The 114355-nt window shown below is 64.1% G+C and carries 103 protein-coding genes, 2 tRNA genes and 1 pseudogene (2 of these 106 only partly in view); 30 read left to right on the forward strand and 76 right to left on the reverse strand.

Translation table 11 applies throughout. The features are described from left to right. The 3 genes and pseudogenes from NX784_RS28830 to NX784_RS15115 form a co-directional block, all read right to left on the reverse strand. A pseudogene (locus NX784_RS28830) lies at positions 1-818 on the reverse strand (hypothetical protein); its annotated part reaches 43 nt to the left of the window's first position; the annotation flags it as partial. Between the two features lie 92 nt (positions 819-910). After that, on the reverse strand, positions 911-1387 hold the full coding sequence (locus NX784_RS15110; RefSeq protein WP_258817512.1) for an FKBP-type peptidyl-prolyl cis-trans isomerase: 477 nt from the start codon (positions 1385-1387) through the stop codon (positions 911-913). Between the two features lie 132 nt (positions 1388-1519). Continuing rightward, complete coding sequence (locus NX784_RS15115; protein ID WP_258817513.1) at positions 1520-3397, reverse strand: potassium transporter Kup; 1878 nt, start codon at positions 3395-3397, stop codon at positions 1520-1522. A gap of 244 nt (positions 3398-3641) precedes the next feature. Between NX784_RS15115 and rarD the strand changes: the two genes are divergently transcribed. Together rarD and ettA are read left to right on the forward strand one after the other, a co-directional pair. Continuing rightward, entirely contained in the window at positions 3642-4526 is an 885-nt protein-coding gene (gene rarD / locus NX784_RS15120; RefSeq protein ID WP_258817514.1) for an EamA family transporter RarD, read from the forward strand. Positions 4527-4608: 82 nt separating this feature from the next. After that, positions 4609-6276 carry an energy-dependent translational throttle protein EttA gene (ettA, locus tag NX784_RS15125; protein ID WP_258817515.1) on the forward strand — a complete coding sequence of 556 codons (1668 nt, stop codon included), beginning with the start codon at positions 4609-4611 and terminating at the stop codon, positions 6274-6276. Positions 6277-6397: 121 nt separating this feature from the next. On the opposite strand, the gene trxB is transcribed toward ettA, so the two are convergent. Genes trxB through mrtJ form a run of 8 tightly spaced genes read right to left on the reverse strand, consistent with a single transcriptional unit; the run spans position 6398 to position 14473 of the window. Further along, positions 6398-7333, reverse strand: a complete 936-nt coding sequence (gene trxB, locus NX784_RS15130) for a thioredoxin-disulfide reductase (protein ID WP_258817516.1) — start codon at positions 7331-7333, stop codon at positions 6398-6400. 7 nt (positions 7334-7340) lie between these two features. Next, entirely contained in the window at positions 7341-9164 is a 1824-nt protein-coding gene (dsbD, locus tag NX784_RS15135; RefSeq protein ID WP_258817517.1) for a protein-disulfide reductase DsbD, read from the reverse strand. Next, on the reverse strand, positions 9161-10075 hold the full coding sequence (locus NX784_RS15140) for an FAD:protein FMN transferase (protein ID WP_258817518.1): 915 nt from the start codon (positions 10073-10075) through the stop codon (positions 9161-9163). The genes dsbD and NX784_RS15140 overlap by 4 nt, the downstream gene beginning before the upstream one ends. Next, positions 10069-11223 (reverse strand): DUF3570 domain-containing protein, encoded by a 1155-nt coding sequence (locus tag NX784_RS15145; protein ID WP_258817519.1) that lies wholly within the window; start codon positions 11221-11223, stop codon positions 10069-10071. The genes NX784_RS15140 and NX784_RS15145 overlap by 7 nt, the downstream gene beginning before the upstream one ends. 9 nt (positions 11224-11232) lie before the next feature. Next, a complete protein-coding gene (locus tag NX784_RS15150) occupies positions 11233-11442 on the reverse strand; it encodes a DUF4266 domain-containing protein (protein ID WP_258817520.1) in 210 nt (69 codons plus the stop codon). Then, positions 11439-11948 (reverse strand): TlpA family protein disulfide reductase, encoded by a 510-nt coding sequence (locus NX784_RS15155; protein ID WP_258817521.1) that lies wholly within the window; start codon positions 11946-11948, stop codon positions 11439-11441. The genes NX784_RS15150 and NX784_RS15155 overlap by 4 nt, the downstream gene beginning before the upstream one ends. Then, positions 11945-14083 (reverse strand): choice-of-anchor D domain-containing protein, encoded by a 2139-nt coding sequence (locus tag NX784_RS15160; protein WP_258817522.1) that lies wholly within the window; start codon positions 14081-14083, stop codon positions 11945-11947. Before NX784_RS15160 ends, NX784_RS15155 begins: the two co-directional genes overlap by 4 nt. An 18-nt stretch (positions 14084-14101) precedes the next feature. Next, on the reverse strand, positions 14102-14473 hold the full coding sequence (mrtJ, locus tag NX784_RS15165; RefSeq protein WP_258817523.1) for a JDVT-CTERM system glutamic-type intramembrane protease MrtJ: 372 nt from the start codon (positions 14471-14473) through the stop codon (positions 14102-14104). A gap of 274 nt (positions 14474-14747) precedes the next feature. Here mrtJ and NX784_RS15170 point away from each other — a divergent pair, with 274 nt between their 5' ends. Continuing rightward, entirely contained in the window at positions 14748-15281 is a 534-nt protein-coding gene (locus tag NX784_RS15170; protein WP_258817524.1) for an REP-associated tyrosine transposase, read from the forward strand. 58 nt (positions 15282-15339) lie between these two features. Here the strand turns inward: NX784_RS15170 and NX784_RS15175 are convergent, their stop codons facing one another. Both NX784_RS15175 and NX784_RS15180 read right to left on the reverse strand, forming a co-directional pair. Next, positions 15340-15915 carry a porin family protein gene (locus tag NX784_RS15175; protein WP_258817525.1) on the reverse strand — a complete coding sequence of 192 codons (576 nt, stop codon included), beginning with the start codon at positions 15913-15915 and terminating at the stop codon, positions 15340-15342. 182 nt (positions 15916-16097) lie between these two features. Further along, positions 16098-16694, reverse strand: a complete 597-nt coding sequence (locus NX784_RS15180) for an alpha-ketoglutarate-dependent dioxygenase AlkB family protein (protein WP_258817526.1) — start codon at positions 16692-16694, stop codon at positions 16098-16100. Positions 16695-16743: 49 nt separating this feature from the next. On the opposite strand from NX784_RS15180, the gene NX784_RS15185 reads away from it, so the two are divergent. Further along, on the forward strand, positions 16744-17322 hold the full coding sequence (locus tag NX784_RS15185) for a putative pterin-binding protein (RefSeq protein WP_258817527.1): 579 nt from the start codon (positions 16744-16746) through the stop codon (positions 17320-17322). A 6-nt stretch (positions 17323-17328) separates the two neighbouring features. Here the strand turns inward: NX784_RS15185 and NX784_RS15190 are convergent, their stop codons facing one another. From NX784_RS15190 to NX784_RS15220, 7 genes are all read right to left on the reverse strand, one after another. After that, the gene (locus NX784_RS15190; protein WP_258817528.1) at positions 17329-17691 is read right to left on the reverse strand and encodes a hypothetical protein; all 363 of its coding nucleotides are present in this window, start codon (positions 17689-17691) and stop codon (positions 17329-17331) included. A 124-nt stretch (positions 17692-17815) separates the two neighbouring features. Beyond that, the gene (locus tag NX784_RS15195) at positions 17816-18193 is read right to left on the reverse strand and encodes an MAPEG family protein (RefSeq protein ID WP_258817529.1); all 378 of its coding nucleotides are present in this window, start codon (positions 18191-18193) and stop codon (positions 17816-17818) included. A gap of 16 nt (positions 18194-18209) precedes the next feature. After that, positions 18210-19034 (reverse strand): Rossmann-like and DUF2520 domain-containing protein, encoded by an 825-nt coding sequence (locus NX784_RS15200; RefSeq protein ID WP_258817530.1) that lies wholly within the window; start codon positions 19032-19034, stop codon positions 18210-18212. After that, positions 19034-19612: a DUF924 family protein gene (locus NX784_RS15205; RefSeq protein ID WP_258817531.1), complete on the reverse strand. Its 579-nt coding sequence runs from the start codon at positions 19610-19612 to the stop codon at positions 19034-19036. The genes NX784_RS15200 and NX784_RS15205 overlap by 1 nt, the downstream gene beginning before the upstream one ends. Positions 19613-19633: 21 nt before the next feature. Then, the gene (locus NX784_RS15210) at positions 19634-20407 is read right to left on the reverse strand and encodes an MgtC/SapB family protein (RefSeq protein ID WP_370662943.1); all 774 of its coding nucleotides are present in this window, start codon (positions 20405-20407) and stop codon (positions 19634-19636) included. Beyond that, entirely contained in the window at positions 20404-20664 is a 261-nt protein-coding gene (locus NX784_RS15215) for a hypothetical protein (protein ID WP_258817532.1), read from the reverse strand. Before NX784_RS15215 ends, NX784_RS15210 begins: the two co-directional genes overlap by 4 nt. 1 nt (position 20665) lies before the next feature. Continuing rightward, entirely contained in the window at positions 20666-22483 is a 1818-nt protein-coding gene (locus NX784_RS15220; RefSeq protein ID WP_258817533.1) for an aminopeptidase P family protein, read from the reverse strand. A 155-nt stretch (positions 22484-22638) separates the two neighbouring features. On the opposite strand from NX784_RS15220, the gene NX784_RS15225 reads away from it, so the two are divergent. Further along, positions 22639-23232: a hypoxanthine-guanine phosphoribosyltransferase gene (locus NX784_RS15225; protein WP_258817534.1), complete on the forward strand. Its 594-nt coding sequence runs from the start codon at positions 22639-22641 to the stop codon at positions 23230-23232. Positions 23233-23256: 24 nt separating this feature from the next. Here the strand turns inward: NX784_RS15225 and NX784_RS15230 are convergent, their stop codons facing one another. The 3 genes from NX784_RS15230 to NX784_RS15240 form a co-directional block, all read right to left on the reverse strand. After that, complete coding sequence (locus NX784_RS15230) at positions 23257-24216, reverse strand: NAD(P)H-dependent flavin oxidoreductase (protein WP_258817535.1); 960 nt, start codon at positions 24214-24216, stop codon at positions 23257-23259. 83 nt (positions 24217-24299) lie between these two features. Beyond that, positions 24300-25208 (reverse strand): MBL fold metallo-hydrolase, encoded by a 909-nt coding sequence (locus NX784_RS15235; RefSeq protein ID WP_258817536.1) that lies wholly within the window; start codon positions 25206-25208, stop codon positions 24300-24302. Beyond that, on the reverse strand, positions 25208-25417 hold the full coding sequence (locus NX784_RS15240; RefSeq protein WP_258817537.1) for a DUF1289 domain-containing protein: 210 nt from the start codon (positions 25415-25417) through the stop codon (positions 25208-25210). Before NX784_RS15240 ends, NX784_RS15235 begins: the two co-directional genes overlap by 1 nt. Before the next feature lie 322 nt (positions 25418-25739). Between NX784_RS15240 and NX784_RS15245 the strand changes: the two genes are divergently transcribed. Further along, a complete protein-coding gene (locus NX784_RS15245) occupies positions 25740-26858 on the forward strand; it encodes an extracellular catalytic domain type 1 short-chain-length polyhydroxyalkanoate depolymerase (protein ID WP_258817538.1) in 1119 nt (372 codons plus the stop codon). A 4-nt stretch (positions 26859-26862) separates the two neighbouring features. Here NX784_RS15245 and NX784_RS15250 read toward each other — a convergent pair whose 3' ends face one another. Further along, positions 26863-27066 carry a cysteine-rich CWC family protein gene (locus tag NX784_RS15250; protein WP_258817539.1) on the reverse strand — a complete coding sequence of 68 codons (204 nt, stop codon included), beginning with the start codon at positions 27064-27066 and terminating at the stop codon, positions 26863-26865. A gap of 153 nt (positions 27067-27219) precedes the next feature. Between NX784_RS15250 and argB the strand changes: the two genes are divergently transcribed. The 6 genes from argB (at position 27220) to NX784_RS15280 (ending at position 31893) form a co-directional block, all read left to right on the forward strand. After that, positions 27220-28149 (forward strand): acetylglutamate kinase, encoded by a 930-nt coding sequence (gene argB / locus NX784_RS15255; RefSeq protein ID WP_258817540.1) that lies wholly within the window; start codon positions 27220-27222, stop codon positions 28147-28149. 38 nt (positions 28150-28187) lie between these two features. Further along, positions 28188-28262: transfer RNA gene (locus NX784_RS15260), tRNA-Thr, on the forward strand. A gap of 157 nt (positions 28263-28419) precedes the next feature. Then, a tRNA-Asp gene (locus tag NX784_RS15265) sits at positions 28420-28496 on the forward strand. A gap of 212 nt (positions 28497-28708) precedes the next feature. Next, positions 28709-29452, forward strand: a complete 744-nt coding sequence (locus NX784_RS15270) for an HAD-IA family hydrolase (protein ID WP_258817541.1) — start codon at positions 28709-28711, stop codon at positions 29450-29452. 4 nt (positions 29453-29456) lie between these two features. After that, positions 29457-30035, forward strand: coding sequence for a nucleoid occlusion factor SlmA (gene slmA, locus NX784_RS15275; RefSeq protein WP_258817542.1), 579 nt, complete (start codon positions 29457-29459; stop codon positions 30033-30035). A 7-nt stretch (positions 30036-30042) separates the two neighbouring features. Next, entirely contained in the window at positions 30043-31893 is a 1851-nt protein-coding gene (locus NX784_RS15280; protein ID WP_258817543.1) for a chorismate-binding protein, read from the forward strand. Positions 31894-31982: 89 nt separating this feature from the next. Here the strand turns inward: NX784_RS15280 and NX784_RS15285 are convergent, their stop codons facing one another. The 4 genes from NX784_RS15285 to NX784_RS15300 all read right to left on the reverse strand — a co-directional run bounded on the left by NX784_RS15285 (position 31983) and on the right by NX784_RS15300 (position 34682). Next, positions 31983-32600: an OmpW/AlkL family protein gene (locus NX784_RS15285; RefSeq protein ID WP_258817544.1), complete on the reverse strand. Its 618-nt coding sequence runs from the start codon at positions 32598-32600 to the stop codon at positions 31983-31985. A 154-nt stretch (positions 32601-32754) separates the two neighbouring features. Beyond that, entirely contained in the window at positions 32755-33351 is a 597-nt protein-coding gene (locus tag NX784_RS15290) for a glutathione peroxidase (RefSeq protein ID WP_258817545.1), read from the reverse strand. Between the two features lie 60 nt (positions 33352-33411). Beyond that, the gene (locus tag NX784_RS15295; protein WP_258817546.1) at positions 33412-34254 is read right to left on the reverse strand and encodes a PPK2 family polyphosphate kinase; all 843 of its coding nucleotides are present in this window, start codon (positions 34252-34254) and stop codon (positions 33412-33414) included. Further along, positions 34251-34682: a CoA-binding protein gene (locus NX784_RS15300; protein ID WP_258817547.1), complete on the reverse strand. Its 432-nt coding sequence runs from the start codon at positions 34680-34682 to the stop codon at positions 34251-34253. Before NX784_RS15300 ends, NX784_RS15295 begins: the two co-directional genes overlap by 4 nt. Positions 34683-34978: 296 nt before the next feature. Here NX784_RS15300 and NX784_RS15305 point away from each other — a divergent pair, with 296 nt between their 5' ends. Together NX784_RS15305 and NX784_RS15310 are read left to right on the forward strand one after the other, a co-directional pair. Next, positions 34979-35275 (forward strand): DUF7660 family protein, encoded by a 297-nt coding sequence (locus NX784_RS15305; protein WP_258817548.1) that lies wholly within the window; start codon positions 34979-34981, stop codon positions 35273-35275. 172 nt (positions 35276-35447) lie between these two features. Continuing rightward, positions 35448-35846 (forward strand): hypothetical protein, encoded by a 399-nt coding sequence (locus tag NX784_RS15310; RefSeq protein WP_258817549.1) that lies wholly within the window; start codon positions 35448-35450, stop codon positions 35844-35846. Between the two features lie 230 nt (positions 35847-36076). Here NX784_RS15310 and NX784_RS15315 read toward each other — a convergent pair whose 3' ends face one another. From NX784_RS15315 to mnmG, 13 genes are all read right to left on the reverse strand, one after another. Then, the gene (locus NX784_RS15315) at positions 36077-36502 is read right to left on the reverse strand and encodes a F0F1 ATP synthase subunit epsilon (protein ID WP_258817550.1); all 426 of its coding nucleotides are present in this window, start codon (positions 36500-36502) and stop codon (positions 36077-36079) included. Positions 36503-36527: 25 nt separating this feature from the next. After that, positions 36528-37931 carry a F0F1 ATP synthase subunit beta gene (atpD, locus tag NX784_RS15320; RefSeq protein WP_258817551.1) on the reverse strand — a complete coding sequence of 468 codons (1404 nt, stop codon included), beginning with the start codon at positions 37929-37931 and terminating at the stop codon, positions 36528-36530. A 54-nt stretch (positions 37932-37985) separates the two neighbouring features. Next, positions 37986-38867, reverse strand: coding sequence for a F0F1 ATP synthase subunit gamma (gene atpG, locus NX784_RS15325; RefSeq protein WP_166857403.1), 882 nt, complete (start codon positions 38865-38867; stop codon positions 37986-37988). Positions 38868-38939: 72 nt separating this feature from the next. Beyond that, positions 38940-40475, reverse strand: a complete 1536-nt coding sequence (atpA, locus tag NX784_RS15330) for a F0F1 ATP synthase subunit alpha (RefSeq protein WP_258817552.1) — start codon at positions 40473-40475, stop codon at positions 38940-38942. A 73-nt stretch (positions 40476-40548) separates the two neighbouring features. Further along, entirely contained in the window at positions 40549-41082 is a 534-nt protein-coding gene (locus NX784_RS15335) for a F0F1 ATP synthase subunit delta (RefSeq protein WP_258817553.1), read from the reverse strand. Positions 41083-41084: 2 nt separating this feature from the next. After that, positions 41085-41555 (reverse strand): F0F1 ATP synthase subunit B, encoded by a 471-nt coding sequence (locus NX784_RS15340; protein WP_258817554.1) that lies wholly within the window; start codon positions 41553-41555, stop codon positions 41085-41087. Positions 41556-41628: 73 nt separating this feature from the next. Then, positions 41629-41871 (reverse strand): F0F1 ATP synthase subunit C, encoded by a 243-nt coding sequence (atpE, locus tag NX784_RS15345; RefSeq protein ID WP_056133842.1) that lies wholly within the window; start codon positions 41869-41871, stop codon positions 41629-41631. An 85-nt stretch (positions 41872-41956) separates the two neighbouring features. Next, on the reverse strand, positions 41957-42787 hold the full coding sequence (gene atpB / locus NX784_RS15350; RefSeq protein ID WP_258817555.1) for a F0F1 ATP synthase subunit A: 831 nt from the start codon (positions 42785-42787) through the stop codon (positions 41957-41959). Continuing rightward, a complete protein-coding gene (locus NX784_RS15355) occupies positions 42784-43128 on the reverse strand; it encodes an ATP synthase subunit I (RefSeq protein WP_258817556.1) in 345 nt (114 codons plus the stop codon). Before NX784_RS15355 ends, atpB begins: the two co-directional genes overlap by 4 nt. Before the next feature lie 635 nt (positions 43129-43763). After that, a complete protein-coding gene (locus tag NX784_RS15360) occupies positions 43764-44648 on the reverse strand; it encodes a ParB/RepB/Spo0J family partition protein (RefSeq protein ID WP_258817557.1) in 885 nt (294 codons plus the stop codon). A 15-nt stretch (positions 44649-44663) separates the two neighbouring features. Beyond that, complete coding sequence (locus tag NX784_RS15365; RefSeq protein ID WP_258817558.1) at positions 44664-45434, reverse strand: ParA family protein; 771 nt, start codon at positions 45432-45434, stop codon at positions 44664-44666. A 126-nt stretch (positions 45435-45560) separates the two neighbouring features. Continuing rightward, complete coding sequence (rsmG, locus tag NX784_RS15370) at positions 45561-46208, reverse strand: 16S rRNA (guanine(527)-N(7))-methyltransferase RsmG (protein WP_258817559.1); 648 nt, start codon at positions 46206-46208, stop codon at positions 45561-45563. Further along, positions 46205-48139, reverse strand: a complete 1935-nt coding sequence (gene mnmG / locus NX784_RS15375) for a tRNA uridine-5-carboxymethylaminomethyl(34) synthesis enzyme MnmG (RefSeq protein WP_258817560.1) — start codon at positions 48137-48139, stop codon at positions 46205-46207. Before mnmG ends, rsmG begins: the two co-directional genes overlap by 4 nt. 177 nt (positions 48140-48316) lie before the next feature. On the opposite strand from mnmG, the gene NX784_RS15380 reads away from it, so the two are divergent. Continuing rightward, positions 48317-49354, forward strand: coding sequence for a DUF1176 domain-containing protein (locus NX784_RS15380; protein WP_258817561.1), 1038 nt, complete (start codon positions 48317-48319; stop codon positions 49352-49354). A 17-nt stretch (positions 49355-49371) separates the two neighbouring features. Here the strand turns inward: NX784_RS15380 and NX784_RS15385 are convergent, their stop codons facing one another. The 8 genes from NX784_RS15385 to NX784_RS15420 form a co-directional block, all read right to left on the reverse strand. Beyond that, complete coding sequence (locus tag NX784_RS15385) at positions 49372-50142, reverse strand: TSUP family transporter (protein ID WP_258817650.1); 771 nt, start codon at positions 50140-50142, stop codon at positions 49372-49374. A gap of 103 nt (positions 50143-50245) precedes the next feature. Further along, on the reverse strand, positions 50246-51082 hold the full coding sequence (locus NX784_RS15390) for an alpha/beta fold hydrolase (protein ID WP_258817562.1): 837 nt from the start codon (positions 51080-51082) through the stop codon (positions 50246-50248). A 31-nt stretch (positions 51083-51113) separates the two neighbouring features. After that, complete coding sequence (locus tag NX784_RS15395; protein WP_258817563.1) at positions 51114-52097, reverse strand: branched-chain amino acid ABC transporter permease; 984 nt, start codon at positions 52095-52097, stop codon at positions 51114-51116. 12 nt (positions 52098-52109) lie between these two features. Then, positions 52110-52994, reverse strand: a complete 885-nt coding sequence (locus tag NX784_RS15400; protein ID WP_258817564.1) for a branched-chain amino acid ABC transporter permease — start codon at positions 52992-52994, stop codon at positions 52110-52112. 104 nt (positions 52995-53098) lie between these two features. After that, positions 53099-54313: an ABC transporter substrate-binding protein gene (locus NX784_RS15405; protein WP_258817565.1), complete on the reverse strand. Its 1215-nt coding sequence runs from the start codon at positions 54311-54313 to the stop codon at positions 53099-53101. Positions 54314-54333: 20 nt separating this feature from the next. Then, positions 54334-55041 carry an ABC transporter ATP-binding protein gene (locus NX784_RS15410; protein WP_258817566.1) on the reverse strand — a complete coding sequence of 236 codons (708 nt, stop codon included), beginning with the start codon at positions 55039-55041 and terminating at the stop codon, positions 54334-54336. Next, on the reverse strand, positions 55038-55814 hold the full coding sequence (locus NX784_RS15415; protein WP_258817567.1) for an ABC transporter ATP-binding protein: 777 nt from the start codon (positions 55812-55814) through the stop codon (positions 55038-55040). Before NX784_RS15415 ends, NX784_RS15410 begins: the two co-directional genes overlap by 4 nt. 139 nt (positions 55815-55953) lie before the next feature. Continuing rightward, on the reverse strand, positions 55954-57579 hold the full coding sequence (locus NX784_RS15420; RefSeq protein WP_258817568.1) for a GMC family oxidoreductase: 1626 nt from the start codon (positions 57577-57579) through the stop codon (positions 55954-55956). A 606-nt stretch (positions 57580-58185) separates the two neighbouring features. On the opposite strand from NX784_RS15420, the gene NX784_RS15425 reads away from it, so the two are divergent. Beyond that, entirely contained in the window at positions 58186-58644 is a 459-nt protein-coding gene (locus NX784_RS15425) for a hypothetical protein (RefSeq protein WP_258817569.1), read from the forward strand. Positions 58645-58878: 234 nt separating this feature from the next. Beyond that, positions 58879-59676, forward strand: coding sequence for a 5'-methylthioadenosine/adenosylhomocysteine nucleosidase (locus NX784_RS15430; protein ID WP_258817570.1), 798 nt, complete (start codon positions 58879-58881; stop codon positions 59674-59676). On the opposite strand, the gene ald is transcribed toward NX784_RS15430, so the two are convergent. Together ald and putA are read right to left on the reverse strand one after the other, a co-directional pair. Continuing rightward, complete coding sequence (ald, locus tag NX784_RS15435; RefSeq protein ID WP_258817571.1) at positions 59646-60761, reverse strand: alanine dehydrogenase; 1116 nt, start codon at positions 60759-60761, stop codon at positions 59646-59648. The two genes, NX784_RS15430 and ald, sit on opposite strands and share 31 nt — an antisense overlap. 102 nt (positions 60762-60863) lie before the next feature. Next, positions 60864-64499, reverse strand: coding sequence for a trifunctional transcriptional regulator/proline dehydrogenase/L-glutamate gamma-semialdehyde dehydrogenase (putA, locus tag NX784_RS15440; RefSeq protein ID WP_258817572.1), 3636 nt, complete (start codon positions 64497-64499; stop codon positions 60864-60866). 207 nt (positions 64500-64706) lie between these two features. Here putA and NX784_RS15445 point away from each other — a divergent pair, with 207 nt between their 5' ends. Further along, entirely contained in the window at positions 64707-65162 is a 456-nt protein-coding gene (locus NX784_RS15445) for an Lrp/AsnC ligand binding domain-containing protein (protein WP_036171419.1), read from the forward strand. A gap of 31 nt (positions 65163-65193) precedes the next feature. Here NX784_RS15445 and NX784_RS15450 read toward each other — a convergent pair whose 3' ends face one another. Next, positions 65194-66174 carry a LysR family transcriptional regulator gene (locus tag NX784_RS15450; RefSeq protein WP_258817573.1) on the reverse strand — a complete coding sequence of 327 codons (981 nt, stop codon included), beginning with the start codon at positions 66172-66174 and terminating at the stop codon, positions 65194-65196. Positions 66175-66336: 162 nt separating this feature from the next. On the opposite strand from NX784_RS15450, the gene NX784_RS15455 reads away from it, so the two are divergent. Continuing rightward, on the forward strand, positions 66337-66573 hold the full coding sequence (locus NX784_RS15455; protein WP_258817574.1) for a hypothetical protein: 237 nt from the start codon (positions 66337-66339) through the stop codon (positions 66571-66573). Positions 66574-67168: 595 nt separating this feature from the next. On the opposite strand, the gene NX784_RS15460 is transcribed toward NX784_RS15455, so the two are convergent. The 7 genes from NX784_RS15460 to NX784_RS15490 all read right to left on the reverse strand — a co-directional run bounded on the left by NX784_RS15460 (position 67169) and on the right by NX784_RS15490 (position 72836). Continuing rightward, positions 67169-67768 carry a chalcone isomerase family protein gene (locus NX784_RS15460; protein WP_258817575.1) on the reverse strand — a complete coding sequence of 200 codons (600 nt, stop codon included), beginning with the start codon at positions 67766-67768 and terminating at the stop codon, positions 67169-67171. A gap of 51 nt (positions 67769-67819) precedes the next feature. After that, complete coding sequence (locus NX784_RS15465; protein WP_307735998.1) at positions 67820-69415, reverse strand: methyl-accepting chemotaxis protein; 1596 nt, start codon at positions 69413-69415, stop codon at positions 67820-67822. Between the two features lie 240 nt (positions 69416-69655). Next, positions 69656-70225: a DUF1003 domain-containing protein gene (locus NX784_RS15470; RefSeq protein ID WP_258817576.1), complete on the reverse strand. Its 570-nt coding sequence runs from the start codon at positions 70223-70225 to the stop codon at positions 69656-69658. A 108-nt stretch (positions 70226-70333) separates the two neighbouring features. Next, complete coding sequence (locus tag NX784_RS15475) at positions 70334-70603, reverse strand: YfhL family 4Fe-4S dicluster ferredoxin (protein ID WP_258817577.1); 270 nt, start codon at positions 70601-70603, stop codon at positions 70334-70336. A 14-nt stretch (positions 70604-70617) separates the two neighbouring features. Beyond that, positions 70618-71118: a pantetheine-phosphate adenylyltransferase gene (gene coaD, locus NX784_RS15480; RefSeq protein ID WP_036237176.1), complete on the reverse strand. Its 501-nt coding sequence runs from the start codon at positions 71116-71118 to the stop codon at positions 70618-70620. A gap of 121 nt (positions 71119-71239) precedes the next feature. Further along, positions 71240-71878: a 16S rRNA (guanine(966)-N(2))-methyltransferase RsmD gene (gene rsmD / locus NX784_RS15485; RefSeq protein ID WP_258817578.1), complete on the reverse strand. Its 639-nt coding sequence runs from the start codon at positions 71876-71878 to the stop codon at positions 71240-71242. Positions 71879-71939: 61 nt separating this feature from the next. Beyond that, positions 71940-72836 (reverse strand): DUF6279 family lipoprotein, encoded by an 897-nt coding sequence (locus NX784_RS15490; RefSeq protein ID WP_258817579.1) that lies wholly within the window; start codon positions 72834-72836, stop codon positions 71940-71942. A 30-nt stretch (positions 72837-72866) separates the two neighbouring features. On the opposite strand from NX784_RS15490, the gene glmU reads away from it, so the two are divergent. Continuing rightward, positions 72867-74243: a bifunctional UDP-N-acetylglucosamine diphosphorylase/glucosamine-1-phosphate N-acetyltransferase GlmU gene (glmU, locus tag NX784_RS15495; protein ID WP_258817580.1), complete on the forward strand. Its 1377-nt coding sequence runs from the start codon at positions 72867-72869 to the stop codon at positions 74241-74243. Between the two features lie 252 nt (positions 74244-74495). Here the strand turns inward: glmU and NX784_RS15500 are convergent, their stop codons facing one another. Then, positions 74496-74969 carry an Lrp/AsnC family transcriptional regulator gene (locus tag NX784_RS15500; RefSeq protein ID WP_258817581.1) on the reverse strand — a complete coding sequence of 158 codons (474 nt, stop codon included), beginning with the start codon at positions 74967-74969 and terminating at the stop codon, positions 74496-74498. Positions 74970-75116: 147 nt separating this feature from the next. On the opposite strand from NX784_RS15500, the gene glmS reads away from it, so the two are divergent. After that, the gene (glmS, locus tag NX784_RS15505) at positions 75117-76946 is read left to right on the forward strand and encodes a glutamine--fructose-6-phosphate transaminase (isomerizing) (protein ID WP_258817582.1); all 1830 of its coding nucleotides are present in this window, start codon (positions 75117-75119) and stop codon (positions 76944-76946) included. 178 nt (positions 76947-77124) lie between these two features. Here the strand turns inward: glmS and NX784_RS15510 are convergent, their stop codons facing one another. The 7 genes from NX784_RS15510 to tssE form a co-directional block, all read right to left on the reverse strand. Beyond that, complete coding sequence (locus NX784_RS15510; RefSeq protein ID WP_258817651.1) at positions 77125-78375, reverse strand: IS256 family transposase; 1251 nt, start codon at positions 78373-78375, stop codon at positions 77125-77127. A 261-nt stretch (positions 78376-78636) separates the two neighbouring features. Beyond that, positions 78637-79071 (reverse strand): hypothetical protein, encoded by a 435-nt coding sequence (locus NX784_RS15515; RefSeq protein WP_258817583.1) that lies wholly within the window; start codon positions 79069-79071, stop codon positions 78637-78639. Next, the gene (locus tag NX784_RS15520; RefSeq protein WP_258817584.1) at positions 79068-84050 is read right to left on the reverse strand and encodes an RHS repeat-associated core domain-containing protein; all 4983 of its coding nucleotides are present in this window, start codon (positions 84048-84050) and stop codon (positions 79068-79070) included. The genes NX784_RS15515 and NX784_RS15520 overlap by 4 nt, the downstream gene beginning before the upstream one ends. A gap of 27 nt (positions 84051-84077) precedes the next feature. Further along, positions 84078-87050, reverse strand: coding sequence for a type VI secretion system Vgr family protein (locus NX784_RS15525; protein WP_258817585.1), 2973 nt, complete (start codon positions 87048-87050; stop codon positions 84078-84080). Positions 87051-87188: 138 nt separating this feature from the next. Further along, a complete protein-coding gene (gene tssG, locus NX784_RS15530; RefSeq protein ID WP_258817586.1) occupies positions 87189-88271 on the reverse strand; it encodes a type VI secretion system baseplate subunit TssG in 1083 nt (360 codons plus the stop codon). Further along, a complete protein-coding gene (tssF, locus tag NX784_RS15535; RefSeq protein WP_258817587.1) occupies positions 88235-90076 on the reverse strand; it encodes a type VI secretion system baseplate subunit TssF in 1842 nt (613 codons plus the stop codon). Before tssF ends, tssG begins: the two co-directional genes overlap by 37 nt. Before the next feature lie 2 nt (positions 90077-90078). Continuing rightward, on the reverse strand, positions 90079-90585 hold the full coding sequence (tssE, locus tag NX784_RS15540; RefSeq protein WP_258817588.1) for a type VI secretion system baseplate subunit TssE: 507 nt from the start codon (positions 90583-90585) through the stop codon (positions 90079-90081). Between the two features lie 207 nt (positions 90586-90792). On the opposite strand from tssE, the gene tssK reads away from it, so the two are divergent. Next, positions 90793-92124 (forward strand): type VI secretion system baseplate subunit TssK, encoded by a 1332-nt coding sequence (gene tssK, locus NX784_RS15545; protein ID WP_258817589.1) that lies wholly within the window; start codon positions 90793-90795, stop codon positions 92122-92124. A 9-nt stretch (positions 92125-92133) separates the two neighbouring features. On the opposite strand, the gene cuyB is transcribed toward tssK, so the two are convergent. Beyond that, positions 92134-93684 (reverse strand): cysteate racemase, encoded by a 1551-nt coding sequence (cuyB, locus tag NX784_RS15550; RefSeq protein ID WP_258817590.1) that lies wholly within the window; start codon positions 93682-93684, stop codon positions 92134-92136. 48 nt (positions 93685-93732) lie between these two features. Between cuyB and NX784_RS15555 the strand changes: the two genes are divergently transcribed. After that, a complete protein-coding gene (locus tag NX784_RS15555; RefSeq protein WP_258817591.1) occupies positions 93733-94626 on the forward strand; it encodes a LysR family transcriptional regulator in 894 nt (297 codons plus the stop codon). Beyond that, positions 94605-95288 carry a YceI family protein gene (locus tag NX784_RS15560; RefSeq protein WP_258817592.1) on the forward strand — a complete coding sequence of 228 codons (684 nt, stop codon included), beginning with the start codon at positions 94605-94607 and terminating at the stop codon, positions 95286-95288. The genes NX784_RS15555 and NX784_RS15560 overlap by 22 nt, the downstream gene beginning before the upstream one ends. 43 nt (positions 95289-95331) lie before the next feature. Here the strand turns inward: NX784_RS15560 and NX784_RS15565 are convergent, their stop codons facing one another. Genes NX784_RS15565 through NX784_RS15575 form a run of 3 tightly spaced genes read right to left on the reverse strand, consistent with a single transcriptional unit; the run spans position 95332 to position 100308 of the window. Continuing rightward, positions 95332-95670, reverse strand: a complete 339-nt coding sequence (locus NX784_RS15565) for a hypothetical protein (RefSeq protein WP_258817593.1) — start codon at positions 95668-95670, stop codon at positions 95332-95334. A 48-nt stretch (positions 95671-95718) separates the two neighbouring features. Then, positions 95719-98919 carry a TonB-dependent receptor gene (locus tag NX784_RS15570; protein ID WP_258817594.1) on the reverse strand — a complete coding sequence of 1067 codons (3201 nt, stop codon included), beginning with the start codon at positions 98917-98919 and terminating at the stop codon, positions 95719-95721. 60 nt (positions 98920-98979) lie between these two features. Further along, complete coding sequence (locus tag NX784_RS15575; protein ID WP_258817595.1) at positions 98980-100308, reverse strand: hypothetical protein; 1329 nt, start codon at positions 100306-100308, stop codon at positions 98980-98982. Between the two features lie 537 nt (positions 100309-100845). Here NX784_RS15575 and NX784_RS15580 point away from each other — a divergent pair. From NX784_RS15580 to NX784_RS15605, 6 genes are all read left to right on the forward strand, one after another. Beyond that, positions 100846-102540: a PAS domain-containing sensor histidine kinase gene (locus NX784_RS15580; protein WP_258817596.1), complete on the forward strand. Its 1695-nt coding sequence runs from the start codon at positions 100846-100848 to the stop codon at positions 102538-102540. Positions 102541-102658: 118 nt separating this feature from the next. Further along, positions 102659-103873, forward strand: coding sequence for a cytochrome-c peroxidase (locus tag NX784_RS15585; protein WP_258817597.1), 1215 nt, complete (start codon positions 102659-102661; stop codon positions 103871-103873). Between the two features lie 20 nt (positions 103874-103893). Continuing rightward, entirely contained in the window at positions 103894-105207 is a 1314-nt protein-coding gene (locus NX784_RS15590) for a putative porin (RefSeq protein ID WP_258817598.1), read from the forward strand. 22 nt (positions 105208-105229) lie between these two features. Next, complete coding sequence (locus tag NX784_RS15595; RefSeq protein ID WP_258817599.1) at positions 105230-105766, forward strand: FMN-binding protein; 537 nt, start codon at positions 105230-105232, stop codon at positions 105764-105766. Continuing rightward, on the forward strand, positions 105763-106578 hold the full coding sequence (locus NX784_RS15600) for an FAD:protein FMN transferase (protein WP_258817600.1): 816 nt from the start codon (positions 105763-105765) through the stop codon (positions 106576-106578). The genes NX784_RS15595 and NX784_RS15600 overlap by 4 nt, the downstream gene beginning before the upstream one ends. A 6-nt stretch (positions 106579-106584) precedes the next feature. Beyond that, positions 106585-107052 (forward strand): DUF4405 domain-containing protein, encoded by a 468-nt coding sequence (locus NX784_RS15605; protein WP_258817601.1) that lies wholly within the window; start codon positions 106585-106587, stop codon positions 107050-107052. 14 nt (positions 107053-107066) lie between these two features. Here the strand turns inward: NX784_RS15605 and NX784_RS15610 are convergent, their stop codons facing one another. From NX784_RS15610 to NX784_RS15630, 5 genes are all read right to left on the reverse strand, one after another. Further along, the gene (locus NX784_RS15610; RefSeq protein WP_258817602.1) at positions 107067-108461 is read right to left on the reverse strand and encodes an alpha/beta hydrolase family protein; all 1395 of its coding nucleotides are present in this window, start codon (positions 108459-108461) and stop codon (positions 107067-107069) included. A 93-nt stretch (positions 108462-108554) separates the two neighbouring features. Further along, positions 108555-109940 carry a beta-barrel domain-containing protein gene (locus NX784_RS15615; protein WP_258817603.1) on the reverse strand — a complete coding sequence of 462 codons (1386 nt, stop codon included), beginning with the start codon at positions 109938-109940 and terminating at the stop codon, positions 108555-108557. After that, positions 109876-111468 carry an FHA domain-containing protein gene (locus NX784_RS15620; protein WP_258817604.1) on the reverse strand — a complete coding sequence of 531 codons (1593 nt, stop codon included), beginning with the start codon at positions 111466-111468 and terminating at the stop codon, positions 109876-109878. Before NX784_RS15620 ends, NX784_RS15615 begins: the two co-directional genes overlap by 65 nt. Before the next feature lie 21 nt (positions 111469-111489). After that, positions 111490-112920, reverse strand: coding sequence for an efflux transporter outer membrane subunit (locus NX784_RS15625; protein ID WP_258817605.1), 1431 nt, complete (start codon positions 112918-112920; stop codon positions 111490-111492). A 21-nt stretch (positions 112921-112941) separates the two neighbouring features. Continuing rightward, a protein-coding gene (locus tag NX784_RS15630) for an HD domain-containing phosphohydrolase (protein ID WP_258817606.1) crosses the window boundary here: on the reverse strand, positions 112942-114355 show its 3' portion. 533 nt of this gene lie beyond the right edge of the window; the window shows 1414 of its 1947 coding nt (coding positions 534-1947); its start codon lies off the right edge, out of view; its stop codon occupies positions 112942-112944.

The raw sequence follows: 114355 nt of genomic DNA on the forward strand, positions 1-114355 counted from the left end.
TCGTCGGCGAAGCTGGAATAGCCGACCACGACGCCGGCCGCATTGATGGCGTGTGCCTGGCCGTAGTCGCCGCCGAACGACCCGAGGTCGTGCATGACGCCGCCGCTGTACAGGAAAGGATGCCAGACGGCGTCGGGGCCGACGAGGCTGTAGCCGACCACCTGGCCCGTGTCGTTCACGGCCTCGGCCCAGCTGAAGCCGCCGCCGAGCGTGCCGAGATCGTGCATGGCGCCGCCGACGTACAGGAAGGCGTGCGCACCGTCGTCCGGGAAACCCGACCCCGGCTGTGCGCCGCCGACGACCATGCCCGCATCGTTGATGCCGCGCGCCTGCGCATCGGTCCCGCCCAGCGTGCCGAGGTCCGTCAGCGTGCCGCCGCTGTACAGGAACGCGCGGCTGTTGCCGGATGCGTCGGTGGACGTGCCGACGACCTGGCCGCCGGCATTTACGCCGTAGGCGACGCTGTCGCCGCCGGACAGCGTGCCGATGGATTGCATGGCGCCATCGCGCCAGACGACGCCGTGCGTGGCGGCACCGGCCTGCGCGGCGCCGACGACCGTGCCGTTGCGGATGGCGGTCGCGTACGCGATGGAAGCGCCCGGCGTGGGCAGGAACGTCGTCGTCCCTGCGCGCCAGACGAAGGCGCGTTGCTGGAAAGCGGCGTCGAGGCCTGTGCCGACGATGCTGCCGTCGTTGCCGATGCCGGAGGCCGTGAAGTTTTCAGGCAGGAAGGTGGCGGTGTACAACGGACCGGCCCACGCGGGCGCGCAGGCGAACAGCGCCAACAGCAGGGGCAACAGAAAGCGGCGTATCGACATGGCAGGCTCCGGATGATCAGGCGTGCCAACGATAAGACCGACGACGCCGCGCGGGACTGATCGAAATCAGTCGTGCGCGGCGCGGCGGCGGATCAGCAGGCGGCGCTGCCGCAGACTTTCACGAGCTCGACGTCGAACACGAGGCCCGTGTTCCCGGGGATCGCGCCCGGCACGCCGCCCGCGCCGTACGCCAGGCTGCTGGGGATCTGCACGGTGCGCTTGCCGCCCACCTTCATGCCCTGCACGCCCTGGCTGAAGCCGGGGATCACGGATTCGCTCGTGCCCGTCGCGCCGATGACGAACGTGAACGGCGTGCCCGGTTTCGATGCGTCGAACTTGCTGCCCTTGAAATCGGCGGCGCTCGCGCTGTACAGCCAGCCCGTGTAATTGACCTGCACGCGCGCGCCCGACACGGCGTCGGCACCGGTGCCGACCGCGACGTCGGTCTTGGTCAGCGCGGCGGGGTTGTTGACGACGGTCGAACCGCTGGAATCGCCACCGCCGCCACCGCAGGCGGACAGGCTCAGGATGGCGGCGCAGGCGGCGGCGAGCGGGAAGGACAGTTTCATGGGACTCCTACGGAACAGGTTGGTTTATGAATGGAAAAACCGAACCTTACCAACGGGCCCTGCAAGCGTCTGTGGGGGATTTGTATGGCTTTGTAAAGCCGCCGGCCGCGGGGGCCGGCGGCGCGCGCCGGGTCAGATCTCGACCTGCGTGCCGAGTTCGATCACGCGGTTGGACGGGATCTGGTAGTAGTCGGCGGCCGTGCGGGCATTGCGCTGCATGGCCACGAACAGGTGCTCGCGCCACGGCATCATGCCCTGGCCCGGCACCGAGATCACGGTCTGGCGCGCGATGAAGAACGACGTCTCCATCATCTCGAATTCGAGGTGCTTGGCCGCGCACAGGCGCAGCACGTGCGGAATGTCGGCCTCGTCCTTGAAGCCGTAGATCACGTTCAGCTGGAAGCAGTTGTGGCCCAGCGGGACGACGTCGACCTGTTCGCTTTCCGGCACATACGGTTCCTCGCGGATGTGCACCGTGAGGAACACGACGCGGTCGTGCAGCACCTTGTTGTGCAGGAGGTTGTGCAGCAGCGCGTGCGGCACGCCGTCGGATTCGCCGCGCAGGAAGATGGCGGTGCCGGCCACGCGGCCGGGCGGCGCCACGAACAGCGACTGCAGGAAGTCGTCGAGCGGGATCGCGTGTTTTTCCAGGTTCTCGAACACGAGCTCGCGGCCGCGCTTCCACGTCAGCATCGTCGTCAGCAGGACGGCGCCCAGCAGCAGCGGGAACCAGCCGCCGTGCAGCAGCTTCAAGGTACTCGCCGAGAACAGCATGATGTCCATGATCATGAAGAAGCCGGTGGCGCCGAAGCAGATCCACAGCGGCAGGTGCCAGCGGTAGCGCACGACGAAGAACGTGAGGATCGTCGTCGCGAACATGGTCGCCGTCACCGCGATGCCGTAGGCGCCCGCCAGCTTGTCCGACGAACCGAAGCCGACGACGGCGATCAGCACGACGATCAGCTGCAGCCAGTTCACGGCCGGGATGTAGATCTGGCCGATCTCGCTTTCCGACGTGTGCATCACGCGCATGCGCGGGAGCAGGCCCAGCGCGATGGCCTGCTTCGTCATCGAGAACGTGCCCGAGATCGTGGCCTGCGACGCGATCACGGTGGCCATCGTCGACAGCAGCACGAGCGGCAGCACGCTCCAGCTGCCCAGCTGGTGGAAAAACGGGTTGTCGAGCGCTTCCGGATGCGTGATCAACAGGCCGCCCTGCCCCAGGTAGTTCAGCGCGAGCGCGGGGAACACGACCATGAACCAGGCGAAGCGGATCGGCTTCTTGCCGAAGTGGCCCATGTCCGCGTACAGCGCCTCTGCACCGGTGAACGCCAGCACGACGGCGCCCAGGGCGACGAACGCGATCATGCGCTCGCGCAGCATGAATTCGAACGCGTGCAGCGGATTCAAGGCCTGCAGGATCACGGGCGCCTGGATGATGTTGATGATGCCCATGGCGGCCAGTGCGGCGAACCACACGACCATGATCGGACCGAACCAGCGGCCGATGCCGGCCGTGCCGTGGCGCTGCACGCTGTACAGCGCAACGAGCACGACGATCGTCAGCGGCACGACGTATTTTTCCAGGCCGGGTGTCGCCACCTCGAGACCCTCGATCGCGCCCAGCACGGAGATCGCCGGCGTGATCACGCTGTCGCCGTAGAACATCGTGGCGCCGAACACGCCCAGCACCATCAGCACGTAATGCCAGCGCGACGTGCGCGTGACGGAATTCAGCGCGAGCGCCATCAGGGCCATGATCCCGCCCTCGCCGCGGTTGTCGGCACGCAGCACGAGCGTGACGTACTTGAGCGAGACGATCATCGTCAGGCCCCAGAAGATCAGGGAGACGATGCCGAGGAGGTTGGGCGTCGAGAGCGTCAGCCCATGGACGGGATCGAAGATGGTCTTGAGCGTGTACAGCGGGCTCGTGCCGATGTCGCCGTAGACGATACCGACCGCGGCCAGCGTCAGCGCCGCGAGGCTGCTTTTCTTGTGTTCTGACGTCAAGGTTTCACCGTTTTGTTGTTCTGGTGCGTTGCACAATAGAATAATTGACAAGGAAAGACAAGAGCGCGTCTTTCCGTGCGGGGACGCTATTTTCTCAGAGTTCTTTGCTGTCCTTACATTACGGTACGCAAAGTCTGCATGAACACAGCGGGTCCCAGCGCACGCGTGGCGAAAACAGGGGGCCGCCAGCGAGGTCGCGGCCGTTCGGGGATAATGTCTGACCCGTCACCCGTTTCACATTCCCATGAACACCGGCATCCTGTCCGCCACCCTCGCCTTCCTGTGCTGGGGCTTGTTTCCCCTGTATTTCCACGCCATCGGCGACGTGCCGCCGCTGCAGATCCTCGCGCACCGCGTGCTGTGGTCGCTGCTGTTCCTCGTGATCGTGCTGGCCGTGCGCCGCCAGTGGGCCTGGCTGAACCTCGTACGCCGGCCGCGCGTGTTCGGCAGCTTCGTCGCGTCCGCGCTGCTGCTCAGCATCAACTGGCTCATCTACATCTGGGCCGTGAACAACGGCCACGTGATCGAATCCAGCCTCGGGTATTTCATCAATCCGCTCGTCAACATCATGTTCGGCTCGATGCTGCTGAAGGAACGCTTGCGGCGCGCGCAATGGATGGCGATCGGCGTCGCCGCGCTGGGCGTCGCGTGGCTGACGTGGCAGGCCGGCACCGTGCCGTGGGTGGCGCTGGCGCTGGCCATCTCGTTCGGCGGCTACGGCCTGCTGCGCAAGACGGCGGCGCTCGGCGCTTTGGAGGGCTTGTCGTTCGAGACGATGGTCCTGTTCCCGCTCGCGGCCGCGTACGTCGTGTGGCTCAGCGTGCACGGCCAGAACGCCTTCATCAACACCGAGTCGAACACGACGCGCGGGCTGCTCGTCGCGGCCGGCCCCATCACGGCGATCCCGCTGGTGCTGTTCGCGGCGGGCGCGCGCAAGATCCCGATGTCGGTGCTGGGCCTGCTGCAATACCTGTCGCCGACGATGCAATTCCTGCTGGGCGTGTGGCTGTTCCACGAAGCATTCACGGCAGCCCGCCTCGTCGGCTTCGTGCTGATCTGGCTCGCGCTGGCGCTGTACGCGGCCGAAGGCTTGCTGAACCGGCCGCAGCCGGTGGCCAGGGAGGCCTGATATTTTGTGGCGCGGCGCTGCCGGTCGGCGCCGTTCTACAGTATCCTGTCGTCCTTATTTTCAAAATCCAAGCACATTACTAATGGCCAACTACGTCTACACCATGAACCGCGTGGGCAAGATCGTCCCACCGAAACGCCAGATCCTGAAGGACATTTCGCTGTCGTTCTTCCCGGGCGCGAAGATCGGCGTGCTGGGCCTGAACGGCTCCGGTAAATCGACCCTGCTGAAGATCATGGCCGGCATCGACACCGACATCCAGGGCGAAGCGCGCCCGATGCCGGGCCTGAACATCGGCTACCTGCCGCAGGAACCGCAGCTCGATCCGGAAAAAACCGTGCGCCAGGAAGTGGAAAGCGGTCTTGGTGAAGCCTTCGAGGCGCAGGCGAAGCTGGAAGCCGTGTACGCCGCCTATGCCGACGAAGACGCCGATTTCGACGCGCTGGCCAAGGAGCAGGAGCGCCTGGAATCGATCATCGCCGCGTCCGATGGCGGCAACCTGAACCTGCAGCTGGAAATGGCCGCCGACGCGCTGCGCCTGCCGCCGTGGGATGCGAAGATCGGCGTGCTGTCCGGCGGCGAGAAGCGCCGCGTGGCGCTGTGCAAGCTGCTGCTGTCGAAGCCCGACATGCTGCTCCTCGACGAACCCACCAACCACCTGGACGCCGAATCCGTCGAGTGGCTCGAACAATTCCTGCTGCGTTTCCCGGGCACAGTCGTCGGCATCACCCACGACCGCTACTTCCTCGACAACGCCGCCGAATGGATCCTGGAACTGGACCGCGGCCACGGCATTCCGTGGAAGGGCAATTATTCGTCCTGGCTGGAGCAGAAGGAAGCGCGCCTGAAGCAGGAAGAGGCGACGGAATCCGCGCGCCAGAAGGCGCTGGCGAAAGAACTGGAATGGGCACGCCAGAATCCGAAGGCCCGCCAGGCCAAATCGAAGGCGCGTCTTTCCCGCTTCAACGAACTGTCCGAATACGAATACCAGAAGCGCAACGAGACGCAGGAGATCTTCATCCCCGTCGCGGAACGCCTGGGCAATGAAGTCATCGAGTTCAAGAACGTCTCGAAAGCGTTCGGCGACCGCCTGCTGATCGACAATCTGTCGTTCACCGTGCCGCCGGGCGCGATCGTCGGCATCATCGGCCCGAACGGCGCCGGTAAGTCGACCCTGTTCCGCATGATCGCGGGCACCGAGCAGCCGGACAGCGGCGAAGTCGTCATCGGCAAGACGGCGAAGGTGTCGCTCGTCGACCAGTCGCGCGACAGCCTCGCCGCGAACAAGACCGTGTTCGAGGACGTCTCCGGCGGTGCCGACATGCTGTCCGTCGGCCGCTTCGAGATGCCGTCGCGCGCCTACCTGGGCCGCTTCAACTTCAAGGGCGCCGACCAGCAGAAACTCGTCGGCAACCTGTCCGGCGGTGAACGCGGCCGCCTGCACCTGGCGAAGACCCTGCTCAAGGGCGGCAACGTGCTGCTGCTGGACGAACCGTCGAACGACCTGGACGTCGAAACCCTGCGCGCGCTGGAAGACGCGCTGCTGGAATTCGCGGGCAGCGTGATGGTCATCTCGCACGATCGCTGGTTCCTCGACCGCATTGCCACCCACATCCTCGCATTCGAGGGCGACTCGCAAGTCACCTTCTTCAACGGTAACTACCAGGAGTACGAAGGCGACAAGAAGAAGCGCCTCGGCGAGGAAGGCGCCAAGCCGAAGCGGATCCGCTACAAGCCGCTCACCAGCTAAGAACCATCCCAGTAGGGTGGGCACCCTGTGCCCACCATGCGCCACTGCGACGCATGCGCCTGGTGGGCGGGGGCCACCTACCCTACCAATTCCCGCCTACCGAGACAGGTTCCAAGCAGCTTCATTCTTCCAGATAACGCTGCGCATCCAGCGCCGCCATGCACCCGCTGGCGGCGCTCGTGATGGCCTGCCGGTAGACGTGGTCCTGCACGTCGCCGGCGGCGAACACGCCCGGCACGCTCGTCGCCGTGGCAAAGCCGTGGCGCCCCGCGCGCGTCACGATGTAGCCGTTTTCCATCTCAAGCTGTCCCGCGAAGATGCCCGTGTTCGGCTGGTGGCCGATCGCCACGAATACGCCGTGCACGGGCAGCACGCGCGTGCCGCCGGGCCCGCGCAGGCGCAGCGCGCGCACGCCCGCGTCGTCGCCCAGCACTTCGTCCAGCTCGTGGTTCCACAGGATGTCCACCGTGCGCTCTTCCACGCGCGCCAGCAGGCGCTCGACGAGGATCGCTTCCGCGCGCAGGTGGTCGCGCCGGTGCACGAGGGTCACTTTCGACGCGATGTTCGACAGGTACAGCGCTTCTTCCACGGCCGTGTTGCCGCCGCCGATCACGGCGACTTCGCGGTCGCGATAAAAGAAGCCGTCGCACGTGGCGCACGCGGACACGCCGCGGCCCATGAACGCTTGTTCCGACGGCAGGCCCAGGTAGCGCGCCGATGCGCCCGTGGCGATGATCAGGGCGTCGCACGTGTAGTCACCCTGGTCGCCCGACAGGCGCAGCGGCCGTTCGTGCAAGTGCGCCGTGTGGATGTGGTCGACGACCATCCGCGTCTCGAAGCGCTTCGCGTGCAGCTCGAAGCGGCGCATCAGGTCCGGCCCCTGCACGCCGTCCGGATCGGCCGGCCAGTTCTCGACGTCGGTCGTGGTCATCAACTGGCCGCCCTGCGCGACGCCGGTCACGAGCAGCGGGGTCAGGCCGGCGCGCGCAGCGTAGACGGCGGCGGAATAGCCTGCCGGGCCGGAACCCAGGATCAGGACGTTGGCATGTCGGTTCATCGATCGGTCACGAGGAAAAGTGGCGGGACAGGTGCTGCGCGAACTGCTCGGGCGCCATGAAGCCGATCACGCGGCTCTCCGGCACCTCCTTGCCCTGCTTGAACAGGATGATGCCGGGCGGCCCGAACAGGCCGAATTTCTTCATCAGCGCGCGGTCGTCGTCGCCGTTCGCGGTGACGTCGACCTGCAGCAGGCGCACCTGCTTCATCCGCGCTTCGACCTGCGGTTCGGAGAACGTGAAGCGCTCCATCTCCTTGCACGACACGCACCAGTCGGCGTAGAAGTCCAGCATCACGGGCGTATTCGTCGATGCCAGCACGCGTTCCAGCTCAGCCAGGGTGCGGATGCGCTCGAAGCGCTGCGGCTTGCTTTCCTCCGTGGCGGCCGACGCGACGGGCCCGCCGCGCAGATGCGCGAGCGGCTGCAGCACGTCGTGGCCCGCGCTGGCGGCGCCCACCAGTTCGAACAAGCCGGCCGTCAGCAGCACGAGGCCCAGGGTCTTGCCGGCGTAGCGGCCCAGCCCCGCGCCCGCGGCGACGGGTTCGAACACGCGCAGGAACACGGCGCACAGCACGGCGAACGCGCCCCACAGCAGCATCGCGATCGTGACGGGGAACACGGGCGTCACCATCCAGATGGCGACCGCGAGCAGCAGCAGGCCGAACACGCGTTTGACGTGGTTCATCCACGCGCCCGCGCGCGGCAGCAGGCTGCCGGCCGACACGCCCGTCAGCAGCAGCGGCACGCTCATGCCGGCCGCCATCGAGAACAGCGCCCAGCCGCCCGTCCACACATTGCGCGTCTGGCTGATGTACAGCAGCGCGCCCGCCAGCGGACCCGCGACGCACGGCCCCACGATCAACGCGGACAGCGCGCCCATCACGAACACGCCGGCGAAGCGGCCGCCGCTCATGCGGCCGCTCGTCGTGCTCAAACGGCTTTGCAGGCTGCTCGGCAATTGAAGCTGGTAGACGTCGAACATCGACAGCGCCAGCACGACGAGCAGCGCGCCGAACGTGAGCAGCACCCACTGCTTCTGCAGCGCGCCGGCGAGGCCTTCTCCCGCGAGGCCCGCCGCCACGCCCAGCGACGTGTAGACGAGCGCCATGCCCAGGCTGTACGCCAGCGCCAGCGTAAAACCCTTCCCGCGCGAGACGTTACCCTCGCCGACGATGATCGACGACAGAATCGGCACCATCGGCAGCACGCACGGCGTGAACGACAACAACAGGCCGAACGCGAGGAATGCGAGGCCGATGCGCCACGCGCTGCCCGATTTCAAGGTGCGTTGCGCGAGCGAGCTGTCGTCTTCCTGCGCAGGCGCGGGTGCGGGCGCAGATGCCGGCGCGGCCGAGACGGGAGCCGAAACCGGGGCCGCATCCGGCGCGGCCGGTGCCAGTGCGCCGGGCGCGGCCGGGTTCACCGTGAACGCCACTTCGGCGGGCGGATAGCACAGGCCCGCATCCGCGCAGCCCTGGTAGCCCACGCGCAGCACGAACGGCGTCTTCGCGTCCGTTTTGACGGGCAGGTCGGCCGCGAGCTGCCCCGCATAGGTCTCCATCTCCTTGTTGAAATTGCTGTCGAACTTGCGCACGCCGTCCGGCAGCGCGGGCTGGCCGACCTCCGGCCCCGTGAACACGAGGCGGTCGCGGTACAGGTGGTAGCCGGGCGCGATGGCCCACGCGAGGTGCACGGTGCCGCCCGGCCGCAGTTCGGCACTCAGCTTGAACGCCTGTTCGGGCGGCAGGAAATCGTCGGCCGCCAGTGCCGGCCGGCCCAGCGCGCCGGCCAGCAGGACCAGCCCGGCCATCCATCGAAAGAGCTGCTTCATGATGCGTAATCTCCTGAAATACTGTGGTGATACTCTTGTCCCGTGCTGTCGATGGCGAAGTACGCGAGTCCGCCGGCGTCGAGGAACGACAGGCCGTCCTCCTCCTTCAGCATGGCGATGGTCGACACGCTGCCGCCCAGGACGGCCAGCGGCGCCAGCACGCTCACCGAACGCCAATACGAGACGGGCATGCCGGTGCGCGGATTCAGCACGTGGCAATAGCGCTTGCCGTCGACGTCGATGAAGCGCTCGTAGTCGCCGCTCGTCGTCAGCGCGCCGTGGCTCACGGCGATGCTGGCGACGATGCCGTCCACCCGGCGCGGGTCCTGGATGCCGATGCTCCACAGGCGCCCGTCCGGTTGCGGCCCGATGAAGCGCATGTCGCCGCCGAGGTTCACGTAGCCGTGCCGTACGCCGCGTTCCTGCAGCAGCGCGCAGGCGCGATCGGCCGCGTATTCCTTGCCGAAGCCGCCGAAATCGATCTCCATGCCTGCGCGCGGCAGGAACACGGCGCCGTCCTCGCGCTGCACGGATGCCCAGTCGACGAGCGCCAGCAACGGCGCCAGGTCGCGCGCGTGCGGCACGCGCGGCTGGCGGAAGTCCCAGGCGCGGCGCAGCACGCCGGACGTGATGTCGAACAGGCCGCCGCTCACGCGGTACAGATGGTCCGCGTAGTCGAGCAACTGCGTCGTCTCGTCGTCGCAGTCCACGTGATAGCGGCCGGCTGCCGCGTTGATGTGGCTGACGACGCTGTCGGCGCGGTAGCGCGAATATGTGCGCTCGACGCGCCGCACTTCCGCGATCGCCGCGAACGCCAGTTCCTCCGCCGTGCTTTCGTCGGGCGCGGCCAGCCGGATGTCGCACCGGCTGGCCATCGCCTCGAACGGAAAGCGGTAGACCGTGTCTACCATCGCCGCGTCAGTCCGACCTGGAGCATGCGCGCATGCAGCGGCGCCAGTCCCGGACTGCCGTCGTGGAACAGGCGCCAGCTGCCGCGCTGCTCGTAACCCTCGACCTTGACGTCGACGGTCCACAGCTTGCCGATCTCGCGCACGACCTTCAGCCCCGCCGTCACGGCGCCGAAGCCGGACAGGCGCTGGTCCGGCGACGTCAGGCGGTTCGGGTCCGCACCGTTCGAAAAGCCGGGCGGGAACGGCGCGCCAAGCGAGGCGTCGTACACGGGGTCGTAATAGAAATACGCGGCGCTCTGCGAGTACAGGCGCAGTTCCGGCACGAGACTCCAGCCATCGGCCAGCGGCTGCACGTATTCGGCCGACAGCGTGTGCGCGCGGATGCGGTACGAGTCGCTGAAGTAGCGGTAGCCGAGCCGCGTCGTGCCGCCCGTGGCGTCGACGTAGTGGTTCCAGCGCAGCAGCACCGTGTTCTCGCGGCGCGAACGGGGCCGGTTGTCGAACAACTTGTACGGATCGTTGTAGTAGCCGCTGCCGTTCGTGCGCGTGAGCGTGAGCTGGCCGATGTCGTTCGGCGTCAGCACCCGCGTCACGCCGGCCAGCACGCTGACCGTGCGCTTGTGCTCATCGGCGACGACGTGGTTGACGGGATTGATGCTGTCGCGGCTGCCCGCGAGCCCGAACGCCCACGTCGTGTTGTTGTCCTCGCTGGAAACGGTGCCGTTCAGCGACAGCGCGCGCGACACGTAGTCGTGCTCCGTCGAATACGCGGCGCCGGCCGTCAAGGTGCCGCGCCGGAAGTAGCGCGTGGCGGCGACGTCGCCCGCCTTGCGCTCGTCATGCATGTGCGACGCGCCGGAGATCGCGGTGTGGTAGCGCGGCGAGGCGCCCGACACGTCGTCCGCCGTCAAGGTGCCCTCGATCGACCAGTCGCTGGCGACGGGTGCCGTCACCGCGATCGACGGCGAATGCGCGTGGATGCGATCGAGGCCGCTCTGGCGGTCGGCGTAATCGAGATAGCGCAGGCTGATGCTGCCGCCGGCCGGCGGCTCGTCGGCCAGCGCCTGCACGCCGGGCAGCAGCAGCGCCGCGGCGAGCAGGGATGCCGCCAGCGGCGGCGCGTCGCGTTCCTGAAGAGATGTCGTCATCTGGCCTCCTCAGTTGCAGCCGCAGCCGCCGCCGCCGACACCCGCACCGCCGGCCGCAGCCTCGCGGCTCGTATAGACGTGGTCCGCGTAGCGCGTCTCGAGCTTGTCCCCGCCGAACGTCATCTCCGGCCTGGCCAGCTTGCCCTTTTCCCAGGGCTGCACGGTGGCGCAGCCCGCCAGCGCCAGCAGCGCCGGCGCGATCAAAACGATGACTTTCATTTCACGCCTCCCAGCGCCTTCTGGATCACCTGCTCGAGTTGCGCGCGGTCGGTTTCTTTAAAGCCCGCGTGCTCGTACAACACCTTGCCGTCCGGCCCGATCAACACGCTGCTCGGCATGCCTCTGATGCCGTACGCGCGCGGCGTGGCGCCGGCCGGATCGAACGCGATCGTGAAGCGCGCCGGCGTCTCCGCGAGGAAGCGGCGCGCGTCGTCGCTCTTCGCGTCGAGGTTCACGCCGACGACCTGCAGTCCGCGCGCGCCGTAGCGCGCCTGCATCTCGTTCATCCACGGGAACGACTGGCGGCACGGACCGCACCACGACGCCCAGAAGTCCACGTAGACGAGCCGACCCTGCAGCTTCGCCAGCTGCACGGCGCCGTCCTTGCCGGGCAGGTCGAACGACGGGGCCGAGACGCCTTTGTCGAGCGCGGAAGCGGTCGCGGCATCCAGCGCCGCGGCCAGCACCAGCGCCATGCGCAGCACGCGCATCGTACGAGCGCTCATTTCGTCACCTCCTTCCGCACGAAGCGACGCCATCCGAGCACGCCGAACGACAGCACGACGAGCAGGGCCAGCACCGGATCGTTACCGCTCGTGGCGGCGGAGCAGCCACCGCCGCCCGTGTTCTGCATCGTCTGCGCGGTCTGCACATTGCCCTTGCCGGTCAATGCCACGGTCCAGGCACCGCCGCCGTCGGCCGCCAGCGCCAGGCTGCCGGTCGCATCGCCCGCACCGACCGGGGTGAAGCGCACGACGACGTCGCAGCTCGCACCCGGCTGCAGGGTGAACGGCACGGCCGCGCAGCCGGTGGCGTCGGATTGCAGCGCGAACGGCCCCGTGAACGTGGCCGCCGTCACCGTGGCCGCGTTGCCGCCCGTGTTGGTCAACGTGATGCGATGCGTGGGCGAGGTGCCGTTGACGTCCGCGGCGCCGAAGTCGAACGACTGCGGATTCGTCGTCAGCATCGGCACGGGCACGGCGACGCCGGTGCCGTTCAGCGCGACGGTGAACTGGCTGCCCGCATCCGTCATCAGCATCAGGGTCGCGGCACGCTGGCCCGCGGCCGTCGGCTTGAAGTCCACGTCGATGGTGCAGCTGGCCGCTGCGGCGACCGACGCATTGGCCGCACAAGTGCCGCCCAAAACGAAGTCGGATGCCTGCGCGCCGTCGAGCACGAGCGACGAGACCTTCATGGCGGCCGTGCCGCTGTTCGACAAGGTGATGGTGTGGACGGCGGCGCTCTTGCCCACCTGCGTGTCCGCGAAGGCGACGGGCCCCGCTTCCGACAGCGCGGGTTGCGCGACCGGTGCCGTGGTGCCGGTGCCGGTGATCGTCACCTGCAGCGGCGTCGCGTTCGACGTCACGGCCAGCGTGGCCGCCGCGGCGCCCGCCGTCGTCGGCGCGAACGACAAGGTCACGGTGCAGTTGGCGCCGACGGCCAGGGTGGTGCCGCAGGTCTGGCTGGCGATAGTGACGCTGGACGCGCCGGAGACGCCTATGCCGTTCAGCGCGAGCGCCACGTTGCCCGTGTTGGACAGCGTGACCACTTGCGTGGCGGCCGCCGCGCCGATCGTCTGCGAACCGAAGGCCACGGCCGACGGGCTCGCGCTGACGGCCGGCGCGGGTGCCGACACCGTACCGGACAACGCCACGGACACGGCGCCGTTCGACGCATTCGAGGCGAGTGCCAGATTGCCGCTGAACGCGCCGCTGGCGGACGAATTCGCCGTCACGGTCACGGTGCAGCTGCCGCCGGCCGGCACGGACGTCGCCGTGCTGCACGTGCCGCCCAGGCTGAACACGCCGGCGTTCGTGCCGCCGACCGTGATGCTGCTGAAGGTCAGCGCCGCCTGGCCCGAATTGCTGACCGTGACGCTGCGCGCGGGCGAGGCGGTGCCGCTGACGAGGGCGCCGAAGTCGATGGCGTTCGAGGACAGCGCGACGGTCGCCTGCGGCACGGCGTTACCCGTGCCGGCGAGCGTCACGGTGCTGGAGCCGCCGGTGGCGTTGTGCGCGATGACGAGCGATGCGCTGCGCGTGCCGGAGGCGGACGGCGTGAAGCCGACCTGCACGGTGCAGCTGGCGCTCGCGGCCAGCGACGTGCCGTTGGTGCACGTGCCGCCGCTGATCGAGTAATCGCTGGCGGCCGTGCCGGAGACGCTGATCGTACCCACCGTCAGCGCCGCGTTGCCCGTGTTGGACAAGGTGGTGGAAAGTGCGCTTGCCGACTGGCCGACCGTGGTGGCGGCGAAACTGAGCGAGGCCGGGCTGACGGACGCCGCCGGGGCCGCGGTGACGGTCGGATTGCCGATGAACGCGGCGATGTCCGCGAGTTCCGCCGTCGTGAAGCGGCCATTGAACAGCGCACCCATGCCGCCCGTGTTGGCGCTGATGGCGCTGCTGATCACGCCCGGATTGTTCGCGCCGTTGAGGATGTGGTTGGCGTTCGCGGCGGGCGAGGCGCCGTGGCAAGCGGCGCAGGCAGTGCCGCCGCCGGTCGGCCCGTTCAGGTAGAGGGTCTTGCCGTTCAATGCGTCGGCCGCGTGCGCGGCGGGTACGCAGGCGAGCAGCGCCAGGATGGGCCAGGCGCGGCGCACACGGCCCGGCAGGGAAAGTAGATGTCGATGCAGCCCGATCATAGGGACTCCCGGATTCGTTCAAAGGACACAGCCCCCAAGGGCCAGTGCATTCATCCCGCAGTGCGCCAGTGCGCACAGGCGCCAGTCGCGCCGGTGCTGGTACAGCAGCGCCAGCACGAGGCCCGGCGCCAGCACCGACAGCACGGCGCGCCAGCCGGAGCCGGCATGCAGCAGCGCGAACGCGGCCGCCGACAGTGCCACCGGTGCCGCGCGTGCCCGGCCGTCGGTGCACCGGATCAGCCACTCCTGCAGTCCCGCGCGCACCACCCACTCCTCCAGCACGGGCGCCAGCAACAGCAGGCGCACCAGCGCGGCGGCGTCGGGGGCGACGACCTGGCCTCGACAGACCAGTTGGGACGACAACAAGGCAATCGATGGCGTGAGCGACATGAACGGCACAGTGAACCCGAACGGCGACCGGTAGCGGTTGCTACTGCGGAAATCGTCCGGTTAATACCTGTCTTTCAGGAAAGGTTCAGTCTGGTTGAAAATAAATTATGGACAGCCGGCGACGTTTGTCACATCCACCACACCGTTTAATTCGCGGAAATGGATCGTCGTCCGATGGGCATCGTCGGTAGAATCGGCCGATCGACACTCTTCATTCGTGCGCGTTTGCTCCATATCGACATGGCATGGCTGCGCCGTTTGGCAGACTACGTTCATGACTAAATACCGCGACAACCGCGTCCCGGGCGGGACTTTTTTCTTCACGGTGCGCCTGCTCGACCAAGGCAGCACCCTCCTCACGGACCACTTTCCGGCTTTCGGCGAAGCGATGCGCCAGGCGCGCATCCGCAAGCCGTTCCACGTCGATGCCTGGGTCGTGCTGCCGAACCACGCGCACGCGATCTGGACCTTGCCGCCGGGCGACCACGATTGCGCGTCGCGCTGGCGCGCCGTCAAGATCGCGTTTTCCAAGGCGCTGCACAAGACCTTGGGCGATGCGGCGGGCGACACCATCTGGGAGCGCCACTACCGCGACTACCGGGTCGGCGACGACGACGACTACGCGCGCCTGATCGATTACGTGCACGGCAACCCGATGCGCCACGGCTTTTGCCAGCATCCGGCGGAATGGCCGTGGTCGTCGCTGCACCGCTTCGTCGCGGCCGGCTTCACACCACCCATGGACCCGCTCCCGGGGCCGCCGTGGCTACCGCGGCCGGAGCAAGGGGGCCGCGTCGTGCGATCGTGAGATATGAAAAAAGGGCCCGAAGGCCCTTTGCTGTTTCTGCAGATGAACTGCGTGGCGCTCAGAAGCTGTAGCGCGCACCCACGGTCCAGACGTCGGCCTTGGCGCCGACGGTCTTGGTCTTGCCATAGCGCTCGTATTCGGCGGTCAGCGCGACTTGCTGGTTCAGGTTGTACTGCAGGCCGACCGCGCCGTAGGCACCGGTGTCCGTGTCCTTCAGGTTCAAGGCGGCGCTTTCCAGCTTGCGCTCGCTGTGCTCCAGGCCCAGCTTGCCGTACACGGAGAACTGGTCGTTCACCGGCATATTGTATTTGCCTGCGACGTAATAGCTGGAACCCTTCGTCTTGCCGCTTCCGTTGACGCCGTTGCTGCTGTAGTTGACATTCGCGTTGCGGAAGTCGGTATAGCCGGCTTCGACGCCCCAGTTCTGGTCGAATTCATAGCCGCCGAAGATCTTGCCGGACGCTTTATAGCCGTCGCTGTCGACATTGGTCAGGCCACCGACCGACGAATTCTCGTGGTCCGCCGTGGCGACGCCGATGCCGACATAGGCACGCGGCTGGGTCTGGGTGGTCTGGGCTTGAGCCGCGCCCATGGCGGCGGTACCTGCGATCAGTGCAACGATGAGCTTTTTCATATGACGAGTTCCCTTATGCGTTGTTTGACTGTGTCGCAATTCCGGTGAATCGCGATGTGGTCAAGATAGCACCGCAAATCCGTTAAGTCGGTGGAGAACTCGTAAGACTTGTAAATGAATGTAACTTAATGACCTTAAATTCAGTAATTTTTTAGATGAAATTGATGATAGATAAGAGAGATTTAGTTCACGAAACGAAAAGTTAGGTTGAGCCGTGGTCCAACCAGCTTTGCCGTCTTGTTGATGCCGTGGAGCCAGTGCGCCTGCAGCGCTCCCGCCATCAGCAGCAGGCTGCCGTCCGTCAGGTCGAGTTTGACGGTGCGTTTGCTGCGCTTGTGCCGCAGGATAAATGTGCGCGTGGCGCCATAGCTGAGCGACGCGATGACGGGCTGCGGTCCCAGTTCCGGCTCGTCGTCGCTGTGCATACCCATGCTGTCGGCGCCGTCGCGGTAATAATTCAGCAGAACGCTGTTGTAGCGCTGTCCCGTGGCCTGTTCGACGGCGCCACGCAATTGTTCCAGCAGCGGGGTCAGCGGCAACGGCTGCAGGGTCAGGCCGGAATAGGTGTAGCTGGCCTCGCCATACCAGGCCGTCAGCCGGGGTTGCAGGTAGCGCTTGCCGTACACGACGACCGTGTCGGCGCGCCATGGAGTCTCATCCGCCAACCGCGCGAAGATCTCGGCATTGCTGATCGGCATGGGAAGCTGGGGGAGCAGCGAGAGCTCGCCATCCTCGATGGGGATCGGCGTCAATTCGGTGCCCGAGGAAAACAAGTCCATTCGACAATATTGCTATGATGGCGGGATTCCATCGACCAGACATTTTCTCATGAACAAACGACAGTTCCTCGGCGCCGCAGCCGTCGCGGGCACCTTCCCGATCGCGGGCCAGGCGGCCCAGCCGTCCGGCCGCGGCCCCACCTTGCTGACGGTCACGGGCGCCATCGCGCGCAGCAACCGCGGCCCGCTGGACCCGGCGCTGGACCAGATGATGCACAAGCACCAGGTCACGTTCGCGAAAGCGTACGGGTTCGACTACGCCGATCTGCAGGCCCTGCCCGCGCAGACGATCCGGCCCACGCTGGAATACGACGGCAAGCCGCACACCTTGCGCGGCCCGCTGCTGACGGACGTGCTGGCCCGCGTCGGCGCCGTTCTGAACGACAAGACGATCCTGGTGTTGCGCGCGGTGGACGGCTACAACGTCGAGCTCCCGGTCGCGCAGGCGCGCGCGCGGCGCGTCATCGTCGCGACGCACGTCGACGGGAATCCGATGCCGCTGGGCGGCCTCGGCCCCTTATGGGCCGTGTACGACGCCGACCGGGTGCCCGAGATGGCGGCGCTGCCGCTGGCGCAGCGCTTCGCGGCTTGCCCGTGGGCGCTGTACCACGTCGACGTGAAAAGCTGACCTGGATCAGGCGTAGGCTTCGGCCAGGCTCATCACGCGAGGCGTGATCTTGATGCCGACGTTGCCGAACAGGCTGTCGATCGCGGCCAGGTTGGCGGCGCATTCGTCGCTCTTCCAGCCGTTGAACAGGTCGGTGCCGTTCTTCTGGAAATGCAGGTCGCGCACCTTGCCCTTGTCCTTGTGGACATAGTTCTGTTGGTAAGTGGTCTCGAAACCGAGCTCGGCCAGCGCCGTCAGCACGGCATGGGGCGGATTGTCGGGGTCGGTGGCCATGAAGACGCCGAACGTCTTGCCGGGCGGCTTGGCAGCCACGTCGACTTCATAGATGCCGGGTGCCTTCGTGACACTGGTACTTTTCAAAAACAGCATGCTGTCGTCCTCCGCGCATGACGGCGCATGCCGTCATTCAATAAATTGAGATCAGACACAGCTTATTGCAGTATGGGAACTTTGTCGACGGATGGTTTTCGAGATTTTGCTCTACTGCAACAGCTCACCGGGACAACAGTCCCGTGACGCTGCCCACGACGAGCGCGCCGCACGCCACCATGCCGACGATGAATCCCAGCTCACGCTTGCTGGGGTCGCGGTAATAGCCCAGCGCATACAGGATGCGTCCGACGCACCACAACAGGCCGCCCGCCGCCGCCCAGCGGTCGCCGAGATAGTGGCCGCAAAGCCACAGTGGCGCCAGCACGACGGGCAATTGTTCCAGCGTGTTCGCCTGCACGCGCTGGAAACTCTGGAACGTCACCGGGCCGTCCATCGACGGCGCCGGCACCTTGTACTTGTTTCTCGCCCAGCCGGCCATGACGCCTGTCCAGAAATACACGCCGAGCACCGCCAGCGTCGTCCATGCGGTCAATACCATTGTCTTCTCCACAAGATCAGTCCTGCCCCGCGCGCTTGCGCCGGGCCAGGTCCCACGTCGCCGCGGCGAGCGCGTCGTACAACGCACCCGTTGGCGCATCCCACGCGGTGACGGCCGCATGCTGGCGCGCCACGGTCGCCGCGTCGCCGCGCGCGATCGGCCCGGACAGCGCCGCGGCCGGCCCCAGCCGCAACACGTTCGCCAGCGTTTCGGTCGCGAGCGGCCGCGCCAGTTCGCGCGCCACGTCGGCCGGGATGCCAGCGGCCTCGTACGCGCGCAGCGCGGCGTCCATGACGGTCACGAGATAGTTCGACGCGAACACGGCGGCAGCGTGATACGCGGTCTTGGCGGCCGGGTCGATCCGCACGGGCCGCGCGCCGATCGCCTCGAACGCGGGCAGCAGGACGTCCAGTGCGTCGGCATCGCCTTCGACGCCGCAGAACGTGCCGTCGAACGCCGCCGCGACGGCGGCCGGATCGGCGAAGCTGCGCACCGGGTGCACGCTCGCGACGACCGCCCCCGCGCGCCGCAGCGCATCCAGCTCACCGGACGCCTTCGCACCGCTGCAGTGGAACACGACGGCCCCCGCCATCGGCGTCGCTTGCGCCAGCGCTGCGGCGACGCCCGCGATCGCATCGTCCGCCACGGCCAGCATCCACACGTCGGCCGGGCGCATGTCGGCATCGACGGGCGCGCCGGCACCGATGAATGCGACGGCCGCGCGCGCGCTCGCGAGACTCCTCGTTTGCACGTCCTGCACGGCGAACACGCCGCGCACCGCGAACAGGCGGCCCAGCGTCCGCCCCACGTGGCCGGCGCCGACGATGTTCAACGTGGACATCAGAAGCGCGAGCCGGGCTGGCGCAGGAATTCCACTTCGTCCGGCGTCGACGCGCGCCCGAGGATCTCGTTACGGTGCGGGAAGCGACCGAAGCGCGCGATCACGCCGCGGTGGCGGTGCGCGTAGTCGAGCATCTCGTCGAAGCCCGGGTGTTCGGCGGCGAGTACGCCGAACAGTTCGACGGCGCGCTCCTGCATGTACGCGTCCTCGGCGTGCTCGAACGGCATGTAGGCGAAGGCGCGCTGCTGCGGCGGCAGCTGCTTGTCGGCGCCGCTGTCGACGAGCGTGCGCGCGGCGGCCAGCGCCAGCGTATCGCCCGCGAACGACTGCGGCGTGTTGCGGTGGGCATTGCGCGTGAACTGGTCGAGCACGAGGATGCGCGCGAGCACGCCTTGCGGGCCTTGCGCATCCCACTCGCGCAGCCCGCCGGCCAGGGCCTGGTCGATCGTGGCGCCGAAGCGCTCGCGGATGGTGTGATCGAAGTCGTCGTTCTTGACGAACCATTCGCGGCGCGGCTGGCCGAATGTCGGGCTGCTTGGCGCGCCGAACCAGAAATCGAGTACGTCCTGCGGTGTCATCGTGTTCCTCTGTGTGTCTTGTCAGTTGCGCGCATGCGAAAGCTGGAAGCCGTCCACGCCCTCGAACGTGGACAGTTCGCTGGCCAGCAGCGACAGCGGCGCGCCCGGCCGCCCGGCCAGTTCCAGCGCGACGAAATGCCATTCCTGGCAGCCCTTCTCGCTGGAGATCGTGAGCGAGCCGCCCGCGATCTCGTAACCCCGTTCCAGCGCGGCCTTGCGCAAGGTGTCTTCCTGCGGATAGACGCCGGGCTTGAAGTGCAAGGTGACGGCCACCGCATGGCGCGACGGCAGCAGCCCGACGGCCCGGTTCAGGTAGATCATGATCATCGCGGAGAAGAACGCGAGGCCCATCGCCGCCATGTAGAAGCCGATGCCGACGAGGATGCCGATCACGGACGACGACCAGATCGACGCGGCCGTCGTCAGCCCGCTGATGTTGAAGCCGGAGCGCATGATGACGCCGGCGCCGAGGAAGCCGATGCCCGTCACGACGCCCTGGATCACGCGCGTGGGGTCGACGAGGGCGACGGACGAACCATGCCCGCCGAACCAGTGGTTCGGATAGCCGGCGACGATCGTCAGCGCGCACGACGCCATGCACACGAGGCCATACGTGCGCATGCCGGCCGCACGCCCGTGGTACGAACGCTCGTAGCCGACCATGAGGCCCAGCAGCAGCGCGCCCAGCAGGTTCAGGAGGATCAGGGCGTTCGTCGCCAGTTCCGCATGCGACCAGTACGCGCCGACGAGGTCGGGGAACGTCAGGCCCAGGTCATTCGATACGGGGCTGGTCAAGGTTTTTTCCTGACCAGCTGTTTTTCGAATTCGACGTCGTGCTTGCTGATGCGCTTGACCTCTTGCGGACCGAGGCCGTTGACGAACGCGACGAATTCGTCCAGCTCGAGCGGCGCACACAGCGGCGGCGCGCCCGGCTTCTCGGACAGGAAGAACAGGCCGTCGCCCGTGCGCGCCATCGAATACGACGTGACGCCGGTGCGCCGCTTCAGCCGGTCGACGGCGGCGCTGGCGCGGGTGGAACGTGCTCCCGCCATATCAGATCTCCTTGGTACGCAGTTCGAGCCAGTCGCGCGCGGCGCCGCTCACGTGCGGCAGCAGGCGCGCGCGCACGCTGCGGTGGTAGTCGTTGAGCCACGCGACCTCGTCGCCGCGCATCAGCGTGAGGTCGATGCAGCGCGTGTCGATGGGGCACAACGTGAGCGTCTCGAAGCCGAGGAAGTCGCCGAAACCCGCGTTCTCGACGACGCGCGTCAGCACGAGGTTCTCGATGCGGATGCCCCACTGCCCGGGGCGGTAGATGCCCGGCTCGTTCGACGTGATCATGCCCGGTTCCATCGCCGTATGCGGCTCCGGCGGCGCGGACGGCGAAATGACTTGCGGGCCCTCGTGCACATTGAGGAAGTAGCCGACGCCGTGGCCCGTGCCGTGGCCATAGTCGATTCCGGCCGCCCAGATCGGGGCGCGCGCCAGCGCATCGAGCATCGGGCCCTTCGTGCCGCGCGGGAAGCGCGCGACGGACAGCGCGATCATCCCTTTCAACACGAGCGTGAAGTCGCGCTTCTGCGCGGCGGTCGGTGTGCCGACGGGGACGACGCGCGTGATGTCCGTCGTGCCGCCCAGGTACTGGCCGCCCGAGTCGATCAGCAGCAGGCCGTCGCCCTCGATCACGGCGCAGTGTTCGGTCGATGCGCGGTAGTGCATGATCGCGCCGTTCGCGTTGAAGCCCGCGATCGTGCCGAAGCTGGGGCTGACGAAGTGCGGACGACGCGCGCGCGCCGCCGTGATCTGCTCGTCGATGTGGACTTCGTTCAGCGGCTTGCGATTCGCATCGGCCAAGGTCTGCTCGAGCCACGCGAAGAATTCACAGAGCGCGGCGCCGTCCTGTTCCATCGTGGCGCGCACGTGGTCCATCTCCGCATCGAGCTTGCGCGATTTCGCGAGCGTCGTCGGATTGATCGCTTCCACGACGCGCACGTGCGCGGGCACGGCGGCGCGCATGCCGGCCGTGACGCGGCGCGGGTCGATCAGCAGCGAGCTGTCGGGCGGCAGCGCGGCCAGCGCCTGCTGCGCCGCGTCGTACGGCGCCACGCGCACGCCATCGTGGTCCAGCCGCGCGCGCAGACGCCCATCGATCTTGCCGTCGGCGACGAACAAGGTGGCGCCCGTCGATTCCACGAGCGCGTGCGCGAGGAAGACGGGATTGAAGCTGACGTCGGCGCCGCGCAGGTTGAACAAATACGCGATGTCGTCGAGCGTGGAGATGAAGTGGCGCTCGCCGCTCACGCGCGCCATCGCATTGCGCAGCGCGTGCAGCTTGTCGGCCCGCTCCAGCACCGCGAACGGCGCCGCGTGCTCGACCACGGTTTCGGGCGGCAGGCCTGGACGGTCGTGCCAGATCTCGTCCAGCAGGTCGAGGTCCGTGCGCAGTTTCACCCCGCGCGCGGCCAGCGCATCGCCCAGCAGCCGAGCGACGGCCAGGCCCAGCACGCGCGCATCGACGGCGACGGTCTGGCCTTCGTCGAGGTTGTCGGCCAGCCAGTCGATGTGCAGCAGGCTCGCGCCGGACGGGATCTTCATCAGCTTGATCTCCGTGCCGGCCAGTTCCTGCTCGGCCTGCGTGTAATAGCGGCCATCGGTCCAGACACCGGCGAAGTCGCGCGTGGCGATGAACGTGCCGACAGAACCCGTGAAGCCGGACAGCCATTCGCGGCCCTTCCAACGGCCGGGCAGGTATTCGGACAGGTGCGGATCGGCGGACGGCACGATGAAGGCGTCGACTTTATGGCGCGCCATCGCGCTGCGCAGCGCGGCGAGGCGTTCGGTGCGCACGTGGGTGGTGTCGGGTGCTGGCATGGCTCGAAATCGGTGTTCGGTTTATCAAATCGGTATGATACGCCCTCCGAAGCCTGTCGCCGGCCCGGTCCGCCGCAAATCGCGCGCGGGCGCAATCTGGCGGATAATCGCACACCCGGGATCCTGCGCGATCCCCCAACCGACTCTGAACTATCATGCAAGACTTTCACTACAACCGCGCGCGCGCACTGCTGGCCAACGCCGAGGAAATCGTCAGCGCCGACCAGGTCCAGGCGGCCGTACGCCACGTCGCCGATGTGCTGAACCAGCGTTTCGACAATGACGCGACGAGCGATTTCCCGCTGGTGCTCGGCGTCATGGGCGGCGCCGTCGTCTTCACCGGCAACCTGCTGCCGCAGCTGACGTTCCCGCTCGAATTCGACTACATCCACGTCACCCGCTACGGTGACCTGGATCGCGGCGGCGAAGTCGTGTGGAAGGTGATCCCGCGCCAGGACGTCACGGGCCGCACGATCATCATCGTCGACGACATCCTCGACGAAGGTGAGACGCTGGCCCACGTGAAGCAGCGCCTGCTCGACATGGGCGCGGCCGAGGTGATCCTCGCCGTGTTTGCCGACAAGGAACTCGAGAAAGTGAAACCCGTGCAGGCGGACATCGTCGGCCTGTCGGTGCCGAACCAGTTCGTCGTCGGCTTCGGCATGGATGCGCATGGTTACTGGCGCAACCTGCCGGGCCTGTGGGTCATCCGCGATGCGGACAAGGTGATGGAAGCGCAGACCTTCTGATCTTCCGATCGCCGGCGCGCCGGGTCAGCCCTTCAGGCCCAGGCGCGCGCGCGCGGCCTGATACTGCTCCGTCAGGCGCGCCACCATCTCGGCCACGGTGGGCACGTCGTCCATCAGGCCGACGCCCTGGCCGGCGCCCCAGATGTCGCGCCAGGCCTTGGCGCTGCCGGAACCGAAACTCATCTTGCTCTTGTCCGACACGGGCAGGTTGTCCGGATCGAGGCCGGCCGCCACGATCGATTTCTTCAGGTAGTTGCCGTGCACGCCCGTGAACAGGTTCGTGTAGATGACGTCGGCCGCCGACGATTCCACGATCGCATTGCGGTACGCGTCCGTGACGTTCGATTCGCGCGTGGCGAGCCAGCGCGAGCCGATGTACGCTAAGTCGGCGCCCATCGCCTGCGCGGCGAGGATGGCGTCGCCCGTCGCGATCGAGCCGGACAGCGCGAGCGGGCCGTCGAAGAATTTGCGCACTTCCCCCACCAGAGCGAACGGCGACAACGCACCCGCATGGCCGCCGGCACCCGCCGCGACGAGGATCAGGCCGTCCACGCCCGCCTCCAGCGCTTTTTCCGCGTGACGGATCGACACGACGTCGTGCAGGACGATGCCGCCGTAGGAGTGTACGGCATCCAGCATTTCCTGCGGCGGCGCGCGCAGCGACGAGATGATGATCGGCACCTGGTGCTTCACGCACACGGCCACGTCGTGCTCGAGGCGGTCGTTCGACTGGTGCACGATCTGGTTGACGGCGATCGGGCCCACCTTGCGGTCCGGATGCAGTTCCTGATAATCGCCCAGTTCGCGCTGCAGGTCCGTCAGCCACGTGTCGAGCAGCTCGGCCGGACGCGCGTTCAGCGCCGGGAACGACCCGACGATACCCGCCTTGCACTGCGCGGCGACCAGCGCGGGGCCGCTGGCGATGAACATCGGCGACGCAATGACGGGAAGGGACAGGTTTTGCAGGACGGTAGGCAGCGCCATGGGTTTCTCACGATAAGTTGATCGGACCCATTGATTATGCGGGAAAAAAGCACGACCGTACTAGATTCCCGGCTCTAAATTTTTCAGGCGTCCACCAGCACGTCCCCGTCGAGCCGGGCGGCGCCCACGCCGACGAGCCCGCGCACGAGCCACGCCGCCAGCTCGGCGCTCGTGCTGTTCAAGAACCGCTCGCGCACGCGCACGAGCAGCGGCACCGTCGCGCACAGCAGGTCGACGTCGGACAGCGGGATGCGGCGCCGTTCCAGCAGCAGGAATTTCATGAGGACTTTAACAGCGTTCTGCGCATTGCGGATGGGATCGGCTGCGAGCATATCCAGGCGGCCGTAGGCGCGCTGCAACGCCTCCGTCACGTCGGCGAACGGGGCACCATGCCCGGGAATGACGACGCGGGCGTCCAAGGTCGCGATCAGGTCCAGGGTGGCGCGCACGTCGTCGAAGCCGGGCTCGCCGCTAAGCTCCGGGAACACGACGCCGAAACCGTTGTGCCACAGGGCATCGCCGGAAATCAGGATGCCCTCCCCTTCGCACCACAGCAGCAGCGCGTGCGGGTCGTGGCCCGGTGCCGCGAGCGCCTGCCAGTCGAGGTCGCCCAGGCGCAGCCGCTGGCCGGGTGTCACGCCCTCATCGAACGCGAAACGCGGGCATTGCTGGGCGGTGGCGCGAAAGCTCAGCGCATCTTCATCCCATGCGGCCACCGTCGCGCAATCCGCTGCGGGAATCGCGATGCGGCAACCGTAGGCCGCGCGCAGCGCCGCGTTGCCGCCGCAGTGATCGGAGTGCAGATGGGTGTTCACGATGCGGTCGAGCGCCCGCCCCGCCAGCGCGTGGCGCACGAGCTCCACCGTCTGCGCGGCGTGCGTGGCGTAGCCCGTGTCGACGAGCGCCGTAGCGTCCTCGCCGATGAGCAGGACGTTGTTGGACGACAGCCAGCCGCGCTCGAGCACCCGGACCGATGGCGGCAACGTCGGCATCAGTCGAACGGGATCTGTTCTTCGCGACGGCGGATGTCCGCCCACACGGCGCGCTTGGTGTCGTCGTCGGCGCGGCTCCAGGCCACGATCTCGTCGATGGTGCGCAGGCAACCTTCGCACAATCCCGTCACCGGCGACATCTTGCACACGTTGATGCACGGCGACGGCACGGGCGTCTGCTGTTCGGGAAGAACACGCGGCCCGTTCATGCGGCCGCCTTGTCGCTGTAATGTTTCGTATCGATCACGCAACGTTCGTGCGCGTCGACGCAGACGCGCTCGGGTATCGTGTAGCGCCACTCGAAGCGCAAACCGGGTTGGAATGTTGGACACATGGCGCGCAGATTAACGCATCCGGACGAATCGCGCTTGACCGACGAGGCCACGCAGGTAGACTGGGACTCGTCCGTTGCGCACGTTGCGCTTACCCCATCTGTAAGGTTGGCGCAAGCTTCGCCATCAAGACTGAACCCTCGCTCGATGCCTCAGCCACGCGCCGGCGCATTGCCGACACACCCCACAAGGAGTGCCGATGACCCTGAATCACAAGTTCCTGGCGCAAATGCGCGCCGCGACCCGATCCCTGATGCGCCGCGGCCCCGCCGTTGCCCGGACCGTCATCCGGGAATCCGTAAAAAACGCTACCGCCGTCCAGACCGCTGCCGTCAACAGCATGGACACTGCCACGCCGCCCGCCTCCAACAACCCGACCTACGACGCCTTTTCCGACATGCTGGCCGACCTGTCCCGGCTGGGCCAGAGCGCCAACCCGTTCAACGTGCCGCCGCTGTCGACGGGTGCGGCCGCGATCGGCCTGCCCGGCCATTTCATCGACGCCAGCTACACGAACGACGCGGGCACCCGCGACTACAAACTGTATATCCCGAGCACGTATGCGGGCCAGCCCGCGCCGCTGCTCGTGATGCTGCACGGCTGCACGCAAAACCCCGACGACTTCGCGCTCGGCACCGGCATGAACGCGCTGGCGGAGGAACACGGCTGCCTCGTCGCTTATCCGGCCCAGTCGCAGCAGGCCAACGCGACCCGCTGCTGGAACTGGTTCAGCGCGACCGACCAGCAGCGCGGCCAGGGCGAACCGGCCATCCTCGCCGGACTCACGCAGGACATCATGGCGCGCTACGTGATCGATCCGGGACATGTGTTCGTCGCGGGCCTGTCCGCCGGCGGCGCGATGGCCGCGATCCTCGGCACGCTGTACCCGGACCTGTACACGGCCGTCGGTGTCCACTCGGGCCTGCCGTTCGCGGCCGCGAACGACCTGCCGTCCGCGATGGCCGCGATGAAAGGCGAGTTCCGCAGCCACCACAAACCGGGCAAGTCGCTGCCGATCATCGTGTTCCACGGCGACCGCGACACGACCGTGCACCCGGCCAACGGCGACGAACTGATCAAGCGGCGCCGGCGTCATCCGTCGGAAGACGTCGTCGTCGAACCGGGCACGGTGCAGGACGGTCACGCCTACACGCGCACGGTGCACAAGCGTCCCGACGGCAGCATCCATGCGGAACACTGGGTGATCCACGGTTCCGGTCACGCATGGTCCGGCGGCGATACGCGCGGCACCTATACGGACGGCAAGGGTCCGAACGCGAGCCGCGAAATGATGCGGTTTTTCCGCACCGCGCGTTGAGCGTTCACGCGTCCGGCGTGGGCGGCGCCTCGGCCGCCCGTTGCGCGATATGCTGTTCCAGGCAGGCTGGGCACCAGCACCGCGCCGCCTCGCCGGCCAGCGGCAGCGCGACGACGGACGGCAGCCGCGTGCACCAGCACGGTGCACCGTCGTTGCCATCGACCATCGTGCAACTGAACGTGGCGCCGCAACGTGCACACGTGCTCATGCGGCGGCTCCGGCCCCAAAAGATGACTGTCGTGTATCCATATGTAATCCACCTTAACGGCGAGCGCCAGAAAATACAACATGGAGCTTTTATAATGCCCACTGCAGCGGGCTATTGCCTGTAAAATCTCGCAAATTCTTTTCCGGACCCCCAATGAACGCTACGCTGACGACGCTGACGGGCGACGACCAGAATAACGACCTGACTGCGGTCTCGCCGCAGATCAAGGCGCAGATCCTGGCCGAAGCACTTCCCTACATCCGCAATTTCCACGGCAAGACCATCGTCATCAAATACGGTGGCAATGCGATGACCGAAGAGCGCCTGAAGCACGGCTTCGCGCGCGACGTCATCCTGCTGAAGCTGGTCGGCATGAACCCGGTCGTGGTGCACGGCGGCGGTCCGCAGATCGACAACGCCCTCAAGAAGATCGGCAAGCAAGGCACGTTCGTGCAGGGCATGCGCATCACCGACGAAGAAACCATGGAAGTGGTGGAGTGGGTGCTGGGTGGCGAAGTCCAGCAGGACATCGTCATGCTGATCAACCACTACGGCGGCCAGGCCGTGGGCCTCACCGGCAAGGACGGCGGCCTGATCCGCGCACGCAAGATGGCGATGCCGGACCGCGACAAGCCGGGCGAATTCCTCGACATCGGCTTCGTGGGCGAAATCGAAGCGATCAATCCGGCCGTCGTGAAGGCGCTGCAGGACGACGCGTTCATCCCGATCATCTCGCCGATCGGCTTCGGCCAGGACGGCCAGGCGTACAACATCAATGCCGACGTCGTCGCCGGCAAGATCGCGGAAATCCTGAAGGCCGAAAAGCTGATCATGATGACCAATATCGCGGGCGTGCAGGACAAGAACGGCAACCTCGTGACGGACCTGTCGGCACGCGAGATCGACGAGATGTTCGCGGACGGCACGATCTCCGGCGGCATGCTGCCGAAGATCTCGTCGGCACTGGACGCCGCCAAGTCGGGCGTGAACACCGTGCACATCATCGATGGCCGCATCGAGCACTCGTTGTTGCTGGAAGTCTTGACCGAACAGGCTTTTGGCACTATGATCCGCTCGCATTGAAGATTCGTGGCGTCTCCATGGCGCCACAATCGTTGTTTGCCCTTGTAGCTCAGTGGTAGAGCACTCCCTTGGTAAGGGAGAGGCCACGTGTTCAATCCACGTCAAGGGCACCAGGATTTGTCCCCATTCCCGCCTGTTGTGGTATCCCCGATGCCTGACGTAACGGATAGACAAGACGCTTGTCCACGCTGCGCGTTTGCCCGCTGCAGCCGGAACGAGAAGCCCGCCGCGCGATGACAAGCGCCTCGAACGCGGGCAGCAAGGAAAGCTGGAGCGGTAGTTCAGTTGGTTAGAATACCGGCCTGTCACGCCGGGGGTCGCGGGTTCGAGCCCCGTCCGCTCCGCCAGAATTCATCTCCCATAAAAAGTGCCTCCCCTGCGGGAGGCACGGTTTTGGGCTCGAAGGGTTTCGCTTGCAAGCGAAACCGCGGCCCGCGGCACGTGGGCGAGCCCCGTCCGCTCCGCCAGATTTCATGAAAAAGGGTCCGACTCGTCGGACCCTTTTTCTTTCTGCGGTCCCGATATAATCATGGGACTTCGTTGCCCTCTTCCGCTCCCAGTGCCCAATCCTTCTCCCGTCTGGCTGTTCGACCTCGACAACACCCTGCACGACGCCTCGCACGCGATCTTCCCGGCGATCAGCGCCAACATGAACGCGTACATCGCGCGCGTGCTGGGCGACGGCGTCACGCCCGCGAGCCGGGAAGCCGTCGACGCGGCCCGCGTCGGCTACTGGAAGCGCTATGGTGCCACCCTGCTCGGCATGATCCGCCACCACCGCGTCGACGCGGCCGACTTCCTGCGCGAGACGCACGACATCGGCGCCCTGCACGAGCTGGTGCGCTACGAACGGGGCCTGGAACGGCTGCTGCGCCGCCTCCCCGGTCGCAAGATCCTGCTGACGAACGCGCCGACCGCGTATTCGACGGGCGTCGTGCGCCATATCGGGCTGCAGCGCCAGTTCGCGCACCACGTATCGATCGAGGACATGCGCGTGCACGGCCAGCTGCGGCCGAAGCCGTCGACGCTGATGCTGCGCCGCCTGCTGCGCCGGCATGGGTTGTCGGCACGGCGCTGCATCCTCGTCGAGGACACGCTCGTGAACCTGAAGCGCGCCAAGCAGCTGGGCGTACGCACGGCGTGGGTCACGCAATACCTGCGCTACAGCGATCCGATCGGCAAAGCCCCGTTGCCAAAAATCGTCAAACGCCCCGCATACGTCGATGTCAAAGTAAAATCGGTTCTTCGGCTGCCCGCGCACCTGCACCGGCTGGCGCCTGACCCCACCACGGAGACGTTCTAACAACATGGCAAGCACGAAGCCGGGCCAACGCAAGCAGCAGATCCTCCAGGCCCTGGCGGCCATGCTCGAACATCCGAAGGGCGAGAAGATCACGACGGCGGCGCTGGCCGCCAAGCTGTCGGTGTCGGAGGCCGCGCTGTATCGCCATTTCGCCAGCAAGGCGCAGATGTTCGAAGGGCTGATCGAATTCATCGAGGCCACCGTGTTCACCCTGTTCAACCAGGTCGCGGAACGCGAGGACAACGGCGTCGCGCAGGCGCATGCGATGCTGCAGATCCTGCTGTCGTTCGCCGCCAACAACCCCGGCATGACGCGCGTGCTGATCGGCGATGCCCTCGTCGGCGAGGACGAGCGCCTGCAGCTGCGCATGAACCAGTTCTACGACAAGGTCGAGCTGGCGTTCAAGCAGGCGTTGCGCGTGGCCGCCACGCAGGGCCACGGCCGCGAAGAAGACGTGGCCGCGCGCGCCGCGATGCTCGTGTCGTACGTGACGGGACGCTGGCACCGCTACGCCAAGAGCGGCTTCAGGCAGCACCCCACCGAGAACAGCCCGCTGCAGCTGGCCCTCTTGCTCGCCGCCTGACCCCATCATGGACGCCACCGTGTTCGCCCTGCTCGACGACGCGAGCCCCGAAGGCCATGCGCAGGCGCGCTCGCGCCTGTACGACGGCTATGCGGGCATGCTGTCGTGCCAGCGCAGCGAGGACTGGCCGCGCCTGCTGGACGGCCTGCAGGATGCCCTCGCGCGCGGCCTGCACGCGGTGCCCGTGCTGACGTATGAGCTGGGCGAGCAGCTGGTCGGCATCGCGCCCGCGCGCGAGCTCCACGCACCGCTGGCGCAGGTGCTGCTGTTCGAGCGCTACGACATGCTGGACGCCGCCCAGGTCGACGCCTGGCTCGCGCAGCGCGTGCAAGAACAAGGCGGCGGCCCGGCCGGCATCGCTGCCGTGCGGGCGAACGTCGACGAGCCCACGTTCGCGCATGCCATCGACCGCATCCGCGACTACATCGAGGCCGGCGACACCTACCAGGTCAACTACACGTACCGCATCCGCTTCGACGCTTTCGGTCCCGTGTGCGCGCTGTACGCGCGCCTGCGCGCGCGCCAGCCCGTGCCCTACGGTGCGCTGGTCGGCCTGCCGGACGGGCGCGCCGTGCTGTCGCTGTCGCCGGAACTGTTCGTCCGCCACGATGCGGGCCGTCTGCTGGCGCGCCCGATGAAGGGCACGGCACCGGCCGCCGACGACGATCTCGTGAACGCCGTGCGCGCCCAGCATCTCGCGGCCGATCCGAAGAACCGCGCGGAAAACCTGATGATCGTCGACCTGCTGCGCAACGACCTCGGACGCATCGCGCGCACGGGCACCGTGGGCGTGCCCGCGCTGTTCGAAGTGAAGCGCTACAGCAGCGTGCTGCAGATGACGTCGACGGTGCAGGCGCAGCTCGCGCCGGGGACGTCGCTGGCGGCCATCTTCGCCGCGCTGTACCCATGCGGCTCGATCACGGGCGCACCGAAGCGCCGCACGATGGAAATCATCCGCGAACTGGAACCGGCCGCGCGCGGCATCTACACGGGCGCGATCGGCTGGATCGATCCGCCGCCGGGCGGCGGATTCGGCACGCTGCACGGGGCGCGCTTCGGCGACTTCTGCTTGTCGGTCCCGATCCGCACCTTGACCTTGCAGCCGGAGCAGAACGGCGTCCGGCATGGCGAACTGGGTGTCGGCGCGGGCATCGTGCACGACAGCGACGCCGGCGCGGAATACGCGGAATGCCGACTCAAGGCGGAATTCCTCACGGGCCTGACGAACGACTTCGACGTCTTCGAGACGATCCACGCCACGCGCGCGGATGGATGCCGGCACTTGGAGCGCCACCTTTCTCGCCTGGGCGCGTCGGCCGCGTATTTCGGCCATCCGTTCGATGCGGGGCTCGCGCGCGCGGCCGCGCAGGAAGCGTGCACCGCGCTGCCGGACGACGGCCCGCACCGCGTGCGGCTCGCGCTGCGCCCGGACGGCAAAATCGTCGTGCAGACGGGCGCGCTGGCACCGTTGAACGAGCCGGTGACGCTGCTGCTGTCGGACGAACCAACGCACGCGCACGACGCCTTCCTGCGCCACAAGACGAGCATCCGCAGCCGCTACGACGCGGCGTGGCGCGCGGCGGAGGCTGTGGGCGCGTTCGACACGCTGTTCTTCAACGAGCGCGGCGAATTGACGGAAGGTGGGCGCAGCAATGTGTTCGTAAAAATCGCCGGGCGCTGGTACACGCCGCCGCTGTCGGCCGGCGTGCTCCCGGGCGTGATGCGCGGCGTGCTGCTGGACGATCCGGCGTGGGACGTCATCGAGTGTCCGCTGACGCGCGAGAGCCTCGCGCACGCGCAGGAGATCGTCGTCTGCAACGCGTTGCGCGGCGCGTTGAAGGCCGTGCTGCGCAAATAAAAAGGGCCGGCGCAAGGCCGGCCAAAACCGGCCCGCGAGGGCCGGCACGCTTTGGAGGAAGCGGGGTTCGTTACAGCGGATACGCTTGGTCAGAAGCGGTAGCCGACGCCGACGCCGAGCAGCACCGGATCGATCCTGACCCGGCTGGCGCGCGCGCCGTTGATATCGACGTCGCTGCGGATCCGCACCTTCTTCACATCGAGATTGACGGACCACTTGCCGTCGATGCGGAAGTCGACACCGGCCTGCAGCGCGGCGCCGATGCTGTCGTGCTCGAGGCGTCCGGCGCCGTTCAGGATGTCGACGTTCGAAATCAGCGTGTAATTGACGCCGGCGCCGACGTACGGATCGAATTGCGCGCCCGGCAGGAAGTGGTATTGCGCCAGCAATGTGGGCGGCACGTGCTTGAAGGTGCCGATGCGCTGGCCGTCCAACGTGACGTCATGCTTTTGCGGATAGGTGAGGACCAGTTCGGCGGCCCAGTTCGGCGTGAGGAAATACGAGATGTCGACTTCGGGGATCCATTTGCTGCTGACGTGCAGGCGGTCGCTGGCGCCGGTGCCGCCTACGGGATCGGACTTGTCGGCCGGATCGATGTGCACCGCCCGCACCCGCACGAGCCAAGGCGATTCCTGCGCCCATCCGGGCACGGCGGCTCCGACGAGACCCAGGGCGGCGACCATCAGTTTCAGCATCGACTTCTTCATGGTGAGACCTTTCTTCGCGTTGTTGTTCGACGAAGATCAGTCTATTGAGGCACCTCAACAAAAAAATTGATGTGCATCAAAATGACCATGTAGATGAAATGGTTATTGCTCGATCCATGTCCTGGATCAAAAATGGATCACATGACGAGCGAACTCAGCCGCCCAGCGCGTGCTCGATCTTGCCGACGAGAGTCGGGTCTTCCGGCGTGACCTTGCTCGGGAAGTAGTCGATGACGTTGCCGTTCCGGTCGATCAGGTATTTATTGAAATTCCACTTCGGCTGGTTGCCGGTGGCCTTGATCAGCTCGGAATACAGCGGATTGGCGTTCGCGCCCGTCACGACGGTGCTGGCGAACATGGGGAATTTCACGCCATACGTGTTGTAGCAGAGATCCGCGATCTTCTTGGCGTCCGCGTCTTCCTGTTTGAAATCGTTCGACGGGAAGCCCAGCACGACGAGGCCGCGCGGCGCGTATTTCGCGTACAGCTTTTCCAGGCCTTCGTACTGCTTCGTGAAGCCGCAATAGCTGGCCGTGTTCACCACGAGCACCACCTTGCCGGCGTACTGGCACAGGTCCTGCGGGGCTTCGTCCTGCAGGCGGTTGAACGTGTGCTTCAGCACGGCGGGGCAGCTGGCCGGATGGGCGGACGGCTGGGCGGCGGCGGCCGGTGTCTGCGCCAGCACCAGCCCCGGCGCGGAGAACGTCGCGGCGGCGCCGAGGGAGATCAACAAAGCGGTGGTCTTGGTCATGGTCGAAGGATGCGCGGGTTAGCGAATATGCATTCTATGCCAATCCACGCGCGCCTGCGCTCAGCCGTCGATCTTGACCTTGGACAGGTCCGCCTTCAATGGCGGCCATTCCAGCTTCATGCCCTGCATCGTCTCCAGCAGCAGGTGCGCGATGATCAGGTTGCGATGCGTCTTCGAGTCGGCCGGCACGACGTACCAGGGCGCCACGTCGGCGTCGGTCGCGTTGATCAGGTCGGCATAGGTGCGCTGGAAATTGTCCCACTTGTCGCGCGCCACCAGGTCGGCCGGATCGAACTTCCAGTGCTTCTCCGGATCGTCCAGGCGCGCCTGCAGGCGCTCGCGCTGCTCGTCCTTGGAGATGTGCAGGAACACCTTCACGATCGTCGTCCCGGTCTCGGCCAGCATGCGCTCGAAGTCGCGGATCTGGGCGTAGCGTTTCTCGCACGCGTCGTCGTCGAGCGCGCCCGCGACACGCGGCACCAGGACGTCCTCGTAATGGCTGCGGTTGAAGATCCCGATCTCGCCCTTGCCCGGCACGCGCGCGTGCACGCGCCAGAGGAAGTCGTGCGCCTTTTCCTTGTCCGTCGGGGCGACGAAGCCGGTGGCGTGCAAGCCCATCGGATTGATCTGCGCGAACAGCGAGCGCACGGTGCCGTCCTTGCCGGACGTGTCCATGCCCTGCAGGATCAGCAGCAGTTTTCGATCGCGCGCCGCGTACAGCTTTTCCTGGAGCTTAGCAATCTCGCCGGTCAGCTCGACAGTAAGCGCTCGCTCGCGTTCCTTGATCTCCCCGTTCTTGAGCTTGCCCTTCTTGTCGTCGCGCAGCGGGGTATCGCCCGCGTCCTTGTCGCGCAGCTCCAGTTTCTTCGGCGCGCGGAAGCGTTCCAGCATCGGCGTACTCATGCGGCACGCGCGTCCAGCTTGCGGTGTTCGATCAGCATGCAGTGGTTCATCACCACGTCCAGGCCGGCGGCGCGGGCCAGGTCGGCGGCGACCTGGTTCTCGATGCCGAGCTGCATCCACAGGCAGCCGGCGCGCACGTCGATGACGTCTTTCGCAACGGGCTGCATCTCCTCGGCTTTACGGAAGCAGTCGACGATATCGATGCGCGTACCGGTCGGCGCGAGCACGTTGGCCGCTTCCTGCAACGTGGCGTACACGGTCTCGCCGAGGATCTCCTGGCCGGCATATGCCGGGTTGATGGGGATGATGCGGTAGCCCTGCTGCTGCAGGTAGGTCGCGACTTCCAGGCTGGCGCGTTCGGGCTTGTTGGAGAGCCCGACGACGGCCACGGTCCGGGCGGCGCGGAGGATTTGTTCGATGGTTCGCATGCTGGGCCTGTTCGTTTCGTGTTTGTCTTGTCGTGGTCCTAGCTTATCAGATTCATATCATCGGGCGGCGCTGCATTGCCGTCGCTGCAAGGATATGAAAAGATGGCCACGCTGACCTCCGATCGCCACGGTGAACCTTTGTCCTGTCGCGCTCACAACCTCGCGTCAGGCGCTATCGCCTTCTCAGCCCGGATGCCGTCGCCGCGCGTCGCCATCGGTACTGTGCTGTGGTCCCCTTTATATCTCGTGTCTGCGACAATCAGCAGCTCGACAGATATCAAACTTAGGCGAATTCTATGACCTCGAGCCTGCAAACACTCCTCGACTCGGTAGCTGATGAGCACTCCTTTTTGCAGTTCCTAGAAGCCCTCGCGACAGATTGGGAAGACGAGCAGCAGAAGGCGCACTCCAACCCGAGTTCGCCGTATGGTCCGGGCGCAAATGGGTGGGAGAACGGTACGATTGGGGGGTACTTGGACGCAGCCGTGAGATGGAGCGAAGCGTCGATTGGTGGGCTGGAGTTTTACGAAAAGCCGACTAACAGTTGGAAACGCGCTGCCCAGATCCTTTACATGGGCAAACTGTACGAATAGGACGAAGTCGTGTCTGGAGAACGTCTACCTCTGGGTCGATTGGGCCGGTCGTGACACTCCGGGGTTTCCTCGACAGCAAACTGCTATGCTGACCCGAATGGCCGAGATCTGCCGAGGCTGTGTAAAAGCGCGAGCCTGACGAAGCGGACGCGTTGCGAAATCGGGGATTTGAATGAAAAGTTATGTGTTCGCGGTATCCAACAGACCAGTTATCGAGGCATCTGCTTCGCTTGAGGCGATGGTTGAGAACTGCGAAGAATACTTTCCAGTCGTTCTTGAGCACGACGACGAGCTCAGGCTATTGATGGGTCTGCTAGGAGTGACTTTTTTGGTCGAGACTTTGTTCTCGTCAAATGAGGACTTTTCTGCCGTGTTCGATTATTCAGCGCAACAGTTGCCTCAGCTGAGCAAAGCTGACTTCGACACGTTATATGACGAGTGGCTGCGCCGATCAGGGCGTGAAACAAGCATGGACGAATATGGGCAGCTCATTTTTCTCCAAGGGCGTGCGGATGGCTGGAACAAAATGGCACACCGTTTCGTCATCTGTGAGGCGATGAGAATCGGATAATCGTCCCAACCCGGGTCAACGTCCGTATATGGGTCGGAAGCGGAGTGTCGCGCACCCATGTGCCTGTATGCTGTGGCAGACTTTATGCTTCGTCAAAGCGGGGCTGATGATCCTACCGGGGCTGTTGTGCGTGGGCTGCTGCTACCGCCTCGGCAAACGACTGCGGCGAGAGAAATAAAAAAAGGCAGCCCGCAGGCTGCCTTCTTCGTGAACCGCGAAAACAACCGCGATCAGCGTCCTTTCTGACGCAGCTTGGCGATGGCCGCCAGCTGGGCAATCGCCGCCGCCAGCTCGGCTTGCGCCTTGGCGTAGTCGATTGCCGACTCCTTGTTGACCATCAGCTCTTCGGCCTTGCGCTTGGCTTCCTGGGCTTTCGCTTCGTCCAGGTCGGCGCCGCGGATCGCGGTGTCGGCCAGGACCGTCACGCCTTTCGGCTGGACTTCCAGGATGCCGCCGGCGACGAACACGAACTCTTCGTCGCTGCGGCCTGCCACTTTGATGCGCACGGCACCCGGGCGGATGCGCGTGATCAAGGGGGTGTGCATCGGGTAGATACCCAGCTCACCCGATTCACCCGGCAACGCGACGAATTCCGCTTCGCCCGAAAAGATCTGCTCTTCGGCCGAGACGACGTCAACGTGAATGGTATGTGCCATAAGTGTCCTTTGAAGAGGCTAGCGATTAAGCAGCCAGCTTCTTGGCCTTCTCGATCGCTTCTTCGATGGTGCCGACCATGTAGAACGCCTGCTCCGGCAGGTGGTCCAGCTCGCCCGACGCGATCATCTTGAAGCCCTTGATCGTGTCTTTCAGCGAGACGTACTTGCCCGGTGCGCCCGTGAACACTTCAGCGACGTGGAACGGCTGCGACAGGAAACGCTGCATCTTACGTGCGCGTGCGACGACCAGCTTGTCTTCCGGTGCCAGTTCGTCCATGCCCAGAATCGCGATGATGTCACGCAGTTCCTTGTAGCGCTGCAGCGTGCCCTGCACGGCGCGTGCGGTGCTGTAGTGCTCTTCGCCGACGACCAGCGGGTCCAGCTGGCGCGAGGTCGAGTCGAGCGGGTCGACTGCCGGGTAGATACCCAGCGAGGCGATGTCACGCGACAGAACGACGGTCGAGTCCAAGTGGGCGAACGTGGTTGCAGGCGACGGGTCGGTCAAGTCGTCCGCAGGGACGTACACGGCCTGGATCGACGTGATCGAGCCGGTCTTGGTCGACGTGATGCGCTCTTGCAGGCGGCCCATTTCTTCGGCCAGCGTCGGCTGGTAGCCCACGGCGGACGGCATACGGCCCAGCAGTGCCGACACTTCGGTACCGGCCAGCGTGTAACGGTAGATGTTGTCGACGAAGAACAGAACGTCCTTGCCTTCGTCACGGAACGCTTCGGCCATCGTCAGGCCGGTCAGCGCGACGCGCAGACGGTTGCCCGGCGGTTCGTTCATCTGGCCGTAGACCATCGCGACCTTCGAGTTGCCCAGGTTGTCCAGGTCGACGACCTTCGCATCGGCCATCTCGTGGTAGAAGTCGTTACCTTCACGGGTACGCTCACCCACGCCGGCGAACACGGACAGACCCGAGTGCGCCTTGGCGATGTTGTTGATCAGTTCCATCATGTTCACGGTCTTGCCGACGCCGGCGCCGCCGAACAGGCCGACCTTACCGCCTTTGGCGAACGGACAGACCAGGTCGATCACCTTGATGCCGGTTTCCAGCAGGTCTTGCGACGGCGACAGCTCGTCGTAGGCCGGGGCGGTGCGGTGGATCGATGCGGTACGCTCCTGGCTCACCGGACCGCGCTCGTCGATCGGGTTGCCCAGCACGTCCATGATACGGCCCAGGGTTGCCGGACCCACCGGCACCATGATCGGGTTGCCGGTGTTCTGGATGGTCATGCCGCGACGCAGGCCTTCCGAGCTGCCCAGCGCGATGGTGCGGACGATGCCGTCACCCAGCTGCTGCTGCACTTCCAGCGTCAGTTCGGAGCCTTCCATTTTCAGTGCGTCATACACCTTCGGCATGGCGTCGCGCGGGAATTCCACGTCGACCACCGCGCCGATACACTGAACGATTTTGCCATCAGCCATGTTCGTTCCTTCAGATATAGTTTTAATGTCGTTTCGTGAGGTCGTTCGCGTCGCTTAGCCGCTGATCGCAGCTGCGCCCGACACGATCTCGGAGAGTTCTTTCGTAATCGCCGCCTGGCGGGTCTTGTTGTAGACCAGCTTCAGCTCGCCGATGACGTTGCCCGCGTTGTCGGTTGCAGCCTTCATTGCCACCATGCGTGCCGATTGCTCGGACGCCAGGTTCTCGGCCACCGCCTGATAGATCAGCGCTTCCACGTACCGGATCAGCAACTCGTCGATCACCACCTGCGCTTCCGGCTCGTAGATGTAGTCCCACGAGTGGGCGCCGCTTTCCGCTTCCAGGTGACCGGCCGGCAGCGGGAGCAGCTGCTCGATGACCGGTTCCTGGCGCATGGTGTTGATGAACTTGGTGTAGCACAGGTACACCGCGTCCAGCTGGCCATCCTGGTAGGCGTCGAGCATGACCTTGATCGGCCCGATCAGCTTTTCCAGGTGCGGCGTGTCGCCGATCTGGGTGACGCTCGACACGACTTTCACGCCGATGCGGTTCAGGAACCCCAGACCTTTATTGCCGATTGCAACGGCTTCAATGCGATTGCCCGCGGCTTCCAGCTCGCGGGACTTCTGCGTCACCTGGCGCAGCACGTTGGTGTTCATGCCGCCGCACAGACCCTTGTCGGTCGTGACGACGATGAAGCCGACGGCTTTCGCCTCGACATCCTTGGCTTGCGCCATGAACGCGTGCGTGTACTCCGGGTTCGCAGTGGCGAGGTTGGCCGTGATGCTGCGGACCTTCTCGCTGTAGGGACGGGCGGCGCGCATCCGGTCCTGCGCCTTGCGCATCTTGGACGCGGCGACCATTTCCATCGCCTTGGTGATCTTCTTCGTATTTTCTACGCTCTTGATCTTGCCACGTATCTCTTTGCCTGCTGCCATGAGCCCTTACTCCTTAAGTGGACGGGGATGACTCCCCGTCCCGAGATCCATCAATAAGCCGGTCTTAGAACGTCAGAACGACTTTTTGAAATCGGCGACGGCGGCGGCCAGCGCTGCTTCGCTGTCCTTGTCTAGTGCCTTGGTCTCTTCGATCTTCGACAGCAGCGCGCCGTGGCTCGACTTCAGGAAGCCGTGCAGGCCCGCTTCGAAGTCCAGCACGCGCTTGACGTCGATGCTGTCGAAGTAGCCCTTGTTGACGGCGAACAGCGAAGCGGCCATCAGCGAGATCGGCAGCGGCGAGTACTGCTTCTGCTTCAGCAGTTCAGTCACGCGTGCACCGCGGTCCAGCTGTTTGCGGGTCGATTCGTCCAGGTCCGATGCGAACTGCGCGAACGCGGCCAGCTCACGGTACTGCGCCAGGTCGGTACGGATACCGCCGGACAGGCCCTTGATGATCTTGGTCTGGGCGGCGCCACCGACGCGCGACACCGAGATACCGGCGTTGATCGCAGGACGGATACCGGCGTTGAACAGCGAGGTTTCCAGGAAGATCTGACCGTCGGTAATCGAGATCACGTTGGTCGGCACGAATGCCGAGACGTCGCCCGCTTGCGTTTCGATGATCGGCAGTGCCGTCAGCGAACCGGTCTTGCCGGTGACGGCGCCGTTCGTGAACTTCTCGACGTAGTCGGCGTTGACGCGTGCGGCACGCTCCAGCAGACGGCTGTGCAGGTAGAACACGTCGCCCGGGTAAGCTTCGCGGCCCGGCGGACGGCGCAGCAGCAGCGAGATCTGGCGGTAAGCGACTGCCTGCTTCGACAGGTCGTCGTACACGATCAGCGCGTCTTCGCCGCGGTCGCGGAAGTATTCGCCCATCGCGCAGCCCGAGTAGGCCGAGATGTACTGCATTGCTGCCGATTCCGAAGCGGACGCGGCGACGACGATCGTGTATTCCATCGCGCCGTGCTCTTCCAGCGAGCGGACGATGTTCTTGATGGTCGATGCTTTCTGACCGATGGCGACGTACACGCAGGTGACGCCCTGGCCCTTCTGGTTGATGATCGCGTCGACTGCGACAGCCGATTTACCGGTCTGGCGGTCGCCGATGATCAGCTCGCGCTGGCCACGGCCGATCGGCACCATCGCGTCGATCGACTTGATACCGGTCTGCAGCGGCTGCGACACGGATTCACGGGCGATCACGCCCGGGGCGATCTTTTCGATCGGCGAGGTCAGCTTGGCATCGACCGGACCCTTGCCGTCGATCGGCTGGCCCAGTGCGTTGACGACGCGACCGCGCAGTTCCGGACCGACCGGCACTTCCAGGATGCGGCCCGTGGTCTTGACGGTGTCGCCTTCCGAGATGTTCTCGTAGGCACCCAGAATCACGGCGCCGACGGAGTCGCGCTCGAGGTTCATGGCGAGGCCGAAGGTGTTGCCCGGGAATTCCAGCATCTCGCCCTGCATCACGTCCGACAGACCATGGATGCGGCAGATACCGTCGGCGACGGAGATCACCGTGCCTTGGTTACGAACATCAGCCTGACCTTCGAGGCCCTGGATGCGGCTCTTGATCAGTTCGCTGATTTCAGACGAATTAAGTTGCATGAGTGCTAACTCCTAATAGTTTCTTGATGCGTAGGGCAAGTCTGGACGCGGCGACGGTGCTGTGTGTCGGTGCTCAGGCAACCAGCGCGTTATGCATCTGCTGCAATTTCGCGCGGACGGAGGTATCGAGCACTTCATCGCCGACGACCACGCGCACGCCACCGATCAGCGACGGGTCCACAGTGACCGTGGGGTTCAGCTTGCGGCCAAATTTCTTTTCCAGCGTGGCGACCAGCGGGTTGAGCTGGTCGGCCGAAAGATCGAACGCGCTGGTGATCGTCGCGTCGGCGGCGCCTTCCTGTGCATTCTTGAGCACAGCAAACTGGGCACCGATTTCCGGCAGCAGGGCGACGCGGCCGTTCTCGGCGAGCATTGCAATAAAGTTCTTCGCTTCGGCGCTCAGAGGCGACTTGACCATCGACGCGATCGCATCGGCAAGCTGTGCGTGCGTGACGAGCGGATTGGCAGCATAAGCCTGCACATCCGCATTGGCACCGATCTGCGCCAGTTCCGCGACGGCGGCCGACCAGGCGGCCAGGTCGCCCTGCTGGGCGACGCGGAACAGGGCTTCGGCGTAAGGGCGGGCGACGGTTGCGAGTTCAGCCATGATCAGAGCTCGGTCGCCAGGCGGTCCAGCAGGTCGGCGTGAGCCGCTGCGTTGACTTCGCGCTTCAGGATCTGCTCGGCACCGGCGACGGCCAGCGCAGCCACCTGAGCACGCAGTTCTTCGCGCGCGCGGGTAATCTGCTGTTCGGCATCGGCCTTCGCACCTTCGATGATGCGAGCAGCTTCGACGTTGGCCTGCTGCTTGGCGTCTTCCACGATCGCCGCGGCACGCTTTTCGGCGTCGGCGATGCGCTTGGCGCTTTCGTCACGCGTCGCGGCCAGTTCGGCGGCGATACGCTTTTCGGCGGCGGCCAGTTCCACCTTACCGCGGTCTGCTGCGGCCAAACCGTTCGCGATCCTCTCGGCGCGCTCGTCGAGCGCTTTCATCACTGGTGGCCACACGAATTTCATCGTGACGAACACCAGGATGAAGAAGACCACGAACTGAACAAATAAAGTTGCGTTCAAGTTCACGGTAAATTCCTTCTCACAAAAACGGATGCCGAACCTGGGGGGTTCGGCTGTTCAGAACCGAATGATGATTCGATTAGGCGTGGAACGGATTTGCGAAGGCGAACAGCATGGCGATACCAACACCGATCAGGAATGCCGCGTCGATCAGGCCGGCCAGCAGGAACATCTTGGTCTGCAGGGTGTTCATCAGTTCAGGCTGACGTGCCGAAGCTTCCAGGTATTTGCCGCCCATCAGAGCGATACCGATACAGGCACCGATTGCACCCAGGCCGATGATCAGACCGCAAGCCAGCGCAACGTAAGAATAGTCAGTCATTAGATTTACTCCAAAAGTTATTTAAAAATTAAAAATTTACAACTCTTTACTACCACTATCTTTTTCGTTCTTGCGATCGCGTCGGTCAGTGGCTCTCGTGGGCCTGACCGATATACACCAGCGTCAGCATCATGAAGATGAATGCCTGGAGAAGCACGATCAGGATGTGGAAGATTGCCCAGATCGAGCCCGCGATGATGTGGCCGACGATGCCGAACACGGTCAGCGTGGAACCGAGCAGAGCAATCAACAGGAACAGCAGCTCACCGGCATACATGTTGCCGAAAAGTCGCATGCCGAGCGACACGGTGCGTGCTGCGTATTCGATGATGTTCAGGAGCAGGTTCGCCGGCGCCAGGTAGATGCCGAACGGTGCGGCGAACAGTTCGTGGATCCAGCCGCCGATGCCTTTGATCTTGACGTTGTAGTACAGGACCACAGCCAGCACGCCCAGCGAAATGCCCATGGTGCCGTTCAGGTCGGCGGTCGGGACGATACGGAAATGCGGCTCACCCATGCCCAGCAGACGGAACAGGCCGGAGAACAGGTCGACCGGCAGGAAGTCCATCGAGTTCATCAGGAACACCCAGACGAACACGGTCAGCGCCAGCGGCGCGATGAAGCTGCGGTCGCCGTGAACGATCGATTTCGACTGGTCTTCGACCATTTCGACGATGGCTTCGAACATGCCCTGAAAACGGCCCGGCACGCCCGACGTCGCGCGACGTGCGGCGAAAATCATGATGGACAGCGCGAGCACGCCCATTGCGACCGACCAGAAGACCGTGTCGAGGTTAACCACGTGGAAATTGACCACGAAGCCTTGCTTCGCCGAGGTCAGGTGGCCAAGGTGGTGCTGGATATATTCGCCTGCGGTTGGCGCATGCTCGGCCGCGGTTTCTACCGTGTTCGTCATTGTTTATGCCCAAATAATAAAATGATGTAACTTTTCAGCGCCACGATGAACCCGCCCAGCAGGGCCAGCCAGTTCAGGCCGTGGTACAGCCGCGCCGTTGCGAGCAATAGCGCGAGCGTTAAAGCAATCTTTACAAATTCCCAGATGAAAAATGTGGCAGGGTTTGCACCGCCCATTTTTTGTGAACTGGCGAACAGGCGAAAAGCCATGATGCCATTGGGCACGACACAACACATCCCGCCGAGTACCGCCGAAAACATCGCAGCCCACCCCCCCAGCAGTCCGGCGATCACGCCGGCCACGAGTGTTGCCGTGATTTGCAGGGAGACCAAGCGCAGCATTTTTCTGTTCTTTTCGCGCCAGCCGTGGTGGAACCGTGTAACGGTATGGTAATTACATGAATCAGCGGGATTATAAGGTGTTATCGGAGCCATAGTCAAACTCTTCCATCCCTGCGCTCGCTTATATCGGCTGTAAAAACGACAAACTATTTCGACAGTAAACTGTTAATTTTCCTACAGAATATTGTGTCTTTACGTCCGCTGAGCAGGGTAAACCGATAGTTTCTGCCATGCATATACCGGTCAGATAAGGTTGACGAGGCGACCACGACGGCTGGCGCGGCGGACATAATCTTGCACCGAGGCAGTGAACGTTGTGAGCAGTGGGAGTGCGCGGTGCGTCGTCCTGGTGCATCCGTGGTGGGTGAAACAGGTGCCGACGAAGCGGCTTGGCGAGCAAAAAAATAACCCGAACGACATGTCGCCGATTCGGGGTCGGAGCATTTTTTTGCGAGATTCGGGGTCAGAGCACTTGTCGGAGAAATTGCTCAGGCGAGCCTGCGGTGGCCGAACGGGGCGGCCTGGCGCGAGAACGCTCGGCAGCGGAGGTTGCGCCCTCGTCCGCTGCCCTTGCGGGGAAATTGTTCAGGAAGGTGCTCTGACCCCGGGTTTGTGCTCTGACCCCGAATGTGGGGTCACGCGCGCAGGCGCGCTAGCACGGTGTCGAGGATATCGAGGTCGGCGAAGTCAATGATCAGCTGTCCCCTGCCCTTCGCGCCCATCTTGAACGCGACGGGGGTCGCGAGACGGTCCGACAACTCTTCCTCCAGGCGCACGATGTCGCCCGGCTTGTCCTTCTGGCGCGCCGCGGCGGGCGGTGCGTTGTGCTCTTCCAGGGTGCGCGCCACCATCTTTTCGGTCTCGCGCACGGACAGGCGCTTGGAGATCACCTGGTTCGCCAGGGCGATCTGGCTGGCGGCGTCGACGGCCAGCAACGCGCGGGCATGGCCCATGTCGATGTCGCCCGCCATCAGCATCGTCTGCACGGGCTGCGCGAGATTCACGAGGCGCAGCAGGTTCGACACGGCGCTGCGCGAGCGCCCGACGGCCTGTGCGGCCTGTTCGTGCGTGAAACTGAATTCGGAGATCAGCCGCGCGATGCCCTGCGCTTCTTCCAGCGGATTCAGGTCTTCGCGCTGGATGTTCTCGATCAGCGCCATCGCGGCGGCATTCTGGTCGTCGACTTCGCGCACGAGCACGGGGATCTCGTCCAGGCCGGCCAGCTGCGCCGCGCGGAAGCGCCGTTCGCCGGCGATGATCTCGTAACGCACGCCGTTGGATGCGCCGTCGATCGGACGCACGAGCACGGGCTGCATGATGCCCTGCGATTTGATGGATGAGGCCAGCTCGGCCAGCGAGCCGTCGTCCATGCGCGTGCGCGGCTGGTATTTGCCGGCCTGGATTTGGCCGACTGGCAGTTGGGACGGCGCGCCGGACGGTGCGGCCGGCGTGTTGGAAGCGTCTCCGCCCAGCAGCGCGTCGAGACCGCGGCCGAGGCCTTTGAGTTTTTTGGTTGCCATAGCTGTTTGAACTGATTACATGGATTTGATGCGCTCGACCATCTCGGCGCCGAACGCGATGTACGCCTGCGCGCCTTTCGAGGCCGGATCGAACGTGACACCCGGGATGCCGTACGACGGCGCTTCCGCCAGGCGCACGTTGCGCGGGATGATCGTCTTGAACACCTTGTCGCCGAAGTGCTGCTCGAGCTGGCTCGACACCTGCTGCGACAGCGTCATGCGCGGATCGAACATCACGCGCAACAAGCCGATGATGCGCAAATCATGGTTCAGATTCGCATGCACCTTCTTGATCGTGTTCACGAGGTCGGACAGGCCTTCCAGCGCGTAGTACTCGCACTGCATCGGAATGATGACGCCATGCGCGGACACGAGGCCGTTCAACGTGAGCATCGACAGCGCCGGCGGGCAGTCGATGAGGATGAAGTCGTAGTCGGCGTCGACCTTGGCCAGCGCTTCCTTCAGGCGGCGCTCGCGGTTTTCCAGCTCGACCATCTCCACTTCGGCACCGGCCAGTTCGCGGTTGGCGGGCAGCACGTCGAAGCGCCCTGCCTCGCTGCGCAGCCGTGCTGACGCGACGTCGGCCTCGCCCAGCAGCACTTCATAGATCGACGAGGTCAGCCCCGCCTTGTTGATGCCCGCGCCCATCGTGGCGTTGCCCTGCGGGTCGAGGTCGACCAGCAGCACGCGCTGGTCGAGCTTCGCGAGGCCGGCGGACAGGTTCACGCTGGTGGTCGTCTTGCCGACCCCGCCCTTCTGGTTTGCTACGCAAAAAATTTTCGCCATGTATCCCTTTTTCCAGACATACGGTTAATACCATTAAAACGATTTATACGATTTACATGGTAATAACCGTAATAACTGTTTATACGGTTTATCTGTTTGTGCGTTGCTGCGGATGTTTTGGATGTTTCACGTGGAACGTTCGATGAATACGAGGTGGCGTTCCGCGCCCAGCTTGGGGACGTGCAGCGGTTCCAGCCCCGTGACCGTCCAGTCTGCTGGAAGCCTCTCCTGCTCATCTTTCGGCGCCACGCCCTTGAGGGCAATGTAGCGGCCGCCGTCGGCCAGCAAATGACAGGACCAATTGACGAAATCGGACAGGTCCGCAAAAGCGCGCGAGGTGATGACATCGAATTTGTCGCTCACCTGCAGTTGCTCCACGCGGGCCGTGTACACCGTGACGTTGGTCAGCTCGAGCTCGGCCTTCACTTGTGTCAAAAAGGCCGTCTTTTTGTGCACCGTGTCGATCATCGACACTTTCATGTCCGGGCGTACGATCGCGAGCACGATGCCGGGCAAACCGCCGCCCGAACCGACGTCCAGCACGTTGCGCGAACGCGCGAACGCGGGCACGGCAGCCAGCGAATCCAGCAAATGATGCGTGACCATTTGCATGGGGTCGCGCAGCGACGTCAAGTTGTAGACTGCGTTCCATTTGAACATCAACGCCAGATAATCCATCAGCTTCTCTTGCTGCGCCGGGCTCACGTCCAACTGCATCGCGGCGATGCCCTCGGCCAGCACGGCCGACAAGGCGGGTCGGTCGAAATGCTTCATGCGGCCGATTCCTCATTCGGCATGCTCGTAAAACCCTTCGCGCCGCGCTTTTTCAGGTGCACGAGCAGTAGGGAAATTGCCGCAGGTGTGACCCCAGAGATGCGCGAAGCCTGGCCCAACGTCTCCGGACGCTGCTTGTCGAGCTTCTGACGCACCTCGATCGACAGCGCCGCGATCTCCAGATAATTCAGGTTTTCAGGCAGTTTGAGGTTTTCGTAGTAATCGTGGCGCTCGACTTCGCGCGCCTGGCGATCGATATAGCCCGAATACTTCAGCTGGATTTCGACCTGCTCCTTCACGGCCGGATCCTCGACGCCGGGCCCACCAAGCGACTGCCCGTCGACACCCTGCATGCTGACCAGCTTGTCGTACTCCACACCCGGACGGCGCAGCAGATCCGCAAGGTTGTACTCGCGTTCGATGGCCTGGCCGATCACCCGCTCCGATTCTGCAGCCGCGAGGATGCGCGGATTCACCCACGTGGCGCGCAGCCGTTCCAGCTCGCGCGCGACGGCTTCCCGCTTGCGTTCGAACGCTTCCCACTGCGCATCGCCGACGACGCCCAGCTTGCGGCCGATTTCCGTCAGGCGCATGTCGGCATTGTCCTCGCGCAGCGACAGGCGATACTCGGCGCGGCTCGTGAACATCCGATACGGCTCCGCCACGCCCTGCGTCGTGAGGTCGTCCACGAGCACCCCGAGATAGGCTTCCGAGCGGGACGGCGTCCACGCCTCCTTACCCTGGGTCTGCAGTGCCGCGTTGATGCCGGCGAGCATGCCCTGTGCGGCCGCTTCCTCGTAGCCGGTCGTGCCGTTGATCTGGCCGGCAAAAAACAGGCCCTGGACCGCCTTCGTTTCCAGCGACGCCTTCAGGCCACGCGGGTCGAAATAATCGTATTCGATCGCATAGCCGGGGCGCAGGATGAACGCGTTTTCCAGGCCGCGCATCGAGCGCACCAGGGCCAGCTGCACGTCGAACGGCAGGCTCGTCGAGATACCGTTCGGGTAGAACTCGTTCGTGGTCAGACCTTCCGGCTCCAGGAAGATCTGGTGCGATTCCTTCGACGCGAAGCGGTGGATCTTGTCTTCGATCGACGGGCAGTAGCGCGGGCCCACGCCTTCGATCACACCCGTGTACATCGGGCTGCGGTCGAGGCCGTTGCGAATGATGTCGTGCGTCTGCGCATTCGTATGCGTGACCCAGCATGGCAACTGCTTCGGGTGCATCGCCACATTGCCCATGTACGAAAACACGGGCACCGGATCGAGGTCGCCCGGCTGTTCCGTCATGACGGAGAAATCGATGCTGCGTCCGTCGATGCGCGGCGGCGTGCCCGTTTTCAGGCGGCCTTGCGGCAGCTTCAGCTCTTTCAAACGCGCCGACAGCGACACGGCAGGAGGATCGCCAGCGCGTCCGGCCGAATAATTCTGCAGGCCGACGTGAATCTTCCCGTCGAGGAAAGTACCTGCCGTCAGCACGACGGCGCGTGCACGGAAGCGCAAGCCGATCTGCGTGACGGCGCCGACGACGCGGTCGCCTTCGACCATCAAGTCGTCGACGGCTTGCTGGAACAGCCACAGATTAGGCTGGTTTTCCAGGCGCGAGCGGATCGCCTGCTTGTACAGCATGCGGTCCGCCTGGGCGCGCGTCGCACGCACGGCCGGGCCTTTCGACGAGTTCAGGATACGGAACTGGATGCCGGCTTCATCGGTGGCGATCGCCATCGCGCCGCCCATGGCGTCGACTTCCTTCACGAGGTGGCCCTTGCCGATGCCGCCGATGGACGGGTTGCAGGACATGGCCCCGAGGGTTTCGATATTGTGGGTGAGCAACAGGGTCTTCTGACCCATGCGCGCAGACGCAAGTGCCGCTTCGGTACCGGCGTGGCCGCCGCCGACGACGATCACGTCGAATTCTGTCGGAAATAACATGATGGAATGTGTTGCGAGGAGGATTAAGAATGGATTATAGATTCTTTTTTCCACCAGGCTTCTGCGCAGGCCCTAAAACGACAGATTTTGTTTCACGTGAAACAGTGGTTCACCGAGCTGCGAGCCACATTGACGGGCCCCGTGTTACGCTTTTACCACGAAAAAGACCGGACCGCCATGCCAACATCACGCCAGCTGATCTACCTTGTTCTCGCCGCGAGCACGAGTGCGGGAGCTTCTGACCTGCCGTCGATATCGTTCAGCCACAAGGACTGGGAACTCGCATGCGACAACACCCGGACCTGTCGGGCGGCCGGATACCACGCGGAAGACGACGGCCCGAACGGCACCATCCTGCTGACGCGTTCCGCCGGGCCGAACCAGCCCGTCACTGCCCAGCTGCAACTCGCCGACGACGAACAGCACCCTGCACCTCGCCAGCTGACGCTGACGGTCGACGGTCACGACATGGGCACTGTGAGCGTCGACGCGAAGTCGAACATCGGCAACCTGTCGCCTGCGCAAGTCCAGGCACTGCTTCCCGCCCTGCTCAAGGACGGTCGCATCGCGTGGCAAGCGAAGGGCACCACGTGGACAATCTCGACGGCAGGCGCCAACGCCGTGCTGTTGAAAATGGACGAGTTCCAGGGCCGACTGGCGACGCCGGGCGCCCTCGTGCGTAAGGGCAACAGACCAGAGACAAGTGTCCCGCCGCCACTTCCTGCGCCAGAGATCAAGGCGGCGGCCGTCATCCACGACAGCAAGCCCGCCACGTTGACGATGGCACAGACGCGCGATCTGATGGCTGCGCTGCGCAAGACCGTCAAGGACGGAAGCTGCGAATTGGTCGACAGGAAATCCGAGGGTGCCGATACGCTCGACGTGCACCGGCTGACGAAGAACGAACTGCTCGTCTCGCACGCTTGCTGGACGGCCGCGTACAACTCGGGCGATGGCTACTGGGTCGTCTACACCGAGCCTCCCTACTCGGCCGTGCTCGTCACGACGTCCGCCACCGATTACGACGACGGCGTCATCTCGTCGATGCAGAAAGGCCGCGGCATCGGAGACTGCATCGGCACGGCCACCTGGACGTGGGACGGCAAGTCATTCGTGCAAACCTCTGCAGCGACGACCGGCATGTGCCGCCAAATTGCGGCCGGCGGTGCATGGGAGCTGCCGACCCTGGTCACCCGGGTACACAAGGCACGTTGATTGTTCCACGTGAAACACTACCAGCCGAGGCGCTTGACCGTATCGAACGCTGTCTTTACGATCAACAACCCGACGACGACGAGGAACAGCTTGCGCACGAACCTGCTGCCATACTTCAGCGCCAGCCGCGTCCCGACCAGCGATCCCGCAATCTGGCACACGGCCATCATCAAGCCGAGTTGCCAGATCAAGTGGCCGCTGTAGCCGAACCAAATCAACGCCGAGATATTGCAGGCAACGTTGACGATCTTTGCCGCTGCGGACGCGCTGAGGAAATCGAAACCGAAGAAGCGGACGAACAGGAAGATCAGGAAGCTGCCGGTGCCCGGACCGAAGAAGCCGTCATAGAAACCGATCGCGGCGCCGACACCCGTCGCCAGCAGCCCTTCCGTCACGCCGCTGTGGACCGGAGCGTGCACGGCACCGAGATTCTTTTCCTTGAACGTGTACACGGCCACCGCCAGCAGGATCAATGGCAACAGACTGCGCACGAAATCGCCCGGCACGCGGGTCACGGTCCAGGCGCCGACAAACGACAGCGCGAACGCGGCAAACGCGGCGGGCGCCGCCGTGCTCCACGCGACCGTCACCCGGCGCGTGTAGCGCATGGCCGCCACCGCCGTGCCGAACATGGCCGCGAGCTTGTTCGTCCCCAGCAAGGTTGCAGGCACCTCTTTCGGAAACATCGCGAACATCGCGGGAATCTGGATCAATCCTCCCCCACCGACGACAGCATCCACAAGACCGGCAACGAAGGCCGCGACGGCCAGCAGGGCAAAATCGAACATCATGACGAATACGTAAAGGCCCTATTGTACGGCAGAGCATGACGCAGCCCAGGCGCACGCATCGGTCGTGCCAGCTTGTTGCGATGCAGCAAAGCCAATAACGTCAGACTGCGGCCGCACGCCCTTCGTCGAGGAATTGCAGCAGCAGCCGATTGACTTCGTCCGCTGCCGTCAGCTGCAGCCAGTGATCGGCACCGCGGATGCGTTCGAAGCGGAATTCGCCGTCGACATAGTGGGCCGAGTCGAGCATCTGCTTTTCGCCCAGCGCCGGGTCGCGGTCGCTCCACAGGCCCATCACGGGCACTTTGACGCGCCGGTGCGCGTGCGGCAGCGCGAGGTTCAGGTTGGCGCGGTAATAGTTCAGCGCGGCCGTCAGGCGGCCCGGCGGCGACAGGTCGCGCTTCCAGTGATCCGCTTGTCCAGGCTCGTCGGTGAACTGCCGCATGAGGAACCAGTCGGCCGCGCGCAGCGTGTGCTCGGCCACGACGGGCATGATGAAGCCGAGGATATACGTCATGCGCAGGCGCTGTGCGATGCCCGCGCGCGCGATCGCGTCCGGGTGGCCCGTCGACATGGCGACGTAGCGGTGCACGCGTTCCGGCGCAAGCGCCGCGATCTGCCAGCCGATGATGCCGCCCCAGTCGTGGCCGACGAGGAAGACCTTGTCGATGTGCAGCGCGTCCAGCAAGCCGAGCACGTCGCCGCGCAGCTTGTCCATCGTGTAGTCGAACACGCCGCCCGGCGCATCCGTGCGGCCATAGCCGCGCAAATCGGGCGCCAGCACGCGAAAGCCGGCCGCGGCCAGCGCGGGCACCTGCTTGCGCCAGACGATGTGCGTGTCGGGAAAACCGTGCAGCAGCAGCACGGCCGGACCGTGCCCCGTCATCGTCGTGTGGATGTGGATGCCGTTCACGTCCAGCATGAGGGATTCGTCGATCACGTGCGCCTCCTTGATGACTCGGCCGGCACCGCTACGCAACCTCGCGCCGGCGGCCTCCACGGTCCAGCGCCGCCGCGATCTCGCCCACGATGCCGCGCCGGAACAACAGCACGCAGGCGATGAAGATGAGGCCGGTGACGATGCCGACAGATTCTCCGAGTGATGCGAACCATTCTACATGCGTCGTCTCGGCGAGGAAGTTCCCCAGGTCGCCCAGCTTGTTTTCCAGTGCGACGATGAGGAAGGCGCCCAGGATCGGCCCCGCCAGCGTGCCCATGCCGCCCACCAGGGTCATCAGGATGACGAGGCCTGACATGGTCCAGTGCACGTCCGTCAAGGTCTCGAAGCCCAGCACGACGGTCTTGGTGGCGCCCGCCAAGCCGGCCAGCGCGGCCGACAGCACGAACGCGACGAGCTTGTACTGGTCCACGTCGTAGCCGAGGGAAATCGCGCGCGCCTCGTTTTCCTTGATCGCCTTCAGCACCTGGCCGAACGGCGAGTGCACCGTGCGCACGATCAGGGCGAAGCCGGCGGCGCAGATGGCCAGCACGACGTAGTACAGGGTCATGTCGTTGCCGAGATCCAGCAGGCCCAGCAGCTTGCCGCGCGGGACGCCCTGCAAGCCGTCCTCGCCATGCGTGAACGGTGCGCGCAACGCCGCGAAATAGACCATTTGCGCGAGGGCCAGCGTGATCATCGCAAAATAAATGCCCTGGCGGCGGATGGCCAGCAAGCCCATCACGAGGCCCAGCGCCGCGGCCGCCAGAACGCCCAGCACGATTCCGGCCTCGAACGGCAGCCCCGGCACCGTCAGCACGTGTCCGGCGACGTAGCCGGCGCCGCCGAAGAACGCCGCGTGGCCGAACGACAGCAGGCCCGCGTAGCCGATCAGGAGGTTGAATGCGCAGGCAAACAGGGCGAAGCACAGCAGCTTCATCAGGAAGACGGGATAGCCGATAAACGGCGCGGCCAGCGCCAGCAGAAATGCGAGGCCGTAGCCGAGCTTTCGGTTCATGGTCACGGGTCCTTATTTTTCTTTGCCGAACAGGCCGGCGGGACGCAGCAGCAGCACGATCACCATCACGACGAACACGACGACTTCCGACGCCTCCGGGTAATAGACGCGCGTCAAGCCTTCGATCACGCCCAGCGCCAGCCCCGTGACGATGGAGCCGAGGATGGAACCCATGCCGCCGATGACGACGACGGCGAACACGACGATGATGAGGTTCGAGCCCATCAGTGGCGTGACGTTGATGACGGGCGCCGCCAGCACGCCCGCAAAGCCGGCCAGCGCGACGCCGAAGCCATAGGTCAGCGTGACCATCAGCGGGACGTTGACGCCGAACGCTTCGACGAGCTTCGGGTTTTCCGTGCCGGCGCGCAAATAGGCGCCCAGCCGCGTCTTTTCGATCGTGAACCACGTCGCCAGGCACACGACGAGCGACGCCAGCACGACCCAGGCGCGGTAGTTCGGCAGCATCATGAAGCCGAGGTCGGTGGCGCCGGACAGCGCTTCCGGCACGTCCAGGGTCTGGCCGGACACGCCGAAGAACGAGCGGAACACGCCTTCCAGCAGCAAGGTGATGCCGAACGTCAGCAGCAGGCCGTACAAATGATCGAACCGGTAGAGCCAGCGCAACATCGTCTTCTCGATCAGGATGCCGAACGCGCCGACGATCAACGGGGCCAGCACGAGCATCGTCCAGTAGTTCATGCCGAACGACGTGACGCCGATGTAGGCGGCGAACGCGCCCATCATGTACAGCGCGCCGTGCGAGAAATTGATCACGTTGAGCAGGCCGAAGATCACGGCCAGGCCCAGCGACAGCATCGCGTAGAACGAACCGTTGACGAGGCCCAGCAGCAGCTGGCTCATCATCGCCTGCAGGGGGACGCCGAATATGTCCATGGAATCAGTCTTGTTGTCGTCGAATGACCAGCCTCCGGCGTGGGCTGGCCCGGCCGCGCCGGCATCCGCAGAGCCGGCACGGCCTTGGTGGGCTCAAGCGGCGCTTACTTCCAGGCCGCGCACTTGGTCTCGGCCTTGGTCGTGTACGCCTGAGCGCCGGGAATCGTGGCGGCGACCTTGTAGTAGTCCCAAGGCGCCTTCGACTCGGCCGGCGTCTTGACCTGCATCAGATACATGTCGTGCACCATGCGGCCATCCGGACGGATCTCGCCATCCTTCGTGAACATGTCGTTGATCTTGGTCTTTTTTAGCTGAGCCATGACCTTGTCGCCATCATCCGTGCCGATGGCCTTGACGGCGTTCAGATAAGTCATCGCGGCGGAATAATCGGCCGCCTGCAGCGACGACGGCTCCTTCTTCATCTTGACGAAGTATTTCTTGGCCCAGGCGCGCGTGTCGTTGTTCAGGTCCCAGTACCAGGAATCCGTCAGGTACAAGCCCTGTGTCGTCGGCAAGCCCAACGTGTGGATATCGTTGATGAAGACGAGCAAGCCCGCGATCTTCATCTTGCTCGTCAGGCCGAATTCCTTGGCGGCCTTCACGGAGTTGATGAAGTCGCCGCCGGCATTCGCCAGCCCCAGCACCTGGGCTTTCGAACTCTGCGCTTGCAGCAGGAACGACGAAAAGTCGGACGCGCCCAGCGGGTGCTTGACGCTGCCCAGCACGCTGCCGCCGTTCGCCTTGATGACGTCGGTCGTGTCCTTTTCCAGCGACTGGCCGAACGCGTAGTCGGCCGTCAGGAAATACCACGTCTTGCCGCCCTGCTTCACCATCGTGGCGCCCGTCCCGCGCGCGAGCGCGACCGTGTCGTAGGCGTAATGCACGGTGTATGGGGTGCACTGTTCATTGGTCAATTGCGCGCTGCCGGAACCGATGGCGATGAACACTTTTTTCTTTTCCGCCGCGACCTTGGCCATGGCCAACGCGGCGCCGGAGTTCGTGCCGCCGATCAGCATGTCGACACCTTCCCGGTCGAACCATTCGCGCGCCTTGCTGGCGGCGATGTCCGGCTTGTTCTGGTGGTCGGCCACGACGAACTGGATCTTCTTGCCGTTGATCGCGCCGCCCATGTCCGCGATCGCCATGCGCACGGCTTCGGCGCCGCCGTTGCCGTCGATGTCGGAATACACACCGGACAGATCGGTGAGGAAGCCGATCTTGATGGTGTCGCCCGAGATCTGCGCGTGGGCGGAGGTGGACAAACCGGCGGCAAAAGTGGCGGCCGTCAAGGCAATCGCTGTGCGTGTCGTGCGTTTCATGTGGTCTCCGTTGTCGTTGATCAAACGCCCAGCAGCTCGGTCAACGCCGGCATGCTGGCCTGCAGTTCCGCAGCCGCGATCGTCTTGACGATGCGGCCGTGTTCCATGACGTAAAACCGGTCCGCCAGCGGCGCCGCGAACCGGAAATTCTGTTCCACCATGACGATCGTGTAGCCCTTCGCCCGCAAGGTCGTGATCATCCTCGCCAGCGTCTGAACGATGACGGGCGCCAGCCCTTCCGAGATCTCGTCCAGCAGCAACAGACGCGCGCCCGTGCGCAGGATGCGGGCCACGGCCAGCATCTGCTGCTCGCCACCGGACAGGCGCGTACCCTGGCTGTGGCGCCGTTCGTACAGGTTCGGAAACATCTCGTAGATTTCATCGACGGACATGCCGACGTCCCGGCCGGCCAGCCGCGGCGGCAACAGCAGGTTTTCCTCCGTCGACAGCGACGCGAAAATGCCCCGCTCTTCCGGGCAATAGCCGATGCCGAGGTGGGCGATGCGGTGCGTGGGCAGGCGGATCGCCTCGACGCCGCCGACCTTGATCGACCCCGTGCGTGCGCCCGTCAGGCCCATGATCGCGCGCAAGGTGGTCGTCCGGCCGGCGCCGTTGCGGCCCAGCAGGGTCACGACCTCGCCCGGCTGCACGGCCAGGCTGACGCCGTGCAGGATGTGCGATTCGCCATACCACGCTTGCAGGTTCTCGATCTCCAGTGCGGGCGTCATCCGTGCGCCCCCGCCAGGTTGCCGTCGGTGCTGCTACCCATGTACGCCTCCACGACCTGCGGATTGCGCGACACGTCCGCATAACTGCCTTCCGCCAGCACGGCACCCCGCTGCAGCACGGAGATGCGGTCGCAGATGTCGGCAACGACATTCATGTTGTGCTCTACCATCAAAATCGTGCGGCCGGTCGAGACTTTCTTGATCAATGCCGTCACGCGGTGGACGTCTTCGTGGCCCATGCCCTGCGTCGGCTCGTCCAGCAGCATGAGTTCCGGCTCCATGGCGAGCGTCGTGGCGATCTCGAGGGCGCGCTTGCGGCCATACGGCAAGTCGGCCGTCACGGTGTCTGCAAAGCCCGCCAAATCGACTTCGCCCAGCAGTTGCATCGCCCGATCGTTGAGTTGCGTCAGGGTGCGTTCGCTGCGCCAGAAGTGGAAACTGGTGCCCAGGGTGCACTGCAGGCCGATGCGCACGTTTTCCAGCACGGTCAGGTGTGGGAACACGGCCGAGATCTGGAACGAGCGGATGATGCCCATGCGGGCGATCTGGGCCGGCTTCAGCGCCGAGATATCCTTGCCGTTGAACAGGATGCGCCCGGCGGATGGGGCGAGGAACTTCGTCAGCAGGTTGAAGCACGTCGTCTTGCCGGCGCCATTCGGCCCGATCAGCGCGTGGATATGGCCGCGCTGCACCTGTAGATTCACTTGATTGACGGCCGTAAAGCCCTTGAATTCCTTCGTCAGCTCACGTGTTTCCAGAATGACGTCCGACATTGCGTCTCCCTCACTGTCGTGATGCAAGCTTTACAAATCATACACACTTTTGGAACTCGTCAAGATACAGCACGCCAGCGGTGGATCGCGCTGCGTTATGTCATGACGGCACGCAAACCCATTGTGCAAATCAGCGCAGCTAGCGCCAGTCGCGGGCGATCAGCTGGGCCGTTTTTTCGGCAATCATCAACGTGGGTGAATTCGTGTTGCCCGACGTGATCGTGGGCATGATCGACGCGTCGACGACGCGCAGTCCACGCACGCCTTTCACTCGCAGCTCGCCGTCGACGACGGCGAGCGAATCGTCCGGCTTCCCCATGCGGCACGTGCCGACGGGGTGGAAAATCGTCGTACCGATGAGGCCGGCCGCTTCCGCCAGCTCGTCTTCCGTGCGGTAGTGCGGGCCCGGCTTGAATTCCTCCGGCCGGTACTTCGCCAGCGCGGGCGCGGCCACGATGCGCCGCGTCAACGTCAGTGCGTCGGCCGCCACCTTGCGATCTTCCGGTGTGCTGAGATAGTTCGGCACGATCTTCGGCGGCGCATAACTGTCGTTCGCGGCGAGCCGGACGTGGCCGCGCGCCGTGGGCCGCAGATTGCACACGCTGGCCGTAAACGCGGGAAAACCGTGCAGCGGATCGCCGAATTTTTCCAGCGACAGCGGCTGCACGTGGTATTCCAGGTTCGGCGTCGCCTGGCCGGGATCGGAACGGGCGAACGCGCCCAGCTGCGACGGCGCCATCGACATCGGCCCGCTCTGGAACATCGCGTATTGCAGCGCGATCTTCATCTTGCCGTACCACGACGCGGCGCTCGTGTTGAGCGACGGCGCCCCCGTGATGCGATACACCATGCGTAGCTGCAAATGATCCTGCAAATTTTCTCCGACACCAGGCGCATCGACGATGGACGCGATCCCGTGCGCGTGCAGCAAGCCGGCCGGGCCGATACCGGACAATTGGAGGATGTGCGGAGAACCGATCGCGCCGGCGGCCAGCAGGGTTTCGCGTCGCGCCGTGGCCGTGAACGCGCGGCCACCGCCCGTGAATTGGACGCCGCGGCAGACGGCGCCCTGCTCCGTTTGCTCGATCACGAGCTTTTCGACGTGGCAGCCCGTCATGATCGTCAGGTTCGGCCGCGCCGCCGCCGGCCGCAGGAACGCTTTCGCCGTGTTCAACCGGATACCGCGCCGCTGGTTGACTTCGAAATAGGCACAGCCGGCGTTATCTCCGCCATTGAAATCGTCGATCTTCGGGATGCCGATCTCGCTGGCCGCCTCGCGGAACGCATCGAGGATTTCCCAGGACAGCCGCTGGCGCTCGACTCGCCACTCGCCGCCGCTGCCATGGGCCGCATTGGCGCCGCCGTGATGGTCTTCGCTTGCCTTGAAAATGGGCAGCACATTGTCCCAGCGCCACGAGGAATCGCCAGTGACGGCAGCCCAATGGTCGTAATCCTCGGCCTGGCCCCGCATATAAATCATGCCGTTGATCGATGAACTGCCACCCAGCACTTTCCCGCGTGGGTAGATCAGCGCACGTCCGGCCAATCCCGGGTCCGCCTCCGTCTTGAACAGCCAGTCCGTGCGCGGGTTACCGATGCAATACAGGTAGCCGACGGGGATGTGGATCCACAGGTAATCGTCCTTGCCGCCCGCTTCGATCAGCAGCACGTGCACGTCGGGCTGGCGCGTCAGGCGGTTGGCCAGCACGCAGCCGGCCGTGCCCGCGCCCACGATGATGTAGTCGAATGCTCCGGCGGACTCCATGGATCCTCACTCGTGATTCGGTCGAGCAAGCTTACCAGATGATCAACGTCAACAGGCCCCTCCGCACTGTGGATAACCGTATGAATATCCACAGGTACGAAATGTGGGGAAACGCGACTTTTCGCACAAAGGGATTTTTTATCCAGTTTTGCCTCAAGGCACATACAAGACCAGCCCACCGGCTTATGCGAACCGTAAACGTTTGATGTTGTGGACAAAACCCGGCTTATCCACAGAAGAGTGCCACCGTTAACTATTACCATCATTCTGTATACAAGCTTTTGGTTGTAAACCTGGGAATGCTCTTACAAGTCGCGGGCCTGCCGAAAAAATCCCGGCTTCGGTCAACGTGAAGAGCATCGCATCGACCTGGCAAAAAAATCGTCCGACTCCGGATACGCCGACCGCCCAACACCGTCGCGACGTCGACCTGGCCGCCGTTTTTCCAGATTGTCGACCTGCTCTGTGGATAAGCTGCTGAATATCCACAGGATCGAATGTGCGGAACTGCTTCGTTGTTCGTCGACCCATTTTTTGTCCAGTTTTGGTCCCGGCTACGCACAAGGTTTGTTCAGCGGTTTAAAACGCACGTAAACCCTTGAGCTTGTGGAAAAAATTCGGTTTATCCACAGATCGGTCGGCGTTTACTATCACTACTATCCTTTCTTTCTCTCCAAGTTAACTAAAGAAGGAAAAGTGCCGAAACGTGGACAAAACGTCCTCATGGCAAGGCCAACACGGCGCGAACGTACTTCTGTCTACAAAAAAAGCGAAGCACACCTCCGTGGCAAGCACAAAGGCAACGATGACGCCAACGCTCGTCCATCAGAACTGCAGACATCTGTTCGAGTTCAAACGCAGGCACTGCTCGACTTCAGCCTGGTCTACAGGAAGAACAAGACGCAAATGACGCATCCGATGCGACGAACGTACTCTGCTCGCACTGAAAACCCTGAGCCTGGTCAGTTGTCTGAGCACCAAAACCACCGGAAAACCGGATCCGCTGTGGAAAACGTCCTGCATATCCACAGCAGAGAATGTGCAGAAGAGCCAATTTTTTGGTGACCGCCTTTTTTGTCCAACATCGGTTCAGCATCGATACAATGCTTGTCCAGCCGATCCGGCAGCACGTAAACCGTTGACGCTGTAGATAAATTCGACCTTATCCACAGCTGAAGACGCGTTTACTATCACTACCATTTTTTATATATATCTTTGTTTTATTAATACAAAAACAGCGGGAAGAACGTGCACAAGCCGTTCAGCCGGCACCGCATCCACTAAAAAACAGGCCAAAACATGCGATTAGGGATCATCAGCGCGTTGCACGAAGAACAGCAAGGGCTCGTGGAGACCATGGAGAGGCCCTACAAGCTCATGCATGGCATGCGCGAGTACTTCCTCGGACGACTGTGGGAAATCGACGCTGTGTGCGTTTTATCGCGTATTGGCAAGGTTGCCGCGGCATTGACTACCGCGACGCTTGTGGAGAAGTTCGGTGTTACCCACATCCTCTTCACGGGCGTGGCCGGTGCCGGGGATGCGTCGATCCGGGTCGGTGACATCGTCGTGGCCGAATCGCTCGTCCAGCACGACATGGACGTGAGCCCTTTGTTCCCGCGCTATGAAGTGCCGTTGACGGGGTTGACGCACTTCCTTTCCGACCACCAGATGGCGCTGCAGCTGGCAAACGCGGCTCGTCGTTTCCTGGAAGACGACTTCGCCGAGGCCGTCGATCCCGAGGAAAGGGCCGTATTCGCGCTCAGCGGGCCGCGGCTGCATCGAGGCCTCATCGCCAGCGCCGACGAGTTCGTGAGCGACAAGGGCCGTGTAAACGCGTTGAATGCGGCATTGCCGGGTTTGCTGGCCGTGGAGATGGAAGGTGCCGCCGTGGCGCAAGCCTGTTTCGAGCTGGGCATCCCGTTCGGCGTGATCCGGACGATTTCCGACAACGCCAACGAAAACGCGGCCACGGATTTCATGCGTTTCGTGAAATCCGTGGCCGCGCGTTACGCGTTCCACATCGTCAGGCAGTTCTGCCTGGCGTGGGAGCACCCGGAGGCGGGTCAGGCCAGCAAGGTATCGGCCGGCACGTAGTCGTAGCCGAGATCCTGCGCGACGGCCACGTAGGTAATCTTGCCTTCGCAGACGTTCAAGCCGTTCTTCAGGTGAGGATCGTCGCGCAGCGCCTGCCGCCAGCCCTTCGTCGCCAGCGCTACGGCGTGGCCGATGGTCGCGTTATTCAGCGCAAACGTCGACGTCCGCGCCACGGCGCCCGGCATGTTCGCCACGCAGTAATGCACGACGCCGTCGACGACGAACGTCGGATCCGCGTGCGTCGTCGGATGCGACGTCTCGAAGCAGCCGCCCTGGTCGATCGCCACGTCGACGACGACGGCGCCTTTCTTCATCTTTGACACCATCGCCCGCGTCACGAGCTTCGGCGCCGCGGCGCCGGGCACGAGCACGCCGCCGATGACGAGGTCGGCCGACAGCACCGCTTCCTCGATCGCGTGGGCGTTCGAGTACAAGGTGGTAATTTGGTTGCCGTAGATCAGGTCGAGCTGGCGCAGGCGATCGACGTTCTTGTCGAGGACGGTCACGCGCGCGCCGATGCCGACGGCCATCTGCAACGCATTCGTGCCCACGACACCGGCGCCGATGATGACGATGTGCCCGGCCGCCACACCCGGCACGCCGCCCAGCAGGATGCCGGCGCCGCCTTTCGATTTTTCCAGGTGGCTGGCGCCGGCCTGGATGGCCATCCGCCCCGCCACCTCGCTCATCGGTGCCAGCAGCGGCAAGCCGCCGCCCGGGCCCGTGATGGTCTCGTACGCGATGCAGACGGCGCCGGATTTCACGAGGGCCGCCGCCTGCTCCGGATCGGGCGCGAGGTGCAGATACGTGTACAGTATCTGTCCAGGACGCAGCAGCGCGCATTCCTGCGGCTGCGGCTCCTTCACTTTGACGACCATCTCGGCCTGCGCAAAGATCTCTTGCGCGGTCGGGACGATCGTCGCGCCGGCGGCTGTGTACTGCTCGTCCGTCAGGCCGATGCCGGCACCGGCGCCGGTTTGCACGATCACACGATGGCCGCGCGCGACCAGTTCGTGCACGCTGGGGGGCGTGAGGCCCACCCGGAATTCGTTGTTTTTGATTTCTTTTGGGACGCCAACTAACATGTCTTCCTCCAAGTTGAGCAGCTGAACTTCAAGAACTTCCAAAACAAAACGCCGCGGCAGGCCCAGCCTGGTCCGCGGCGTGTGCAGCCATCTGGACGCGGATTACAAACCGAGCGTCATCAGGCTTGCGTTACCTCCTGCCGCGGTCGTGTTGACGCACAACGCGCGTTCCGCCACCAGGCGCCACAGGGCGATCGACACGTCCGCAAGCGTGTCGACGATGCCGACGATCGCACCCTCACGGGCGGCCAGCGTCGTCCGCACATTGCCAACCAGGCCCTGCTCGACGAGGGCGATGGCGATGTCGCTGTCGCTGCCGTCCAGGTCGCGCGCGTCGATGAAACGTACGCGTTCCATCACGGCCGCCGGCAGTGACGGCGGCGTATCCATCAGCACGAGGGCGCGATTCCCCGTCGCCAGCACGGCCGCCAACTGGTTCAGCAGGCTCGCCGTGCCGTTCGGTGCGCACAGGACGGTGCCGCGCGGGACGAAGTCGAGCTGGTTGCGTTCGCCTGTCGGGCCGGGCAGGTCGATGCGCGCGCCGTCCAGGGTCGTCGCCATGTAGTGTTCCGCCAGCGTGGCGAACTCGCCGTTGTTGCTCGCCCAGCCCAGCAGCGCATCGAGCGCGCCGTTGCTGCGGCGCTCGTGCATGAGCAGCGGTGCCGCATCCTTTTGCAGGCGCTTCAGGTACAGCGGCCCGCCGGCCTTGGGACCGGTACCGGACTTGCCTTCGCCGCCGAACGGCTGCACGCCGACGACGGCACCGACGATGTTGCGGTTCACGTAGATGTTGCCGACGTGGGCGCGGCTCGCGATGAAGTCGATCGTCTCGTCGATGCGCGAATGCACGCCCAGCGTGAGGCCGTAGCCCGTCGCGTTGATCGTGTCGACGACGTGGGCCAGGTCGGAACGGCGCCAGCGCACGACGTGCAGCACGGGACCGAAGACTTCGCGTTTCAGCTCGCTCATCGAACCGATCTCGAGCACGGTCGGCGGCACGAACGTTCCTTGCGCCTGCAGTGCTTCCGGCAGCGCGAGCGAGAAATGGTGCCTCGCCGTCACCTTCATGCGCTCGATGTGGCCGAGCAGGTTTTTCTGGGCTTCCTTGTCGATGACGGGACCGATGTCGGTCGCCAGGCGGTCCGGCACGCCCACGCGCAGTTCGCGCATCGCGCCCTTCAGCATCTTGATCGTCTTGTCCGCGATGTCTTCCTGCAGAAACAGCACGCGCAGCGCGGAGCAGCGCTGGCCGGCGCTGTCGAACGCGGACGTCAGCACGTCCTGCACGACCTGCTCCGGCAGCGCGGACGAATCGACGATCAGTGCGTTCTGTCCGCCCGTCTCGGCGATCAGCGGAATGTCGGCGCCCTCCTGCTGGGCCCGTGCAGCCAGCGTGCGGTTGATCAGCTGGGCGACTTCCGTCGACCCCGTAAAAATCACGGCTTTTACGCGCACGTCGCGCGTGAGGGCGGCGCCCACCGTCTCGCCACGGCCCGGTAGCAGCTGCAGCGCGCCCATCGGCACGCCCGCCTCGTGGAACAGCTGCACGGCGCGGTGGGCAATCAGCGGCGTCTGCTCGGCCGGTTTCGCCAGCACGACATTGCCCGCGGCCAGCGCTGCGGCAACCTGGCCCGTGAAGATGGCCAATGGGAAGTTCCAGGGGCTGATGCACGTGACCGGTCCCAGCGCGCGGGCTTCCGGTGCCGTGCGGATTTCGGCCGCGTAATAGCGCAGGAAGTCGACGGCTTCGCGCACTTCCGCGATGGCGTTCGGCAGCGATTTACCCGCTTCGCGCACGGCCAGGGCCATCAATTCGCCGCGGTGCTGCTCGAACAGATCGCCGACGCGGGCGATGATGTCGGCGCGGGCCGCGTTGCCGACGCCTTCCCAGGCCGGTGCCGCGTGGACGGCCGCGTGCAGCGCCGTGTCGACGTCGCCCGTCGTCGCTTCCGTCACCTGGCCGACGATGTCCGCCGACTGGGCCGGATTGACGACGTTCAGCGTGCCCGTCGCTTCCAGCGGGCCGTCGATGAGCGGCGCGGCCAGGTAGCGGCGTGGCGTGGCGAGGTCGGCAGCCAGTTCGGCCAGCACGTGTTCGTTCGTCAGGTCGAGGCCGGCGGAATTCCTGCGGCCGTCAGGGAACAGGGTCAAAGGCAGCGGAATGTGCGGATGCGGCAGGCACCGCGCCGCGCGTGCCGCGTCGAACGGATCGGTCAGCAGGGTGTCGATGGGCACGGTCTCGTCGACGATCTGGTTCACGAACGACGAGTTGGCGCCGTTTTCCAGCAGGCGGCGCACGAGGTAGGCCAGCAGCGTTTCGTGCGAGCCGACCGGGGCGTAGATGCGGCAGGGTTTGTCGAGGTTGTCCTTGCCGACGACCTGGTCGTACAACGTTTCGCCCATGCCGTGCAGGCACTGGAATTCGTAGTTCGACACGCCGTCCGCTTTTGCCCACGTGTAGATCACCGACAGCGAATGCGCGTTGTGCGTGGCGAACTGCGGATAGACGACGTCGGTGGCGGCCAGCAGCTTGCGCGCGCACGTGAGGTACGACACATCGGTGTACACCTTGCGCGTGTAGACCGGATAGCCCGGCAGGCCGTCGACCTGGGCGCGCTTGATTTCCGCGTCCCAGTACGCGCCTTTGACCAGGCGCACCATGAACTTGCGGCCGCTGCGGCGGGCCAGGTCGACGACGAAGTCGATCACGAATGGGCAGCGCTTCTGGTACGCCTGCACGACTAAACCGATGCCTTCGAAGCCGGCCAAAGATGGATCGAACGCGAGCGCCTCCAGCATGTCCAGCGAGATTTCCAGGCGGTCCGCTTCTTCGGCGTCGATGTTGATGCCGATGTCGTACTCCTTGGCGAGCAGGATGAGGTTGCGCACGCGCGGCAGCAGTTCGCCCATCACGCGGGCGTATTGCGCGCGGCTGTAGCGCGGATGCAGCGCGGACAGCTTGATCGAGATGCCCGGGCCGTCCTTGATGCCGCGGCCGTTCGACGCCTTGCCGATCGCGTGGATGGCCGCTTCGTACGACGCGTAGTAATTGTCGGCGTCGGATTCCGTGAGCGCCGCTTCGCCCAGCATGTCGTAGGAATAGCGATAGCCGCGCGCCTCGTTGTCGCGGCTGTTCTTCAGCGCCTCGGCGATGGTCTGCCCCGTGACGAACTGGTTGCCCAGCATGCGCATCGCGAGGTCGACGCCCTTGCGGATCAGCGGCTCGCCGCCTTTCGCGATCAGGCGCGTGAGCGCGGCGCCGAGGCCCGTCTCGCTGCTGGACGACACGAGCTTGCCCGTGACGAGCAGGCCCCACGTGGCCGCGTTCACGAACAGCGACGGCGATTCGCCCAGGTGCTTTTTCCAGTCGCCCTTGCTGATCTTGTCGGCGATCAGGCGGTCGGCCGTTTCCGAGTCCGGGATGCGCAGCAGTGCTTCCGCCAGGCACATCAGTGCGACGCCTTCCTCGGACGACAGCGAGAATTCGTGCATCAGTGCATCGACGCCGGATGAGCGAGTGCGTTTGTCGCGCACGGCCGACACGAGGCGGTGCGCCAGCATGTAGGCGTCACCGTCGGCGCTGGCGCCCTGGGCCAGCAGCCATTCGACCGCGGCCGTCTCGTCACGGCGGTAGGCGGCGGTGATGGCGGCGCGCAGCGGCGCCTGGTCGCGGCGGGTTTCGGCCTGCAAGGCGTCGAAGGGGACGTAGGCGGAAGCCGGGAAGGCGGCAATGTTCATGAAGGTTCTGCGAAAAATGGATGAGGGCGCCGCCAGCAAAACGCGCCGCACCGTAGCCACGGCCGGCGCGCTGGAATACTGCGGATCATTGATTCGATTGTAGAAGGAAATCTTCTGGATTAATTCTGTTTTTACAGAAGACTAGCAATAGATAGTTTTTGGTGAGAGAATTTCACCAAATAATATTTATAGTGGAGAGAGAACAAGATGCTGGACAAGATCAGCAAGAAAATCCTGGCCGAACTGCAAAGCGACGGGCGTATCAGCAACGTCGAGCTGGCCGCACGCGTCAATCTGTCGCCCGCCGCCTGCCTCGAGCGGGTGCGCAAGCTGCATGAGTCCGGCTACATCATGGGCTACACGGCCCAGTTGAATCCGCAGCTGCTGGACGTGTCGCTGCTCGTCTTCATCGAAGTGGTGCTGGACCGCACGACGCCGGAAGTCTTCGACGCCTTCAAGCAGAGCGTCCAGCTGATTCCCGAAGTGCTCGAATGCCATATGGTGGCCGGCGGATTCGACTACCTCGTCAAGGCGCGCGTGAAGGATATGGCAGCTTACCGCGAATTCCTCGGCAAGACTTTACTGCAGAAAGGCGTGCGCGAGACGCACACCTATGCCGTGATGGAAGAGGTCAAGAACACGACCAAGCTTCCGATCAAATAAAACAACGCCCCGGCAGGCGGGGCGCATGTTTTCAAGCGATTTTTTCCATCTTTTCCGACGCTTCCGACTTTTGCGGCAGCATCTTCTGTGCCGAGGCGGACAGGCTTTCCAGGTTCTTGCGCAGCCAGCGGTGGGCCGGGCTGCGGCCGTCGCGTTCGTGCCACAGCATGTCCAGGTGGACGGCCGGCAGCTGGAACGGCAGCTCGCGCCAGATCAGCTGCTCGGCGGCACCCGTCGAGGCGATCAAGTGCTTCGGCAGCACGGTGACGAGGTCGGAGTTCGCGACGACGCGGCCGGCCGTGAAGAACTGGTTCACGGTCAGCAGGATGCGGCGTTCGCGGCCGAGCTGTGCCAGCGCCTCGTCGACGAGGCCGTGGGCGCGGCCGGAGAAGCTCACGAGCAGGTGATTCGCCTTGCAATATTGGTCGAGGTCGAGCGTGCCCTGCGCCAGCGGGTGATTCTTGCGCATCACGACCACGTATTCGCCCGAATACAGGCGCTCGTGGCGGATCGGCGAACCCGTCTCGTACGACAGCTGGGCCGCGACGCCGGGGAAGAAGCCCACGGCAAGGTCGATGTCGCCGCGCAACAGCATCGGGCGCGGTTCGCGCGTCGTCAGCGGCACCATGCGGATGTTGACGCCGGGCGCCTCTTTTTCGATCGATCGCACCAGCGAAGGCAACCACAGGGCGGCGGTGGCGTCGGCCATCGCCATGCGAAACGTCGCCTGGGCCTTGGAGACGTCGAACGTCTCCGGCATCACGGCAGCTTCCAGCGCGGCCAGCGCCTGGCGCACGGCGGGCCACAGCGCTTCCGCGCGCGGCGTGGGCTTGACGCCGTAGGCGGTGCGGATCAGCAACTCGTCGCCTAGGCTTTCGCGCAAGCGTTTGATGGCGTTCGAGACGGCGGGCTGGGTCATCGCGAGATGGCCAGCGGCACGGGTCAGGTTTTGCTCGGTCATGACGGCGTCGAAGACGCGGAGCAGGTTCAGATCAAGCGTGAGGAAGCTCATGGGACTCCGTTCAGGACTGGCAATGGTTTATCGGTACGGTAAGTGTACCCGATTTCCATTCACAATCAATATAAGAGCTATCAGTAAGCGTAATTAGATTTATATGTTGCGTTGCACTATAGTTACATCGAACGAATAGATCAGATAGCCACCCCTCCCGCCATGTCCTTCTCCGCCACCCTGTTCCAGACCCCGGTCATGGCGCTGCCTTTCGCCCACCTGCTCGTCTTGATGGTCCAGCTGACCCTGCTGGGTGGCCTCGTGATGTTCTTCCGTCCGCTGCTGATCGGCATCGCCCGTGCGCTGATGCTGGTCGTGCGCCCCCGTCCGACGAAGGACGAGTTGGCTGCACGCCGTCAGCGTGCCGCAGCCGATGCCGGCGTCGTTGCATCGCACTGATCCTTACGATTAGTTTACACAGCTTCCTCCGCGAAAGCGGCGTCCCGATGACCGGGCGCCGCTTTTTTTTCGTCCAGATTTCCCGTCTCTCCCCCTGAAACGTAAGCCAGTCTCACCCGTCGCGGGTAACTCGAGGTCGCTCAGGTTGTCAGGCGGTTTTTCGGGGATTTCATTTAACAATGAGTCGATATCGAATATTGGTATCAAAAAATCGATGATCGTGTAAATGATGAGTTAACGTCATATTCAAAGATGATGGAGCTAGGTTAGCGAAATATCGCCAGCTTCATGACGACCTCATCAATCGCGTTGTGCGATCTAATGGGGGTGCGCGAAATCGTCATGATGACGGAATATTGATGAGATTTGCTTGAAAATGAATAAAGAATGGAAGAAGTTCATGTTTGGTTACAATGGACTGATAAGTTATCGTAACTATCGATTGTGTCGAACGGATGAAGCGCCAGAGGCGTCCGCGTGCCGGCTGGCCTCCACCTCCATCCGAAAAATCGGCAGGCACGCAGTCAAAAACGCGGGGCGAAAAAAAACGCGGCCGCCGGTCGCCCGGGGCCGCGTTTTTTGGAAGACATGGCGCTTACTTGGCTTCGCCCAGCAGTGCCGGCTTCAGCGAGCGGTCGACCGGCTTGTCGCCCAGCCAGATGCGCAGGATGGCGTTATAAAAATTGATGTCGGGGATCGGGCCGCCCAGCTTCTGGCCATTCAGTTCGGCCTGGGTGCCGGTGCCCGGGATCCAGTCCAGGTGCAGCACGTCGCCCTTCTTGAGGCCGTCGACGGAGGCGAACAATTCACCCATCTTGCTGATCTGGGCCACGATGCGCTGTTTCTCGGCCTTGTCGATGTTCTCGTTCAGGCCATCCATGAAGGCCTTGCCGAAATCTTCCGACGAGATGTCGCGCGCCATCTGCAAGGTCACGCGGCGCGGGCCCTCTTCCTTCAGGATCTCGGCCGTGTTGTTCTTCTTTTCCGGCAGGTACAGGCCGGCCGCATAGACCTTGACGATGAACTTCGTGCGCATGCCGGCACCGTTCAGTTTGAGGTCCTTGCCGGCGACCTTGGTCGTGTCGTCGAACTTGTAGCCGCTGATGTCGACGGCCGCGACGGCGGGCAGGCTGGCGGCGAGCGTGAGGATGGCGCCGGCGAGCAGGGCTTTGATGGCGGATTTACGTGTAGTCATGTCTGTCTCCTTTGTGGGAAGGCTATCGTTGTGAAAATCGTTGGCTGCGGTTCAGGCCGCGGCCAGCGCCTGGTGCGAACGTGCCGGCCGGGGCGTCGCTTGCGCCTCCGCGCCCGCGTTTTGCAACTTGAACACGCTGACGGCGCGCGACAGCCGCTGCGCTTGTTCTTGCATCGAAGCGGCGGCCACGGCAGCCTGTTCGACGAGGGCCGCGTTCTGCTGCGTCGTTTCGTCCATCTCGACGATGGTCTGGCTGACCTGGGCGATGCCGGCACTCTGTTCGAGGCTGGCAGCCGTAATTTCGCCCATGATGTCGGTAACGCGGCGTACGCTTTCGACGACCTCTTCCATCGTCACGCCGGCCTGCTCGACGAGCGTGCTGCCCTCTTGCACCTTATCCACGGAATCGCCGATCAAGAGCTTGATCTCCTTGGCAGCCGCGGCCGAGCGCTGCGCCAGGCTGCGCACTTCGGATGCGACGACGGCGAAGCCGCGACCCTGCTCGCCCGCGCGCGCGGCCTCGACCGCGGCATTCAGCGCGAGGATGTTCGTCTGGAAGGCGATGCCGTCGATCACGCCGATGATGTCCACGATTTTCTTGGATGACGCGGTGATGGAACCCATCGTGTCGATCACGTGCGCGACGACGGAACCGCCCCGCGCCGCCACCTCGGACGCCTGGGCCGCGAGCTTGTTGGCCTGGCGGGCGTTGTCCGCGTTCTGCTGCACGGTGCCCGTCAGCGCGCGCATCGAGCTCGACGTCTGCGCCAGCGAAGCGGCCTGCGATTCCGTGCGCGTCGACAGGTCCTGGTTGCCGCTGGCAATTTCGCCAGACGCACAGGACATCGATTCGGTACTCGTGCGCACCTCGCCAACGATGCGGATCAGGCTGTCGTTCATGTGGCGCAGCGCGTCCATCATTTGCCCTGCCTCGTCGCGGCTGTCGACGGCGATATTGCTCGTGAGGTCGCCGTCGGCCACGCGCCGTGCGATCTCCACCACCTGCCCCAGCGGACGCGTAATGCTGCGCGTCGCGAGCCACGCGACGCCCAGCGACAGCCCGGCCGCGACCGTCGTCAGCGCCAGGATCAGCATCTGCGTGCGCTGCGTGACGGCGGCCGTGTTGGCGCCGGCCTGGTGCATCGCGGCGTTCTGCCAGGCGCTGAATTTGTCCAGCTGCTCGAAGTAGCGCGTCTGCTGCGGACGCAGCGAGAACATGAATTTCATCATCGCCTCGTCCTTCTTGTCCTCGTTGACGAGCTTGATGAATGTCGTCTGTGCCGGAAGGAACTTGTTCTGGATGGCGGCCAGCGCCTTCAGGATCTCCGTGGCTTCGGCATCGTCCGCGCTCTTCGCCAATGCCGCGACCTCGGCGGTGGCGCTGGCGCTGCGCGCTTCCGTGTTCGCCAGCTCCTTCTTGATCTGGTCGGGGTCGGTCATGATGAGGACGTTCAGCATGCTTCGCGTCGCCTCGCTCACGTCTTCCTTGATGTGGTTCGCCGTCACCGTATTGGCGTAGCGCACCTTGACGAGCGTATCCATCTCCTTGGTCAGGCTGGCAATCCTGACATACGACAATCCGGCCAACAGCAGCAGCAGGGCAATCACAACCCCGAATCCGATCGCAAGGCGCTGGCCGATACTCATGTTTCTAATCATTATTTTGAGTCTCCCCGTCCGAAAAAAGAATGGGCGTGCTAATTTTGCAAGATAAATATAGCACTGATTAATTTCATGAAATGAAAGACCCGAAATTATTTTAATGCTGCGAACGCACAATCCAGGTCGCGCACCAGAGCGCGGCCGAGCAAGAACAAGGGTTTGTTGTGCACCAAAGCAGGGCATCAAAGTGTTGTGTTTTGGAACAACTTTGATGCATGACGTGCATCATCCGCGGGACTTGCGGATCCCTGCCTCGCCGTATGGTTCGTCCTGCGTGCGTTCGATCGCCGTCAACACGGCTTTCGGATCGGCCGGCTTGGCCAGTTCCGCGGCCTCGTCATCGTCCTTGTCGCGCACGCCCGGCATGTCGCGCCGCAACTCTTCCAGCAACTGGATGATCTTGCTGGTCTTTTCTTCGGTCAGCAGATTGACTTGCAAGTCGAGGTGCGCGTGGTGGTCGGCCAGCCGGGACATGCGGTTCTGGCGGATCAGCACGGTGGTCGAGATGATGAAGGCGTTCAGGCCGACGATGCCCTGCAGCCAGAAGAACGGCGGCTCGTCGACCTGTCGCCAGCCGAAGTCGTCCGCCAGAAGATTGGCCGTGATCCACCCCACGACGAACAACGCGTTCGCCGCGACATAGCCGGGACTGCCGAGGAATAGCGCCACCTTTTCGACGACGCGCTGGGTCGCCGACACCTGGTCCTCGTGCCGGGCGTAGAACTCGGCGACCGTGTCGATGTTGTCGCTCACCGACGAGGGCAAACCGGCACGGGAGTCGGGATCGTCGCTCATGAAGCGAGCATAGCATGCACGTCCGACGGGCCGCGGACGATACCGGCGCGCCGCATGATCGACGCAACGGCGCCAAAAGAAAAGCCGGCGCGGGGCCGGCTCGTGCGTTCAGGCCGCCTTGGCCTTGGCCTTGTCCGCGGTCAGGCGTTCATATTTCGCCTGGAGTTCTTCGCGCGTTTCGCGCCATTCCGGATTGAATGGAATGCACGCGACGGGGCACACCTGCTGGCATTGCGGCTCATCGAAATGGCCGACGCATTCCGTGCATTTGTGCGGATCGATCTGGTAGAACTCCGCGCCCATCGAGATCGCGTCGTTCGGGCACTCGGGCTCGCACACGTCGCAATTGATGCAGTCGTCGGTAATCAGTAATGCCATGACAGAATAAAACCTTACGCTTTCGGCGCGGCCGCCATGTCGGCGATTTTCTTTTGCAGCCAGCGGTCGACCGAGGGGAACACGAATTTCGATACGTCGCCACCCAGCATCGCGATCTCGCGCACGATGGTGCCGGAGATGAACTGGTACTGGTCGGACGGCGTCAGGAACAGGGTTTCGACGTCGGGCAGCAGGTAGCGGTTCATGCCCGCCATCTGGAACTCGTATTCGAAGTCGGACACAGCGCGCAGGCCGCGCACGATCACCCGTGCGTCGTGCTGGCGGACGAAATCCTTCAACAGGCCGGAAAAGCTTTCGACCTTCACGTTCGGATAATGGCCCAGCACTTCGTTGGCGATTTCCAGGCGCTCGGCGAGCGAGAAGAACGGCCGCTTGTTCTTGCTGTCGGCGACCCCGACCACCAGCGTGTCGAACAGACCCGATGCGCGACGCACCAAATCCTCGTGGCCGCGCGTGAGCGGATCGAAAGTTCCTGGATAAACGGCTACAACCATTGCGGCTCCCTGGAGAATGCACCTGAATAGACGCGCATTATGCCTGAAATTTCGGCAGCCGCCCCGGTGCAGGGTGGCTTTTGCCTATTGTTTAAGCAGTTTTACCGAGAAAAGCGGTGTTTTAACGCAACTTTAGCAGGTGGTAATGCACCATACCGGCCTTGTCCGCACGCACCAGCTGCCACGGCTGCAGCCATTCGGGGACGTCTCCGGCCTCTTCCGTCTCCGGGAACGGCAAGCGCTCGCCTGATTCGGCATACACGAGGCCGCCATCGTTCAGCAGTTGCGTGCACAGCGGCAGCGACTGGCTCAGGAAATCCTGCTGGTACGGCGGGTCGAGGAAGATCACGTCGAAGCGCTGGCCGCGCTGGATCAGGTCGCGCGCGACGGCCAGCGCGTCCGCGCGGATCACGCGCACGTTGTCCGCTTTCAGCTTGTCCTTGATCAGTTCGAGTTGGCGCACGACGGGGCCGACGGTGTCGATCATCGTGACCGACCGCGCGCCACGGCTGGCCGCCTCGAAACCGAGGGCGCCGCTGCCGGCGAACAGGTCGAGGCAGTCGGCACGGTCCCAGTCGCCCGTCATCTGGTGGTTGATCCAGTTGAAGACGGTTTCGCGCACGCGGTCGGGCGTCGGGCGCAGCCCGAACGCATCGAGGACGGGCAGCGGGGTGCGTTTCCAGGTGCCGCCGATGATGCGGACTTGTTGTGGCGGGCCTTGGCGGCGGGCGTACGTGGGGGCGGACTTCTTCTTTTGCATGGGCGGGACTATAGCATGCGGCGAAACGGGCTTTTACGCGCCGTCGCCGCACCATCCACCATTATTTCCCGACTGCGAGCGCATTGAAATCGTTGATCCAGCCCTGCATGCGTTTTTGTGCATGGGCTTTCTGTTCCGGCGTCGTGAGGCGGATCACGGTCAGGATGAATTTCGACGTGCTGTCGATATAGGCGTCGAAGAATGCCTTGCGGTCCGGCGCGTCCATGCGGTCGAAGAAATCGCGCAGCAGATCGTGGATTGCCGCCATCGTCTGTTCCTTGTTCAGCCTGTCCTTGTGGACGTGCTGCAGCAGCGCGACGATTTTCTTCTGACGCAGCATGCGTTCCTGCAGCCAGACGTCGTTGTCGAGCGGCCGCGCGTCGGATGCCTTGCGCACCGCCGCTTCCTGGTCGCGGCTGAAGTTACCGAACCACAGGTCGAACTGCTCCATCGACTTTTTATAGCGCGCCTTCTGCTGGTCCTCGACGCTGCCGCTCATGAATTTCTTGCGGAAGTCGTCATTGTTCTTGGCGAACTTCTTTTCCATTTGCGCGATCTGTTCCGGCTTGATCGACATGGCGAGATCGGCCAGCTGCGGCAGCGCCTTGAACGCGAGCAGCTCCGTGCGCGCCTTGATGTCGCGGTAGTCGGACAGCAGCTCGTCCTGGGTGACGTTGCCGTCGCCGAGCTGGCGCTGCATCTTGCTCATCAGGCCGGCGTAATCGCGCAGCTGCGTCGTGCGGTGCCACTGCAGCAGGCTGTCGATGTCTTTCTTGACCCAGTCGGACTGGTCGCTGTCGAGATCGAGATAAGCGTTCAACCACCAGTACAGCAGCGTGTCACCGTGGTTGTAGGTGAAGCGGATCGCGCTGCAGGCGCTCAGCAGCGCAACGAAGGCGACCAGGAATAACAGACGTATCCGCAGGAACGCGGTAGGGGGCGTGTTAAACTTTTTCATCTTTTTTAACTCATTTTTTGAAAACGGCTTATGAACGTAGTCATCCTCGCCGCCGGCATGGGAAAGCGCATGCAATCCGCACTGCCAAAAGTCTTGCATCCGCTCGCCGGCAAGCCGCTGTTGCAGCATGTGATCGACACGGCGCGCGGCCTGAACCCGAGCAAATTATGCGTGATTTATGGACACGGCGGCGCAGCGGTGCCGAGTGCGGTTCAAGCCTGGTCCTTTGACGGCGGCGTCGCGATCGATACCGCCCTGCAAGAACCGCAGCTGGGTACCGGCCACGCCGTCATGCAAGCCCTGCCGCAAATCGACGAGAACGCGCCGACGCTCGTGCTGTACGGCGACGTGCCGCTGACGACGGCCGCATCGCTGCGCCGCCTGGTCGAGGCCGCCGGTAACGACAAGCTCGCCATCTTGACCGTCGAACAAGCCAATCCGTTCGGGCTGGGCCGCATCGTACGCGAGAATGGCGAGATCGTGCGGATCGTGGAGGAAAAAGATGCGAACGAAGCCGAACGCGCCATCCGCGAAATCAACAGTGGCATCATGGTCATCCCGACCCGCTTCCTGACCGGCTGGCTGGGCGCGCTGAAGAACAATAACGCACAGGGCGAGTACTACCTGACCGACATCGTCGCCCAGGCCGTCGCGGCCGGCGTACCCGTCGTGTCGGCCCAGCCGTCGGCCGAATGGGAAGTGGCGGGCGTGAACAGCAAGGTGCAACTGGCCGAGCTCGAGCGCCGTCACCAGCTGAACATCGCCACCGCCCTGCTCGAGAAGGGCGTGACGTTGATGGATCCGGCGCGCATCGACGTGCGGGGCGAACTCGTCTGCGGACGCGACGTCACCGTCGACGTCGGCTGCGTGTTCGAAGGCCGCGTCGTCATCGGCGACGGCGTGACGATCGGCGCGCACAGCGTCCTCGTGGACGCGACCGTCGGGGCGGGCACGCAGATCAAGCCGTTCTGCCACGTGGAAGGCGCCGTCGTTGGCGACAAGTCGATCATCGGCCCCTACGCGCGCCTGCGCCCGGGTACGACGCTCGGCGAGGACGTCCACGTCGGCAACTTCGTCGAGATCAAGAACAGCAACGTCGCCGCCCACAGCAAGGCAAACCACCTGGCCTATGTGGGCGACGCCGACGTCGGCTCGCGCGTGAACATCGGCGCCGGCACCATCACCTGCAACTACGATGGCGCCAATAAATTCCGCACGACCATCGAGGACGACGCGTTCATCGGCAGCGACAGCCAGCTGGTGGCACCCGTTACGGTCGGCAAGGGCGCGACGCTCGGCGCCGGCACGACGCTGACGAAGGATGCGCCGGCGGGCAAACTGACGATTTCCCGTCCGAAGCAATTGACGATCGAGGGTTGGAAGCGCCCCGTGAAGGTCAAGAAATAAACCTGTCCACCGACTACACACAGGCAGGCCACAGGCTGATCACAGGGTAATCACAGCCTGATCCACTGCCTGTGCACAGGGTGTTCCACCGGCTGTGCACAACGTCTTCCACAGAGTCATCCACAGGTCTGGCGTGTGCTCCCGGCGGGCTTGTTCGTTTCAGAAAGCCGCTGAAATGCGAGGGTGGCGGGAGATGGCGGCGCGTTTGTCCCGATACGGCGGGCACATCCGCACAAAGTTATCCACAGCTCATTACACTGCGATACGGGTTTCGAATTTGCTGCGGAACGTCGAGAAATAGGCTTTCACGTTACGCACATTGCTGTGCGTGGTGAACAGGCGGTGCGCCAGCGCGTGGTAGGCGGGCATGTCGGCGACTTGCACGACGAGCACGAAATCCGGACCGGGCGACACGCGGTAGCACTGCAGCACGGCCGCCTCGTCCGCCACGACCCGCTCGAATTCCTCCATGCGGTCGGCGGCCTGCACGTCCAGCGTGATCTCGACGATGGCCGAAAGACGCGATCCGACCTTGTCCGGTGCGACGATCGCAACTTGCCGCTCGATAACACCGTTTTCCCTGAGCTGTTTGACGCGGCGCAGGCAAGTGGGTGGCGAGACGTGTACCAATTCTGCCAATTCGGCATTAGTCTGCGACGCATCAACCTGCAGGATGTTCAGGATGCGACGATCCACATCGTCGAGTATCGGGTCTTCTGTAGACATCTTGGAAAATTTTTAATGTAGAAGTGAAATAATATTTCTTGGCGAATGGCGTGTGAAATAATCTATCAAAACATGCCGCACTTAGAAAGCATATTTCGTTAGCACTGCTCTAGAGTGCATGCATCAAATCAATACTGGAGGTTTTCCATGTGTGGCATCGTCGGCGCAGTCGCCCAGCGCAACATCACCCCCGTCCTCATCGAAGGTCTGAAGCGCCTTGAATACCGCGGCTACGATTCCTGCGGCGTGGCGCTGCACGTGGACGGTCGCTTGGCGCGTTCGCGCAGCACGTCGCGCGTGGCCGACCTGGAAACGCAGATCCAGGAAACCAACCTGCAAGGCTTTACGGGCATCGCCCACACCCGCTGGGCAACGCACGGCGCGCCGGCCACGAAGAATGCCCACCCGCACTTCTCGCCGAACAGCGACGATGCGCGCATCGCCCTCGTCCACAACGGCATCATCGAAAACCACGATGAGCTGCGCGCCGAGCTGACGGGCCTGGGCTATGTGTTCCAGAGCCAGACCGATACCGAAGTCATCGCGCACCTGATCGACCACATGTACAGCGGCGACCTGTTCGAGACCGTGCAACAGGCCGTGAAACGCCTGCACGGCGCGTACGCGATCGCCGTGTTCTGCCGTGAGGAACCGCACCGCGTCGTGGCCGCGCGCCAGGGCTCGCCGCTGATCGTCGGCCTGGGCAAGGGCGAGAACTTCGTCGCGTCCGACGCGATGGCGCTGGCCGGCACCACCGACCAGATCATCTACCTGGAAGAAGGCGACGTCGTCGACCTGCAACTGGCACGCTACTGGATCGTCGACGTGGAAGGCCGTCCGGCCGAGCGCGAAGTCAAGACGGTGCACGCGCACACGGGCGCGGCCGAGCTGGGCCCGTACCGCCACTACATGCAGAAAGAAATCTTCGAGCAGCCGCGCGTCGTCGGCGACACGCTGGAAGGCGTCACGGGCATCATGCCCGAACTGTTCGGAGACCAGGCGTTCCGCGTGTTCAAGGAAATCGACCGCGTCCTGATCCTGGCCTGCGGCACGAGCTATTACGCGGGCCTGACGGCCAAGTACTGGATCGAGTCCGTCGCGAAGCTGCCGGTGAACGTCGAGATCGCCAGCGAATACCGCTACCGCGACAGCGTCCCGCACCCGAGCACGCTGGTCGTGACGATCTCGCAATCGGGCGAGACGGCCGACACGCTGGCCGCGCTGAAGCACGCGCGCAGCCTGGGCATGACGAATACGCTGACGATCTGCAACGTCTCCACGAGCGCGATGGTGCGCGAGTGCAAGCTGGCATACATCACGCGCGCCGGCGTCGAAGTGGGCGTCGCCTCGACGAAGGCATTCACCACGCAGCTGGCCGCCCTGTTCCTGCTGACCCTGACCCTGGCGCAAGTGAACGGCCGCCTGACCGACGAGCAGGAAGCGAACTACCTGAAGCAGATGCGCCACCTGCCGGTCGCGCTGTCGTCCGTGCTGGCGCTGGAGCCGCAGGTGATCGCTTGGGCGGAAGAATTCGCCCGCAAGGAAAACGCCCTGTTCCTGGGCCGTGGCATCCACTACCCGATCGCCCTGGAAGGCGCGCTGAAGCTGAAGGAAATCTCGTACATCCACGCCGAAGCCTACCCGGCAGGCGAACTGAAGCACGGCCCGCTGGCGCTCGTGACGGAAGAGATGCCGGTGGTGACGATCGCCCCGAACGACGCGCTGCTGGAAAAGCTGAAGTCGAACATGCAGGAAGTTCGTGCCCGTGGCGGTCAGCTGTACGTCTTTGCCGACGTCGACACGCACATCACCTCGGGCGAGGGGCTGCACGTCATTCGTCTGCCGGAACACTATGGACTGCTGTCGCCGATTTTGCACGTGGCGGCGTTGCAGTTGCTGGCGTATCACACGGCGCTGGCGCGGGGGACGGATGTGGATAAGCCGCGGAATTTGGCGAAGTCGGTGACGGTTGAATAAGGGACGCGAGCTATAGGAATTTTGTGTAGCGAGATAAAAGTTCCAAAATAAAAAGTTAGCTACAAACTAAAAAACTGCCAAAAGTGTAGAGCCCGGCGGGAACGCCGGGCTTTGCTTTGGCTGTTACGCCCGTATAGGGACCTGTCAGAAATTCTGTGTGCGGGGCCAGAATTCGTAGTTAGGTAATCGCGTTTGTGAAGCGTTCGCCGAACATGATGGCGAACTGGTTGGCGGCCTGCTTCCAGGTACGCTGCGGCATCTTCCAGTCTTTCTCGATATTGCGCAATGCCAGGAAGAGTAATTTGGTCGCCGCGTCGTCGCTGGGGAAATGGCCGCGGTTCTTGACGATCTTACGCAGGCGCATATGCAGACTCTCAATGGCATTTGTTGTGTAGATGATCGTGCGCACCTCGGGAGGGTACGCAAAGAAAGGGATCACCTGCTGCCATTGGCGTCGCCACATCGCCGCCACGGTCGGGAATTTGGTGCCCCATGGGCCCGTCGCAAATGCGTCGAGCGCCGCTTCAGCCATATCGGCGTTGGCGGCCTGGTAGACGGGTTTCAAGGCCGCAGCCAGTTCCTTGCGATCCTTCCAGGCCGCCAGCGTCGTCGAATTGCGGATCAGGTGCACGATGCACGTCTGGATCTGTGCTTGGGGATAGACTGCTTCGATAGCCTCAGGGAAGCCGCGCAGGCCATCCACGACAGCGATCAGGATATCGTCCAGTCCGCGGTTCTTCAGTTCATTGAAAACCTTCAGCCAGAACTTAGCCCCTTCGGTCTGCTCGATCCACAATCCCAGCACTTCCTTTCGGCCATCAACGCGAATGCCCAGGGCCAGATACACAGCCTTGTTTTTGACGGTGCCTTCGTCCCGGATTTTCAGGCGCAGTGCATCGAAGTAGACGATCGGGTACATCGCTTCGAGTGGCCGCTGCTGCCACTGCGTGACCTCTTCAAGCACCTCGTCGGTGATGGTGGAAATCAGATCCGGCGACACCTGCGTACCGTACAGATCCAGCAGATGTCCCTGAATCTCGCGCACGCTCATCCCGCGCGCGTACATGCTGATGACGTGATCGTCGAAGCCCGGCATGCGCCGTTGATGTTTGGCGACCAGCTTGGGCTCGAAGCTCGACAGGCGATCGCGCGGAATGTCCAGGTTGAGTTCGCCGCCCGGCGTCAGCACTTTTTTCGGACTGCTGCCGTTACGGTGGTTCTTGCTGTCTTCGCCTTCGTTGGCCAAATGATGGCTCAGCTCGGCCGTCAACATGCGCTCGGCCAGCATCTTCTTGAGCTGCCCGGCCAGGCCGGATTCGCCGAGGATCGATTCGGCATCCTTGTTCTCAACCTGGGCCAGCAACTGGTCGATCAGCTCAACCGGGAACGGGTACGCAGCTTTCTGTTTCTTGGGCTTTTTAGTGGTCATCACTTCGGTCATGGAACAGTCCTTTCGGGATTATTTCATGACCCCGTTCCACACAGAAAATCTGACAGGCTCCCGTATAGACGCTTGATTACACACCCTCACCATTGTCACAGATTTGTACGGCAGGGTATGTTAGTCCCCACGAGCCTCGGAGTGCGCGAGAAGAGCGCGGGAGTATTTCGAGAGGCCCGTACTTTCGTAGCCTTTGATATGCATCAATTCATACTGATGTCTATCGCCGAAATTTCCTGTCGAGCGACCTCACCGAGGTTTCATAAAGATGTCCGCTTGATAAGCACGTGGCTCGTAGGTAACTTCAACTTGTCCCCACTTGAAGCGCCATGTACGTTTCCTATTTCCTTTATTTTCAGGTGGCCTTCCGACCGCTTTTTCTACGAAACTCAATAAAAGACGATATTCGTCTTTCATCGCTTTCTCACTTACGTCATCCCACCCCTTAATAGGACTATCTAACCAGTGCAATCGTAGCCACTCAATCCCTTTGTGTCGCAAGCTGATGAAAATGCTGAACCTCATACCGTCCGTCTCAGACTCAGCATAGAAGTAAGGTCCGCCAGCGTCGGATCGTTTTTCGATTAAACCTTCGTTGGCGAGAACATCTAAATCTTCATAATTAGAAGTAGCGAGAATTTTTTTCGCGCCGAGACTGATCTGTCCTTCAGTGAAATTAATCATGGGCTTGTTAACTCCATAATTGGGCCTTTTTCCATATTCATACGATCTCTTGTGGCAACGTAATACTGTGTTCCGCCACCCGATCCATATTGGTCATTGGCTATCGCGTAAGCTTTTCCTACGCAAAGATCTTCTTTGAGTGTGAATGCCTGCACGCGCTGTCTTGGGCCATATTGAAACTGCTTAGAATTTTTCCCGGAGTGTCCCACTTGCGTCGCCTCATGGTAAGCATTAACTGATTTCTTTGATGCAGCAAGAGTAGAAGCGTCAGCAAAGAAGCCGCCTGGCTTTGTCCCGTAGGGGTATAGCGTATAGACAGTGGTTCCTTTAGGTAGGATAACATTGGACCAACGGTCCTTATTAGGATACGCATCGGAGCTTTGAAATCCAGCCGCACCGCGCGATGGATTTCTCGTACCTCCGCATGGCGTCCCGCTACACGCAGGACACGCAGCTTTCTTATTCTTGCTCCGCAAACCCAAAGGGTCTATCCAGCTCGTGGGATTAGGCGCGTACTGATAAGCATTCATCCCACCGAGCAGACCAATAGGATCTGTCGTTATGTAACGTGCGCAATCCGGGTCGTAGTAGCGATACCGGTTATAGTGCAGCCCCGTCTCTTCATCAAAGTACTGCCCCTGAAATCGTATCGGGTTCCGCATCCCGGCCTTGCGCGCCGCTTCGCTGATAGCCTCCTTCCCCTGCCCCCACGCTCTGTACTGCGCCGACCACGCAACCTTGCCCTCCCAATCCGTCAACTCCTGCGGTGTCCCCAAATGGTCGCATTGATAAAAGGCGATCTCATCCTTACCAAATGGCTCGGCTTCCTGCTCGAATTCCCCGTTCCATAGCGGATCCAGCGTGATGTCATACTTGCCATAGTTGCCCACCATGAGCGCCTTGACATCGGTGGTGGGCGCCAGTCGAAGTGTCCCGCTTCGACTGGCCTGCACCAGCGGCACGAAGCTGTCGCGCTCATACACGTAGTGCACCGTTCGTTCGCTAGCCACATAGCCCCGGTGCACGCTGCTTTCCAACGCCAGCGCGTCCCCGTCCCAGCCGTACATGGTCCGGGTCGTTTCTCGGGAGGCAGTGCCTTCTGTCGCCCGGCTGTGCTTGACAGTGCGCCGCCCCAGCGGATCGTAGGCAAAGGTGCTGACGCCATGCGAGGTCGTCGCGCGGGTCATCCGATTAAACGCATCCCATTCATACTCGGACCGCTTGCCGTGCTGTACGCGTTCCACGAGGTTGCCGCGTTCGTCGTAGCGGTAGCTGACGCCGGCATATTCCTTGAGGAGATTGTCCAGAAGCTTTGGCAGCGGCGCACGACGGGTAACGGGCTCCTGCTGCGTCCTATCATCAGCCGCCTGGATATTGCCGGCCGGGTCGAACGCGAAGGTTTCACGGCCCAAGACGCTGTTTGCCGCCAGCAGACGTCCGACCGGGTCGTAGCGGTATTCAATGCGGCCGCGCCGGCTGTCCTCCAGACTGGTCAGTTGGCCGGACAGGTCATAGTGGTAGCGCCGCAGAATCGCGGCTTGCATGCCGACCTGGATGTTGGGACGGTACTCGTCGGGGTAGAAATCCCGATCCTTCTGGCTGGCTTGCGTGATAGCGCCGAGCTGCTGTTCGATCAGGCGGCCGGCCGGGTCGTACTTCATCGTTTGCATCAGGCCGTTGGCCTGGGTGCGGCCGGTTTCCTGGTACAACGCGTCGCGCTCGAAGGAGACGAGGTCCTGCCCGTCGATCAACAGGCCGTGCACGTGGCCGGCGCCGTAAGTCAGCCATTCGACACGGTGGCCGTCGGGGCGGATGGTGCCAGTGCGCTGGTTGAGTTCGTCGTAGTGGTGGTGCCAGACCGCGGTGCGCTTATCGGGATGGAACGGGCCCTGGTAGTGCTGGTGCTCGCGCACCAGGTTGCCGGCGGCGTCGTAGAACCATTGCAGCCTGGCGTGTTCGTTCTGCGCTTCGGCCAGCTGACCGTTGGCGTTGTAGGCGAAGGTTTCGATTTGCTCCGGCTGGCCGGGAACTGCGGCACGGCGTTGCATGAGCCGGCCCATGGCGTCGAAATCTAGCCTCGTGGTCACGCCGGCTTCGGCGGTTTCGGCTAGCACGCCATTGGCTTCGTCGTAGCGGTACTCGGTGGACTTACCGTCGAAACCTTGTTCCTGCAGCAGGCGGCCAACCGGGTCATATTGAAAGCGGTAGACGCTGCCGTTTTCGTTTTCCAGCGCGGATAGACGGCCGAGCGCGTCCCACCGGTAGTGCAGACCATGTCCAAGAGCGTCGATGCGCTTCGCGATCAGTCCGGCCGCGGTGTAGCGGTAGGCGGTCGTACGTTGCAGTGCGTCGATGTGCGCCAGCAGCCGGCCTTCGGCGTCGTGGCGCAGGTGCTCTTCGCTGCCGTCGGGGTGGATGACGGCTTCGAGCTGACCCGGATGGTTGCCGCCCTCGCTGTGCGCTTGCGCCACCGTTTCCGCATTGAGCGGCGTGTAGCGGTAGCGGGTGACGTTGCCGGCGGCGTCGATGCTCTTGACCAGTCGTTTGCGGTCGTCGTATTCCCAGTGGCTGCTGTGCCCGGAACAGTCGGTGTAGCTGGCGAGCTGGCCGTCCGGGGTGTACGCGAGTTTCTTGACGCCGCCCTTGGCATCGGTCACTTCGACTGGCCGGCCGGCCTTGTCGTACGCGTATTCGGTCTTGTTGCCGCGCGGGTCTGTTTCCTCGACCAGATGGCCTTGCGCATTGTAGTCACGCATCCAGGTGCCACCTTCGCCGTCGCGGATGCCCGTGACGCGGTGTTGGCCGTCATACTCGAAGTGGACCTGGCTGCCGTCGGCGCGGGTGTGCGTGAGCAGGTTGCCGTGCGCATCGTAACGGTGATGCTCGCTGGTGCCGTCGGCGTGGACGTGACGGACGACGTTCTTGGCGTCGTCGCGGAAGAGCCATTCCTCGAGCTCGTCCGGATACACGATGCGGTAGGTGTAGCCGGCGATATCGTAGTAGTAGCGGGTCTCGTGGCCGAGCGCGTCCTTGACGTAGGTCAGGCGGATGTTCTTGTCCCATTCGAGCCGGGTGTCGTAGCTGCCGTCATCGGCCCATTCGCGGATCGCTTTCGCATGCGCGCCGCTGTCGATGCTGGTGTCGTAGGCGAGGTTCATGCCGCGCCCGGTGCGGTCGGTGTAGCGGGTGACGAGGTGGCGGTCGTACTGGTAGTGCCACGCGGCGGCGTTTTCGTCCTGAGCGCGGATCAGGTCGCCGTGGTCGTCGTAGTCGTAGGCGGCGAGCTGACGCACCAGCTTGCCGTCCTTGATTTCCCATAGCGCGCGGATGCAGCCGGTATCAAGGTCGATCTGGGTGCCGACTTGGGCGACGGTAGTCTCGCCCTGCTTGCTGATGATGTCGCTGAGCACCTCCTCGCCGGCATATGGGCCATTGGCAACGACGTGGTCGTAGCGCAGGCCGAGGGCGGCGCCGTCGCGGGCGTGCAGCGCGATCAGCCGGAAATGCGCCTTGCCTAGGTCGGCTGCCTTGGCGCGCACGGTGTCGGCCAGCTCGTAGGTTTCGCGCCAGGGACTGGCTTCGCCTTCCGGCAGTGGCTTGCCGAAGTCGAGCGTGAGCAGGGTGATGCTCATGCGGGTGAGCGTGATTTGTTCGACTGGGTCGTAGTGCCGCTGGCCGATGTCCAGCCACGGATAGCGATGGCTGCGGCCGTCCGCGGCGTGATAGAGCAGGCCGGCGGGCTTGCCTTGGCCGACGACGTCGATGCGCGTGCTGTACGGCGTGAGCCAGCGCGCACCGAGAATGCTGTGGTCATAGGCGGTCAGCTGGCTGCGGTAGGCGCGACTCCACTCGATGGGAAGCGGCGCATCCAGTACGAAGTCGGTGTGGGTGAAGGCTTCGGCACCGGTCGCGAAGCTGATGGAGTGCGCAGTGCCGCCTTTTGCGGGGCACAACTTGCAGGCATTGGCATCGCCGATGGCCGGGCTTTGCCGGCTGATGACACCCAGCTCGTGTCCGGGTTTGTTCTTTTTGTGGTCCGCGCCCTTGGCCGATGGGACCATCGCTGGATAGCGCTTCTTGTGCTTGATGACCGCGTCGCGCATCCGCATCAATATCCACCGAATGCTCATCTGCGCCTGTTCGTCGGCCAGGGCGGCGAGCTTGCCGCGAAACGCCGGCTTGAAGTCGGTGAGGTGCTTGACAATGCCTGTCACGCCCGCAACCGCGCTCTGCGGCAGCTGGCTGGCTGCCGCAGCGACAACGTAGTTCGCGGTCATCTTGTACTGCCGGCCAAGGGCGCCAAGCATGCGGCGCCAGGCGGTTTTCACCCTGGGGTCATGCAGTTTATCCTCCACCTCCGCCGGGGATGACACGTCGAAAAGCGGTTCCTTGCCGATGCAGCGATTGAGGATCTTGATCAGATCGTCGGCAATGCCGTCGGCGACGTGGGCGCAATCGTCCAGGATGCCCGCCAGCTTGCCTATCGCACCGTCGATAAAGGTCTCGATTTCGCCGGCCAGCGTGGCGTTGAGGTGCGCGATCAGTACTTCGATCAGCGCGGTGCCGAGATCCTTGACGCCCAGCGCCAGCTTTTGCCGGACCAGGTGCAATGCCGGCCGCAGGCTCATGCGCGCCGCGCTCATTCCTAGCGGCACCGGCACCACGCCGATCAGGTTGATGCCCAGGCTGACCCATTCCAGGAACTCGATTTCCTTCTTGGCGATGGTCTTTTGGACGACTCCCACCACGTCCATGACGGCGTCGATCAACGCCATGATGTTGCCGATCACCGGCAGACTGCCGGCCACCGTGCTCAGGCGCTCCAGCGTGACGTAGTCATGGCTGATCTTGCGCAGCCATTTGTCGAAGGCGGCAGCGGCGGCGCCGATGTCTTGCTGGTCTATCGTGTTGAGCGGAGCGACTGCGACTTCCGGCACGCGTTCGGCCGGCTTGGACGGGGCTTGCGTGGGTGCGGTCATGGACGTTTTTTTATCCGATGGATTTTTTCAGAACGGGGTCTGGACTTCAGTACCGATGCGCGGCAGCGATGTGGACAAACCCAGATGCGAGGCGGCGGCAGGCTCGCCGTCACCTGACGCGCCGTAGGTATTGGGAGTCATCTGGCCAATCGGTGCCAGCAGTGCTTGCGCACCGCCTTTTTGCAGCGACTGCACCGCCCTTGCCGCTTGCTGCGCGGCGTGCGCAATCGCACCGAACTTGCTGGCTGTGCCGTTGAGGCTGCCCGCCGCAGCGTTGGCGCCACCGAGCAGTGCGGCGTTCTGCGCCCTGGGCACCGGAGCAAGCCGGTCACCCGTTGCGCCAGCATCGGCGCCCGCATCGGACTGCGCCACGGTTGGCCATGCGGTTTCCTGACCGAAGTAGCTGTCTTCATCCCACGGGTCGCGCGGGTCCTTGCCGTAGGTCACAGTGGCCATTCCCATCGGCAGGCCAGCCACGCTGGCAAAGCCGTTGCCGTCGAATGTCCCCCGGTGGACGCCACCTTCGGCGTCGACGACGGTGTAGTCGCCTTGCCGGATGCCTTGGCGCCTAGCGCCTTCAAGGTTCACGTACTGGTGATACAGGTCGAGCTGCCCCGGCGGCAGCTGCACGGTCTGCGGCAGGCTTGGCGTGCCTTCGCTCTTACCGTTGACGAAGCTATGTTGCGCCGCGTGTTGGCAGCAGGTGCCGCTGGTGCCATGGACGATCCCCGATGCGTTCCAGCGACTGAAGCTGGTGCCGCCGTTGATCACCACTTCTTCCTTTGCCGTGATCGTGATCCGGTTGGCGGTATGGGTGATGTTGAGCTTGGCCAGGATGTTGACGCTGTCCTTCAAGGCGGTGATGTCGATGTCGGCGCTGGCCGCCACCAGCTTCATGCCGGCCTTGTAGGCGAACATGCGCACCGCTTCTTTTACGCTGACGAGCAGGCTCTTGCCCGCGCTCAGGCTGGTATGGCCGCCGCTGGTCAAGGCGGTGTGTTCCACGCTCATCAGGTGGGTAGAACCCTGCGTGCTCGTTTCGATGCCGGCGGGGCTGGCCAGGGTCAGGTGAGGAGCCTGGAATTCGGGGAATTCGCCTTGCGCAGGTTGGCCGCCGTGGCCTTTGATGGCGTCGACCTGCGCAAGCAGCGCGGCAGTGACCTGGTCCTGGTCGCCCGGCTGGTGCGCCCGCGCCTGTTGTGCGGCCTGCGATAGGCTGTCGTGCAATTCATGGCCCTGCGCCATGCGCGCCGACGTTTCCGCCATGTCGGTGATGTGGGCTCGCGCGTTCGGCCGTCCTTCGGTGCTGAGCAGCAGGCCTTGCTGCGCGCGCACCGCGCCCTGACCGTCGGTACGCAGCTCGAAGCCCTGGCCGCGCGCGTCCTTGCGTCCGGCATTGTCTTCGATGCGCTTGATATAGCCGAGGCTGAGCTGGCTGGCGAGATGGTCGCTCTTGAGCTGTGCCTGGATCTGCCCTTGTGTGTCATCCAGCACCAGGTGATTGCTGCGTCCGCCCGGCGTATTGCCGCCTTTGGCGGTCAGCTCGCGGCTTCTGAGTCCCGTCAGCGCCCGCTGTTCGGGCAGCTTCCACGGCGGCATATAGCTCTGGTTGTACACCGAGCCGGTCACGATCGGATGATCGGGATTGCCGTCGAGCCATTGCACGATCACTTCCGAGCCGACCCGCGGATGGCTGGCCAAGCCCTTCTCGCCGCCGGCCCAGTTGCTGCTTACCCGTACCCAGCAGCTGCCGCTTTCGTCCCGGTCCCAGTGAAACTTGACCTGGATGCGCCCGTACTTGTCGACGTTCAGGCTGCCCAGGCCTTCCGAGCCCACCACGATGGCGGTTTGCAGGGCCAACAGTCTGGTATCCGTGCTGTTGAAGCCGCGTCCCGGCCGCCACGGCAAGGCCTTGGCTTGGCAGACCAGACGGTTCTTGTACTCGGCGAGCGCATCCTTGCCCTGCAGGTAATTATTGCTGGCTTCGTGATGCACTTCCAGGATCAGGAATTCGCTGTCTTCGCTTTCACTGAAATGGTCGAGCAGCCTGAACCACCTGCCCGCGGCGACGCACCGATTGTTGCCCTGCGCTTCGTACAATTTAGCGCGCGCTTCGATTTCTTCCATGCGCAATTGCGAAAGACGGTAGGCGCTGGACTGGTCCTTGAATCCGTAGTGACCCTCATAGCTGTGCACTTCCAGCTGCGGAATCTCGCCTTGTTGGTTGATGGTGACGGTATCCGCATGGATCGGACGCGGATTCTTGAAGTCAAAGCCGCTCACCGCCGCTTGTCCGGAGGTCCACTGGCGCTGTGGGCTCCACTCGCCGATTGCGTCCTCTTCGACCGCGCCGCCGGCACGGTGGAAGCGGATATCGGGCGACGGCCCGTCGATCGGCGCCGCACCGCGGGTGTCGTCGCAGACCCTGAGCGTATGGCCTTCACTGTTGTGCTCGAACCAATAGCTGTAGCCCGCCGCTTCCCAGCGCCGGCACAGGTAGTTGTGATCGGTTTCGTCCCATTGCGTGGACATCGTCAGCTGCGGTTGTTCGCCGGCGACTTCCCATTCCCACACAGGCAGGCCGCCGTAGCCGGCGAAGATCGTTTCCGCTTGCTCGCGCAGGCTGCGCGCATGGAACAAGCGGTTGTTCCGACGCAGGCGCGCGTACGCCAGCCATGGTTTCAAGACGGCCTCATAGAACGCTACGCCGCCATCCGTTTTGACCAGCTTGAACGACGTGACATAACCGGTGAAGGGACGGAGGCTGCCGTCAGCCAGTACCAGCGAGATGCACAGCAGCTTGCCGTGCATCGTTTCGAGTTCTATCCTGGCGTCGTCACTCAGAAGTTCCACCTTGAATTCGAAGTCGCGCGACAGGTATTCCGTGCCTGCGAACCGGTTCACCATCAGCCTGGCTTGCGGGCCGTCGTTCCTCGGGAATGACAAGCGCAACAGGCGGGTGCTTTGGTGGGCTTCCAGCAGTGCTTGCAGGTCAGTCATCGTTTTGCTCGTTGGGCTTTGTTGAATTCAAGATGCTCGAAGCTCTTGACTGTAGTTATTAAATTCCGACCAGCCAGTGACTAAACACAAGTCCTTGCGACGTTGCGCCGCGCAGAAATACACCCATCGGCAAACCCTTCACGCTAATTCGATGTCGTAACACACATCGCTGCGGTCCCGGTCCTGTGGCCCATCGACCAGATAAGCATTCCACCCGAGACGGCCCGCGTGATCGTCACCGAGCGTAACGCTGCACACGTCAGCGGCCCGCAGCACCAGCTCGATCTCGTACTCAAGCGCGAGACCGGTGAACAGCGCAAGCATGGTGCGCAGCGCACGTGCCGCCGTGCCATCCGGTAAGAAGGAAGCGAAGCCGACGGTATCGAGCGGACCGACGATCAAGCGCAGGCGCAAGTCGCGTTGCCAGACGCGCGCGCCGCTGATCGCCGTCGTGCCGAGGGTCGCGTTGGGATGGCCGAGCTTGCTCTGCTGGGGGGCTGGGATCGCATACCAAGCACCAATAAATTGTTCGGCGTGTACAGGCCGGCCGAAATATTCGGACAGGACGCGCGCGATCTGCACCGCGGACACCGGCCGGTGCCGGATCGAGGCGGCGAAATAGCCGATCGTCGCTGCCGGTACGCCACCGATCTCGTGCGCGTGCTTGCGTGTGCGCGGGCCTCGGTTGCCGAAACCCGCCAAGTCAAGCAGCAACGGCAGAAAGTCATCCTCGTCCCGGTTCTCACAGCGCAATGCGAGCCGGTATTTTTTCCAGGCGCCATAAAACAGGGCGAGCGAGCGGTTCGACAACGCGTCGAGGAAGGCACGCGGTCCATTGTCTTTGTGATGCAACTCATGTTCCGCAATGCGCTCGGTGTAATGTGCCGGCAGCACGCCGTTACCGCTCAGCAGGCCCATGAAAGCGGGCCTGACGCGGATGTATTGCAGCGTCGAATGTTGCACTGCCGTGGCCAACGCAGGCGCGTCGTGCGCCAACTCGCGCGGTTCGGTGGCGATCGCCTCCAGTTGGCTCGCGGGGAAACCCAGCGAGGTCGAATTCTCGAAGCGCAGGAAACAATTGACCACGTCCGCCTGCTCGACGCCGCGGCGCCGCAGCCAGCGTTCGAGAATGCGCACCGCCTGGAAGTAATCGAAGCGATAAGGCTCCTCGAACAGGCGCTTGATTACAGGAGGTTCAATTCGCCGCTTCTCGGTAGGCATGTGAATAAGGCTTCCCCGCTTTTGTTGGAGACGATCACCAACTGGGTAAAACTGTTGGCGTGCACGTACAGCGCAAGAAAGCGTTCGATGAGTTGGCCGAATGCATGGATACCGCTGCCGACGAAGGCGTCCTCGTCGACCGCCAGCCGAACTTCGACACCCCGCACCAGGCACGGAAACGGATTGCCGGGCAACCAGGCGGTGATTGCTCGCTGGCTGAGCCCGGCGATACCGCCGATCTGGCGTTGCGAGGACGGCGAACGCGGCAAGTCGTACAGCGCCAGCGTTTCGCGCAAGGCGTCGGCGCCGCCGGCGCTCAGCGACAAGTGATTCAGCGCCAGCAGAGAGATCAGGCGCCATCGGACGTTATAGCCGCGCTCGAAGTGGTAAGCCGTCGTCGGCTTGCGCAAAAAGCTGATCGAACACAAGTTTGAACCGCCTTCGAGGAACAAATCGCCGCCGCGCTGGCCATATGGAAGCAGGGACGGCAAGTCCCGATTGGTGCAAGTCAGTTCGACGTTCAGCGTGCTGGTCTCGACCTCGGCTGGATCGAAGTCGATGTCGACGATGGTGATCTGTGTCTCGAAGCCGGGGCTTTTGTCGGCGAGTGTGTCGTCGTGCCGCAATGCCCAGTAATGACCGTTGTGTTCCGGCTCCTGCGCGTGCTTGAGCGAATAAAAGGGGCGGAATTCGACGATCGATTCGCCTTGCGGCGTCTGGCGTACGAGGTTGACGGATTCGATCGCATAGACCTTGTAGGCGAAGGCGCGGCGCGCATCGGCCAGCACGGGGTAGCTGGCGTTGGCGTGCGTCAGACGAATCGGCTCGCCACGCTGGCGGAACAGATTCACGACCGGCGTACAGCCGAGCACGACATTGTTGGTGCTGAGCGTGCCCAGCATGCGTGCCAGGTTCGAGTCCGAGCGGATGCCGGACAATACGAGATGCAGGGTGAGCGTACGCGTGTCAGGCGGCAGGACAGCGGTCAGCGTGCCAAGATCGATGTCGAAAAAATTGAACTTCTCGGGAAAGCAAAAGTATTCGGTCAACAAACGATAGGCGGTGTGCGAGCGCGCCGGAAAATCGATCAGCGCCTCGTTGTCGTCGAAGCCGGCCGGGCTGAGCGGGATGGTGTCGAGCTTTACCCAGCGTCCATCGCGCTCGCCCTCGACGTAGGCATCGATGCATCGCATGAACAGCGTATCGCGCAACGCCGCACAGAATGAAGGCTCGCCATCGATGAAGACGCGCAGCTTCGGTAGCGAAAAACTGTGTAGTGCGAGCTGTCCCGCGGTCGAGTTGATCGTGATGTCGACCCCGGCACCGGCGCCGGCAGGCAGGCGCACGGCATCCGGCGCCTGGACGATGGCCTCGAAGCGGGCGTGCGAAATCGCCACCTGCGCGATCGTGACCGGGTAGACGGTTCGAAAGCTGCAGGGCGCGCCACGGATCGCCCGTGTGTTGAGCTTGGTGCCGCGTGCGATGACGCAGGACGTGGGCTGCTGCTCGGTGCCGCCGATGTCCATGCGCGCGATCGAGCACGAGGGAAAGGGGCGGACGTAGTGTGGATACAGGACTTCGAACAGCGCTTCCGTGAATTCCGGGTAATCGTCGTCGAGGCGCTTGGCGATGCGTGCATTGAGCAGGGCGAACGACTCGATCATGCGTTCGATGTGCGGATCCTCGCATACTTCGCCACTGATCAAGAGTCGGCCGGCGATTTTCGGATAACGCTCGGCGAAATCGCGCAGGTGACGCCGAAGATAGCCCAGTTCCTGCTCGTAGTAAGGAAGTAATTGTTCCAAGCTCAGGTTCCCACACGCGTCGACGTCGAAACGGCCCGGCCCGTCTTGCTGATGCTGTAGTGCAGGGACGATGGCTGCAATACCGCATCGAAGTTCACGGCTTCGTGTGAGGTGCTGGCGACGAGCGTTGCGGTGATTGAAAAGTTCAGACGGTTGACGATCTCGTCGTCTGCGTCGAGCGAGGCTTTGGCATTGCGCAAACGTGGTTCATGGAGCTCGATTGCTTTTTCCAGGCAGGCGCAAATGTAGGCGCGGTCGGCGGGGCTGGACAGCGAGCGGGCAGCGAAATCGTTGAGACCGTAACTGACCACCGAGCGGCTGCATTCCGGATAGGCTTTCAACAGATCGTCGGGCAGCGCCGAACGAGTATTCAGCAACGCCTCGAGGTCGCGCGCGACCATATCCTTGAGCTCTTCGAGCGAGAGGCGCGAGAGCGCGGCATCGCCCGTTGCGCCGCGTACCGGCACACCGAGCAGGCGATCAAACAGTCCAGGCGTGAAACCCCGCATCGTCCCCTCCCCGCGCCGGTGGCAAACATTCCAAAGCGAAATATTTGCATAGACCGCGCCGAAAAAACAGCGAAGTATTAGCAGGCAAGCGCACCTGTTGAGCGACCGCAATCCTGCACGTTGTTGGGGTATAAACGCATGTCGGAAGGACTAATGTTTGCTGCTGGCGCTGAAGACCTTAAGACATGATTCGGAGAGGAGAGCGGCATGAGCGGAAAGATATTGTGGGGCGAAGGCCTGCTATTGCGTCCGCAACATTTCCAGCGCCAGGACCAGTATCACGAACACCGCTTGCACAAGACGATCCACACGCTGCAACCCTATGCCTGGGGTGTGGAAAAGCTGGACGTCGACCGCGATGCGCTGGCCAGCAATGTGCTGCGCATCCTCGCATTGTCGCTGCGTTTCCAGGATGGAGAATGGGTCGACGCGCCCGCCAGCGATGAGCTGCCGGCCAGCATCGACCTGAGCCAACTGCCGCAGGGACAACAGCAGGTGACGTATTACGCCGCGCTACCCGCGCTGAAACCCTTCGGCGGCAATGTCGGCCAGGCAGGCACTGCGACGCGCTTCGTACAAGCCAACCACGATACGCCAGACCTCTACACCAAGGCCGCGAATGTGCAGATGGCTTGCCTGACCACGGCGGTACGCCTGATCTCCGAATTCGAACCGCGCGATGCCTACTTGACCTTTCCCTTGCTGCGCCTGCGCCGCACCGGGGCCGCGGGTTTCGAATTGGACGGCAGCTTCGTGCCGCCCAGCCTGTCCGTGGGGACGACGTCGGCCCTTGCCCTGCAACTCCGCCGCTTGCTGGATGCCTTGCAGGCCAAGGTCGGCGCCTTGATCGGGCACCAGCGCGAGCCGAGCCGCAACGTGATCGAATTCCGTACCGGCGACATGTCGTCGTTCTGGCTGTTGCACACGGCCAGCAGCGCCTGCGCCACGCTCAACCATTACGCACAGCATCCGGGCGCGCATCCCGAGCGCTTGTACGAGCAATTGCTCGGGGTGGCCGGCAGCCTGATGACGTTTTCCAAAAGCTGGACCCTGGCTGATTTGCCGCTCTATCAGCATGCCGATCCTGGTCCCGGTTTTGTCAAATTGCACGGCATCATTCGCGACCTGCTGGATACCGTGATCTCTTCCAAATACTTCGCCATCGCGCTCAGTGAAACGCGGCCGTCCTATTATCACGGCATGCTCGACTCCGGCAAGATCGACGACAAGACCACCTTATATATCGCGGTCTCGGCCGACCTTCCCGCACTCGAACTGGTCGATGCGGTACCGCTGCGTTTTAAAATCGGCGCCCCGGACGACGTCGAGAAATGCGTGCTGGCCGCCCTGCCTGGCGTGCGCCTGCAATACACGCCGCAATTGCCGGCCGCGGTGCCGGTGCGGCCCGACACCTGGTACTTCATGCTGGAAGGGAAGGGGCAGATGTACGAACGCATGCTGCAGGCGCAATCCGTTTCGATTTATGTCCCGTCCGGGATCAAGGAACTCAAGCTGGAATTGATCGCCGTCGTGTCATGATTGAGATAGTCAATTCACGCGCGCCAGGTTTGCTGGCCGGTCCGTTGCGCGCGCGTTTGTGAAGCCGGCAAGCGCGACACAACGTCGCGCCAGGATCGCGGTGGGATCGAGAAGGACAACCGTTCTCCCTGCAACGTCGAACGCCGCGTGTTCCGGCAGCACCAACGGAAGTTCGGTGCACCCGAGGATCACGACGCTGGCGCCGCGCCGCACGAGATGCTCCAGCGCCATCAAGAGCGACTGTTTGCAGCGGCCTTCCGTGTAGCCTGCCTTGACGCCCTGGCTGCCGTAAATCGCATCCATGACCTCTGCCTGGTGCGCGTCGTCCGGCACGATGACGTTGAACGGACTGCCGCGCGCCGCGTCGTGGTAGACCCGGCTGGCGATGGTCCCGGACGTCGCCAGCAAGCCGACGGTGTCATGTCCCTGGCAATACGTGGCGATGTGCCGCACGGTCTCCGTCAGCATGTTGACGATGGGTGTCGCCAGATTGGGCTGGATCCGTTCGACGTAGGCATGCGCCGTATTGCACGGCATCGCCACGGCGCTGGCGCCGTTGGCTTCCAGCCGCTTGCACGCCGAATACAGCGCAAGCGTCGGGTCCGTGCCGTTGGCGACCAGGTTGGCCGTGCGGTCCGGTATCTGCGGATTGTGGTCGACGATGAGCCGGATATGGTCCTGGTCACGTTCCGCCGCGGTATGTCGAACGATCTTCTGCATGAAATCGACCGTTGCCGCCGGGCCGATGCCGCCGACGATGCCGAGCTTGAACGTGCGGGCATGGTGCGGTGCCGGATGGGTCAACGCAAAGTCGACATACACCTGGTGGGTGTCCACGATGGGCAGCCCGCGCTGTGCCAACAGGTGGGCGACCGCCGCGACTTCGCTCGTCCCCGGGACGATGACCTCGGCGCCTTGCCGCAACAGTTCTTCGCAGGCGCGCTGCAGTTTGTCGATGGCGCCATGCGTATGTCCTGCCATCAGGCCTCGTTCGCCGTAGACCGCGGACGCAACGACCTGTTCGTGCGTGTCGTGCGACACGTACGCCAGGGTCTGGCCAGGGAAATAGCGCTCGAACAGGCGATGTTCGCGGACATAGCGGGTGCACAGGATGCCGAGATGACGGGGACGTCCGATCTCGTCGATATGGCGTGCCAGCGCGTCCATCACGTTCACGATCGGCACTTCCACCTCGGCTTGAAGTGCGTCGATGCAGGTATGGCTCATGAAGCAGGGCAGCAGCACGCCATCGGCGCGGGCCAGCGCGCCCAGCGTGTCGTAGAGATAGAGTTCGCGCCCGCCCAGGTCGGCGGGCTCGGTGTGGTGGCCGTCAGGCCGCTGGTAGCCGTGTTGTTCCAGCGTCAGGCGATAGCGATCGGTCTCGCCGCGCATTGACAGGGCCTTGACCAGTTTGCTGTAGAGATCAGCACCGGCAAGGCGGCCGAGCCCACCGACGACGGCCAGGTGGCGTGAATGAAAATCAGGTGTCATGCCACGACGATACCGAACTGCCCGGCGACGATTATGCAATTCGGCGATGGCCCTATGCCTGCCACGCATACTTGCGTACCTACACGAGCCTATAATTCCATGAACCCCGGGGGATCCATGGATATCAAATGGCTGGAAGACTTTCTGAGCCTCGTACAAACGCGCAATTTTTCCAGATCGGCGCAGGACCGTCACGTCACGCAGTCAGCCTTGAGCCGGCGCATTCAAGCGCTGGAGGCCTGGGTCGGCGCCGACCTGGTCGACCGCAGCACGTATCCACTCGCCCTGACACCCGCCGGCAAACTCTTCAGCGCTTCGGCAACGGAAGCCATGCGACTGCTGAACGACACGCGCGCGATGTTGCGCGTGAAGGAGACCGGTGACGACGTGTTGCGCGTCTCGGCAGGCCATGCGCTTTCCCTGAATTTTTTCCCGAACTGGTTGAATTCCATACAGGCCTGGTACGGACCGTTGCGCGCTCGCATCCTGCCCGCGAACGTTCACGATGCCGTGCTTGCCCTGGTCGAGGGCAACTGCGACCTGCTGTTGTGTTATCACCATGCGGAGCTGCCGGTCGAGCTCGATCCGAAACGCTTCGAGTATCGGGTCGTGGGCGTCGAGACCCTCATGCCCGTGTCGATCGCAAACCGGGCGGGCTCCGCCGCATTTGCCCTGCCGGGCAGTAAAACGGCACCTCTGCCCTACCTTGCCTTTACCGCAACGTCGTACTTCGGCCGGGCGGTGCGCAATATCCAGTCCCGTGTCGACCAGCCGGCCTGCCTGCAGACTTGCCAGGAAAGCGATCTGGCGGAGTTATTGAAAACGATGGCGCTTGCCGGCCAGGGACTCGCATGGCTCCCCGACAGCTGCATCGCGGCCGAACTGGCGGAAGGCAGGCTCGTACGCGCGGGCGGCGACTTGTGGACGATGCGCCTCGAGATACGCCTGTTCCGCGCCATCGACCATCGCAAGCCCGTGCTGGACAAATTGTGGGACAACCTCGGGCGATGAAGCGCATCGTCCCCCTGTTGTTGTTGCTGGCCTCCTGCGGACAGCCGCCCGTGCCGCCGGCGCCCGGTCCCGCAACCGAATTCGCTTCCCGCCTCGCTTCCTATCGCGCGGTCGCGGCGTCGGGCGCGGCCGTCTACGCGGTCGACCCGGGCGCCTCGCTCATCACCGTCACGGTGCGCCGCGCGGGGCTGGTGGCGCGGCTCGGGCATGAGCACGTGGTGGCGAGCCACACGCTGGCGGGCTATGCCGCGCCCGGCCTGGGGCGCGCCGACCTGGCGTTCCGTCTCGACGAGCTGACCGTCGACGAGCCGCACCTGTTGCGTGACGCGGGCATCGCGACGCAACCGTCGCCGGAGGCAGTGGCGGGCACGCGCAGCAACATGCTCGGCCCTGTGCTCGACGCGCAGCGTTATCCGGTGGTGAACCTGCACGTGGAACGGCCGGGCGACGGCGGGCTGCACGTCGCCGTCACGCTGCACGGCGTCACGCGCCGCCTGGATCTGCCGGCCGCGGTGCAGGTCGACGCGGCAACGATCGTTGCGGACGGTACGGCACGTTTGAAGCAGACGGATTTCGGCATCACGCCGTTCTCGGTCGGCGCAGGGCTGCTGGCGGTGGGGGATGAGTTGGAGGTGCGCTACCGCATCGTCGCGCGGCGCTGAGAGCCGCCCGGCCATCCGTAGCGGCATTGCAGAGAAAAAGCGTTCAGTGCTTGCCCGACAATTTAGCTGTCGCTTCGTTGTAGTGGGCTTCCATCTCGACCAGCATGCTGCGGGCCTGGACAAGCTGGGTTTGCAGGCGCGTGCGCTCCAGCTCTCGTTGCATATCGGAGAGTTCGGCGATCTCTTGCGGTGCCCAGGTCCATTCTCCGGCTTTACCAGTCGCCTTGCTGCGCGTACACACGCGTCCGTTCAAGACGGCACCCTCCGAAAATTTCTGGTCCTGATAAAAGCAATAGCCACTCCCGTCATGCGCCCAGACATTGCTCGAGGGGACGGCGAAACTGGCCGCCAATGCGGCGGCCATGATGAGCATCGATTTCATTGCATCCTTTAAAAAAAACGGCCCCGGAGTCCGGGGCCGCGTGTGGCATTAGAACGTGTAGGTCATCTGCATGCGATAGCTGCGGCCCGGATCGAACCAGGAGCTGCCCATGTTGCCGGGCGCCTGCTGGGTCGTCTGACGCGTCACGGTACGCGTCAGGTTCGAGGCGTTGAGGCTGCCCGAGAAGTGGTCGCTGAAGCGGAAAGTGACACCCGCATCCCACTGGCCCACGGCTTCCTGCCAGATCGGCGGCGCAAAGCCCACGTCAGCCGGCTCGACCTTGACGTCCGGCTTTGCCGGATCCGGGGCGTACAAGCGTGCCGGATCGGAGCTGGTGCCGTTGGTGCTGTTGCCGGCATAGATACCCGTCGCCAGCAGCGTGCGGTCACGCCAGCTGTAAGCCAGGCGCATCGACACCGGACCCTGGTCGTACATGAACGCCAGGTTGAATGCGCGCTTCGACATGTACGGCACCGGCAGATCCTTGTACGGCATGCCGTTGGTGTCGCAACCGAACAGCAGCAAGGTACCCGTCAGTTTGCCGGACGGGCAGTAATCGCCTTTGAACGGGTGATACAGTTTCTGCTTGCCGTCGATGTAGGTGAAGTTCGACGACACGCCGAATCCCTTCACCCAGGCAGGCAGGTCGGTCAGGCCAGGCAGGTGATCGAGGTACGTCATCCCGGCGAGTTCGACGCCTTTGACGTTGGCCTCGGCCACGTTGGCCGGTCCGGTGATGTCGAACTCCATCGGATTGCCGGCAAGATCCTTATACGTCCGCGTATAAGTTTCTTTCATGATGATGTCCTTGACCTTCTTGTAGAACACCGCGCCGGTCAGCGATTGACCAGGGTTCGGATACCATTCCAGCGACACGTCGAAGTTGTTCGACTTGAGCGGCTTCAGCTTCACGTTGCCGTCGTTTTCGCCGGTGTAGGTGATCGTCTTGATCTGCTTCGGATCGTTGGGGTCGTTCACCACGTTCTGATGCAGGTTGATGTACTCCTGCATCTGATCGAAGCCAGGACGGGAAATGCCGCGGGACACCGCAAAGCGCGCCTGCAGCTTGTCCGTCAGGCTCATCTTGAGGTTCAGGCTGGGGATCACGTCGATATGGCTGGCCTTCAGATCGAGCGGGTCGTTGACCTCGCCAAAGCGCGGAATGGCCGGATTGGTGGTCACGCTATAACTTGGCTTGAATACCGTGTAGCCATGGGCCGTCGTGCTGGTCCGGACCACGCGTACGCCCACGTTGCCGTCCACCGGATACTTCCAGTCGTCGAAGCCGAAGCGTAAGGTGCCGTGCAGGGCCTGGGTTCCTTCGCTGTGCCGGCTGACGTGCTGCGGGTCGTTGTCGTAGTGATCCGGCGTCCAGTCATTGCCGATCGTCGAGCAATCGTTGCTCGTGCCCTTGATCGCATTGGCATCGATGCAGTTATATTTCAGCGCGGTCAACAGATTCCGGTATGCGTTCGGCTTGTCGTGGACCAGCGCGTCAGTGGGCGCGATGAACGTCGGCGGCGCCACCATCCTGCCGTTGAAGAAGTCGGGGAACGCGTAGGGTTCGACGGTGCCCAGGGCCGCGTACCGCGGATCGCTCATATAGCCGTAGTTACTGCGCTGCCAGCCCAGATCGGAGACCTGCGGCAACTGCCCCGCCACTTTGGTGGGCTGCACGCCCCACCCTTCGGAGTAGGATTTCCAACCCGTGCCGGCATTCTTGTCTTTACGCGTAGAACGTTCCGTGATGCGTACGCCAAAACGGAAATCGCGCAGCACCGGATGATCGAACGTGTATTTGCCGTCCAGTTTCCATGCGTACAGATCTGCCTTGGCCTTGTTGATATCAGGCTGAGAAATATTCCAGAAGTAGTTGCGCGGATCGGCCAGGAAAGCACGGGCCTTGTCGTCGAACGTGAACGACGGCCGCGAGCCGGTCTCGTCCACAGTCATGCTCGGCACGAAGGTGCCGAGGTTGATCATGCCGTAATCGCCGGAGTTGGTGGAATGAACCCATTGCAGATCGTTCTGGAACGTCCAGCTCTCGCTGACGCGCCACTTGAAGTTCCAGGCCAGCTCGCGCGTGCGGCCATGGATTTCGCTGTAGTTCCGCGTGATGTTCGTGCCGATGCCGCCGTCCACGAACTCGTTCGCGCCCTGGCCGCCGATCGGGTGGCTCATCGTGCCCGATTGGAAAACGCCGTTGCTGTCGAACTTGGCGTTGTTAAGCTGGAGCGTGTAGGGGCTTTCGGAATCGCCGTAATTGGAGCCGGCGGTGATGCCGATCTGGGCTTGCGAGTTGATTTGATGGAACGAGGAATCGAAGTACGTCAGCGACGATTCCATGGTGCTGTTTTTCCACTGCAACGCACCGTAGATGCCCGTACGCTTGTCGTCACCCGTGGTCGTGCCGTAGTTGACGCCCGCTGGGATCCACGCCGTCTTGCCAGCGATGAGATCGCTCCGTGGGTAATAGACGGTTTGGCCGATCTGGTCGAAGCGGTTCTTGTTTCTGTTGACAGACAAATCGATCAACGCGCCGAATTCGCCCATGGACGTTTTCCAGCGATTGGAATACAAGCCGGAGAAGCCCGGCGATTTGGTCTTGCCCAGTTCGGCATAATTGCCCGTGGCGGTCAGTGCGCCATACTGGCCCTTGGAATCGAACGGCAGGCGCGTGCGCAGGTCGACCTGGCCGCTGATACCGCCTTCGACCAGCTCGGCCGACGGGTTCTTGTACACGTCGACGCCCGCCATCAGCTCCGGCGGCACGTCGCCCCAGCTCAGTTCACGGCCAGGCCAGCCGGCCGAGAAGCTTTCACGTCCGTTCAGCGTGGAGGAACCCCAGGACAGGCCGCGCACCTGGATGCCCGAGCCTTCGACGTTGAATTCCAGGCCGGTCGCGGCCAGGCTTGCGCCCTGGCGCGAGCGGTTACGGTCCATCGTAACGCCCACGACACGTTGCAGCACTTCGGTGATCGACTTGTCCGGCAGCTTGCCGGCTTCGTCCGCCACGACCGAGTCAACGATCAGGTCGGAATTTCGCTTGATGGCAGCCGCCGTCTCCAATTGCCGGCGCTGGCCGGTCACCACGACGGTGGTCGTGCCGTCCTTCGCGACCTGGTCCGACGTCGTCGTATCCGTCTGCGCATGTGCATTGCCGCACAACAGCGCGAACTGCGCCGCCGCCAACGCCAGCGCGTTCATTTTGATCGTTTTCCTCACGATCTTCGTCTCTACTCTTGTCATTATCGATGTCCTCTTGTGTATGCCTTGGTTGCCACCGCGCCGGGCGGTGGCATTACGTCGTCATTGGAAGGTGATGGGGCCGGTGAGCGTGCCTTGGGTCGTGTAGGTCGCGGTCGTCCCCGCATCCGGCACGGTGGAGTTCACGGTGGATGCGCCGAAATGGATCTTGGAGATCGGGTAGTCCTGCAACTCGTTCCACATGTCAAGTCCCGTCAAACCGCACGATTCGCTGATCGTGAAGTCGTTCTTCAGATTGAGGCTGTAAGCCGTGGACGCCGCGGCGGTCGGCGTGAACGGTGCCTGCAACGTCACGTTGCAGTCCTTGAATTTAGGATTGCCCTTATCATCAACGCCGTCCGGCAGCGTCACGTGGTGGCCGAGGATCAGTTGGGCGAACATCTTGTGGTCGCTCGTGGCGAACCACCCCGGGTTTTGCGCCAGATTGAACTTCATCGCTGCCTGGGCGTCGATACGGACGCCTGCCGGCGTGTCGGCACCCACGGCCAACGCGCTCAGTCCGCCAGCCAATATGTCCAGGTTCCAATAACCACCGAACGAGCCGCCGGTGTTCGGTTGTTTCCGAGTCAGGATGAAACCGAACGTCAGGCTGCTGCCGTCGGCGGCAGCCGTCGCCGCACAATGGCCCGTTGAGCCCGTCCCACCATCCGAGCCTTCGCACCACCAGCCGGCGTCGGCGGAACCTGCGCTGTTGGCGATGACGGCGCCGCCTTCGGTGGTAGTCGACGCGTCTTTGTAGCCGCTCAGGAACGTCAGTGCGGGCGACGTTGCATTGCCGATCGGAATGTTCTTGACGACCGTGGTTGTCGCGTAAATGTCGTCGCCTGCCTGCGTGGCAGTAACGGCGCAAATGCCGTCGGCAACCTTGGTCATCGTGGTGCCGCTCACCGTGCACACGGTCGGCGTCGTCGTGCTGAACGTCATCGGATGATTCGGGATGTTCGAGCTTGCGGCCAGCGTAACCGGCGTCGAATCCAGCGGCTGCGCGCCCGGATTGCGGAAGATGATCATTTGCGGCTGTTTCGGAATGACGAACAGTTGTCGTTGCGAAGCCGGGGCATAGCCATTGCCGCCCGCCTGGTTGGCTCTGACCGAGCACTCGCCCGCTTTCAGGAACGACACGACATCGCCGCTGACGGAGCAGATATCCGGCGTGTCCGACGAGTAAGTGATGGGAAGGTTGGACGACGCTACCGCCGACATCTTCTTGGTCGCAACGGCGGGCGGCACGGCCACCGGCTGTCCGCCCGGGAAGTCGAACGCAATCGTCTGTGTGACTCCGCCGTCGCTCGAACCGCCGCCGCCGCCGCCACCGCAACCGCTCAGCAGCGCGATGCAGCCAAGCGCAATCGCCGAAACTTGGAATTTCATCGCTTGTCTCCTCATGGTAGTGTTCCTTTCTGTTGTATTAACTCGTTGCTCATTGCGCCTGCGCCGTGCCGGAACACGTTGCAATGTCCGCCGCGCCATGCGGGAACGTTTGCGTCAGAGCGGTTCAAACGGGGTGGTTATCGACTGGTTGCGGAACGGCTGATACCCGTGTGCAATCCTGGCGTCCAGGCAGCACGGAAACCCCAGCCGTGTTCCTTATCAAACTCTACGCGTTATGGTTTTTTATATATAACGGACATTCGGACGCTTTATGATGACACTTGGGCGATCGCGAGGGCAATTACAATAATTTTTAATAGCGGAAATGAAATTTACCAGCCGAGTCCAACTTCTTGTTACCGCTCAATGTACATCGACAATAGTGCCTCTGGTAAATACGTGTTTCCCCGCATACCGCATGTTGCGGAGCCGCAACGGGCGCTGGGCCCGACGGTTGGCAGCTTGGTGTGGCAAATTTGCGCATCGTTCCGAATTCTGTTGTAAGTACGGACCGAAACCTGCAAGAATCGATTTGCCATGACGAAATTAAAGTTCTCCGAAGGTAAATCCGACGGGCCGGCGCTCGATGCGCTTGCCCAGGGATTACGCCGCCTTGCCGCCGGCGCCAGCGTCGACGCCGTGCAACATGACACCGTGGCCGTCGCGGTCTCGCTGTGCAGTGCCGGTCGCGGTGATTGGGTCGCCGCCGACACCAGTGTTGCTTCGACGGCGCTCGGGGAGATCGTCGCGCACGTGCGGCGCACGGGCGAGGCCGTCTGCGCCGGCGGCGTGGCTTGTTTCGCCGTCGGCAAGGCCGCCGTCGTGGTGCTGGAGCAGGTGCCGGACGGCGTGCCTTCCGCGCTGCTCGACGTCCTCGCCACGTCGGCATCGACCGCGCTGGCGAACGCCCAGCTGCGCGCCGACCTGCGGCAGGCACGCGACAAGCACGACACGTCGGCCGCGGAATGGGCGTTCGAACAGAACGTGCTGCGCACGCTCGTCGATCACATCCCCTTCCGCGTCTACGCCAAGGACCGCGGCAGCCGATTCCTGTTCGGTAACAACCGGATGGCCCGCCTGGCCGGGGTCGACACGCCTGCGCAATTGATCGGCAAGACCGACTACGCATTCTTCCCGCCCGAGCTGGCGGCCAAGTATTTTGCCGACGAAAAGCAGGTGATGGATTCCGGCGAGTCGCTGCTCGACTATGAGGAACTGGTGGAAGACCAGGACACGGGCGAGCTGGGCTGGACCGTGACGACGAAGGTCCTGCTGCGCGACGTGGACGGCGCCGTGAACGGCATCGTCGGCATCGGCTACGACGTCACCCAGCGCAAGCAGATGGAGGCGCGCCTGCTGGAGCGTACCCAGGCGCTGGAAGTCGCCAACGCGAAGCTGGAGGCGGAGAAGGCGCACCAGCAGGTCCTGATCCGCAAGCTGAGCGACATGCAGGGCCAGCTGCTGCAATCGGAGAAGATGGCGTCGATCGGCCTCTTGGCGGCCGGCGTCGCGCACGAGATCAACAATCCGCTGGCGTTCATCAGCGCCAACTTCGGCGCGCTGGAACGGGACGCCCGGGACATCCTGCGCCTGGTGAGCGCGTTCGAAGGCGTCGAGACGCTGCTGCCGGGCGACGCGCGCGCCCCGGTCGCGTTCATGAAGCAGGACATCGGGCTGGACGATATCCGCCAGGACCTCGACGCGCTGTTCAGCGAATCGCACGAAGGCCTGCAGCGCGTGAAGCACATCGTGCAGAACCTGCGCGATTTCTCGCGGGCGGGCGGCACGACGAAGGAGTTGGCCAATCTCGAGCAGGGGCTGGACAGTACGCTGAACGTGGCGTGGAATGAAATCAAGTACAAGGCTGACGTCGTCAAGGAATACGCCGGCGTGCCCGATCTGCTGTGCCTGCCGTCGCAGATCAACCAGGTCTTCCTGAACCTGCTCATCAACGCGGCCCATGCGATCGAGGGCCGGGGCAAGATCGTCGCGCGCACGGGCTACGACGAGCACGCGGTCTGGGTCGAGATCGAGGACAACGGCAGCGGCATCGCGCCCGAACACCTCGACCACATCTTCGAACCGTTCTTCACCACGAAGCCCGTCGGCAAGGGCACGGGCCTCGGCCTGTCGATCGTGTACGGCATCGTGCAAAGCCACCAGGGCACCATCGACGTACGGAGCGTCGTGGGCAGCGGCACTGTGTTCAAGGTCACCTTGCCCCGCAACTGATCGTTGCAAACTGGATACAGAACTCGACGGATCGGGCCGTAAACCCGGTCCGTCCGTTGTCAAGCATATACGCATAAATTAGAATGGTTCTCATTTAGATTTCCATTATCATTTGCGTATGTCCCACCCATCTTCCCGCCGCGCCGCCTCGTTGCTGAGCCTTTTGATCGCGGTTGCCGTCACGGCGTGCGGCGGCGGCGGCGACGGCGGTCCCGCGCCGGCCACGTCCACGGATGCGGTGGAGACGTCGTTCAGCCCCAGCGCCGCGCTGGGCGCGAAGATCTACGGCGACGTGTCGCTGTCCGCATCCGGCCGCCAGTCGTGCGCGACGTGCCACAGCCCCGACAACGCGCACGGCCCGACGAACGATTTCGCCGTCCAGTTGGGCGGCCCGAACGGCGACGTGCCGGGCTTCCGCGCGTCGCCGACCTTGCGCTACATGCAGCGCACGCCCGCATTCCACTTCGAGGCGGACGGCACGCCCGTCGGCGGTTTCGACCGCGACGGCCGCGCGCGCACGCTGGAAGAGCAGGCCGAGCGTCCGTTCCTCGCGCCGCACGAGATGGCGAACGCCACCAAGGCCGACGTCGTCGCGCGCCTGAAGCAGGCCGCGTACGCGGCGCAATTCCGCGCCACGTTCGGCGACAACATCTTCGACAACGTCGACCAGGCGTTCAACCGCGCCCAGTTCGCGCTGCAGCAATTCGAGAACGAAGACCCGCGCTTCCACCCGTTCGATTCGAAATACGATGCGTTCCTGGCCGGGAAGGCCAAGCTGTCGGATGCGGAGTTGCGCGGCCTCGCGCTGTTCAACGATCCGAACAAGGGCAATTGCGCGGCCTGCCACACGAGCGCGCGCGGCGCCGACGGCAGCGCCCCGCTGTTCACCGACTTCAGCTACGACAACCTTGGCGTGCCGCGCAACGCGCGCATCCCCGCCACGCTGGATGCGGCCTACTTCGACCTGGGCCTGTGCGGCCCGGACCGTACCGATCTCGCGGCGCGCACGGACCTGTGCGGCGCGTTCAAGGTGCCGACCCTGCGCAACGTAGCCACGCGCAAGGTCTTCTTCCACAACGGCGCGTTCACGAACCTGACGGACGTCGTCCGCTTCTACGTGACGCGCGACACGAACCCGGAGCGCTGGTATCCCCTGAACGCCGACGGGACCGTGGACAAGTTCAACGACCTGCCGCCGGCCATGCGCAAGAACGTGAACACGACGGAAGTCCCGTACAACCGCCAGCCGGGCATGGCGCCCGCGCTGGACGAGGCGGAGATCGCCGACCTCGTCCAGTTCCTCGGCACGCTCACCGACGGCTATCGCCCCTGATTCCACCTTTAGGACAATCCATGAAACAACGCATCCTCAGCGCGGCCCTGGCCGCCGCATTTTTCTCCGCCCCGGCGGCCGCCCTGGCCCAGGACACCGACCTGGCGAAACGTGTCGAGCAGCTCGCGGCCGAACTGGAAAAAGTGAAGGCGGAACTCGCGGCGCAGCGCGGGCAAGCGGCCGCCGCGCCGGCCCAGCCCGTGCAACCGGCCCAGCCCGTGCAGCCTGCCGTGACGGCACCGGCCGCCGCTGCGACCGCCGCACCGGCCTCGGCCCTCGCGTCCGACACCGTGTTCTCCGGCTACGGCGAAGTGAACTACAACCACCCCGTGCGCAATGCGAGCGGCGCGCAGACCGACTTGCGCCGCGCCGTGATCGGCATCCAGCACCGCTTCGACGAGAAGACGAAAGTGGTCGCCGAATTCGAGTGGGAACACGCGATCGCGTCGGCGTCGGACAGCGGCGAGTCGGCCATCGAGCAGATGTACGTCGAGCGTGAATTCAACAACGGCCTGCGCGGCAAGGCCGGCCTGTTCCTGATGCCGGTGGGCCTGTTGAACCAGAACCACGAGCCGACCGCCTACTACGGCGTCGAGCGCAACTTCGTCGAGACGGCGATCATCCCGACGACGTGGCGCGAAGCGGGTATCGGCCTGTCCGGCGAATTCGGCGACGGCTTCACGTGGGACACGGGCCTCACGACCGGTTTCGATCTCACCAAGTGGGACCCGGCATCGAGCGAAGGCCGCGAATCGCCGCTGGGCGCCATCCACCAGGAAGGCCAGCTGGCCAAGTCGCGCAACCTGGCCGTGCACGGTGCGCTGAACTGGCGCGGCGTGCCGGGCCTGCTCGTGGGCGGTTCCGTGTTCACGGGCGAAGCGGGCCATAAGACACAAGACTTCGCCGGCAACGACGCGCGCGTGACGATGACCGAACTGCACACCCGCTACACGCCGGGCGCGTGGGACCTGTCCGCGCTGTATGCCTACGGCCGCATCTCGAACACGGAAGCGCTGAACGCGACGTTCGTCGGCAACCCGACGCCCGTTCCGAGCAGCTTCGCAGGGTGGTACCTGCAGGCCGCGTATAAACTGTGGCAGAACGCCGACTATGCTCTGACCCCGTTCGCACGCTTCGAAAGCTTCAACACGGCCCGCACGTACGCGCAGGTGCCGGCGGGCCTCGGTGTGCCGACGACGCCGTACGAGCGCGTCGGGACCGTGGGCGCCAACCTGATGATTGGCCAGGGCGTCGTCCTGAAGGCTGATTACCAGAAATTCCGCGAAGACAAGACGCTCGACCGCGTGAACCTGGGCGTCGGCTTCGCTTATTGATCGATCGGTATCCGGAGGTGCCATGCGTTACGTTCCCCTGACCGTCCTTGCCGCCTGCGCCGTCACCGCACCCGCCTTCGCGACGCAGTATCTTAGCCCGGAACAGGCCGAGAAGCTGATGTTCCCGGAGGCGGATGCCTTCCGCCCGCACCCGCTGGCGCTCGACACGGCGCAGATGCGCCAGGTCGAGCAGGCATCCGGGCTGCCGACGCGGTCGGCGCAGTGGCGCGTCGTCGGCGCGTACAAGGGCGACACGCTGCTCGGCTACATGGTGCTCGACGACGTGATCGGCAAGTTCGAGCTCATCTCCTACGCCGTCGGCCTCAACCCGGACGCCAGCGTGCGCCAGGTCGAGATCCTCGCCTACCGCGAAAGCCACGGCAGCGAGATCCGGCTGCCCGCATGGCGCCGGCAATTCGTCGGCAAGAGCGCGAGGAGCGGCGACCTGCGCATCGGCGCCGGCATCAACAACATCAGCGGCGCGACGCTCTCGTGCACGCACGTCACGGACGGCGTGCGCCGCATCGCCGCCGTGGCGCAGGTCGCGCTGGCCAGATGATCCGCCGCGCGCAGCCCTGGCTCGGGACCCTCGTCGAGATCACCGTCGACGATGGCGCGGGCCAGGATGCGGTCACGCAGGCGTTCGCCGAGATCGCCCGCCTGCACGCCCTGATGAGTTTTCACGATCGCGCCAGCGACATCGCGCGCATCAACCGTGCGCTGCCCGGCGACGTCGTCGACGTCGATGCGGCCACGCGGGACGTGCTGCGGCTGGCGCTGCACATCGCCGACCTGTCCGGCGGCGCGTTCGACATCGCATGCGCGCCGTGGCTCGTCGACCGTCACATCGTGCCGGCGCCGGCCGAGGTACATCCGGCGCCGCGCGCGTCGTCCACCGTGTTCGCGCTGGAAGATGATGGCCGCGTCGTCAAGCGCGACGCCGGGTGGATCGACGTGGGCGGCATCGCCAAGGGTTATATCGTCGACGCGGCCGTCGCCGTCCTGCAGCAAGCGGGCGCGATCGAGGGCTGCGTGAACGCCGGGGGCGACCTGCGCGCGTTCGGGACGGCGCCCGTGCCGGTGGCCGTGCGCTCGCCGCGTGCGCCCGGCCAGGCAGCGCGGCATATAATGCTGTGCGACGAGGCCCTGGCGACGTCGGGCAGCTATTTTTCGGCGCGCGTGCATGAAGGCGTCGTCGTCGGTGCCCTGCTCGATGCGCGCGACGGCCGGCCGCTCGTTGCCGCCGCCAGCGCGTCCGTGCGTGCTGCCCGCTGCGCCGTGGCGGATGCGCTGACCAAGGTCGTGCTGGCGACGGGAGACTGTCGCCATCCGGCGCTGGCGGCGTTCGGCGCCACCGCTTTCCTGACCTGAGATCTTATGACCCGTCTGCCCGGCCCGACCACCGGCCGCATCGCCTTCAAACTCGAACGCTGGCATCGCCGCAGCGTCTACGCGACCGGCCTGCTGCTGCTGCTGTCCGGCGCGGCCTGGCTTGTGCTGCACTATTTCCTGCGCCCCGTGACCGAGTTCGGGGAATCCGTGAACCCGCTCGAACCGTGGGCGATGAAGCTGCACGGCGCGGCCGCGATGGCCGCCCTGTTCTTCGTCGGCAGCCTGCTGCACATGCACGTGCGCCGCGCGCTGCGCGCGGGCCGGAACACCCTGACGGGCTGGGCGATGATCGTCACGTTGTCGTTCCTGACCCTGACCGGCTACGGCCTCTACTACGTGGCCGGCGAAAGCGACCGGCCGCTGTGGTCGCTGCTGCACTGGGTCGTCGGCTTTTTTGTCGCCGTGCTGTTCGTCTTTCACGTGATCGTGGGGCGGCGCAGCGTGCACGACTAAAAAGGCTGCCGGGCTTATTGCTCTCGCGAGAATGTCGCGATCTCGTGCATGGCGCCGGGTGCGATGGTTTCTTCGATCCGGGCATATTCGTCGTCTCCACCGGTGTGCGCGGTCTGAAGACCATGGTTCAACGACGGCAGCACGGCCGCCTTTACGCGGGCATTCCCTCCAGCCTTCAGCGCGTCGACGATACCCGCGATGTTGTCGTTGGCCGGCACTTGATGGTCGAGGCTGCCGCCAAGCACGAGGACAGGACAGTGGACGTCGTGCCAGTCGATACGCGGATCGGTTCTGAGTGACACGGGGAAGAAAGGCTTTGCGGCCATTTCCGGCACCAGCGTCACTTCGTCCATATGATATTTTCGGATCAGTTGCTGGTCGTCCTGCGTAAGCCGTTCGTACAAGGCCTTGAGCGCAGCAACCCGCGGAGGGCCGTCCGCAGTGGTCAGCGCTGTCTCGTTGTACTGGCGCACGTAGCGTACGATCCGCTCGATTTCCGCCGGCGTCGCACCGAGATCGTACGCGGCCTGGCGGTCCTGCAAGATGTCCAGGTCGAGTCCCGACATGCCGACGCCGCTTAACGATACGATGAAGTCGACCGCTTCCGGGTGCCGGGCCGCGACTGCCGCCGCGATCTGGGAACCTTCGCTATGGCCGACAAGACCAATTTGCCCGAATTGCTTGCGCGCCGCCAGCGCTTGCACGGCGGCGTACGCATCGTCCTGGAGGTCGGCGAGCGTGTGCCCGTAGTAGTCGCCACTCGAACGCGCGACACCCCGTTTGTCATAGCGGAGCACGGCCACGCCATGGCGCGCTAGGTAGTCGGCGAGCACATCGAACATGTGATGCCCGAACATGTCGACATGCCGCGTCTGGGGGCCGCTGCCGGCGATCAGCACGACCACGTTCGGGTGCTTGGGCGCGAATGGAACCGTGAGCGTTGCGCCCAGCACCACGTTGTCTCTACTGCGGATGGCAACGTGTTTTTCCGAATACGGGAACGGCGGGCGCGGTGTTTGAGGCCTTGCCGGCATCGGAAACCCCGGGACATGGTGGAGTTCGAGCGGCAGTGTGTTCCCTTGCCTCCATTCGCCCCGAAAATGATCGCCCGCCCACGTCAATTTCAAGCTTGCATTGTCGATGTCCAGCACGACGGCGTCGCCGGGCTCGCCGTGGATGGCCTTGACCGGGATGTCGTAGGCGCCCTGGTCAGGGGACGCGACGCTCGCCCAGGTGATGCCGTCCGCGCGGGTATAGATATCCACGCCGATTTTCAGCCTGGGTCCGTTCGGCGATTCGAGATTGCCCATCCAATGCCCCAGGTGATGAGGCAACGGATCGGCGTGTGTCACCGTGTGGAAGGCAATCGACGTCACGAGCGCGAGGGTGCGCAGCTTCGGAAAGTGCATGTGGAGATCCCGTGTGTGGTGAGGCCGCGCGCGTCATGGCGGCATGTCCCACATGCTGCTCGCCAACTATGGAGAAAGTATGGAGAGCGCGGCTCACCCGCCCACGTTGCGGAACGGATCGAGCGCGAGATCGATGAGGCGGCGTTCGCGCACGACGATTTCGGCCACGGCCGTCATCCCGTAACGCAGCGGATAGACCGTCTCTCCCACCTTGTAGTGATCCTGGTCGAGGGTCACGCGCCCTTCGTACACGGGTTGCCGGCTCTGCGGCGACGCCTTCGTCGCGGGCGAGATGAATTGCAGGGTGCCGCGGATCAGGCCGTAGCGCTGGTACGGAAAGGCGTTGAATTTCAGCTGCACGGGCTGGCCTTCGCGCAGGAAGCCGCGGTCGTGCTCGGCGATCTCGATCTTCATGATCGGCTTCGCGTTCTTCGGCGCGATGCCGCCCAGCGGCGTGTTGGCCTGGATCTTGTCGCCCGGCTGCGTCGACGTGACGTCCGTGATGACGCCGTCGACGGGCGCGACGATCAAGAGGAAGTTCTCCTTGTCGATGTTCTCGAACTTGATGCGGGCGGCGGCATCCGCGACGAGGCGCGCCGTCTGGACCTGCAGCCGCATCTTGTCTTCCGCATTGTCCATCTCGCGTTCGGCCGCTTCCAGCTGCAAGCGCAGCTTCGACAATTCCTGGCCGCTCGTCTCCAGTTCCGAGCGCGCCTGCGTCGCTTCGACGCTCTGGCGCGCACCGAGTTCGGTGATGCGCGACTGTGCCACGCGCACGGCGTTCTCGGCCGCCAGCAGCGCGTTCTTTTTCGTCTCGACCTGCAGTTGCGACACGCCGCCGCCGCCTGGTGTCGCGAACAGCCGCGCATACTTGTCCGCCTCGTCCTTGGCGGCATCTCGTGCCCGCTTGGCTTCGTCGAGGTTCGTGCGCGCTTCCTGCTGTTGCGCCGACTGGCCCTGCGCGAGGCGGCTCGTCCCTTCCGCGAGGCGCTGGCGGTGCTGGCGCTCCTCGACCTCGACCGCTTCCTTCAGCGCGGCCACGCGGTGCTCCATCAACGCCTTCTTCTCCGGGAATTCCTTCCAGTCGCGTTCCGCATCCTCGAGTTTCAGGCGCGCTTCCAGCGCGTTCTTCGCCGCCTCGATGGCGCCGCGGGCGTACAGCCGCGCGACGACGTCGCCCTTGTTCACGGGCTGGCCCTCGGCGATGTAGATGTTGCTCAGCTCGCCGTCGATGGGGGCGTACAACCGGCGCACGTCGGACGCGGGCACGAGCGCGCCGCCGGCCGTCACGAGCACGTCGGCGTGGCCGAAGAACGACCACACGAGGGCCGTGACGACGAGCGCCACCATCGCGTACACGAGCGCTTGCGTAAAACGCCACGGCACGGCGGTGAGGATGCCGATGCCTTCCGCGCTATGGTCCTCGAGGGCTTCGCTCAGCGGCGTCATGGGTTTCGGTTTCAGGGCTGGCAGCTTCATGGCTGGCCTCCTGCAATGCGAGCTTGCGGATATCGCTCAGCGCGGCGGCGTACGCGTCGCGGTACGCCGGCACGTGGGCGGACATGATCCCGAAGGCGCGCTGGAACGCGTCGCCCTGGTCTTCCCACTGCTTCTGGAACTGGCGGATGCGGGCCGCGTCCGCCGTGTCGCGCACGGGCGCCTGCGCGCCGCCGCGCGCGGCCGCGTACGCACGCACGCGCACGACCCAGTCGAGTTCGGCCAACAGCGGGACGAGGTCCGGGTTGCTGCGGCCCTGGCGGCGCATCGCGTCGACCAGCGCCGTCGCGCGGCCGAACTGTTTCTTGTCGACGGCCGCCATCCACGCCGGCAACGTCGCCTTCAACTGCGCTTCCGTGTCGAGCGCGCGCAGGCGGGCGTTGCCCGGGTCCGCATCGAGCCCGCTGGCGGCCACCGCGGCGGCGCGCGCATAGTCGCTGCGGGCGAGCAAGTCTTCCGTCCTGCTTTCGGGGCTGCCGCCGCGCAGCAGCAGCCAGCCAAGGGCGGCGATCAGCACCAGCGCGGCCGCGCCCCACCGGGCCAGGCGCCGCGCATCCGGCACGGTCTCGAGGCCCAGCCTGCGCGCGGCGCGGGCGACGAGGGTGTCATCGCGCGGTGCCTCCGGTGCCGTGTCGGCGGGCGTGTTCTCCGCCTCGTTGCCGGCCGCCTGCGCGGGCTCCACGCAGAAGATGTCGAGGAAGGAATCGGCCGCCGCGACGAACGTCGTGCGGTCGACGTCGACGCCGGGCGGGACCTGCGTGACGCCGATGCGCGTGGGCGCCGTGTCGGACGCGGGCGTTTCCCATTGCATGCTCGCGCGGTAGACGAAATGACGCCCGCCGAACGCGAGCGTATCGCCCTCGTGCAGCGGCACGGCCTGCGCCTCCAGCCGGGTGCCGCCCACGAACGTGCCGTTGGTGCTGCCCAGGTCTTCCACATACGGCTCGCCGCTTTTCAGGAACAGGTGCGCGTGGCGGCGTGACAGGTAGTTCACCTGCGCCGGTTCGCTGTTGCGGTAGCGCGCGAACGTGTCTTCGCTCTTGCTGACGAGGAAGGGGAAGTCCGTGATGACGATCGTCTGCAGTGCCGAGTCTTCCTGCTTCGGCGTCAAGGTGAGGCTCGCCAGGCGCGCGCGCGGCGGCGGGACCGCGCCGTGCCGCAGGTGTACGCGGTAGCGCAGCACCTTGCCGAAGCCGACCGTGTCGCCGTCGCGCAGCGGCGCGATCGCCGTCTTGACGGCCACGCCGTTCAGGCTCGTGCCGTTCGTGCTGCCGAGGTCGGCGAGGTACACGGCGTCGTGCTCGCAGAAGATGCGTGCGTGGCGGCGCGACAGCTCGGCCGACAGTTCGGGCGGGTAGGCATCGAACGGCGCTTCCGCGCGGCCGATCGCGAACAGGTTGTCGTGGATCTGGATCGGCGCCAGCTCGGGGTGCGACACGGGCTCGAGCACGATCCGCACGCCGGTCTCCGTCTCGGGGCGGGCGGCGGCCATCGTCACGTCGGACGCCATGGCGGCCACGCGTGCTGGGTTTCAGTTGCGCGCCACATTGCGCACGTCCACCGGGGGCCAGCCGCCGCCCAGTGCCTTGTACAAGGTGACCGTGTCGGCCAGGATCTGCTGGTGGTTCGCGAGCAGCGCCAGTTGCGCGCCCAGCAGCGAGCGCTCGGCCTCGAACACTTCCAGCTGCGAGACGACGCCTTCCTTCAGCTGCGCCTCCACCGCCGCGGCGACGACACCCAGGCGCTGCGCCTGCTCCTGCAGCTCCACGCGCTGGCGCCGGTGCGCGTCGAGGTTGACGAGGGTGTTTTCCACCTCCGCGAACGCGTCCATCACGACCTTGCGGTACTGCTGTTCCGCGACCTCGTTGTTCGCCTGGCTCGTCTTGATGTGCGCTTTCACGCCCGGGTCGAAGATCGGGAAGTTGATGCTGGGGAGCAGGCCGAACGTGAACGATTTCAACAGCGAGCCGAGCGCGAAGCTCGACGTGCCGCCGCGGCCCGTCAGGCTGATCGACGGCAGTTGCGCGAGCTTGGCCTGCCCCACGAGGTCGTACGATTCGAGCACGCGGAATTCGGCCGCCACGACGTCGGGCCGGCGCTTCAGCAGGTCGGACGGCAGGCCCTCGGGCACGACCGGGAGTTGCACGCGGTCTTGCAAGGCGCCTTTCGGCAACTGGAAATTCCCGGCGGGCACGCCCAGCAAGGTCGCCAGTGCATTGCCGGACAGCGCGCGCAGCCGGCCCAGTTCGATCAGGTCGTTGCTCAGGCGGTTGATCTCGGCGCGCTGCTGGATCACGCGCGTCTCCGGCAGCAGGCCCTGCTGCTGCATCGCTTCGTACGTGGCAAGGATCTGCTTGTTCTTGTCGAGCGTCTTTTGCTGGCGGTCGAGCTGTTCGTCGAACTGCAGGATCTGGAAGTACGTGGTCGCCACGTCCGACGCGAGCGTCAGATAGCCGGCGCGCCAGTCGGCTTCGGTGGCGTGGAATTCCGCGGTCTGCGCTTCCGCGCCTTTCGCGACCTTGCCCCACACGTCGACGTCCCAGTTCACCTGCGTACCGAGATTGAACTGCTTGCTGAATTTTTGCCCCGTGCTCTTTTCGAAGCTGGCACCCGCGCCCGCGTCGAGCGTGGGCAGCGCGCCCGCGCGTGCCTCCTCGATCTGTGCGCCGGCCATCTTCGTGCGGGCGGCGAGGATCTTGAGGTCGACGTTGTCGTGCACGGCGCGCGCGACGAGGCCGTCCAGCTCAGGGTCGCGGAAACCCTTCCACCAATCCTGCTCGATCAACACGCTTGGGGCGGTCGGCGGTGCCTGCGTGCCGGCCCAGCCCGTCTTGGCGGGCGTGTCGGGGGTCTGGTACGGTTTCATGCTGACGTCGGCGCACGCGCACAGCAGCACGGCGACGCTGCACGCCGCCAGCGCCCGTGCCGGGTGCGTGCTGTTCCAACGGAGTCGTGTGTCCATGGCTCGCCTCGTGACGTGTCGTCAGGCGCTCGGCCGCGCCTGCCATGCCTTCGATTCGACGAAGACGTTGAACAGGTTTTCATCCACGTGGCCGGCGCGACATTCCTCGGCGATCAGGTCGAGCGCCCGTTCGGCCGGGATCGCCTGCTTGTACGGGCGGTCGCGCGCCGTCAGCGCGTCGTAGATGTCGCTGATCGTGAGGATGCGCGTCTGCACACTGATCTGCGCGCCGGACAAGCCCATCGGGTAGCCCGAGCCGTCCAGCTTTTCGTGGTGCCCGTGCGCGATCGCGGGCACGCCGGCCAGTTCGCGCGTCCAGGGAATCAGGATCAGGAAGGAATACGAATCGGCCACGTGCGCTTCGATCTGGCGCCGCTCGTCCGGCGTCAGACAGCCCTTGCCGATCGAGAGCGCCGCGTATTCCTCGTCGCCGAGCAACTTGAACGCCGGGTCGTCGATGCCTTCGCACACGTGATCGTGGATCGCGTCGAGGCCGGCCGGCGGCGGTCCGTGCGAGACGGCCGGTTCGTTGGCGCGCACGATGGTGTCGAGAAAATCGTCCAGGCGCGCGCCCTCGTCGGCCAGCTGCGCCTCGATGCGGTCGCGCTCGCGGCGCAGGGCGTCCGCGTCCAGCTCGCCGCGCAGCTGGCGCTCCGTCAGGTTGCGCCACGCTTGCCGCTCGAGGCAGGCGCGGGCGTAGCGGAAGCGCTGTTCCAGCAGCCGCATGTCGGCGTGGTGGAGTTTCTTCTCCTTGCGCAGCACGTGTTCGCGCACGCCGACCTTGCCGAAGTCGTGCAGCAGCGCGGCATAGCGGATCTCGCGCAGTTGCGCTTGTGTGAACGCGTGCCGGCGCAGCGCGGGGTCGTCCGTGCGGCCCAGCGCCAGCGCCAGGTTCTCGGCATAGCCGGCTACGCGGAACGAGTGCCCGGCCGTGACGGGGTCGCGCTCCTCGATGGCTTGCACCGACGCGCACACGAAGCCGTCCAGCAAGCCCTTGATGTCGGAATACAACTGGAAATTCTTCAGTGCGACGGCCGTCTCCGCGCACACGCCGCTGAGGATTTCGAGGTCGGCGTCCTGGAACGCGTTGCGGTCGGACGAGGTGTCGACCTGGATCAGCCCGAGCACGTCGTCGCCGAGGATCAGCGGCACGCACATGACGCTGAGGATCGCCTGGGCGACGATCGACTCGTGCGCGCCGAAGTGGCGGTCGGCCAATGTATCGACGGACAGGATCGCGCGCTTGCGTCCCAGCACTTCGTCGACGATGGTGCGCGAGATGCGCATCTGCGTCGGGTCTTCCGCGGCCCCGCCGCGGCGGCGCGCGGCGACGGGCTGCGGCGGATCGCGTTCGCTCGGGCGCAGCATGATGAACGCGCGCTCGGCGGCAGGAAACAGGTCGAAAATAAAATTCATCAGCTTTTCGATCAGCGTG

The organism is Massilia pinisoli, assembly GCF_024753285.1.
Classification (GTDB): Bacteria; Pseudomonadota; Gammaproteobacteria; order Burkholderiales; family Burkholderiaceae_D; genus Telluria; species Telluria pinisoli.

Bases quoted from the DNA above. Each gene is read 5' to 3' on its own strand.
- NX784_RS15110 (WP_258817512.1), bottom strand. From the start codon at position 1,387: ATGAAACTGTCCTTCCCGCTCGCCGCCGCCTGCGCCGCCATCCTGAGC.
- rarD (WP_258817514.1), top strand. From the start codon at position 3,642: ATGAACACCGGCATCCTGTCCGCCACCCTCGCCTTCCTGTGCTGGGGC.
- ettA (WP_258817515.1), top strand. From the start codon at position 4,609: ATGGCCAACTACGTCTACACCATGAACCGCGTGGGCAAGATCGTCCCA.
- trxB (WP_258817516.1), bottom strand. From the start codon at position 7,333: ATGAACCGACATGCCAACGTCCTGATCCTGGGTTCCGGCCCGGCAGGC.
- dsbD (WP_258817517.1), bottom strand. From the start codon at position 9,164: ATGAAGCAGCTCTTTCGATGGATGGCCGGGCTGGTCCTGCTGGCCGGC.
- NX784_RS15140 (WP_258817518.1), bottom strand. From the start codon at position 10,075: ATGGTAGACACGGTCTACCGCTTTCCGTTCGAGGCGATGGCCAGCCGG.
- NX784_RS15145 (WP_258817519.1), bottom strand. From the start codon at position 11,223: ATGACGACATCTCTTCAGGAACGCGACGCGCCGCCGCTGGCGGCATCC.
- NX784_RS15150 (WP_258817520.1), bottom strand. From the start codon at position 11,442: ATGAAAGTCATCGTTTTGATCGCGCCGGCGCTGCTGGCGCTGGCGGGC.
- NX784_RS15155 (WP_258817521.1), bottom strand. From the start codon at position 11,948: ATGAGCGCTCGTACGATGCGCGTGCTGCGCATGGCGCTGGTGCTGGCC.
- NX784_RS15160 (WP_258817522.1), bottom strand. From the start codon at position 14,083: ATGATCGGGCTGCATCGACATCTACTTTCCCTGCCGGGCCGTGTGCGC.
- mrtJ (WP_258817523.1), bottom strand. From the start codon at position 14,473: ATGTCGCTCACGCCATCGATTGCCTTGTTGTCGTCCCAACTGGTCTGT.
- NX784_RS15170 (WP_258817524.1), top strand. From the start codon at position 14,748: ATGACTAAATACCGCGACAACCGCGTCCCGGGCGGGACTTTTTTCTTC.
- NX784_RS15175 (WP_258817525.1), bottom strand. From the start codon at position 15,915: ATGAAAAAGCTCATCGTTGCACTGATCGCAGGTACCGCCGCCATGGGC.
- NX784_RS15180 (WP_258817526.1), bottom strand. From the start codon at position 16,694: ATGGACTTGTTTTCCTCGGGCACCGAATTGACGCCGATCCCCATCGAG.
- NX784_RS15185 (WP_258817527.1), top strand. From the start codon at position 16,744: ATGAACAAACGACAGTTCCTCGGCGCCGCAGCCGTCGCGGGCACCTTC.
- NX784_RS15190 (WP_258817528.1), bottom strand. From the start codon at position 17,691: ATGCTGTTTTTGAAAAGTACCAGTGTCACGAAGGCACCCGGCATCTAT.
- NX784_RS15195 (WP_258817529.1), bottom strand. From the start codon at position 18,193: ATGGTATTGACCGCATGGACGACGCTGGCGGTGCTCGGCGTGTATTTC.
- NX784_RS15200 (WP_258817530.1), bottom strand. From the start codon at position 19,034: ATGTCCACGTTGAACATCGTCGGCGCCGGCCACGTGGGGCGGACGCTG.
- NX784_RS15205 (WP_258817531.1), bottom strand. From the start codon at position 19,612: ATGACACCGCAGGACGTACTCGATTTCTGGTTCGGCGCGCCAAGCAGC.
- NX784_RS15215 (WP_258817532.1), bottom strand. From the start codon at position 20,664: ATGGCGGGAGCACGTTCCACCCGCGCCAGCGCCGCCGTCGACCGGCTG.
- NX784_RS15220 (WP_258817533.1), bottom strand. From the start codon at position 22,483: ATGCCAGCACCCGACACCACCCACGTGCGCACCGAACGCCTCGCCGCG.
- NX784_RS15225 (WP_258817534.1), top strand. From the start codon at position 22,639: ATGCAAGACTTTCACTACAACCGCGCGCGCGCACTGCTGGCCAACGCC.
- NX784_RS15230 (WP_258817535.1), bottom strand. From the start codon at position 24,216: ATGGCGCTGCCTACCGTCCTGCAAAACCTGTCCCTTCCCGTCATTGCG.
- NX784_RS15235 (WP_258817536.1), bottom strand. From the start codon at position 25,208: ATGCCGACGTTGCCGCCATCGGTCCGGGTGCTCGAGCGCGGCTGGCTG.
- NX784_RS15240 (WP_258817537.1), bottom strand. From the start codon at position 25,417: ATGAACGGGCCGCGTGTTCTTCCCGAACAGCAGACGCCCGTGCCGTCG.
- NX784_RS15245 (WP_258817538.1), top strand. From the start codon at position 25,740: ATGACCCTGAATCACAAGTTCCTGGCGCAAATGCGCGCCGCGACCCGA.
- NX784_RS15250 (WP_258817539.1), bottom strand. From the start codon at position 27,066: ATGAGCACGTGTGCACGTTGCGGCGCCACGTTCAGTTGCACGATGGTC.
- argB (WP_258817540.1), top strand. From the start codon at position 27,220: ATGAACGCTACGCTGACGACGCTGACGGGCGACGACCAGAATAACGAC.
- slmA (WP_258817542.1), top strand. From the start codon at position 29,457: ATGGCAAGCACGAAGCCGGGCCAACGCAAGCAGCAGATCCTCCAGGCC.
- NX784_RS15280 (WP_258817543.1), top strand. From the start codon at position 30,043: ATGGACGCCACCGTGTTCGCCCTGCTCGACGACGCGAGCCCCGAAGGC.
- NX784_RS15285 (WP_258817544.1), bottom strand. From the start codon at position 32,600: ATGAAGAAGTCGATGCTGAAACTGATGGTCGCCGCCCTGGGTCTCGTC.
- NX784_RS15290 (WP_258817545.1), bottom strand. From the start codon at position 33,351: ATGACCAAGACCACCGCTTTGTTGATCTCCCTCGGCGCCGCCGCGACG.
- NX784_RS15295 (WP_258817546.1), bottom strand. From the start codon at position 34,254: ATGAGTACGCCGATGCTGGAACGCTTCCGCGCGCCGAAGAAACTGGAG.
- NX784_RS15300 (WP_258817547.1), bottom strand. From the start codon at position 34,682: ATGCGAACCATCGAACAAATCCTCCGCGCCGCCCGGACCGTGGCCGTC.
- NX784_RS15305 (WP_258817548.1), top strand. From the start codon at position 34,979: ATGACCTCGAGCCTGCAAACACTCCTCGACTCGGTAGCTGATGAGCAC.
- NX784_RS15310 (WP_258817549.1), top strand. From the start codon at position 35,448: ATGAAAAGTTATGTGTTCGCGGTATCCAACAGACCAGTTATCGAGGCA.
- NX784_RS15315 (WP_258817550.1), bottom strand. From the start codon at position 36,502: ATGGCACATACCATTCACGTTGACGTCGTCTCGGCCGAAGAGCAGATC.
- atpD (WP_258817551.1), bottom strand. From the start codon at position 37,931: ATGGCTGATGGCAAAATCGTTCAGTGTATCGGCGCGGTGGTCGACGTG.
- atpG (WP_166857403.1), bottom strand. From the start codon at position 38,867: ATGGCAGCAGGCAAAGAGATACGTGGCAAGATCAAGAGCGTAGAAAAT.
- atpA (WP_258817552.1), bottom strand. From the start codon at position 40,475: ATGCAACTTAATTCGTCTGAAATCAGCGAACTGATCAAGAGCCGCATC.
- NX784_RS15335 (WP_258817553.1), bottom strand. From the start codon at position 41,082: ATGGCTGAACTCGCAACCGTCGCCCGCCCTTACGCCGAAGCCCTGTTC.
- atpE (WP_056133842.1), bottom strand. From the start codon at position 41,871: ATGACTGACTATTCTTACGTTGCGCTGGCTTGCGGTCTGATCATCGGC.
- atpB (WP_258817555.1), bottom strand. From the start codon at position 42,787: ATGACGAACACGGTAGAAACCGCGGCCGAGCATGCGCCAACCGCAGGC.
- NX784_RS15355 (WP_258817556.1), bottom strand. From the start codon at position 43,128: ATGCTGCGCTTGGTCTCCCTGCAAATCACGGCAACACTCGTGGCCGGC.
- NX784_RS15360 (WP_258817557.1), bottom strand. From the start codon at position 44,648: ATGGCAACCAAAAAACTCAAAGGCCTCGGCCGCGGTCTCGACGCGCTG.
- NX784_RS15365 (WP_258817558.1), bottom strand. From the start codon at position 45,434: ATGGCGAAAATTTTTTGCGTAGCAAACCAGAAGGGCGGGGTCGGCAAG.
- rsmG (WP_258817559.1), bottom strand. From the start codon at position 46,208: ATGAAGCATTTCGACCGACCCGCCTTGTCGGCCGTGCTGGCCGAGGGC.
- mnmG (WP_258817560.1), bottom strand. From the start codon at position 48,139: ATGTTATTTCCGACAGAATTCGACGTGATCGTCGTCGGCGGCGGCCAC.
- NX784_RS15380 (WP_258817561.1), top strand. From the start codon at position 48,317: ATGCCAACATCACGCCAGCTGATCTACCTTGTTCTCGCCGCGAGCACG.
- NX784_RS15385 (WP_258817650.1), bottom strand. From the start codon at position 50,142: ATGTTCGATTTTGCCCTGCTGGCCGTCGCGGCCTTCGTTGCCGGTCTT.
- NX784_RS15395 (WP_258817563.1), bottom strand. From the start codon at position 52,097: ATGAACCGAAAGCTCGGCTACGGCCTCGCATTTCTGCTGGCGCTGGCC.
- NX784_RS15400 (WP_258817564.1), bottom strand. From the start codon at position 52,994: ATGGACATATTCGGCGTCCCCCTGCAGGCGATGATGAGCCAGCTGCTG.
- NX784_RS15405 (WP_258817565.1), bottom strand. From the start codon at position 54,313: ATGAAACGCACGACACGCACAGCGATTGCCTTGACGGCCGCCACTTTT.
- NX784_RS15410 (WP_258817566.1), bottom strand. From the start codon at position 55,041: ATGACGCCCGCACTGGAGATCGAGAACCTGCAAGCGTGGTATGGCGAA.
- NX784_RS15415 (WP_258817567.1), bottom strand. From the start codon at position 55,814: ATGTCGGACGTCATTCTGGAAACACGTGAGCTGACGAAGGAATTCAAG.
- NX784_RS15420 (WP_258817568.1), bottom strand. From the start codon at position 57,579: ATGGAGTCCGCCGGAGCATTCGACTACATCATCGTGGGCGCGGGCACG.
- NX784_RS15430 (WP_258817570.1), top strand. From the start codon at position 58,879: ATGCGATTAGGGATCATCAGCGCGTTGCACGAAGAACAGCAAGGGCTC.
- ald (WP_258817571.1), bottom strand. From the start codon at position 60,761: ATGTTAGTTGGCGTCCCAAAAGAAATCAAAAACAACGAATTCCGGGTG.
- putA (WP_258817572.1), bottom strand. From the start codon at position 64,499: ATGAACATTGCCGCCTTCCCGGCTTCCGCCTACGTCCCCTTCGACGCC.
- NX784_RS15445 (WP_036171419.1), top strand. From the start codon at position 64,707: ATGCTGGACAAGATCAGCAAGAAAATCCTGGCCGAACTGCAAAGCGAC.
- NX784_RS15450 (WP_258817573.1), bottom strand. From the start codon at position 66,174: ATGAGCTTCCTCACGCTTGATCTGAACCTGCTCCGCGTCTTCGACGCC.
- NX784_RS15455 (WP_258817574.1), top strand. From the start codon at position 66,337: ATGTCCTTCTCCGCCACCCTGTTCCAGACCCCGGTCATGGCGCTGCCT.
- NX784_RS15460 (WP_258817575.1), bottom strand. From the start codon at position 67,768: ATGACTACACGTAAATCCGCCATCAAAGCCCTGCTCGCCGGCGCCATC.
- NX784_RS15465 (WP_307735998.1), bottom strand. From the start codon at position 69,415: ATGAGTATCGGCCAGCGCCTTGCGATCGGATTCGGGGTTGTGATTGCC.
- NX784_RS15470 (WP_258817576.1), bottom strand. From the start codon at position 70,225: ATGAGCGACGATCCCGACTCCCGTGCCGGTTTGCCCTCGTCGGTGAGC.
- NX784_RS15475 (WP_258817577.1), bottom strand. From the start codon at position 70,603: ATGGCATTACTGATTACCGACGACTGCATCAATTGCGACGTGTGCGAG.
- coaD (WP_036237176.1), bottom strand. From the start codon at position 71,118: ATGGTTGTAGCCGTTTATCCAGGAACTTTCGATCCGCTCACGCGCGGC.
- rsmD (WP_258817578.1), bottom strand. From the start codon at position 71,878: ATGCAAAAGAAGAAGTCCGCCCCCACGTACGCCCGCCGCCAAGGCCCG.
- NX784_RS15490 (WP_258817579.1), bottom strand. From the start codon at position 72,836: ATGAAAAAGTTTAACACGCCCCCTACCGCGTTCCTGCGGATACGTCTG.
- glmU (WP_258817580.1), top strand. From the start codon at position 72,867: ATGAACGTAGTCATCCTCGCCGCCGGCATGGGAAAGCGCATGCAATCC.
- NX784_RS15500 (WP_258817581.1), bottom strand. From the start codon at position 74,969: ATGTCTACAGAAGACCCGATACTCGACGATGTGGATCGTCGCATCCTG.
- glmS (WP_258817582.1), top strand. From the start codon at position 75,117: ATGTGTGGCATCGTCGGCGCAGTCGCCCAGCGCAACATCACCCCCGTC.
- NX784_RS15510 (WP_258817651.1), bottom strand. From the start codon at position 78,375: ATGACCACTAAAAAGCCCAAGAAACAGAAAGCTGCGTACCCGTTCCCG.
- NX784_RS15515 (WP_258817583.1), bottom strand. From the start codon at position 79,071: ATGATTAATTTCACTGAAGGACAGATCAGTCTCGGCGCGAAAAAAATT.
- NX784_RS15520 (WP_258817584.1), bottom strand. From the start codon at position 84,050: ATGACCGCACCCACGCAAGCCCCGTCCAAGCCGGCCGAACGCGTGCCG.
- NX784_RS15525 (WP_258817585.1), bottom strand. From the start codon at position 87,050: ATGACTGACCTGCAAGCACTGCTGGAAGCCCACCAAAGCACCCGCCTG.
- tssG (WP_258817586.1), bottom strand. From the start codon at position 88,271: ATGCCTACCGAGAAGCGGCGAATTGAACCTCCTGTAATCAAGCGCCTG.
- tssE (WP_258817588.1), bottom strand. From the start codon at position 90,585: ATGCGGGGTTTCACGCCTGGACTGTTTGATCGCCTGCTCGGTGTGCCG.
- tssK (WP_258817589.1), top strand. From the start codon at position 90,793: ATGAGCGGAAAGATATTGTGGGGCGAAGGCCTGCTATTGCGTCCGCAA.
- cuyB (WP_258817590.1), bottom strand. From the start codon at position 93,684: ATGCGTGGCAGGCATAGGGCCATCGCCGAATTGCATAATCGTCGCCGG.
- NX784_RS15555 (WP_258817591.1), top strand. From the start codon at position 93,733: ATGGATATCAAATGGCTGGAAGACTTTCTGAGCCTCGTACAAACGCGC.
- NX784_RS15565 (WP_258817593.1), bottom strand. From the start codon at position 95,670: ATGAAATCGATGCTCATCATGGCCGCCGCATTGGCGGCCAGTTTCGCC.
- NX784_RS15570 (WP_258817594.1), bottom strand. From the start codon at position 98,919: ATGACAAGAGTAGAGACGAAGATCGTGAGGAAAACGATCAAAATGAAC.
- NX784_RS15575 (WP_258817595.1), bottom strand. From the start codon at position 100,308: ATGAAATTCCAAGTTTCGGCGATTGCGCTTGGCTGCATCGCGCTGCTG.
- NX784_RS15580 (WP_258817596.1), top strand. From the start codon at position 100,846: ATGACGAAATTAAAGTTCTCCGAAGGTAAATCCGACGGGCCGGCGCTC.
- NX784_RS15585 (WP_258817597.1), top strand. From the start codon at position 102,659: ATGTCCCACCCATCTTCCCGCCGCGCCGCCTCGTTGCTGAGCCTTTTG.
- NX784_RS15590 (WP_258817598.1), top strand. From the start codon at position 103,894: ATGAAACAACGCATCCTCAGCGCGGCCCTGGCCGCCGCATTTTTCTCC.
- NX784_RS15595 (WP_258817599.1), top strand. From the start codon at position 105,230: ATGCGTTACGTTCCCCTGACCGTCCTTGCCGCCTGCGCCGTCACCGCA.
- NX784_RS15600 (WP_258817600.1), top strand. From the start codon at position 105,763: ATGATCCGCCGCGCGCAGCCCTGGCTCGGGACCCTCGTCGAGATCACC.
- NX784_RS15605 (WP_258817601.1), top strand. From the start codon at position 106,585: ATGACCCGTCTGCCCGGCCCGACCACCGGCCGCATCGCCTTCAAACTC.
- NX784_RS15610 (WP_258817602.1), bottom strand. From the start codon at position 108,461: ATGCACTTTCCGAAGCTGCGCACCCTCGCGCTCGTGACGTCGATTGCC.
- NX784_RS15615 (WP_258817603.1), bottom strand. From the start codon at position 109,940: ATGAAGCTGCCAGCCCTGAAACCGAAACCCATGACGCCGCTGAGCGAA.
- NX784_RS15620 (WP_258817604.1), bottom strand. From the start codon at position 111,468: ATGGCGTCCGACGTGACGATGGCCGCCGCCCGCCCCGAGACGGAGACC.
- NX784_RS15625 (WP_258817605.1), bottom strand. From the start codon at position 112,920: ATGGACACACGACTCCGTTGGAACAGCACGCACCCGGCACGGGCGCTG.